The sequence below is a fragment of the Alteromonas sp. AWM4_230 genome, assembly GCF_056158305.1.
In genome coordinates, this window is the sequence record NZ_JBSWTB010000001.1 from 546,554 (window position 1) to 661,896 (window position 115,343).

General features: G+C 45.1%; 94 protein-coding genes and 2 pseudogenes (2 of these 96 running past the window's edge). 45 read left to right on the forward strand and 51 right to left on the reverse strand.

Translation table 11 applies throughout. The features are described 5' to 3' along the window. The 5 genes and pseudogenes from gspG to gspC all read right to left on the reverse strand — a co-directional run. On the reverse strand, positions 1-86 hold the start of the coding sequence (gene gspG / locus ACXACS_RS02375) for a type II secretion system major pseudopilin GspG (RefSeq protein ID WP_012520130.1). 352 nt of this gene lie to the left of the window's left edge; 86 of the gene's 438 nt are visible here — the first part of the coding sequence; the start codon lies at positions 84-86; the stop codon falls past the left edge of the window. Further along, positions 86-1,312, reverse strand: a complete 1,227-nt coding sequence (gspF, locus tag ACXACS_RS02380; RefSeq protein WP_474803610.1) for a type II secretion system inner membrane protein GspF — start codon at positions 1,310-1,312, stop codon at positions 86-88. Before gspF ends, gspG begins: the two co-directional genes overlap by 1 nt. Further along, positions 1,313-2,871 (reverse strand): annotated as a pseudogene (gspE, locus tag ACXACS_RS02385) (type II secretion system ATPase GspE). A gap of 1 nt (position 2,872) precedes the next feature. Then, positions 2,873-4,918, reverse strand: coding sequence for a type II secretion system secretin GspD (gene gspD / locus ACXACS_RS02390; RefSeq protein ID WP_474803613.1), 2,046 nt, complete (start codon positions 4,916-4,918; stop codon positions 2,873-2,875). A 116-nt stretch (positions 4,919-5,034) separates the two neighbouring features. Then, positions 5,035-5,955, reverse strand: a complete 921-nt coding sequence (gene gspC / locus ACXACS_RS02395; protein ID WP_474803616.1) for a type II secretion system protein GspC — start codon at positions 5,953-5,955, stop codon at positions 5,035-5,037. A 128-nt stretch (positions 5,956-6,083) separates the two neighbouring features. Between gspC and hslR the strand changes: the two genes are divergently transcribed. From hslR to ACXACS_RS02410, 3 genes are all read left to right on the forward strand, one after another. Next, entirely contained in the window at positions 6,084-6,488 is a 405-nt protein-coding gene (gene hslR / locus ACXACS_RS02400) for a ribosome-associated heat shock protein Hsp15 (protein WP_179984995.1), read from the forward strand. Between the two features lie 23 nt (positions 6,489-6,511). Then, positions 6,512-7,411, forward strand: a complete 900-nt coding sequence (hslO, locus tag ACXACS_RS02405; RefSeq protein ID WP_474803621.1) for an Hsp33 family molecular chaperone HslO — start codon at positions 6,512-6,514, stop codon at positions 7,409-7,411. Between the two features lie 445 nt (positions 7,412-7,856). Continuing rightward, positions 7,857-9,419 carry a phosphoenolpyruvate carboxykinase gene (locus ACXACS_RS02410; RefSeq protein WP_474803624.1) on the forward strand — a complete coding sequence of 521 codons (1,563 nt, stop codon included), beginning with the start codon at positions 7,857-7,859 and terminating at the stop codon, positions 9,417-9,419. A gap of 137 nt (positions 9,420-9,556) precedes the next feature. Here the strand turns inward: ACXACS_RS02410 and ACXACS_RS02415 are convergent, their stop codons facing one another. Then, the gene (locus tag ACXACS_RS02415) at positions 9,557-10,048 is read right to left on the reverse strand and encodes a hypothetical protein (RefSeq protein WP_474803627.1); all 492 of its coding nucleotides are present in this window, start codon (positions 10,046-10,048) and stop codon (positions 9,557-9,559) included. Positions 10,049-10,331: 283 nt separating this feature from the next. Between ACXACS_RS02415 and ACXACS_RS02420 the strand changes: the two genes are divergently transcribed. Next, a complete protein-coding gene (locus tag ACXACS_RS02420; RefSeq protein ID WP_474803630.1) occupies positions 10,332-12,773 on the forward strand; it encodes a TIM-barrel domain-containing protein in 2,442 nt (813 codons plus the stop codon). 153 nt (positions 12,774-12,926) lie between these two features. Then, positions 12,927-14,107: pseudogene (locus ACXACS_RS02425) on the forward strand (MFS transporter). A 110-nt stretch (positions 14,108-14,217) separates the two neighbouring features. Here ACXACS_RS02425 and envZ read toward each other — a convergent pair. The 5 genes from envZ to ACXACS_RS02450 form a co-directional block, all read right to left on the reverse strand. Further along, positions 14,218-15,552 (reverse strand): two-component system sensor histidine kinase EnvZ, encoded by a 1,335-nt coding sequence (envZ, locus tag ACXACS_RS02430; protein ID WP_474803633.1) that lies wholly within the window; start codon positions 15,550-15,552, stop codon positions 14,218-14,220. A gap of 133 nt (positions 15,553-15,685) precedes the next feature. After that, complete coding sequence (ompR, locus tag ACXACS_RS02435) at positions 15,686-16,408, reverse strand: osmolarity response regulator transcription factor OmpR (protein ID WP_118491268.1); 723 nt, start codon at positions 16,406-16,408, stop codon at positions 15,686-15,688. 153 nt (positions 16,409-16,561) lie between these two features. Next, positions 16,562-17,692 (reverse strand): DUF2855 family protein, encoded by a 1,131-nt coding sequence (locus ACXACS_RS02440; protein ID WP_474803638.1) that lies wholly within the window; start codon positions 17,690-17,692, stop codon positions 16,562-16,564. Positions 17,693-17,840: 148 nt separating this feature from the next. Next, the gene (locus tag ACXACS_RS02445; RefSeq protein WP_474803640.1) at positions 17,841-18,746 is read right to left on the reverse strand and encodes a phosphoribulokinase; all 906 of its coding nucleotides are present in this window, start codon (positions 18,744-18,746) and stop codon (positions 17,841-17,843) included. 122 nt (positions 18,747-18,868) lie between these two features. After that, positions 18,869-19,816 (reverse strand): ion transporter, encoded by a 948-nt coding sequence (locus ACXACS_RS02450; protein ID WP_474803642.1) that lies wholly within the window; start codon positions 19,814-19,816, stop codon positions 18,869-18,871. A gap of 163 nt (positions 19,817-19,979) precedes the next feature. On the opposite strand from ACXACS_RS02450, the gene ACXACS_RS02455 reads away from it, so the two are divergent. After that, entirely contained in the window at positions 19,980-20,762 is a 783-nt protein-coding gene (locus ACXACS_RS02455; protein WP_474803644.1) for a sugar-binding protein, read from the forward strand. Between the two features lie 36 nt (positions 20,763-20,798). Here the strand turns inward: ACXACS_RS02455 and iolB are convergent, their stop codons facing one another. After that, entirely contained in the window at positions 20,799-21,599 is an 801-nt protein-coding gene (gene iolB / locus ACXACS_RS02460) for a 5-deoxy-glucuronate isomerase (RefSeq protein WP_474803646.1), read from the reverse strand. A gap of 13 nt (positions 21,600-21,612) precedes the next feature. After that, complete coding sequence (locus ACXACS_RS02465) at positions 21,613-22,428, reverse strand: MurR/RpiR family transcriptional regulator (protein WP_474803648.1); 816 nt, start codon at positions 22,426-22,428, stop codon at positions 21,613-21,615. A 142-nt stretch (positions 22,429-22,570) separates the two neighbouring features. On the opposite strand from ACXACS_RS02465, the gene ACXACS_RS02470 reads away from it, so the two are divergent. The 3 genes from ACXACS_RS02470 (at position 22,571) to ACXACS_RS02480 (ending at position 27,870) form a co-directional block, all read left to right on the forward strand. Next, positions 22,571-24,493, forward strand: a complete 1,923-nt coding sequence (locus ACXACS_RS02470; RefSeq protein WP_474803650.1) for a bifunctional 5-dehydro-2-deoxygluconokinase/5-dehydro-2-deoxyphosphogluconate aldolase — start codon at positions 22,571-22,573, stop codon at positions 24,491-24,493. Between the two features lie 92 nt (positions 24,494-24,585). Then, positions 24,586-26,337 (forward strand): 3D-(3,5/4)-trihydroxycyclohexane-1,2-dione acylhydrolase (decyclizing), encoded by a 1,752-nt coding sequence (gene iolD / locus ACXACS_RS02475; protein WP_474803653.1) that lies wholly within the window; start codon positions 24,586-24,588, stop codon positions 26,335-26,337. Between the two features lie 30 nt (positions 26,338-26,367). Further along, positions 26,368-27,870, forward strand: coding sequence for a CoA-acylating methylmalonate-semialdehyde dehydrogenase (locus ACXACS_RS02480; RefSeq protein WP_474803656.1), 1,503 nt, complete (start codon positions 26,368-26,370; stop codon positions 27,868-27,870). A 158-nt stretch (positions 27,871-28,028) separates the two neighbouring features. On the opposite strand, the gene ACXACS_RS02485 is transcribed toward ACXACS_RS02480, so the two are convergent. The 3 genes from ACXACS_RS02485 to ACXACS_RS02495 form a co-directional block, all read right to left on the reverse strand. Beyond that, a complete protein-coding gene (locus ACXACS_RS02485; RefSeq protein ID WP_474803659.1) occupies positions 28,029-28,667 on the reverse strand; it encodes an HAD-IA family hydrolase in 639 nt (212 codons plus the stop codon). Between the two features lie 2 nt (positions 28,668-28,669). Then, complete coding sequence (locus tag ACXACS_RS02490) at positions 28,670-31,012, reverse strand: GH92 family glycosyl hydrolase (RefSeq protein ID WP_474803662.1); 2,343 nt, start codon at positions 31,010-31,012, stop codon at positions 28,670-28,672. Positions 31,013-31,092: 80 nt separating this feature from the next. Beyond that, positions 31,093-31,821 (reverse strand): FadR/GntR family transcriptional regulator, encoded by a 729-nt coding sequence (locus ACXACS_RS02495; protein WP_474803665.1) that lies wholly within the window; start codon positions 31,819-31,821, stop codon positions 31,093-31,095. Positions 31,822-31,943: 122 nt separating this feature from the next. Between ACXACS_RS02495 and manD the strand changes: the two genes are divergently transcribed. From manD to ACXACS_RS02515, 4 genes are all read left to right on the forward strand, one after another. Next, positions 31,944-33,152, forward strand: coding sequence for a D-mannonate dehydratase ManD (gene manD, locus ACXACS_RS02500; protein WP_474803668.1), 1,209 nt, complete (start codon positions 31,944-31,946; stop codon positions 33,150-33,152). Between the two features lie 10 nt (positions 33,153-33,162). Continuing rightward, positions 33,163-34,092, forward strand: coding sequence for a sugar kinase (locus ACXACS_RS02505; RefSeq protein ID WP_474803671.1), 930 nt, complete (start codon positions 33,163-33,165; stop codon positions 34,090-34,092). A 79-nt stretch (positions 34,093-34,171) separates the two neighbouring features. Continuing rightward, positions 34,172-35,359, forward strand: coding sequence for an AGE family epimerase/isomerase (locus ACXACS_RS02510; protein WP_474803674.1), 1,188 nt, complete (start codon positions 34,172-34,174; stop codon positions 35,357-35,359). A 13-nt stretch (positions 35,360-35,372) separates the two neighbouring features. After that, on the forward strand, positions 35,373-36,608 hold the full coding sequence (locus tag ACXACS_RS02515; protein ID WP_474803677.1) for a sugar MFS transporter: 1,236 nt from the start codon (positions 35,373-35,375) through the stop codon (positions 36,606-36,608). A 103-nt stretch (positions 36,609-36,711) separates the two neighbouring features. Here ACXACS_RS02515 and ACXACS_RS02520 read toward each other — a convergent pair whose 3' ends face one another. Further along, positions 36,712-37,740: a LacI family DNA-binding transcriptional regulator gene (locus tag ACXACS_RS02520; protein ID WP_474803680.1), complete on the reverse strand. Its 1,029-nt coding sequence runs from the start codon at positions 37,738-37,740 to the stop codon at positions 36,712-36,714. Between the two features lie 300 nt (positions 37,741-38,040). Between ACXACS_RS02520 and uxaC the strand changes: the two genes are divergently transcribed. The 3 genes from uxaC to ACXACS_RS02535 are packed head-to-tail and all read left to right on the forward strand — an operon-like array spanning position 38,041 to position 41,789. Continuing rightward, a complete protein-coding gene (gene uxaC, locus ACXACS_RS02525; protein WP_474803683.1) occupies positions 38,041-39,471 on the forward strand; it encodes a glucuronate isomerase in 1,431 nt (476 codons plus the stop codon). 9 nt (positions 39,472-39,480) lie between these two features. After that, positions 39,481-40,995, forward strand: coding sequence for a mannitol dehydrogenase family protein (locus ACXACS_RS02530; protein ID WP_474803686.1), 1,515 nt, complete (start codon positions 39,481-39,483; stop codon positions 40,993-40,995). Further along, positions 40,992-41,789 carry a ThuA domain-containing protein gene (locus ACXACS_RS02535; RefSeq protein ID WP_474803689.1) on the forward strand — a complete coding sequence of 266 codons (798 nt, stop codon included), beginning with the start codon at positions 40,992-40,994 and terminating at the stop codon, positions 41,787-41,789. Before ACXACS_RS02530 ends, ACXACS_RS02535 begins: the two co-directional genes overlap by 4 nt. Before the next feature lie 105 nt (positions 41,790-41,894). Here ACXACS_RS02535 and ACXACS_RS02540 read toward each other — a convergent pair whose 3' ends face one another. Further along, complete coding sequence (locus ACXACS_RS02540) at positions 41,895-42,884, reverse strand: Gfo/Idh/MocA family protein (protein ID WP_474803692.1); 990 nt, start codon at positions 42,882-42,884, stop codon at positions 41,895-41,897. Between the two features lie 194 nt (positions 42,885-43,078). Here ACXACS_RS02540 and ACXACS_RS02545 point away from each other — a divergent pair, with 194 nt between their 5' ends. Continuing rightward, the gene (locus ACXACS_RS02545; RefSeq protein ID WP_474803695.1) at positions 43,079-44,614 is read left to right on the forward strand and encodes an MFS transporter; all 1,536 of its coding nucleotides are present in this window, start codon (positions 43,079-43,081) and stop codon (positions 44,612-44,614) included. A gap of 46 nt (positions 44,615-44,660) precedes the next feature. Here the strand turns inward: ACXACS_RS02545 and ACXACS_RS02550 are convergent, their stop codons facing one another. After that, positions 44,661-45,725 carry an ion transporter gene (locus tag ACXACS_RS02550; RefSeq protein WP_474803697.1) on the reverse strand — a complete coding sequence of 355 codons (1,065 nt, stop codon included), beginning with the start codon at positions 45,723-45,725 and terminating at the stop codon, positions 44,661-44,663. A 163-nt stretch (positions 45,726-45,888) separates the two neighbouring features. Here ACXACS_RS02550 and ACXACS_RS02555 point away from each other — a divergent pair, with 163 nt between their 5' ends. After that, the gene (locus ACXACS_RS02555) at positions 45,889-46,650 is read left to right on the forward strand and encodes a sugar-binding protein (protein WP_474803699.1); all 762 of its coding nucleotides are present in this window, start codon (positions 45,889-45,891) and stop codon (positions 46,648-46,650) included. A gap of 149 nt (positions 46,651-46,799) precedes the next feature. On the opposite strand, the gene ACXACS_RS02560 is transcribed toward ACXACS_RS02555, so the two are convergent. The 8 genes from ACXACS_RS02560 to prmA all read right to left on the reverse strand — a co-directional run bounded on the left by ACXACS_RS02560 (position 46,800) and on the right by prmA (position 55,320). Beyond that, positions 46,800-47,216: a hypothetical protein gene (locus ACXACS_RS02560; protein WP_474803701.1), complete on the reverse strand. Its 417-nt coding sequence runs from the start codon at positions 47,214-47,216 to the stop codon at positions 46,800-46,802. Beyond that, positions 47,216-48,412 (reverse strand): hypothetical protein, encoded by a 1,197-nt coding sequence (locus ACXACS_RS02565; RefSeq protein WP_474803703.1) that lies wholly within the window; start codon positions 48,410-48,412, stop codon positions 47,216-47,218. Before ACXACS_RS02565 ends, ACXACS_RS02560 begins: the two co-directional genes overlap by 1 nt. 181 nt (positions 48,413-48,593) lie before the next feature. Further along, positions 48,594-49,883 carry a phosphoribosylamine--glycine ligase gene (purD, locus tag ACXACS_RS02570; protein WP_474803705.1) on the reverse strand — a complete coding sequence of 430 codons (1,290 nt, stop codon included), beginning with the start codon at positions 49,881-49,883 and terminating at the stop codon, positions 48,594-48,596. A gap of 27 nt (positions 49,884-49,910) precedes the next feature. Further along, a complete protein-coding gene (locus ACXACS_RS02575; protein WP_474803707.1) occupies positions 49,911-50,726 on the reverse strand; it encodes a class I SAM-dependent methyltransferase in 816 nt (271 codons plus the stop codon). A gap of 341 nt (positions 50,727-51,067) precedes the next feature. Beyond that, positions 51,068-52,666 carry a bifunctional phosphoribosylaminoimidazolecarboxamide formyltransferase/IMP cyclohydrolase gene (gene purH, locus ACXACS_RS02580; protein WP_474803709.1) on the reverse strand — a complete coding sequence of 533 codons (1,599 nt, stop codon included), beginning with the start codon at positions 52,664-52,666 and terminating at the stop codon, positions 51,068-51,070. An 82-nt stretch (positions 52,667-52,748) separates the two neighbouring features. Then, entirely contained in the window at positions 52,749-53,042 is a 294-nt protein-coding gene (gene fis, locus ACXACS_RS02585) for a DNA-binding transcriptional regulator Fis (RefSeq protein WP_012520109.1), read from the reverse strand. A 30-nt stretch (positions 53,043-53,072) separates the two neighbouring features. Further along, complete coding sequence (gene dusB / locus ACXACS_RS02590) at positions 53,073-54,071, reverse strand: tRNA dihydrouridine synthase DusB (protein ID WP_474803715.1); 999 nt, start codon at positions 54,069-54,071, stop codon at positions 53,073-53,075. Positions 54,072-54,441: 370 nt separating this feature from the next. Further along, positions 54,442-55,320, reverse strand: a complete 879-nt coding sequence (gene prmA, locus ACXACS_RS02595; RefSeq protein ID WP_474803718.1) for a 50S ribosomal protein L11 methyltransferase — start codon at positions 55,318-55,320, stop codon at positions 54,442-54,444. 208 nt (positions 55,321-55,528) lie between these two features. On the opposite strand from prmA, the gene ACXACS_RS02600 reads away from it, so the two are divergent. Both ACXACS_RS02600 and ACXACS_RS02605 read left to right on the forward strand, forming a co-directional pair. After that, positions 55,529-56,290 (forward strand): substrate-binding periplasmic protein, encoded by a 762-nt coding sequence (locus ACXACS_RS02600; protein ID WP_474803721.1) that lies wholly within the window; start codon positions 55,529-55,531, stop codon positions 56,288-56,290. A 168-nt stretch (positions 56,291-56,458) separates the two neighbouring features. After that, on the forward strand, positions 56,459-58,081 hold the full coding sequence (locus tag ACXACS_RS02605; RefSeq protein WP_474803724.1) for an amidase: 1,623 nt from the start codon (positions 56,459-56,461) through the stop codon (positions 58,079-58,081). A 120-nt stretch (positions 58,082-58,201) separates the two neighbouring features. On the opposite strand, the gene ACXACS_RS02610 is transcribed toward ACXACS_RS02605, so the two are convergent. From ACXACS_RS02610 to ACXACS_RS02620, 3 genes are all read right to left on the reverse strand, one after another. Then, a complete protein-coding gene (locus ACXACS_RS02610; RefSeq protein ID WP_118491294.1) occupies positions 58,202-58,495 on the reverse strand; it encodes a high-potential iron-sulfur protein in 294 nt (97 codons plus the stop codon). A 222-nt stretch (positions 58,496-58,717) separates the two neighbouring features. Further along, a complete protein-coding gene (locus tag ACXACS_RS02615; protein ID WP_474803728.1) occupies positions 58,718-59,347 on the reverse strand; it encodes a flavin reductase family protein in 630 nt (209 codons plus the stop codon). Beyond that, positions 59,340-59,531: a zinc ribbon domain-containing protein gene (locus ACXACS_RS02620; RefSeq protein WP_105932532.1), complete on the reverse strand. Its 192-nt coding sequence runs from the start codon at positions 59,529-59,531 to the stop codon at positions 59,340-59,342. Before ACXACS_RS02620 ends, ACXACS_RS02615 begins: the two co-directional genes overlap by 8 nt. A 190-nt stretch (positions 59,532-59,721) precedes the next feature. On the opposite strand from ACXACS_RS02620, the gene ACXACS_RS02625 reads away from it, so the two are divergent. The 3 genes from ACXACS_RS02625 to ACXACS_RS02635 all read left to right on the forward strand — a co-directional run bounded on the left by ACXACS_RS02625 (position 59,722) and on the right by ACXACS_RS02635 (position 62,635). Beyond that, on the forward strand, positions 59,722-60,009 hold the full coding sequence (locus ACXACS_RS02625; RefSeq protein WP_269917953.1) for a hypothetical protein: 288 nt from the start codon (positions 59,722-59,724) through the stop codon (positions 60,007-60,009). A gap of 118 nt (positions 60,010-60,127) precedes the next feature. Beyond that, a complete protein-coding gene (locus ACXACS_RS02630) occupies positions 60,128-62,272 on the forward strand; it encodes an exonuclease domain-containing protein (RefSeq protein WP_474803733.1) in 2,145 nt (714 codons plus the stop codon). A 99-nt stretch (positions 62,273-62,371) separates the two neighbouring features. Beyond that, positions 62,372-62,635 (forward strand): TIGR03643 family protein, encoded by a 264-nt coding sequence (locus ACXACS_RS02635; RefSeq protein WP_179984972.1) that lies wholly within the window; start codon positions 62,372-62,374, stop codon positions 62,633-62,635. Between the two features lie 54 nt (positions 62,636-62,689). Here the strand turns inward: ACXACS_RS02635 and ACXACS_RS02640 are convergent, their stop codons facing one another. The 7 genes from ACXACS_RS02640 to cutA all read right to left on the reverse strand — a co-directional run bounded on the left by ACXACS_RS02640 (position 62,690) and on the right by cutA (position 69,713). Then, entirely contained in the window at positions 62,690-63,130 is a 441-nt protein-coding gene (locus ACXACS_RS02640; protein WP_474803736.1) for a hypothetical protein, read from the reverse strand. Between the two features lie 299 nt (positions 63,131-63,429). Further along, positions 63,430-64,305 (reverse strand): hypothetical protein, encoded by an 876-nt coding sequence (locus ACXACS_RS02645; protein WP_474809193.1) that lies wholly within the window; start codon positions 64,303-64,305, stop codon positions 63,430-63,432. Between the two features lie 458 nt (positions 64,306-64,763). Next, positions 64,764-66,107, reverse strand: coding sequence for an acetyl-CoA carboxylase biotin carboxylase subunit (gene accC, locus ACXACS_RS02650; protein WP_118491308.1), 1,344 nt, complete (start codon positions 66,105-66,107; stop codon positions 64,764-64,766). A gap of 14 nt (positions 66,108-66,121) precedes the next feature. Continuing rightward, positions 66,122-66,589 carry an acetyl-CoA carboxylase biotin carboxyl carrier protein gene (accB, locus tag ACXACS_RS02655; RefSeq protein WP_015068439.1) on the reverse strand — a complete coding sequence of 156 codons (468 nt, stop codon included), beginning with the start codon at positions 66,587-66,589 and terminating at the stop codon, positions 66,122-66,124. A 14-nt stretch (positions 66,590-66,603) separates the two neighbouring features. Beyond that, positions 66,604-67,044, reverse strand: a complete 441-nt coding sequence (gene aroQ, locus ACXACS_RS02660) for a type II 3-dehydroquinate dehydratase (protein ID WP_474803741.1) — start codon at positions 67,042-67,044, stop codon at positions 66,604-66,606. Between the two features lie 407 nt (positions 67,045-67,451). Further along, entirely contained in the window at positions 67,452-69,335 is a 1,884-nt protein-coding gene (locus ACXACS_RS02665; RefSeq protein WP_474803744.1) for a protein-disulfide reductase DsbD, read from the reverse strand. A gap of 63 nt (positions 69,336-69,398) precedes the next feature. Then, the gene (gene cutA / locus ACXACS_RS02670; RefSeq protein WP_474803747.1) at positions 69,399-69,713 is read right to left on the reverse strand and encodes a divalent-cation tolerance protein CutA; all 315 of its coding nucleotides are present in this window, start codon (positions 69,711-69,713) and stop codon (positions 69,399-69,401) included. 213 nt (positions 69,714-69,926) lie between these two features. Here cutA and ACXACS_RS02675 point away from each other — a divergent pair, with 213 nt between their 5' ends. From ACXACS_RS02675 to groL, 3 genes are all read left to right on the forward strand, one after another. Then, positions 69,927-70,463 (forward strand): FxsA family protein, encoded by a 537-nt coding sequence (locus tag ACXACS_RS02675; RefSeq protein ID WP_474803750.1) that lies wholly within the window; start codon positions 69,927-69,929, stop codon positions 70,461-70,463. A 291-nt stretch (positions 70,464-70,754) separates the two neighbouring features. Next, positions 70,755-71,045 (forward strand): co-chaperone GroES, encoded by a 291-nt coding sequence (locus tag ACXACS_RS02680; protein WP_012520088.1) that lies wholly within the window; start codon positions 70,755-70,757, stop codon positions 71,043-71,045. Positions 71,046-71,085: 40 nt separating this feature from the next. After that, positions 71,086-72,726 (forward strand): chaperonin GroEL, encoded by a 1,641-nt coding sequence (groL, locus tag ACXACS_RS02685; protein WP_474803754.1) that lies wholly within the window; start codon positions 71,086-71,088, stop codon positions 72,724-72,726. A 214-nt stretch (positions 72,727-72,940) separates the two neighbouring features. Here the strand turns inward: groL and ACXACS_RS02690 are convergent, their stop codons facing one another. Together ACXACS_RS02690 and ACXACS_RS02695 are read right to left on the reverse strand one after the other, a co-directional pair. After that, entirely contained in the window at positions 72,941-73,459 is a 519-nt protein-coding gene (locus ACXACS_RS02690) for a YgjV family protein (protein ID WP_101566352.1), read from the reverse strand. Between the two features lie 64 nt (positions 73,460-73,523). Further along, the gene (locus ACXACS_RS02695) at positions 73,524-75,716 is read right to left on the reverse strand and encodes a sulfatase (RefSeq protein WP_474803758.1); all 2,193 of its coding nucleotides are present in this window, start codon (positions 75,714-75,716) and stop codon (positions 73,524-73,526) included. 93 nt (positions 75,717-75,809) lie between these two features. On the opposite strand from ACXACS_RS02695, the gene ppiC reads away from it, so the two are divergent. Continuing rightward, on the forward strand, positions 75,810-76,091 hold the full coding sequence (gene ppiC, locus ACXACS_RS02700; protein WP_012520075.1) for a peptidylprolyl isomerase PpiC: 282 nt from the start codon (positions 75,810-75,812) through the stop codon (positions 76,089-76,091). Positions 76,092-76,198: 107 nt separating this feature from the next. Here the strand turns inward: ppiC and ACXACS_RS02705 are convergent, their stop codons facing one another. The 3 genes from ACXACS_RS02705 to ACXACS_RS02715 form a co-directional block, all read right to left on the reverse strand. Further along, a complete protein-coding gene (locus ACXACS_RS02705; RefSeq protein ID WP_474803763.1) occupies positions 76,199-76,945 on the reverse strand; it encodes a hypothetical protein in 747 nt (248 codons plus the stop codon). A gap of 176 nt (positions 76,946-77,121) precedes the next feature. Next, on the reverse strand, positions 77,122-78,228 hold the full coding sequence (locus tag ACXACS_RS02710) for a FecR family protein (protein ID WP_474803766.1): 1,107 nt from the start codon (positions 78,226-78,228) through the stop codon (positions 77,122-77,124). After that, on the reverse strand, positions 78,221-78,811 hold the full coding sequence (locus tag ACXACS_RS02715; protein ID WP_474803769.1) for a sigma-70 family RNA polymerase sigma factor: 591 nt from the start codon (positions 78,809-78,811) through the stop codon (positions 78,221-78,223). The genes ACXACS_RS02710 and ACXACS_RS02715 overlap by 8 nt, the downstream gene beginning before the upstream one ends. A gap of 209 nt (positions 78,812-79,020) precedes the next feature. Between ACXACS_RS02715 and ACXACS_RS02720 the strand changes: the two genes are divergently transcribed. Beyond that, complete coding sequence (locus ACXACS_RS02720; protein WP_474803772.1) at positions 79,021-82,185, forward strand: TonB-dependent receptor; 3,165 nt, start codon at positions 79,021-79,023, stop codon at positions 82,183-82,185. Between the two features lie 29 nt (positions 82,186-82,214). Here ACXACS_RS02720 and ACXACS_RS02725 read toward each other — a convergent pair whose 3' ends face one another. The 5 genes from ACXACS_RS02725 to ACXACS_RS02745 all read right to left on the reverse strand — a co-directional run bounded on the left by ACXACS_RS02725 (position 82,215) and on the right by ACXACS_RS02745 (position 88,576). Beyond that, positions 82,215-82,397, reverse strand: a complete 183-nt coding sequence (locus tag ACXACS_RS02725; RefSeq protein ID WP_474803775.1) for a DUF6435 family protein — start codon at positions 82,395-82,397, stop codon at positions 82,215-82,217. A 157-nt stretch (positions 82,398-82,554) separates the two neighbouring features. Next, positions 82,555-83,268, reverse strand: coding sequence for a DUF6445 family protein (locus tag ACXACS_RS02730; protein WP_474803778.1), 714 nt, complete (start codon positions 83,266-83,268; stop codon positions 82,555-82,557). Continuing rightward, positions 83,247-83,990, reverse strand: coding sequence for a SapC family protein (locus tag ACXACS_RS02735; protein ID WP_474803781.1), 744 nt, complete (start codon positions 83,988-83,990; stop codon positions 83,247-83,249). The genes ACXACS_RS02730 and ACXACS_RS02735 overlap by 22 nt, the downstream gene beginning before the upstream one ends. Positions 83,991-84,016: 26 nt before the next feature. After that, positions 84,017-85,585 carry a tryptophan halogenase family protein gene (locus ACXACS_RS02740; RefSeq protein ID WP_474803783.1) on the reverse strand — a complete coding sequence of 523 codons (1,569 nt, stop codon included), beginning with the start codon at positions 85,583-85,585 and terminating at the stop codon, positions 84,017-84,019. Between the two features lie 84 nt (positions 85,586-85,669). Then, positions 85,670-88,576, reverse strand: coding sequence for a TonB-dependent receptor (locus tag ACXACS_RS02745; protein ID WP_474803786.1), 2,907 nt, complete (start codon positions 88,574-88,576; stop codon positions 85,670-85,672). A gap of 541 nt (positions 88,577-89,117) precedes the next feature. Here ACXACS_RS02745 and ACXACS_RS02750 point away from each other — a divergent pair. From ACXACS_RS02750 to speA, 5 genes are all read left to right on the forward strand, one after another. Beyond that, positions 89,118-90,275 (forward strand): NAD(P) transhydrogenase subunit alpha, encoded by a 1,158-nt coding sequence (locus tag ACXACS_RS02750; protein ID WP_474803787.1) that lies wholly within the window; start codon positions 89,118-89,120, stop codon positions 90,273-90,275. A gap of 2 nt (positions 90,276-90,277) precedes the next feature. Then, positions 90,278-90,559 (forward strand): NAD(P) transhydrogenase subunit alpha part 2, encoded by a 282-nt coding sequence (locus tag ACXACS_RS02755; RefSeq protein ID WP_014951245.1) that lies wholly within the window; start codon positions 90,278-90,280, stop codon positions 90,557-90,559. A gap of 11 nt (positions 90,560-90,570) precedes the next feature. Further along, positions 90,571-91,959 carry an NAD(P)(+) transhydrogenase (Re/Si-specific) subunit beta gene (locus ACXACS_RS02760; protein ID WP_474803792.1) on the forward strand — a complete coding sequence of 463 codons (1,389 nt, stop codon included), beginning with the start codon at positions 90,571-90,573 and terminating at the stop codon, positions 91,957-91,959. Between the two features lie 187 nt (positions 91,960-92,146). Further along, positions 92,147-92,572 carry an arginine decarboxylase gene (locus ACXACS_RS02765; RefSeq protein WP_474803794.1) on the forward strand — a complete coding sequence of 142 codons (426 nt, stop codon included), beginning with the start codon at positions 92,147-92,149 and terminating at the stop codon, positions 92,570-92,572. Positions 92,573-92,728: 156 nt separating this feature from the next. Then, positions 92,729-94,639, forward strand: a complete 1,911-nt coding sequence (gene speA / locus ACXACS_RS02770) for a biosynthetic arginine decarboxylase (RefSeq protein ID WP_474803796.1) — start codon at positions 92,729-92,731, stop codon at positions 94,637-94,639. A gap of 88 nt (positions 94,640-94,727) precedes the next feature. On the opposite strand, the gene ACXACS_RS02775 is transcribed toward speA, so the two are convergent. Next, positions 94,728-95,876, reverse strand: coding sequence for a serine hydrolase domain-containing protein (locus tag ACXACS_RS02775; RefSeq protein ID WP_474803799.1), 1,149 nt, complete (start codon positions 95,874-95,876; stop codon positions 94,728-94,730). A 222-nt stretch (positions 95,877-96,098) separates the two neighbouring features. On the opposite strand from ACXACS_RS02775, the gene ACXACS_RS02780 reads away from it, so the two are divergent. Genes ACXACS_RS02780 through ACXACS_RS02790 form a run of 3 tightly spaced genes read left to right on the forward strand, consistent with a single transcriptional unit; the run spans position 96,099 to position 98,986 of the window. After that, positions 96,099-97,553: a DNA-3-methyladenine glycosylase 2 family protein gene (locus ACXACS_RS02780; RefSeq protein WP_474803802.1), complete on the forward strand. Its 1,455-nt coding sequence runs from the start codon at positions 96,099-96,101 to the stop codon at positions 97,551-97,553. Positions 97,554-97,555: 2 nt separating this feature from the next. Further along, the gene (locus ACXACS_RS02785) at positions 97,556-98,068 is read left to right on the forward strand and encodes a methylated-DNA--[protein]-cysteine S-methyltransferase (RefSeq protein WP_474803805.1); all 513 of its coding nucleotides are present in this window, start codon (positions 97,556-97,558) and stop codon (positions 98,066-98,068) included. Between the two features lie 33 nt (positions 98,069-98,101). Then, positions 98,102-98,986, forward strand: a complete 885-nt coding sequence (locus ACXACS_RS02790; protein ID WP_474803808.1) for a DMT family transporter — start codon at positions 98,102-98,104, stop codon at positions 98,984-98,986. Between the two features lie 17 nt (positions 98,987-99,003). Here ACXACS_RS02790 and ACXACS_RS02795 read toward each other — a convergent pair whose 3' ends face one another. Further along, complete coding sequence (locus ACXACS_RS02795) at positions 99,004-100,425, reverse strand: sensor domain-containing diguanylate cyclase (protein WP_474803811.1); 1,422 nt, start codon at positions 100,423-100,425, stop codon at positions 99,004-99,006. A gap of 232 nt (positions 100,426-100,657) precedes the next feature. Here ACXACS_RS02795 and glmU point away from each other — a divergent pair, with 232 nt between their 5' ends. The 8 genes from glmU to ACXACS_RS02835 all read left to right on the forward strand — a co-directional run bounded on the left by glmU (position 100,658) and on the right by ACXACS_RS02835 (position 111,714). Then, positions 100,658-102,016 carry a bifunctional UDP-N-acetylglucosamine diphosphorylase/glucosamine-1-phosphate N-acetyltransferase GlmU gene (gene glmU, locus ACXACS_RS02800; RefSeq protein ID WP_474803814.1) on the forward strand — a complete coding sequence of 453 codons (1,359 nt, stop codon included), beginning with the start codon at positions 100,658-100,660 and terminating at the stop codon, positions 102,014-102,016. A 307-nt stretch (positions 102,017-102,323) separates the two neighbouring features. After that, a complete protein-coding gene (locus ACXACS_RS02805; RefSeq protein ID WP_474803816.1) occupies positions 102,324-103,364 on the forward strand; it encodes a Gfo/Idh/MocA family oxidoreductase in 1,041 nt (346 codons plus the stop codon). Between the two features lie 203 nt (positions 103,365-103,567). Next, positions 103,568-104,377 carry a DeoR/GlpR family DNA-binding transcription regulator gene (locus tag ACXACS_RS02810; protein ID WP_474803819.1) on the forward strand — a complete coding sequence of 270 codons (810 nt, stop codon included), beginning with the start codon at positions 103,568-103,570 and terminating at the stop codon, positions 104,375-104,377. A gap of 2 nt (positions 104,378-104,379) precedes the next feature. Next, positions 104,380-106,212 (forward strand): glutamine--fructose-6-phosphate transaminase (isomerizing), encoded by a 1,833-nt coding sequence (gene glmS, locus ACXACS_RS02815; protein ID WP_474803822.1) that lies wholly within the window; start codon positions 104,380-104,382, stop codon positions 106,210-106,212. Positions 106,213-106,464: 252 nt separating this feature from the next. Continuing rightward, positions 106,465-107,451 carry an LLM class flavin-dependent oxidoreductase gene (locus ACXACS_RS02820; RefSeq protein WP_474803825.1) on the forward strand — a complete coding sequence of 329 codons (987 nt, stop codon included), beginning with the start codon at positions 106,465-106,467 and terminating at the stop codon, positions 107,449-107,451. Between the two features lie 123 nt (positions 107,452-107,574). Beyond that, entirely contained in the window at positions 107,575-108,597 is a 1,023-nt protein-coding gene (locus ACXACS_RS02825) for an ABC transporter substrate-binding protein (RefSeq protein WP_474803828.1), read from the forward strand. Between the two features lie 19 nt (positions 108,598-108,616). Beyond that, positions 108,617-110,542, forward strand: a complete 1,926-nt coding sequence (locus ACXACS_RS02830; protein WP_474803831.1) for an ATP-binding protein — start codon at positions 108,617-108,619, stop codon at positions 110,540-110,542. Positions 110,543-110,643: 101 nt separating this feature from the next. Continuing rightward, on the forward strand, positions 110,644-111,714 hold the full coding sequence (locus ACXACS_RS02835; RefSeq protein ID WP_474803834.1) for a GGDEF domain-containing protein: 1,071 nt from the start codon (positions 110,644-110,646) through the stop codon (positions 111,712-111,714). Positions 111,715-111,761: 47 nt separating this feature from the next. Here ACXACS_RS02835 and ACXACS_RS02840 read toward each other — a convergent pair whose 3' ends face one another. Then, positions 111,762-112,760, reverse strand: coding sequence for an NADP-dependent oxidoreductase (locus ACXACS_RS02840; protein ID WP_474803837.1), 999 nt, complete (start codon positions 112,758-112,760; stop codon positions 111,762-111,764). A gap of 426 nt (positions 112,761-113,186) precedes the next feature. On the opposite strand from ACXACS_RS02840, the gene ACXACS_RS02845 reads away from it, so the two are divergent. Then, positions 113,187-114,521 (forward strand): OmpP1/FadL family transporter, encoded by a 1,335-nt coding sequence (locus ACXACS_RS02845; protein WP_474803840.1) that lies wholly within the window; start codon positions 113,187-113,189, stop codon positions 114,519-114,521. Between the two features lie 101 nt (positions 114,522-114,622). Here ACXACS_RS02845 and ACXACS_RS02850 read toward each other — a convergent pair whose 3' ends face one another. Next, a protein-coding gene (locus ACXACS_RS02850; protein ID WP_474803843.1) for a LysR family transcriptional regulator crosses the window boundary here: on the reverse strand, positions 114,623-115,343 show its 3' portion. The gene runs 164 nt beyond the window's last position; only the last 721 of its 885 coding nucleotides appear in the window; its start codon lies beyond the right edge, outside the window; it ends in the stop codon at positions 114,623-114,625.

Here is a 115,343-nt window from a genome sequence, read left to right on the forward strand (position 1 = left end):
ACCATTGAGGCCATAATACCGATGATTAGAAGTACGACCATGACTTCAATCAAACTGAAACCAGAACTGCGATTAAGTGTTTTCATTAAATATTCACCATGTTGTTCAATGCTAAAATTGGTTGCAATATTGCCATAACGATAAACAGGACAATACCTGCCATAGATACAATAAGTAAGGGTTCAAATACCTTAAGTGAGACACCAATAAGCGCTTCAAATTCCCTATCTTGATTATCTGCAGCGCGAGCTAGCATTTGCTGTAGCTCGCCAGATTTTTCACCTGATGCAATCATGTGCATCATCATTGGCGGAAACATTTTTGTGTTATCAAGTGCGGCGCGCAAGCTTGAGCCTTCTTTGACGTTGACTGCCGCATCGGCTACTTGATTTTTAATATGCTGATTTTCCAGTACATCGCCTGAAATACGCATAGCTTCGAGTAGCGGCACTGCGCTGGCACTCAATATACTTAAGGTACGAGCAAATCGGGCCGTATTTAAGCCTCTAGACACTTTGCCTATTAAAGGTAGGGTTAAAAGTGCTCTGTGATAGCGCAGCTTCATGTGTTTTTGCTGTAGCACGCGCTGAATAATAACAATAAGTACGCCTATGCCAATTAGCATAAATAAACCGTAGTTCTGAAGCCATGTACTTACGGAAATAAGAAACTGTGTTATGCCCGGCAGGTCTTGCCCCATATGGTCAAACTGGCCAACAATTTTTGGCACGACTACGGTTAACAGCAGTAATACGATACCCATTGCAAAGAACAGCATTAACGATGGGTAAATCATCGCTTGAGTAATTTGGCTGCGGGTTTGCTGCCTGCGCTCTGTGTAATCGGCCAATCGGTTAAGCACGGTATCAAGGTGACCGGATTTTTCACCAGCTGCGACCATCGCGCGGTATAGCTCATCAAAAACGCTGGGAAATTGGCCCAAAGCATCAGCAAGACCGTGGCCTTCCACGACTTTACTGCGTACCGCCATCATCATGTTCTTCTGACGGGGCTTTTCACACTGTTCGGCGACAGCGAGTAGTGCTTCTTCAACTGGAAGTGCTGATTCTACAAGCGTTGCCATTTGGCGTGTAAGAAGCGCTAAATCCGATGCTGAAATACGTGGTTTAAACAGTGAAAAAGAAAGCCCTTTACCTTCGCTTTGAGACCGCTCTGCAACTTGCTCTACTTCTAACGGAATTAAACCTTTTTCACGCAGCTGTTGGCGTACCTGACGTGCGTTATCGCCTTCAAGCACCCCATTTGTATTTTTACCGCGGGCATTAACCGCTTTATAAGCGAATGCCGCCATTTAATCTTCCCTCGTTACTCGAAGCACTTCTTCAAGAGAAGTTTCTCCAGCTAGCACCTTGCTACAGCCGTCTTCACGGATGCTTGGGGTCGAGGTTCTGATATAACGTTCAATAGCTTGTTCGCCCACACCTTCGTGCATCATTTCACGCACTTTTTCATCAACTAATAACAGCTCGTGAATGCCGGTACGGCCACGGTAACCAGTTTGATTACACGCTGCGCAGCCGTGCGGCTTATAGATAGTGGTGTCGCTCGTTGCGCTCTGCCCTAGTACTTCAAGCTCAGAAGCGTCTGGCGTATGGGGCTTTTTACAATCTGAGCACAGGGTACGTACCAGTCGCTGTGACAATACGGCCAATAAGCTCGAAGACAGCAAAAATGGCTCAATACCCATGTCTTCTAGACGAGTAATGGCACCTGCTGCAGTATTGGTATGTAGTGTAGACAGTACCAAGTGACCGGTTAAACTGGCTTGAACGGCAATTTGTGCGGTTTCTATGTCGCGGATCTCACCCACCATGACTACATCAGGATCTTGACGCAAAATAGCGCGAAGCCCGCGGGCAAAGGTCATATCCACACGAGGGTTAACCTGTGTTTGTCCGATACCTGGCAGATCAAACTCGATAGGATCTTCAACCGTTAATATGTTTCTGTCTCGCGAGTTTATTTCAGTTAACCCGGCGTACAGCGTGGTACTTTTACCAGAACCTGTTGGGCCTGTAACCAAAATAATGCCGTGAGGCTTTCTGATAAGGGACGAAAAATGGTTTCGGTTTTGAAGCGTCATGCCCAAATCTTCTAGATTCAAACGAGCATTGTTTTTATCTAAAAGACGCAGCACCACGCGCTCACCGTGACTTGATGGCATGGTAGAAACACGAACATCCACAGCGCGACCGGCAATGCGAAGCGTAATACGACCATCTTGAGGTACGCGTTTCTCAGCAATGTCTAATTTCGCCATAACTTTAATACGCGAAACCAACATGGATGAAAGTTTGCGGTTAGGACGCAAAATTTCCCGCAATACACCGTCTACGCGAAACCGAACAACAAGCTGATTCTCAAAGGTTTCGATATGAATATCCGACGCACCTTCTTTTATCGCTTCGCCCAACATAGCGTTAATAAGCTTGATGATAGGCGCATCATCTTCACTGTCTAACAAGTCTTCAGTGTCTGGCAAGTCTTCGGCTAGTGCGAACAAATCGCTTTCATTACCAAGGTCTTCCATAAGCTGTTTAGCTGCAGAGCTATCGCGCTGAAATGCACTCGTTAATAGGTTTTCAAACTCGTCAGCAGGGATAGTTTTAGGTACAAACGGTTCCCCATAAAAGCGCCTAACTTCGGCGAACACGTCAAATGGCGTATTTTCTGTAAAATACAGAACTGCAGGCGTTTCGTTGGTTTCAAGCAACACCTGATTGCGCTTTGCAAAACTAAACGATAACTGCTTAGGGCCAGCCTCTTCTTCAGGTAAACCTGCTCTTCACCCATGGCTTCTAGGGCTTCTTCTTGCGCCTCTAGTGCTTGAGTAAGTTGTTCATCCGCCATACTACTCGTTACCTTCTTTTTGCTTCTCTTTCTCTGAAAGGTACTCTTCAAATGAAGGTGGTAGGGCAAGCGCATCGTTCCACTCAGGCATGCTCGGCGTTTCAGCCGTTGGCATTAGAGACACGCCTTCTTGCTGACGCTTAAGCTGTAGCGCTCGAATATAGTTGTATTTACGGTGACTGATTGAGTTCATAGTAGCGCCGTCACGCACAATCGTAGGCTTTAAAAACACCATTAGATTACGCTTACGCTTGCTGGTCGACGTGGTTTTGAAAAGGTGACCAAGAATAGGGATATCGCCTAAAAGTGGTACTTTAGACACACTTTCTTGTACGTCTTCATCAATCAATCCACCTAGTACGATAGTACCGCCATCATCAACGATTACTGTGGTTTTGATTTCACGTTTGTTGATAGAAATATCTACCGAGGTTGCACCGCTTACGCTCGACACTTCTTGTTCAATAAGTAGCTGAACAGCGTCGCCTTCGTTGATCTGCGGTGTCACTTTAAGTTTGATACCTACTTCTTGACGGTCGACCGTTTGGAACGGGTTAGAGTTGTTCGCGCCCGTTGTAGTACCGGTAATAATCGGTACTTCCTGACCTACAATGAAAAAGGCTTCTTCATTGTCCATAGTGGTAAGGTGAGGTGTGGCAAGAATATTAGAATTGGTGTCAGTGCTTACCGCTTGGACAACAGCGCCCCAGCCATTTTCGATAACACCGGCAATCAGTCCATTAGCACCACCTAAAAGGCTGGCTAGTGAAGTATAGTCGCCTTCATCGGTGGTAGTAACAGTTACCACTTCACCGTCGTCGGTAACATAGGCTTCAGTGTCTGTATCATCTTCTGCTTGCTTAAGGGCTACGGCTAATGAACCTACAGGAACTACACCGTTGCTAAATTGCGTGCCGCCACCTTGTTCTGAAACCCATTGTACACCTAGCGTTGTGCCATCGCCTTCAAACACTTCTACGATAATAGCTTCAACTTGTACCTGCGCACGGCGAATATCTAGCTGTCGCACCACTTCCTCAAGCGAGCGCATCATATCCGGCTCTGCGGTGATTACGATAGCGTTAGAGTCTTCATGTGCGTCAATGCTGATTTCGCGGTTTGAACTCGCTCGGCGTGACGTAGTACCGCTGCCTTGCTCTTCTGCTTGAATACTGGCCGATACGCCTTGAAGTACCTTAACTAAATCTTCTGCTTTTGCGTAGTTTAAGAACAATACGCGAGTGTTGCCATTGGACTCAAGTTCTTGGTCCATGCGCTGAATAAGGTTAATAAGACGCTGACGTGCTTTAACGTCGCCACTTACGATCACAGAGTTCGTTCTATCGTCAGCGACTACACGAGGCTCAGACTTTGCGCCAGTATTCGCTTTGCCTTGTGATTTGTTGATACTTTCAATAATACGTACCATCTCAGAGGCTGAGGCGTAGCGAAGCTTAACAATCTCTACTTCTTCGTCACCCGCGCGGTCTACGCGCTCGATAATCTCAACTAGTCGATTCACTACCGCAGCGCGGCCTGTCAGCATCATAACATTTGATGGGTCGTGGCTTACTACGTTACCGCCACCTGCTTGGTCATTTAGCTGACGTAAAATAGGAGCCAGTTCACGTACTGGTACGTTATAAACAGGCACTACGCGGGTAATAAACTCATCGCCGTCTTGTTGCGCGCCTTCCACTACGGGAATATTAGAAGTTTTCGCGTCTTTAGAGCGTACAACTTTTAAGATGCCGCTTGGCATTTCAACTACAGCAAAGTCGTAAACTTGGAGTACATTTAGGAAAAACTGATAGTACTGATCTTCATTAAGCATGTCGTAACTGCGTACACTAATTTTGCCGCGTACGTTTGGGTCGACAATAATGGTGCGCTCAAGATTTTTGCCAACAATATTAATGAATTCATTGATGTCAGTATCTTTGAAATTAGGCATGTATTCAGCGGCAGTAACCGAGAAACACAGAAGCGCCGTACACATAGCTGTGCCTAAGCGAGATAATAGTTTATGGCTAGTGCGCCTTTTCATTCTAACTTCCTTCATTTCCTAACATGTCGATGGCTGAATTGCTTGCACAGTTACTGTGCTGACCTGTACACAAACGCTTACTAGTAAAAAGCGAGACGTTACCGTTTTAGTTGTTGTTACGCCTCGGGTAAATCTAAGTAAAGCGTGGTTAAACTGCCATCTCGAATAATCGTTAATTCTATATTCTGTGCATTGCGTAGCTCAGACAGTGCCTCTTGCGATTGTTGCAAGTCGGTAAGGTCTAGCCCGTTAATCTGGGTAATGACATCGCCAGCCTGAAGCCCGGCCGATTTGAATAACTCAGGCTCTTTCCCAGGGCTAACTTGATAACCTATAAGTTGGCCTTCCTCAGTTTTCGGCGATATCGAAATAAAATCTGTAAAGCTAGCAGGCCGTTCACGAAGTGCCGCAGTTGCCTCTAATGCTTCATCGCTAAGCTCGACGCTATCTTCTTCTAATTCATCTTCTGGCTCAGGGCGATTTCTTGCCTGCATTTCACGGCGACGATTAGCTTCGTCGTAGTCAATGCCGTCTAGCATCAGGGTTTCATTTCTTACCCCGTTTTTAATAATGACGCGGTCGTTATACACCTTTTGCAACGTGGCATTGGTGCCTTCGATTTTGTCGCCTAAACCATATACCGCTTGGCTTCCACGATTTTCAATAATCGCAGTACCAGCTTCTTGTTCCGAACTTGCTACTACACCCGTTAAAGTTAGATTCAAACGGGTTTCAGGGGCGTCGGTTACTTCGGCAACGGGTTCAGCAGGTTTAGCTGCCGCATTACCAAATAAATTCAGCTGTTGTATTTTCGCTATGTTGACCCCACTTTTGCCTGATGACGATGAAATAACCGGAGCTCGGCTTACTGTGGGTGTCGCAGATAGTTGAGGTTCAGGTATAATTCGCCACACAAGTTTGGCAGCAAATGCAATTAAATACAGGCTAAGCAGAACCACTACTATGGTATGTAGCTGTTTTTGATGCTGGCTTAGATAAACAACCAGAGATTGTGGATTGGGTTTATTGAATGTCATGCTGCCACTAATGGTACTGCTTTATTATAATATAGTGAATTTTTGGTTAACCGCGCTTTAGCAAACCCATAATAGCCTAGTAAAGGTGAGGGTCAAACACTAAAGCCGCACCATTACGAAATTATTACATGAGCCAATCGGAAAGTAACAATACACCACAAAATGTTAGGCTGGACAAGTGGCTATGGGCTGCAAGGTTCTTTAAGACTCGCGCCATCGCTAGAGATATGGTGCAGTCGGGAAAGGTCCAGTACAACGGGCAACGAGCCAAACCTGGTAAGCATGTAGAGCTTGGTGCCATGATTAAAGTTCCCGCAGGATGGGATATTCGTGAAATAAAGGTGCTAGGCTTAAGTGATAAGCGTTTAAGTGCACCTTTAGCGCAGGCGCTTTTCGAAGAAACGGCTGAAAGTGTAACAAAACGTGAAGAAAACCAAGCCGCACGAAAAATGAGCGCGTTTCACAGTCCTAAACCAGATCATAGACCTGATAAAAAGCAGCGACGACAGATTATTAAATTTAAGCAGCAATAGTGTGCTGCTCAACAGGATCATTTATGAGCGATTTCGATAAATTACACCGCTTCCTATTCACCCAAGCTAACGTTCGAGGCGAATTAGTTCGCCTGGATGAAAGTTTAAAAAACATAGTGCACAGCTATGAATACCCAGTGCAAATTCAAACCTTGCTAAGTGAAATGGCAGCGGCGACTTCACTTTTAACGGCAACGCTTAAATTTAAAGGTGAAATTTCACTGCAAATTCAAAGCAAAGGGCCGGTAAGTTACGCGGTATTAAATGCCACTCACGAACAAACGCTTCGCGGTGTGGCGCGCTGGGACGAGACATTAGAAACATTACCAGAAACGTTTTCTGAGCTGTTGTCGCAGGCCGTATTGGTTATTACGATTACACCAGATGAAGGTGAACGTTATCAGGGTGTTGTAGCTTTAGATAAACCGTCTCTTGCTGAATGTATTGAGGGCTACTTTGCTCAGTCAGAGCAGCTTGCAACCAGCGTTCATCTGATGACAGACATGAGCGACCCTAAAAATGCGAAAGCGTCGGGCGTGTTGTTGCAAGTACTACCTACCGATGCAAGCGCAACTGACGTGTCGCAGGCCAATGAATTTGCTCACATCTCAAAAATTACCGAAACATTGACCAAAGAAGAGATGTTCTCTTTGCCTGTTGAGGACATTTTATACCGTCTTTATCACCAAGAAGATGTGGAAATGTACCCAGCAAAAGACGTATCGTTTGCGTGTTCTTGCTCAAAAGAGCGCAGTGCAGAAGCACTTCGTCATGTAGAGAAGTCTGAACTTCACGCAATTATTGCGGAAGAAGGCGCGATCAAAATGAACTGTCAGTACTGCCATGCAGAATACCGCTTTGACAGTATAGACGTTGAAGCTATTCACAGCGGCAACTTCGACGCTCCTTCTTCTAATCAGTAACTACTTGTTTACTTCTGTGTTAAAGCACCTTCTTTCGAAGGTGCTTTTTTATTTCAGAACACCTCGCAGTATATCTCAATTCATTCGCTCAACACTTCACTTGTGGTCAAAAAATACCCAGCAGTAAGTGTTTAACTTTTCTCCACAGTCACATTTTCCTTTTTCTCCCGGTTTCAGTGAAAGTTTTCACTCGCTGTTTCAAAAAAAATTTAATTTTTTATTTTGAAATTCATCGATCAATATAGGTTTTCTAATCCCTATTTTTGCATTTATATCCAAGGTAAAGGCTTTCTTTGTAATTAATTTACAATATTTATGAAATTAGTATGTTCTAAATAGTGAGTATGCGTTTTATAAATGCTCTAAAGGCCTTGTTTACATTACACTCAAAGAGGTGATACTTTTTTGAAAGTGCTTTTGAAAAATTACATATAGGGTAACAGCCATGACCGCAGCAGCCTCAATTCAAACGGAACTGAAAGTAACGCCACTTATCGACCTGCCAAATGCAGAGCTCATCGAACGCGCCGTATTGCGCGGAGAAGGTGTATTAGACAAAAACGGCGCGCTTGTCGTTGAAACCGGCAAACGTACCGGTCGTTCTCCAAACGACCGGTTTATTGTGAAAGAGCCAACTACCGAAAACGACATCGATTGGGGCAAGGTTAACAAGCCTTTTGACGCCGACAAATTCGATGCACTGTGGGATAGAGTAGAAGCTTATCTTTCTACCCAAGAACACTTTCTTTCACACCTTCAAGTAGGCTCTGACCCTGAACATGCTTTATCTCTTGAGGTAAGAACGCAAACTGCTTGGCAGCACGTGTTTGCTCGTAATCTATTTATTATTCCAGAACAGTGGAATGTGAAAGGTGACCAGCCATGGCAAATCTTAAACGTACCTGGTTTCACCTGTGAGCCAGAGCGTGACGGCACAAACAGCGACGGCACAGTTATCATCAACTTCGCGAAAAAACGCGTATTGCTTGCGGGCATGTGTTACGCGGGCGAAATGAAAAAAGCCATGTTCTCAGTGCAAAACTTCCTGCTTCCAGCAAAAGACGTGCTACCTATGCACTGTTCAGCGAATGTGGGTGAAGAAGGCGATGTGACCTTGTTCTTTGGCCTTTCAGGTACTGGTAAAACTACGCTCTCAGCTGACCCTAAGCGTTTCTTGATTGGTGATGACGAGCACGGCTGGGCACCAGGCAGCGTATTTAATATCGAAGGCGGTTGTTACGCTAAGTGTATCGATCTTTCTCAAAAGAACGAGCCAGTCATTTGGAATGCGATTAAGTTTGGTACTATTTTAGAAAACGTAGTGCTTGATGATACGCGTACACCAGATTACACGGATACATCGCTAACCCAAAACTCACGTGCGGCCTATCCGCTTTCACACATTGAAAAGCGCGTTGCTGAAAACCGAGGCGGCGAACCTCGCTCGGTCGTATTTTTGACCTGTGATGTAAGCGGCGTATTACCTCCGGTTTCTGTACTAACTGAAGAGGCTGCGGCGTATCACTTCCTAAGCGGTTACACAGCGAAAGTAGGCTCTACTGAAATTGGCTCTACTAGCGATATTGAATCAACCTTCTCAACTTGTTTTGGTGCGCCTTTCTTTCCGCGTCCGGCAGGCGTGTATGCTGAGCTTCTGATTAAGCGTGTTAAAGCGTTTGGTGCAAAGGTTTACTTAGTTAATACCGGTTGGACAGGCGGCCCTTACGGCACAGGTAGCCGTTTTGATATTCCTACTACGCGCGCCATCATCGATGCGATTGTATCGGGCAATTTGGCTGATGTTGAAACCCAGCACATTGACGCGTTAAACCTAGATGTGCCAGTGGCAATAGAAGGTGTAGACAGCAATTTGCTTGTGCCACAAAACACGTGGGCAGACAAAGAGAAGTACAACGAATATGCCGCTAACTTAGTTAACGACTTTAAACAGAACTTTGAAAAATATGACGTTAGCGGCGCTATCGTTAAAGCCGGGCCGGGTAACTAATACTCGGTTCGCCCCTTCCCAACGTTCATCACACTCAACGTGATTGATGTTTTGCCCGCACCGTGTTGCGGGCTTTTTTATGCGGATTGGTATTATTAGGCTTTCGAGAACTAGCTGCTTTAATGGCACCTTTAATATTAGAGCATTGAGCTAAACCAATTTGTGGATACTGGAGTAAAGTTGATGTCGGCCTTGTACTGAAAAAGTGCGCTGTCCATATGACTATCTCTTATCCAGTATTTCTGTTTATCAATAGAGATAAGTCTTAGGGTGTAAGGCACGCCGAACGGATCTAAAGGAGCATTTTCGATAAGTAGCGAAGTATCAAAAATACGAATCTCTCTTTGTCTGTTGTTTGGTGGTGGAGTTAATTTGTTTTGAGCATCATAAATAACTGGGATATGTAAATACACAACGCCTCGAGGGAGATTATGTTTACTGACAACCTCAAATAACTCTTCGCGATCAAATCCCGATTGTTGGATGTCCCAACTGGAGTCAATAAATACTGTCGCTAAAGCGACGTTATTATCTCCAACATGAATAAATGCGCTAGGCTGAAATAATCTGACAAAGCAATAAAACCCAAATAAAGATGTAATGACACCAAATAACATCCATCGCATCATTCATTTCGCTTTAGATTAACTTTATTAGGAAAGGTTGGCATCGGCGCACAAAGCATAACGAAGTATTCTCCCATGATTAATAGACTCTCTGTTTATACATCTTTTTATATCAGTAAGTGAGCCAAAGAGATAATCATTAATAAAGCAATTTTTGTTAACAAATTTAACATTATGAATACGTATGTTTATTTAAGTCGAGCAATGCACTAGCTATCATTCACAGTACACAAGTAGGCTTTTAATTAAGTGCGCTTCGCTAGGAAGCATAAAAAAGGTTTTGAGCATGATAGACAGGAAACAGCGTATAGCACTTGCATGTGCTAGTTTGGCATTTTTCTCGGTAAATACGGTAGCCGAAGTTCAAACAGCGACGCTCGAAAAAGCAACGCTAAATATTGATACGGATACCAATGACTTCACGATAAGCGCGTTGCACGATAGTAGCTTTCAAGTAACGTATCTTACTGATGATAATGGCACGCCTTACGCAAATCTACCGTCTATGGCGCTTCCCGAGCCCGCGTTGACTGATGCAACAAAAAACACCGTTAATGATGTAGAGCTAGTTGAAACTGCGACAACCCTAATCTTAAAACTCAATAATATTGCAGCGCATGTTGATAAGGCGACGCACGCTATCAGTTATTCCGTAAACGGCAAAATTGTCGCGAAAGAACAAGGCGGACTAAGTATTTCCAGTAACGGCGTCAGCCTGTCGTTTGCGCTAGATGAAAACGAAAAACTCTATGGTGGCGGCCAGCGCGTACTAGGTATGGACCGTCGTGGTCATAGCATGCCGCTATACAACAAAGCGCACTATGGTTACACCACCTCTTCAAATCAAATGTACTTTGGCTTGTCGGCGGTGATGTCGTCGAAAAATTACAGCGTATTGTTCGATAACACCGCTTCTGGCGAGCTAGATATTGGCAAAACGAACAGCGACGAGTTGCTATTTAAGGCGCAAGGTGGGCGCGCCAGCTACATTATGGTGTTGGGTGAAAACCTAGAAGATACGGTAACGTCTACTGTAGCAGTAACGGGAAAACAGCCGCTTCCACCGCGTTGGCTATTAGGTAACTTTGCTTCTCGCTTTGGCTATAAGTCGCAGCAGCAGGTCATGGATGTTGTCGATCAATTTAATCAACAAAACATACCGGTTGATGCCGTGGTACTAGACCTTTACTGGTTTGGTAAAGACATAAAAGGGCACATGGGTAACTTAAGCTGGGACACAACCACGTTCCCAGAACCTGAAAAAATGATCAGCGAGCTACGCGCTCAAGATGTAAAAACCGTGCTTATAACAGAGCCTTTTATTCTTACCACATCAAAGCAATGGGAAAGCGCCGTTGCCAATAATGCTCTTGCACAAAACGATAACGGTGCGCCGTATACCTTCGATTTTTATTTTGGCAATACCGGCCTTGTTGATGTGTTCAGTGAAGCGGGTCAAGATTGGTTTTGGCAGTATTATGAAAAGCTTGCTGCGCAAGGTGTAGCCGGCTGGTGGGGCGACTTGGGCGAGCCAGAAGTGCACCCTGATGATATACAGCACATTTGGAGTAACGCAGATTTAAGTAATAAAACGGTAAGCGGCGCAGAAGTTCATAATGGTTATGGCCACCAGTGGGCGAAAACCGTATATAACAACTTAACAGAGCTTCAGCCTGATTCGCGCCCCTTTGTGCTGATGCGTTCAGGCTTTTTGGGCAGCCAACGTTATGGAATGGTGCCGTGGACGGGCGACGTAAGCCGAAGCTGGGGCGGGCTTAAGCCACAGGTAGAATTAGCACTTCAAATGAGTGTTTTTGGTATGGCGTATACCCATTCTGATTTAGGAGGGTTTGCTGGAGGCGAAACCTTTGATGCCGAGCTTTATACAAGATGGCTTCAGTTCGGAACTTTTTCGCCTGTGTTTAGACCTCATGCGCAGGATAATATTGCCCCAGAGCCTGTTTTTCATGCCGACCCGGTGAAGTCTATTGCGCGCAAGTTCATTCAGCTTCGTTACGATATGCTGCCGTACAATTATTCATTGGCATTTGAAAATGCACTGAACGGCACCCCGCTAATGCGCCCCTTGGCCATGGAGTACGGTGAAAGCGATTGGTTTGAGAACGCTGACAGCTATCTATGGGGCGACGCGCTGTTGGTTTCACCCGTGACTAGCCCTGATCAGAACCAATGGACGACAGTTCTTCCTGAAGGCGTTTGGTTCGACTTTTTCTCAAACACCAAATACCAAGGCGGGCAAACGGTAGATTACCCGTTAACCCAAGAAAACTTCCCTGTATGGGTTAAAGCAGGCGCCTTTATGCCCATGTCAAAAGGGCTTGATCGTACCGAGCAGTTTAATGCTCGCCAGCTAGAGATACATTACTGGCACGATAGCTCTGTAGCTTCATCTTCTTACACCTATTACGAAGATGACGGTAAGAATCCAGCGTCTGTTGAAAAAGGTTTGTACACTAGTTTACAGCTACGCTCGTCAGTTGATGATAACGCTGAGTTAACCCTTTCTGTTGGCAGTGACGGCAGCTATATCGGTATGCCGAAGAAGCGCAACATCACCTACGTGGTGCACGGCTTTAGTCAAAAACCTTCGCGTGTTTTGATTGATGGCCATAGCGTGCCAGTTGCATGGGATGAAAAAGGGAAAACGCTTTCGCTTGCATTTAACTGCGACTATCAGCAGTCTGTTGAAGTTGTGATCATGCGATAATGTAAGTTGTGCTCATGAGATAAGAAAGGGCCCTGATCTGTCTTACTAGGCAGTTTTCCCAAGGGCACACTTTCTAAGTTAAGGGCGCTACCTAGATTGTGCCCTTACAACTACATCCGCTGTTTCCCAACTGATATCAACTGTGGAGCCTAAATGAGCCGACTTCCCGCGACCATTGTTATTTTGCCGGTTTTTTCTTAATTGGTAAGTTATTTCTTTTATGGGGAATACTTCTACCTGATATCGCCGCCGACCTGAATATGTCTGAGGTCGTCAGTGGTGCTTTGTTCTCGCTGTTTTCGGTGGGCATGATGTTAGGTGCCGTAATTGGCGGTAAATACGCCAGTCGCTTCGAGTACATGCCGCTATTAGCGACCCTGTTTAGCATGAATACGGGGCTTCTGCTTTTAGTCTCAGTACTGTCATCTTGGCAATGGTTTCTGGTGTTAGCTGTTTTGATTGGGGTGGTAAGCTCAACGATCTTTACCATAGGTCACACACTAATCGCGCGGATGTACGCTGAAAAGCGCTTTACTATGATGGGCTTAATGGACTTCATGTTCAGCTTAGGTACGTTTGCTGCGTCGTTTTTTGTAACACTGTTATATCTTATTGAACAAAACTGGCGATTGCCTATTCAAGTAGTGGCTGGCGTGATGATCATTCTATCGTGCTATACCTATATCGCTGCGCGGTCGCAGGCAAAAGTTCTCAAAGGTCAGCCGAAACAGCCTAAGAAAACCTTGGCATTTGGTTCCATCATCAAACAGCCCGTTTTTATATTTCTAGCCTTACTCACATTTGGCTATGGCGCGGTAGAGTTTGGTAACGCTAACTGGTTTGTGAGCTATGCGCAAAACGGCTTAGGCTTTAGCGGTGAACAGTCGCGTAATCTACTCGCATGCTTTACCGCAGGTATGGTTATAAGTCGCCTGACCTTTCCATTTCTGCTTCGCTTTGTGTCACTCCATCGCATGATAGTGCTTATGGCTACCGCTTCCCTTGCTGGTGTCTTTGCGCTCAAGCTGATGCCAACTTTCTATGGCATAGGCGCGGGTAATTTATTGCTAGGTTTAGGATTAGGTGGGCTTTTCCCGCTTGCACTGTCTGCGGCAATGAATATCGACAGCGACAACGGCCCTGTGCTTTCTGGCATTGCGATTATCGGCAATTCTACCGGGGTGCAGGTCGCTTCTTTTTCTACCGGGCTTTGGGCTAACTTTGTACCGCTTACCACGGCATTTTGGGTGATCCCGATAGGGGGTTGTGTGCTTTGGCTAGCTTCTTATGGTTACAGCAGAAAGATAAAGTACCACAAAGACCCCGTAGGCTGAGCGCTCTGAGAAGGCTGAGAAGCCTAAGAAAGCAGGGAAAGCTGGCTTAGTGCGAACAAACATTTCTAGCCGGTATGCATAGCGCTACAAATTAACGGTGTAACGCTGCGCTATTTCTTTTCTGGCAGTTCAGATAGGTATGGCAGGTAAAACTCGGCAACCAGTCCTTGCTGCGGGTGGTTTCTAAGCGACACTTCGCCGTCATGGGCCTCTACAATTCTTCGAATAATGGCAAGTCCCAAGCCAGAGCCTGACGAGTTACGCGCTTTGTCACCTTGCGCAAACGGCATGAAAACACTGTTTAATTCTTCTTCTGGAATACCTCGCCCGAAATCACGCACTTTGCAGTACACACGCTTTTCGTGACGGTTATAGAAACTGCTAATGGCGATTTCATCAGAGCCGTATTTGAAGGCATTTTCGATGAGGTTATCGATGACTCGCTTCATTGCAATACGCCGCAGCGATAATGGCGGGATGGCGTTAAGCTTTAATTCAATATGATGTTTATCATCCAAGTGCCTTGCTTGCACCAGCTCTGCAATAATCGCGTTTAAATCGGTTTCTTGGGTCATTTCTTCGGTGTCGTAACGTGCATAGTCAATGAACTGGTCGATGATAGCGTTCATGTCCTCTATGTCGTTCACAATGCCGTCTTTTATCCAATCCTGATCATCTGGCAGCATTTCTGATGCAAGGCGAATGCGAGTAAGCGGCGTGCGCAAGTCGTGAGAAATACCTGCGGTCATGATATTACGGTCGTTCTCTAGCTGCTTTATGCCCTGATTCATACGGTTAAAAGCGCGAGTAACCTGGATCATTTCCGTGCTGCCTTGTTCGCGAAGCGGCGCAGGATGCTCACCTTTACCCACGGCAATTGCTGCTTTTTGTAAGGCTGATAAGGGCCGCGTCATACGCCTTACAAACAGCCAGCCACCCGCTACGCTCAATATCCCAATCACCATTAAATACATAGTCAGTGGGGAGATATTTGCTTCGTTTAACCCCGAAATGGGGATAGAAATCCAGGTGTCTGGGTAGCGATTAAGAGATATCCACACAATGTAAGGCGCGTTTTCGTCGCTTGCTTGTGAGGTTGTGCTAATGCGCACATCGGCAAGTTGTCTTAGCTGTTCACTAACCTGCGTTGATATATAGCTGTAATAAACCGCGCTTTCTAGACCGTTCTCTCTCGCTACGCTTTCATCAAATACTTGAACCTGCGTTTGCTGAAAGTAGCTGTCACGAGTTTCTTGATTAGTCACCAGTAAATCGTTAGCCAGTACCGACTTTACTTGTGTGGCCAATAAGCTATTAATTTGCTGGTAGCTAGGATGAATAAAGTAATAGGTGACCGAGATGTAGGACACAATTTGGTTTATGAGCAACAACACGCCAATAAGCATGACGGTTTGACCAAATGCACTTTTGGGAATTAAACGCATAACATGCCGTCGCTGTGAGAAATGAGCCAGTGTCTGTAATGACAGTATGTGAACGCGTAGTTAGCCGTCATGAATACATACTTCACTAGCGAACTGGCTAAGGCGGTAGCATCCGCCGTATCCATCATAGGTGCTAAACTTGTTCGCCATCAGGCACGAATACGTAGCCCAATCCCCACACAGTTTGAATGTAGCGCGGGTTGGCTGGGTCGTCCTCGAGCATTCTCCGAAGGCGAGAAACTTGAACATCAATACTGCGTTCTAGGGCGCTGTAGTCTCGGCCTCGCGCTAAGTTCATCAGCTTGTCTCGTGACAATGGCTCGCGGGGGTGAGTAACCAAAGACTTCAATACTGCAAACTCGCCGCTTGTCAGAGTGAGCGGCGTATCGCCTGCTGTCATCTCTCGGGTGGCGAGATTAAGTTTGTAATTGCCAAACTCCACAATTTGCACGTCTTTAGACGGCGCGCCCGGCGCTTCGCTGCTGCGCCTGCGCAATACTGCTTTAGCGCGGGCTAAAAGCTCGCGCGGGTTAAATGGCTTTGGCAAATAATCATCTGCACCCATTTCAAGGCCAATAATGCGGTCAACTTCATCGCCCTTTGCGGTAAGCATAATAATGGGCATGTCGTTCTCTTGCTGACGCAGACGGCGACAAATAGATAAACCATCTTCGCCAGGTAGCATAAGATCTAAAACCATAAGGTGAAAATTCTCGCGCTCAAGCAACCTATCCATTTGCTCTGCATTAGCGGCACTGCGAACTTGATAGCCTTGTTCTAGCAAGTAGCGCTCTAATAGGCTTCGCAGACGCATGTCATCATCGACAACGAGAATTTTAGAGGTTTCCTGACCCATACTCATACCTTTTGTTTTACGTTTGTTTCACTATAACCACAAGATGTGAAATACAAAAGCGACAAAAGCGTAAAAGATAGCGCATGTTTGTTACAAATAGTGTCTAAAGCGGGTACGGCCCCATGTTGCTATGTAACGCTAATCAAAGTAACGCTAATCAAAAGTAGCGATATTAAGGGCTTTAGTATTTGCCGTGCCGTTAAGTGTCTCCAGATATAACTGTGTTATAGCATTAGTGCCCTGGTGCGACTGTTCGAAGAACTGATCGCTGACTTTTAAGGCGAAGCGCTGCCATGCACCCGCGTATTTCGCTAAAAAGGTCTCATGCCCCCATTCCCCTTGGCGCAGTTTTACACGTGCTGGTGCGAAGAAAATCTCTGCATTAAGCAGTTTGGGGTTGGGCTTTTCTTCGGCTTTCCAATCTGTTGCACCAATTAGCGTTACCTCGCTTAAACTATCGCCAAGCAGCTCGCTAAGGTTATTAATTAGCGTGCCGTTAGCCGCGAAATCAAGAAGCCAGTAGCGTGAATCGCTTTTGTCACTCGTAAGCGCATTAAGATCATCATAGCTATACACTGCATCGTAGCAGTCAGACGCTTTGACCATATCCACATTAGACTGAGAGGTTAACCCAACCACTTGATAGCTTGCGTTTCGTGACCCTTTTTGGTCTTTAAGCAGTTGCGCTGTACCCAACGCGGTTTTACTTGAAGCGCTAGATAGCAGTAAGGTTTTACCCTTTGCTTTCTCTGCCACGTAGTCATCAAGCACAAACGAGGTCATATAAAGAGGCCTGAAATTTAGCTGCCATGCCTCACGGTCTTTGTTGTAGCCAGGGTCCGCTGCACAGCGTAGGTATTGGTCGTAAACGGGGCTAATGCTTTTGCGTTGTTCGTGAATGTCAGAAAAGCCATGAGATGCCACTTTACCAGCCTTTATCACCCAGTGGCTCGCCATAGGAAGGTAACCAAACACTTTCTCACCTTCGCGAATATCAGGGTGGTTCGAGGCTTTGACTGTGGCAAAGCCCCAAACAGGTACTATTCCGAAGCCGTTTGGGTTATCACCATTGTCATCACTTTGTGGTGGAAAGAAACCCCAATAACCCATTTTAAAACCCAGCGCCGCATAGGTGATGTTATTGGCAGAAAAGCCGAAGCTATCGGTCTCAAGCAATACTTCGTCTTGCTGTAAATCGCTTACGTTTATATCGCAGTGAACAACTTTCGTGTTAGAAAGGTCTTGCTGATCTATCCAAATCTGCTGGCTTTGAAATGTAGTCATAATAGATGCCCGACGGTCATAGAACTGGGTTAAAAAGCTTAGTCAAAAAAAGCTAAGCAGTTAAAAACCTAGACTGACGCAGAGGAATAGCCATTACGACTTAATGTTTTAAATATATGCCTATAGAAGTGGTGTATATAACCTGAGGCTACTCGTCGGTATTAAGCCAATCCATCTGATGGCCGGCTCTTCGCTTTTTATTTAAAATATCTTCAAGCAGCGGAGTTAGGATAAGTTCCATTGCCAACGCAATTTTACCACCTGGCACCACTAGCGTATTGATACGCGACATAAATGAACCGTCAATCATTTGAAGCAAGTAAGGATAGTCGACATTCTTCATCTCTCGTCTGAAGCGTACTACAACAAAGCTTTCATCTTGGGTGGGAATTTCCCTAGCGCTGAAAGGGTTCGAGGTATCAACGGTCGGTACGCGCTGAAAGTTAACGTGGGTGCGAGAAAACTGCGGCGTAATATAGTGGAAGTAATCGTCTAGGCCGCGAACAATACTGCTCATAACGGCTTCACGAGAATGACCGCGGTCAGTGGTATCGCGCACAATTTTTTGAATCCACTCTAGGTTTACAATCGGCACCATGCCAACCAGCAAGTCTACGTGCTTTGCGACGTCATTTTCTTCAGTTTTTACGCCGCCATGTAGACCTTCATAAAACAGCAAATCAGTGTTTTGAGGTAAATCTTGCCATGGTGTAAAGGTCCCCGGCATCTGGTTAAAAGGAACGGCTTCATCGAAGGTGTGAAGGTATTGCCTAAACTGCCCCGTACCCGAACTACCATATTCCCTAAAAAGCGTTTCCAGTAACTCAAAGTCGTTGGCTTTAGGGCCAAAATAGCTGATATGTCTGCCTTGTTCTTGGGCTTTACGAATTTCTACTTCCATTTCTGGGCGAGTGAAACGATGGAAACTATCACCGCCAACTACTGCAGCATTAACATTTAAGTTCCTGAAAATATGGCGAATAGCATTGGTCGTGGTAGTAGTACCCGCGCCAGAAGAACCTGTTATAGCAATAATAGGGTGTTTGACAGACATAGGAATTCTTTTTAGAAATGACGGGTACTAGTTATAAGCTGATGCGCGACAAGAATCAAGGGGACGACTACCTGCATATTATCGAATTTCGGGCGTGAATTTGCGTGTGAGCCTACATGTAATCACCTTTTACGTCCTTCGTGATGATGCTGCAACAAACGGACAATTAATTTTGCTTCTTCTTCATCTAAATCAAGTAACGCTCGTACGTGGTCTAAATGATGGATGTCATGCTCACTCAATTTTCCATCGTCTAACACACTTTGCACTGTATCTTTGAACCGATCACGCTTTAACTGCATTTGGGTGGTGTAGCTTGAAGATAAAATACCCGCTGGTAAGGCGTAAAAGCATATGCCCATGATGGTTATAAGTCCACCAAATACCTTGCCTAATGCTGTAACGGGAACGGCATCACCATAACCCACGGTAGTTAGCGTGACCAGTGCCCACCATAAAGATGCTGGAATACTGCTGAAAACGTTGGGTTGCGCAGCATGTTCGATATAGTAAATGCAGGTGGCGGCGATAACAGTGAAAAGCAGAAGTACGCTAATAGCTGCGATGAGGCTATGCGACTCGTTGCGCAATACGGTGATAAGGGTTTGCATTGAACGGGAATAGCGACCAATTTTCAAAATTCGAAGTACTCTGAAAACCCGTAATATACGTAAATCAAATGCCACGAAAACGCTTAAGTAAAAAGGTAGGATCGCCATTAAATCCACCAGTGCCATAGGACTTTTTATATAAGCCCAACGCTTTTGCCATGCCGTCGTTTTTTCTAGGGAAGTGCCGTTAGCTTGGGAAATACGGTGAGGTGCAGATGCACTGCTGTAAACGCGAAGTATGTATTCAACAGTGAAAATAAGTACCGAAACGACCTCAATGATATGCAATTCATGCTGCCAAATGGTGGGAATACCCGGTACGGTTTCTAGCATCATGGCCGCTACATTTACGATGATCAGCGCAATAAGCAATATATCAAACAACTTGCTACGTTTTTTGTATTCGTGAGCTTCGCTAGCGGGGGCAAGAATGTGATAGCACGCGTTTCGAAATGACATAGCTAAATTTATGATTTAAGAATTAACCTTGTTATATCAATAACGGAGATGAATTGGTAATCCTTCTGACAAAGAGAGGCGTTACTGTGCAGCTTTTCAAACGCAGTAGGGCTTAAAACATGTTAGTTTAAATGTCAGGAAGGCAAACTAAGAGCGTATTCAATTGAAAAGTACTAAACCCCTAGTATCAGCATTCACCTCTACATTACTTGTCGCTATGCTTGCCCCGGCAGCACAGGCGAAGCCGGACAGTGTTATGTTTACCGCGAATGCCCCCGTTATAGATGGCGTAGCAAATGATGCTGCATGGAAAGAAGGTGATTGGCACGACATGACCTCGCTGATGTGGGGCACCAAGCCCGAGCCCGGTGACTTTTCTGGTAGATACAAACTACGCTGGGATAAAAAGGCCTTGTACCTTTTAGCAGAAATAGAAGACGACCACCTCTCAGATACCTATGCCAACCCGCTTGAGCGATATTGGGATGATGATTGCCTAGAAATCTTTATTGATGCGGATGCCTCTGGTGGCGATCACTTTAATAACTACAACGCGTTCGCTTATCACTTAGCGCTAGACAACCAAGTTGTTGATATTGGTCCGAATGAAGCGGGTGAAGCCGTGCCGCAGCTGTATAACAATCACGTTGAAAACAAATGGCAGCGAGATATATCGGCGCCTCATAAGATTTATTGGGAAGCGGCTGTGCGTGTATTTGACGATAGTTATCAGCATGGAAAAGACAACTCACCATTAACCTTAAAAGAAGATATGGCGCTGGGCTTTATGTTGGCCTACTGTGACGCCGATGGCGGTGACAGAGAACACTTTTTAGGCTCTCATGACATTACTCCGGTAAACGGTGATAAAAACCTGGGGTTTAAGGATGCGTCTGTATTTGGGGAAATTGTGCTACAGCACAAAGGCGCTACAAACAAAAAGTAGCGCGCTTTATTGGTATGCGGGCTCTGCCACTGTTGTTTATTTTAGCATCCATTCATGATCAGGGTCGTTGTGGAATACCCACTCACGCTTAGGACCTGCCATTACGTTTAGATAATAAAGATCGTAACCGTGGGGAGCGCCAACGGGATGATAGCCCTTGGGAACCATTACAACACTGTTATGCTCAACGCTGATTGTCTCATCAATGCTTCTATCGTCGGTATACACTCGCTGAAAGGCAAAGCCTTGCTGAGGGTTTAGCTTATGATAATACGTTTCTTCCAGCGCGCTCTCGCAAGGCAGTGAGTCGGTATCGTGCTTGTGTGGGGGGTAGCTGGACCAGTGACCATTTGGGGTTATCACTTCAGTAATCAAAAGTTTTTCCGCCATAACATTGTTCATCATGATGTTGCGAATATGGCGGGTATTGGTGCCTGACCCTCTCACTGAAACTTCACAATCTTCTGGTTTTATTAGCCTTGAAGATAATTCACCCTTAGCTGGAGCACTGCAGAGTGCGACCTCAGCATCATTCAATGCGGTTACCGTAATGGTATCTTTAGGGGGAACGTAAACGGCAAAAGGGGCTTTATCTTCGAAAACGGATTCCCTATCCCCTATATTCAAAAATGTCTCATCACGGGTTTTGATGTCAACACGGCCGCTGACTACCACTGCGCATACTTCATTGCCGGCGGTATCAAAGTTTCGTGTGTCGCCTGCTTTTAGCAAAACGACGTCAAAGCCCACGTAGCGCCAATTCGCCGAGGCTGGCGTGATATGTTGAATACGTCCTTGAACATCTGGAGCGGAAGGTCGACTGTGTAAATGTGACATAAGTAAGTGGCCGTTAGTTAGATTGGTGAATAAGACCAAGCATAAGCGCTTGAATAATATTGGTGCTTACATTGAGCGAGCGAAATGAGTGTATTTCTGCTTCTTTCACTTTAATGTAAATGTCGGCGTGTTCAGCTAAAGGGCTAACGCTACTATCGGTCATAGCGATAACTGCGATTCCTTTACTTTTAGCATAATTTACCGCATCTAAGGTTTCTTGCGCGTAGGGTGCAAAACTAATAGCGAATAGCACGTCATCAGGACCCAGAAGGTTGAGCTGGGCAATATCCATATGACCGGCGCCATCGAGCAGGTGGGCCCGACGCCCTATGTTGTTAAGAAGATAGCTGAAATAGCTGGCTGTCGGAAATGACCTTCTCGCCCCTTGGATATGAATGATATTCGCCTTGTGAAGCGCAGAGATAGCGTCATTTAGCACCTGCTCATCTACTGAATTACATAAATTTTCGAGGGCGTGTGTGTTGGCAATAACAATTTGCTTCAACCAACTAAGTCCGCACTTCTTATCGTGAGTCGCAGGTTCCTCTTGTACCGACTTTATACGGCTCTCATAGTCTGGTGAGCTGACCATGAGCTTGTCTTTGAAGAGCTGCTGCATATCGCTAAACCCTTCAAACCCAAAGGCGTGAGCAAAACGAACCAAAGTGGAGGCATGCACGCCCGCGGCTTTTGCAATACTGGCTACGGTACCAAATGCAATCGCATTCGGGTTGTCCAAAACGTAGCGGGCAACTTCCTGCAATCGCTTACTGAGCGATGAATACTGGCTTTCAATATGTTGTTCGAGTTCGGTTTGTGTTTCAGTCATTGCTTCACATTCGCTTTTAGGTACGCCTGTTCTATGCCAAATAATAGAACAAATAAAATAAATATTCCAACAATTGATTAAATGGAAAATATGTTCTATTTTAATTTGGCGTTTATTTTGAACAGATGAGAAGAGAGCCACCGTGTCACAAACAATATCTAAAACGTTGGATGTCATATGTCTTGGTAGAGCATCCGTCGACTTATACGGACAACAAATTGGCAATAGGCTGCAGGATATATCCTCTTTTGCCAAATCATTAGGAGGTTCGTCTTGTAACATTTGCTTTGGAGCGGCGCGTTTGGGGTTGCGTGCCTCAATGCTTACCAGGGTCGGCGATGAGCAATTTGGAGAGTTTATTCGAGAAGAACTCGAAAGCGCCGGCGTAGACACGAGTCACGTAGTCACAGATCCAGAAAGACTGACGGCACTCGCTATTCTCTCAATCAAAACGAAAGAAGCGTTTCCACTGCTCTTTTACAGAACAGATTGTGCTGATATGGCTATAGATGAAAGCGATTTCGACGAAGCTTATATTGCCTCATCCAAAGCGTTACTGATTACAGGTACGCATTTTTCGACACCGCATGTGGATAGTGTGGCCCGAAAGGCGATTGAGTATGCTCGACGTAATAACACCAAGGTTATTTTAGATATTGATTATCGTCCGGTACTTTGGGGGCTTACGCGTCCCGGTGAAGGCGATAACCGATTTGTGTCTAATACTGATGTGACTAAGCACCTTCAGTCAATTATTCCATTATGTGACCTAATTGTTGGCACGGAAGAAGAGGTACATATTGCGGGCGGCTCAACCGACACCATAGACGCGTTAAAGACTGTACGCGCGAAAAGTGATGCTGAAATTGTCCTTAAACGAGGAGCGCAAGGATGCTCGATTTTCGATAGGGAGATCCCTAATCATATTGACGATGCGTTTTTTGCTGGAGGTGTTAGAGTCGATGTGCTCAATGTTTTGGGTGCCGGTGATGCATTTATGGCTGGCTTTCTTCGTGGCTGGATTAAAGAAGAGGGGTATGAAAAGGCCTGTTCATACGCCAATGCATCTGGCGCGTTAGTTGTATCCCGTCATGGTTGTGCACCTGCCATTCCTACGCCAGAAGAGCTTGACTACTATATTGCTAATCAGCATGACATTGAACGGCCAGATTTAGATCCTGAGCTTAACTATCTGCATCGCGTTACCACGCGTAAGCCCGCGACGTGGGATGAACTATGTATTTTAGCGTTCGACCACCGCCAGCAATTTGTAGATATGGCAAATGATGTGGGGGCAGACGTCACCCTTATTCCCACACTAAAACAACATATTCTTGCCTCGCTAAACGGCGTGGCAAATAGCGGCACTGTGCTCAACCAGGTGGGTGTGCTCATTGACGACACGTTTGGTCAAGACGCACTTAACGATGTTACAGGCCAGCGCTGGTGGATAGGTAGACCGGTGGAAGTGCCTACGTCTCGTCCCATTGAGTTAGAGGGAGGGCGATCTATAGGCTCAAGGTTGGTGTCGTGGCCTAAAGAACATATTGTAAAATGCTTAATTTTTATGCATCCCGATGATGAGCAAACAATGTGGGACGCCCAAAGTCGACAAATTAAAGAGCTTTATGATGCGGTCTGTGTAAGTGGCCATGAGTTGCTTTTAGAGATTATTCCTCCGAAAAACATGCCTTGCGACGACGACACAGTCGTGCGGTGTATGGAAAATGTGTACGACTTAGGTGTGCGTCCTGATTGGTGGAAGCTGCCGACGCCAACCCGTGGCGCATGGCAAGCTATCTCTTCACTGATCGAGACCCGGGCTCCGCACTGTAGAGGTGTGATTTTACTGGGCTTGGACGCACCAATTGAACAACTTGCCAAAGGTTTTGAAGACAGTGCTCATTTCCCCCTATGTCGAGGCTTTGCCGTGGGACGTTCTATCTTTGCTAAAGCAAGTCGAGCGTGGTTAGCAGGGGAGATTGATGACGACAGTCTAAAAGCTGAAATAGCGAGCAATTACTTAACTTTGGTTAAAGCCTGGAATAAGCGTAAGGATACTTAACATGCAGTATGTTCGATTAACCGCCGCGCAGGCGCTGGTAAAGTTTTTTAGCCAGCAATACATCGTTCACAACAACGAAGAGGTGCCGATTTTTGGCGGCGCGTTTGCGATTTTTGGTCATGGTAACGTCAGCCGGCTTAGGCGAGGCTCTTTACCACGCGCAAGACAGCATACCTACGTTTCGTGCTCACAACGAGCAGGGCATGGCCCATACTGCAATTGCGTATGCTAAAGCAAATTTCCGCAAGCGCATGATGATGTGTACGTCTTCAATTGGGCCTGGAGCCACGAATATGGTAACCGCAGCTGCGCTTGCCCATGCCAATCGCCTTCCTGTGTTATTGGTTCCCGGCGACACGTTTGCAAACCGAAAGCCAGACCCTGTACTTCAACAAATAGAACACTTTACTGATCCTGGAGTGACGGCGAATGATTGCTTCAAACCAGTAAGCCGGTATTTCGACCGCATTCATCGCCCTGAACAACTGATCCATTCAATGCCCGTAGCAATGCAGACACTCTTGGACCCGGTGAACTCTGGCCCTGTTACTCTCGCTTTTCCGCAAGATGTACAGACCGAAGCATTCGACTATCCAGAAAGTCTGTTTGTAAAGAAAGTGCATAGTTTACGGCGAGTAAGCGCGCATCAGGATGAATTAGCACATGCACTTAGCGCACTTCAATGCGCTGAAAAGCCTCTCATCATCGCCGGTGGCGGAGTGCTTTACTCTGAGGCCACAGAAGTGCTGTCTGACTTTGCGCATGCCCATCAAATCCCGGTCGCAGAAACCCAGGCTGGAAAAGGGGCGTTGCCGTGGGAGCATCCTTGTGCAGTAGGCGGTATCGGTGTAACGGGGTCAGCTGCTGCAAATCAGCTAGCCCAAGAGGCTGATGTGGTGCTGGCAATAGGGACCCGTTTACAGGATTTCACGACGGAGTCGCGAACATTGTTGGAGAGTCACCAAAAAATGTTAATTCAGCTGAACGTAGGTGTGTTCGACGCTGAAAAGCACAACGCTCAACCGTTAGTTGGCGACGCGCGAACCGTGATAATGCAACTATCTGAGGGTCTTACGCCCGTTCCACTGTTTAAAGACTGGCTCAATCGTGCAAAAGTGTTAAACGCCCAATGGCAAAGCATGTATGACAACGTCACAGCAGATACGGGCACAGAACTGCCCTCTGATGCACAAGTGCTAGGTGCTATCAAACGGCAAAGTAACACAAGCGATGTCATTGTTTGTGCTGCCGGCGGTCTACCTGGAGAGCTTCACAAGCTATGGCGAGCTGAGGGACCGGGCTCGTACCATGTGGAATATGGCTTCTCTTGCATGGGCTATGAGATAGCGGGTGGCTTGGGCGTAAAAATGGCCACGCCAAAGCGCGAGGTGTTTGTGGTGGTAGGTGATGGTTCTTACATGATGATGAACTCTGAACTGGCGACGTCAATCATGCTTGAACAAAAAATCACCGTCATTCTGCTCGACAACCGAGGTTTCGGCTGCATTAACCGCCTTCAACAAGGTACCGGGAACGCACCTTTCAACAACCTTTTAGAAAACTGTGCGGGTAATCCCGACGCAATGCACATCGACTTTGCTGCACACGCCAGTGCAATGGGGGCGCACGGCATTAGTGTGTCCAGTGTTGGCGAGCTAGAGTCTGCGCTAGAAAAAGCGCGCAGTAATACAAAAAGTACCCTGATTTCACTTAATACCGACCCGCATATAAGTACTGATAATGGCAGCTGGTGGGACGTTGCTATACCTGAGATCTCACAGTGTGAGTCGGTAAATCAAGCACATAAAGAATACAAAGGTGCTCAGTCTAAGCAACCTTATTAATTTTGAAGACTTACGTCTTAGAGGGACATCATGCAAACACTTGGTAATTTTATAAACGGTAATAACGTAGAAAGCCAGAGCGGACGAGTGGGGGCAGTTTACGACCCCGCCACGGGAGAGCAGACTAAGCAAGTATGCCTTTCCAGTGCACAAGAGACAACACAAGCGATTACTGCCGCACATGATGCGCTGGCAGAATGGAGTGCGGTAACGCCGTTGAACCGTTCTCGCGTGATGTTTAAGTTCAAAGCGCTGCTGGAAGAAAATAAAGATGAACTGGCGCTGCTTATCACGTCAGAGCATGGAAAAGTTTTTTCGGATGCGCAGGGAGAGCTAACCCGAGGCATAGAGGTGGTGGAATTCGCGTGTGGTATTCCACATTTGCTCAAGGGCGAGCAGTCAATGAACGTTGGCCGTGGTGTGGACAGTTTCTCATTAATGCAGCCGGTGGGTGTCTGCGCGGGAATTGCGCCCTTCAATTTCCCCGCGATGGTACCACTTTGGATGTTCCCAGTAGCGCTAGCGTGCGGTAATACGTTTGTGATGAAGCCTTCCGAAAAAGATCCTAGCGTACCGTTAAAGCTGGCCGAGCTTTTAAAAGAGGCGGGCTTGCCAGACGGTGTATTCAATGTTGTAAATGGCGATAAAGAATCAGTTGACGTGTTGCTCAGCGATCCTAGAGTGCAAGCGGTTAGCTTTGTAGGTTCTACGCCTATCGCTGAATATGTATACAAGACGGGGAGTGAGAACGGAAAACGCGTGCAGGCACTCGGTGGTGCTAAAAATCATATGGTAGTGATGCCAGATGCTGACCTTGATTTAGTCAGTGGTTCTTTAATGGGCGCTGCTTATGGCTCTGCGGGTGAACGCTGCATGGCGATTTCTGTGGCCGTATGTGTGGGCGACGAAGCAGCGGATGCACTGATAGAAAAGCTAGAAACGGAAATAGCGAATATGCGCGTTGGTGCAGGGCATGGCGAAGGTGAGGAACCACATATGGGGCCTCTAATCAGCCGTCAGCATGCTGATAAGGTGCTGTCTTATATTGAGACAGGAATCAAGGAGGGGGCTCGTTTGGTCAGCGATGGGCGCGACTTTACCGTAACTGGAAACGAGCAAGGCTATTTTGTGGGCCCCACCCTATTTGATAATGTGACGCCAGGCATGCGTGTGTATCAGGAGGAAATATTTGGTCCTGTACTTAGTATAGTGCGCGTAAATACCTTCGAAGAAGCGCTTAAACTTGTTAATGAACACGAATACGGAAACGGTACCTCGATATTTACGGGAAATGGTGAGGCTGCCCATATGTATACGCATCAGGTGCAAGTGGGTATGGTTGGCGTGAATGTACCCATTCCTGTGCCTATGGCGTTTCACAGTTTTGGCGGATGGAAACGCTCAATATTTGGTCCTCTAAATATGCACGGCCCAGATGGCGTTCGGTTCTACACTAAGATGAAAACGGTGACTGCTCGCTGGCCTAAGGGCCAACAAAACATCAATCATTACACTATGCCAACAATGAAATAGCGCTAGCGTTAAAGACCCTTAATACGAAATTTTAAAAAATAAAGGCATTCACTATGGTGAATGCCTTTTGTTTTTATATTTTTTTATCGACTGAGTGGGAATGTTGCAAAAAAATAATCTGGCACATTACCATCAATTGGAAAAAAGTAAGTTACCGCTTACTTAAGCGAGGCAATAAGATCCGGTAGCGCTCTCATATCGCTGAACGAAGACACATTGGGTAAAGAAACGGGTTCGTTGAATGTGTTGTAGAAGAAGGTTTTCATTTTTGCTGCACTACCCGCCTTTATACCCGCCATGCTGTCTTCTATCACTACACATTCAGACGGCATTACCCCTAGCCTTTTCGCTACGCTTAAATAAATATCTGGGCTTGGCTTGTACGCGCCGATGTCGTATGCGCTGTAAATATGTGGGCCAAAATAGTGGTGCAAGTGACAAAGCCCTAATGCATGGTCTATTTTTTCTTTAGGGCCATTCGATACCACCGCTTTTTCGTAGTCTAGCTGTTCAAGAGCATCAACAACCCCATCGATAGGTTTAAGGTTCGCTTCGAATAAATTGGCGACGCGAGCCCGGTAGTCTTTTAAAAAGTGTGCAGGAATAGTGATGTCATGCGATGTGGCAATATCGTTGAGTACCTCCGACATCTTGCCGCCTCGATATCGCTTCATCAACTGATGCGCATCAAGCTTGAGCCCCATAGTGGCAAACTGCTGAGCTAAGCCAAGGTTGCACAGGTATTCGCTATCTACCAGTGTGCCGTCACTATCAAAAAGCAAACACTTTATGGTCATGCTTATCGCCAAGACGGGTTAGGCGTAGACGACATTTGCAGAACGAGTTCTCCACCATTTGTGATTTCACTGTGTAGCAAATAGGCGCGGTTTAAAGGTTCGCCATTGAGCGTAGCAGACTCCACAAAAACATTATCTGGTCCATTATCTAGGGTTTTGATCGTAAACTGTTTACCCGTGAAGTAGTCATTGTCTAAAGAAAGTGTGATTTCATCGAAAATAGGTGAGCCAAGATAATAAACAGGGTCCTGTTCTACGCCCCCGGTTAGCTGAAACAAGCCTATTTTCATGAGTACCGCCAGCGCGCCCATTAAACCCTGATCTTCATCACCGTTGTAACCACGTTCAGGAGATAAATGGGAGTAAACAGCGTCAACCACCCGTCTTGACCATTTTTGTGTTTTCCAGGGTGCGCCTGCTGCGCTAAAAATAAATGCGGTTTGCATGCTTGGTTGATTACCATAATTGATCGGAGCCCGACGTAACGACTCAATGGTTTCATCTGCATGAGCAGTGCCTGACGTGAAGCCTTGTTTTTCTGCAACAAGAAAGTCGCGGTCTAGACGCTCAATTAATACCGCTTCCCCGCCCATCAATTCGGCTAACCCTTTAATATCGTGAGGAACAAACCAGGTGCCTTGAGCGGGGTTCGATTCGACAAAGCCATTTTCGTATTGATAGGGGTCGAATGGTGTTTGCCACGTACCGTCTACATTTCTAGGGCGCATAAAACCCGATTCAGGATCAAAAACATTGCGGTAGTTTTGACTGCGTTTTAAAAAATAGCGATAGTCCTTCTCTTTTCCTAGCGCGTTGGCAAACTGAGCAAGGGTAAAATCTTGATACGCATTTTCTAAGGTTTGGCCCGGCCCCCTTCTATGATTGCCATAACTGCTTTCCTCCGGCGGAAGAGGAAATGGAATGTAGCCTTTTTCGAGATAATGTCGCATACCACCACCCATTTTGGTGTAGTGCTCATAACCCGCTTTTGCCATAATGCCTTTATCACTATGATTGTACGTTAACCCGCTGTAAGCCGTGTCAACATCGAAGTCTCGTATGCCTTTCATATAGTTAGAAACGATAAACGGCGTTGATGAAGCGCCTGTCATGACATAGGTGTAATTTCCCCCTGATGGGCCTCGTGGAATCATCGAGCCATCTTTATAGTAGGTAAGCAGACTGTTGGTGAAATCCGAGGCGACGCTTGGGTATACCAGCGGCCACAGCGTTGCAATGGTCCATTGTGCTCCCCAAAAAGAATCAGAGTTGTGATGGTTAAATAGCGGGACCCCCTTTTCATTGAGGGGAAGCTGTCTAATAACAGGATCTATGCCAGTTTGATCAACATATTGACCGTTGACGTCAGAGATGATGCGTCTGCCATGTAGTGCATGCCAAAGATCGGTGTAAAATCGGCGCTGTTGTTGTTCAGTTCCGCCTTTAACAGTGATTTTTTTAAGCCATGTGTTCCACTCTGTGAGTGCGGCATCTTTTGTTTTATCAAAGTGCCAGGTAGATAACTCTGCATCAATATTGGCTTTCGCATTCTCCACAGACACGTAGGAAATCCCCACTTTCATCAAAAGCGGTTTTGCGTCATGACTAAGTTCAATGAGTAGCCCTGCATTAAGTCCGTTAATGCCGCTAACGGCCGGGAATACATGTTCCCCTCTGTAGCTGTCTAGTCGAGCTATGTCTTTATCGAATTCGGCATAGTAGTAAACTTTTGTAGGGCGAGTTCTGCGGTACGTCGGCAAGTTTGTTATGTAGCCAGCTACCGCATTAGACGCGACTTGGTTTGCTTCTGCGTGACCTAATTCTGATGGACCTAATTTGCCGCCTAAGTTAAATAATACTTGTTGTGGGGTATTAGGCGCATAATGGTAACGATGAAAACCAACCCGGGTTGTAGCGGTAAGCTCAACATCAATTTTGTAACGATCTAATGAAAATTTATGGTAGCCCGGCTTTACAATTTCACTGTCATGAGAAAACGGAGAGTAATAGTCATTTTTAATCTCGGCCACAGGGCGAGTAGACGAGAGAGGCATAACGGATAGCCCGGATAGCTGCCACGCATGCACGTGGCTTATGCCTGTAATGTCGTTAGAATGGTAACGATAACCACTTCCCCATGCTCCGCCTATCTCGGTATCGGGGTTGAGGTTGACCATACCAAAAGGAAGCGATGCTGAGTCAAAAAAGAACCAGCGGCTGTTAGCTGAATCGAGATAAGGGTAAACAAGGTCAACGGGTTGCTTACTGGTCGCAAAACTTAACGAAAGCGGCGTCAAAACACACGACATTGCTAGAAAACACGTCAACCAAAGATTCTTTTTCATCCTCAACTACCTCAAACTAAATCGTTATTTACGCCTTTATAACAAGATGCCACACCAATTTCAAATTGGTTAGTCCAATTCTAGTCAGAGATGAATAAAATATACGCTTCGGAAACGTCAGCGAGATGTGACTGCATGGCTTTCTTTGCCGCATCGCTGTCGTAGCGAGAGAGGCTTTCAAGAATTTGCTTGTGCGCTTCGATATTAGGGTTGGAGCCTTTCTGGCGAATCTTGTCGTTAAATACACGGCTTATTTCCGACGATTCACGCAAAGACCATAACCATTCAACGGTGGTAATAATGGCGCTGTTTCGTGTTGCCTGTGCAATAGTGCGGTGGAACTTTCCGTCAAACTCCTCTGCCTCCTTTATCTTTCCAAGGGCGACCATGTCTTCCATTTGCTTAAGATAAGCTTTCAGTTTGAGTAGTTCCTCATTACTAATCCTTTGTGCTGCCAGTGCTGCTGCTTCACCTTCAAATAAAGTTCGAGCCTCCATGATCTCGAGGGGGCCTGGTGCATCTTCCATGACCAAACTCGTCTTTAAATTCTCTCGCTTTAATACGTAAACGCCTGAACCTGGGCGAATTTCTACTAAACCGGATACCTCAAGGGCAATCAATGCTTCCCGTACTGTTTGGCGACTGACTTCGTATTCTTGTGCAAGTTCTCTCTCAGGGGAAAGGCGATCTCCAGGGCTCAAATTGTCACTGATGATGAGCTGTGCAAGTGAGTCTGCAACTTGAAGATACAGGCGTTGACCGGTGCTCGAAGAACCAGAATGTAGATTTTTTGGACTTACATGTTGCATATTGGGCGGGCCAAATGTTAACTTAATGAAAAAGGTTTGGCCAATTTAAAGCTTTGTGGTGGTAAATTCAAGGTTACATCTGTGTTTTTACTCGACAGAGCATCGTTTATATAGGAATGAGTATGAAGATTACCGACGCTAAAGTCATCGTCACCAGTCCCGGTAGAAATTTTGTTACGCTGAAAATTGTTACCGAAGACGGGACCTACGGTATTGGCGACGCTACACTAAATGGTCGAGAGCTTGCGGTGGCAAGTTATTTAGAAGATCACCTTGTTCCATGCCTTATTGGAAAAGACGCGAGACGCATTGAAGACATATGGCAGTTCTTTTACAGAGGTGCATACTGGCGTCGTGGTCCAGTAGGGATGACGGCGATTGCCGCTGTTGATGTGGCGTTATGGGATATAAAAGCAAAAGCTGCCAATATGCCTCTGTATCAGTTATTAGGTGGCAGAAGTCGTGATGGCGTTATGGTTTACGGTCACGCAAACGGCAAAACGATAGACGATACGGTAGCCGAAGTCGGTAAGTACATCGATATGGGATATAAAGCCATTCGCGCTCAAACGGGGGTGCCCGGACTAGACAGTACATACGGCGTTTCAAAAGACAAAATGTACTATGAACCCGCAGATGCTGAACTGCCTACAGAAAACGTATGGTCCACGTCAAAATATTTAAATAGCGTACCTGAGCTTTTCAAAACGCTTCGTGAAACTTATGGCTACGACTACCATTTACTGCATGATGCCCACCACAGATGCACACCAATAGAAGCTGCGCAACTTGGTAAATCTCTAGAGCCTTACAAACTATTTTGGTTAGAAGATGCGGTTCCAGCAGAACTGCAAGAAGGTTTCAGACTGTTCCGTAAGCATACAACCACACCTATTGCAGTAGGAGAGGTGTTTGCTTCTATTCACGACTGCCAACAGCTGATTAGTGAACAACTTATCGATTATATCCGCACGACCATTGTGCATGGCGGAGGGATCACGCATTTACGCAGAATTGCGCATTTAGCGGAGCTCTATCATGTCAAAACGGGCTTCCACGGTGCAACTGATCTAAGCCCTATCACAATGGGCGCTGCACTTCACTTCGACACTTGGGTACCAAACTTTGGCATCCAGGAATATATGCGTCATACACCTGAGACCGACGAAGTATTTCCTCACGATTATCGTTTTGAAAATGGCTATTTGATAGCCGGTGAAACGCTTGGACATGGTGTGGATATCGATGAGGAAAAAGCAGCGAAATACCCTTATAAACGCGCTTACTTGCCCGTAAACCGATTAGAAGATGGCTCAATGTATAACTGGTGAGGAACAGAGCATGATTGGCGTATTTGGAGAGGTAATGATAGAGCTACAGCCCTATGGAGAGGGAATGTTCAAGCGCGGCGTAGCGGGAGATACATTTAATACGGCCGTAATGTTATCAAGGTTAGGTACAAGCGTGCGTTATTTTTCTGCACTTGGCGATGACGGATTTAGTGAAAGTATTCGTGTCGCATGCCGTCATCATGGCCTGCCTCTGTGTTCAATGATAAGTATTCCCGGCGAATCACCAGGAATGTATGCCATCGAGAACGACAATCATGGTGAGCGAACTTTCACCTACTGGCGCAGTAATTCAGCGGCAAAGCAATGCTTTACCAGTATTTCACTCTTCACGTCACTGGTGGAGAAAGCGGAAAACTGTACAGCCTTTTATTGGTCAGGGATAACCCTGTCTTTGATGAGCGAAGAAGTGTTGCACTGTTGGTTAGCTTTTCTTGCACGACAGCGCGCTAAAGGCAAATTAGTGTTCTTTGATACGAACTACAGAGCGAACCTTTGGCGGCGTCGAGATGATGTAGTGAATGCCTATCAGCAAGCCATCGCAAAAGCAGATTACTTCCTTCCCAGCGACGAAGACTTAAAAACAATTTTCAAGTTTTCAAACACCGCGATGTTAGAGCAATTCTGCGCTGCGTTGCCTTGCATCACATTAGTGTCTGCCAAGCGTAAAGCGTGCTATTGGATGAAGGGGGAATTGAATACACTTCCTTTAGATTTCAGTGACACCATGGTAGACGCTACGGGAGCGGGAGACGCCTTCAGCGGCGGATTTATCTCGGGTATTTCTCAGAACATGAGTATAGATCAAGCCATTAAAAAGGCACATGCTTGTGCGAGTAAAGTGGTTCAATTTAAAGGTGCCATTCTGCCAGAAAGCCAGTGGGGTAAATTATCAATACCGTCGGCGGCGAACGATGCCTAGTTCGTCGGCACACACTTAATGCAAAAACACCAGAATAATGCCAATCCCTACAACGACAAATTAAATAGGACATTGCACTATGCCCATTCCTTCACTTGAAAATCCCTACAGCAAAGCGTTTTTAGAGCAACATTGCAAAGACATTTATCGGTTTTATGACCCACGTGTTGTTGATCAAGAAGGCGGGTATTTTCAGAATTATTTAGACAATGGTGAGGTGTTTAATCCTCAGTTCAAACAACTAGTGAGTAGTGCGCGAATTATCGTTAACTATGCCCGTGGCTACAGCTTACTTGGCGAAAAGCAATATGCAGAATTGGCTATTCACGGCCTTACCTTCCTTGAAAACGTGCATTGGCGAGAAGACAAGCAAGGCTATGCATGGACCCTTCAAGGAAGTGACCCCCTTGATATGACCCAGCAAAACTACGGTTATGCGTTCGTTTTATTGGCCTATGCCGCAATTCACAAGGCAAAAATCAAAGATGCGAAAGAAGACATAAAGCGAGTGTTCGATTTAATGGAAACTCGGTTCTGGCAACCTGATTTTGAGCTGTATGCTGATGAAATTAGCGCGGATGGAGTACTGTCGCCTTATCGAGGTCAAAACGCCAATATGCATGCATGTGAGGCGATGATTTCTGCGTTTGAAGCAACCGGTGACAGCGTTTATTTTTCTAGAGCAAGGTGCATAGCCGAAAATATAACCTCACGACAGGCTAATCAAACGGGCGGTCTCGTATGGGAGCATTACACGCCAACATTTCAAACCGATTGGGATTACAACCGTGATGACCCCAAAAATTTATATCGACCTTGGGGGTTCCAGCCTGGCCATCAAACCGAGTGGGCGAAATTGTTAGTGTCGCTATATCGAATCGAACCTAATACTGCGTGGTTAACGCGTGCACAGTTTCTCTTTGACTCTGCTTATAAGGTGGCTTGGGACAACGAATACGGCGGACTGATCTACGGTTTCGATGACGAAGGAAACTGGTGTGACGACGACAAGTATTTTTGGGTTCAGGCTGAAAGTTTCGCCGCGGCTGCTCTGCTTTATCAAGAAACGAAGGAAGCGAAGTATTTAGACGCTTATAAAAAGTTATGGGCTTACAGTTGGGAACACTTTGTCGACCACCAATACGGTGCGTGGTTTAGGTTGCTGGGTCGCGACAATGCCAAAGTATCTGATGAGAAGAGTAGTGCGGGTGCAAAGTGTGACTACCACACGCTTGGTGCCTGTTTTGATGTATTAGTGAAACTGTAAAAAAGGATAATTTATGAACCCTACACCTGAAGTGGTGGCGCTCAACACTGAGCATCAGCCTAATACAATGAAGTTTGCCTTTTTTGCCATGACTGCCCTGTTTTTTATTTGGGGGTTCATTACGGCCTTAAACGATATTTTGCTGCCTTATTTAAAAGACGCTTTTGCACTAAGCTTTTTACAAGCGGCGCTTGTTCAGTTCTGCTTTTTTGGAGCTTATTTTGTTGTTTCGCCCATAGCTGGTCGACTTATTGACAAAACGGGGTATCAAAGAGGCATTATTTACGGCTTGGGTATTATTGCCGTTGGATGTTGTCTTTTTTTTCCCGCAGCATCCTTATCTAGGTATGGTATTTTCCTTTTCGCCCTGTTCGTTCTAGCCGCAGGTATCACTGTTTTACAAGTATCAGCTAATCCTTACGTCGCTGCATTAGGGCCTGAAAAAACCGCCGCTAGCCGTCTGAATTTTGCGCAAGCAATTAATTCACTGGGCCACACCGCAGCCCCCGCATTTGGTGCGATCCTTATTTTGGCGTCAGCCTCAAATGATAATTCAGCAGAAGCGGTGCAGCAGCCCTATTTAATAATTGCGGGGGTGTTGGTTGTTGTCGCTTTCATTTTTTCCAAATTGCGCCTGCCAATACTGCATGAACGCAGTGCTGATAGCGAAACGACAAAGCGATTTTCTATGCATGCCTTTCCCCACCTAAAATATGGTGTACTCGCCATATTTTTGTACGTTGGAGCAGAAGTTGCTGTGGGTAGCTATTTGGTCAACTTTTTCCTACAGCTTGGCATTGAGGGAATGAACAACGTAAGTGCAGGCGCCATGGTGTCTTATTACTGGGGAGCTGCAATGGTAGGCCGCTTTTTTGGGGCTTTTATTATGCGATTTGTTGCACCCTCAATCATTCTTGCTTTAAACGCGTTACTTGCAGTAGCAATGATATCTGTGTCGGTGTCTAGTAGTGGCGATATGGCAATGTGGACAATTCTCTCTGTAGGCCTTTTTAATTCTATTATGTTTCCCACTATTTTTGCGCTGGCCATTTGTGGGCTAGGAGAACATACCGGTAAAGCGTCTGGCTACTTATGCCAAGGTATAGTGGGAGGAGCAATACTGCCGCTTATTCAAGGTGTTGCCGCTGATGCCCTTTCGTTACAGTTGAGCTTTTTGGTACCAGCACTGTGCTACGTGTATATCGCATGGTATGCGCTCGTGGGGTCACAGAAAGTAAGTCAGTTGTAGCCTAGAGGTGTTACGTAGAGAGAGCGAAAGCGAAAAGATAGGCCTGAATACTAAGTGCTTGTCAGTGCGCAGCGCGCCTATCTTTTCTTATAATCATATTCTTTTAGCCAACATAAGTTTTGGTTGACTGGCGAATGACAAGCTCACAGTCAAAAAGATGGTTAACAAAAGCTTCTTCGCTTTGTTCTATAGTTTTTTTCTGTAATCGTCGAATAAGCGTAGAGGCTGCCGTATAACCAATGGAGTTCAACGGTTGACGCATGGTTGTGATATTTGGCCAAACCTTTGTGGTTATCGATATGTCATCAATCCCCGCTATGGAAAGCTCTTCAGGCACTTTGATTCCCCGACTTTGTGCTTCACACAATGCGCCAACGGCCATTTCATCATTGCTCGCAAAAATGACCGTTGGTCTAGGTGTTTTATTTAGCAACGTCATCGCCGCATCAACACCCGATTGATGGGTATAATACCCTTGGGCAATTAACGATTCATCGACAGGAATACCTGCTTTTGCATGCGCTTCTCTGAATCCTTGTTCAGTTCGTTTACTCGATGCTTGATCGGGATGACCTAAGATAAAACCAATATGTCGGTGCTTAAGCTTAATAAGATACTCAGTCATATCAAACGCGGCTTTAGTCGTATTAGAGCCAACGAAATCACCGCGCTTTGTATCTTTGGTTCCTATGCGAACATAACTGACGCCTTTGCGGTCAAGCATATCAAGAAGCTCGATTTTATCGCTAAGTGGAGGTACGAGAATAAGACCATCAGCCAGCGTGTTTTCAATGAAAGTTTGTATTTCTTCTACTAATGATGGCGAACGGTATTGGCAATCATAAAGGAATAGCCCCATGTGTTCTTCGGTACACGCTTGAAGGATACCCTTCTGTAAATTCATGAGATAACCAGGACTTGGGTTATCAGCGAGAAGTGCGATAAACAATGACCGGTTTTTAGCAAGAGCCATTCCAAGAGGATTGCGCTTAAAACCAAGCTCATCAATTGCAGATTGGACTTTTTCTTTTGTCTGCGGTCTCACGTTAGCTTCATTATTAATAACACGTGAAACCGTCTTCTTAGAGACACCAGCTTTTCGTGCTACATCCATAATGGTGACTGAAGCCATAAAATTCCATAACCCTTTCTAAACTTTGACGAGATAATATAAATCATCACCATAGTGCAACCAACAGTATTTGTGATACAAGCCGAAATCGGCTATTGAGTTGATGTTTATTTGTTAATAATGATAAATTTATATTAAATATTATCGCCCTTATTGTTTTATAAACATATTTGACACCGGTGTCAATTGAGTTTATAACTTCTATTTTGAAAAGGCCATCAGACAGGTAAGGTAGTCACTTACTATTATCCATGTCATTTCTTCAACAATGATGCGCTTTTTGACCATTAACGACAAGCAATGGAGAAAATATTGATGGCGTCTAAGTTGCACCTTCATCCAGATAGACTCTTTTCCTCTAATTCAGTGGAACGAGACATCGCAAGGACTCTTTATAATGAGGTGAAAGACTTACCTATCGTTAGTCCTCACGGTCACACTGACCCCGCTTGGTTTGCATCGAATGAGCCATTTGCCAATCCTACTGATTTACTCATCAAGCCAGATCATTACGTTTATAGAATGCTCTATAGTCAGGGCATTAGCTTAGACGAGCTAGGAATATGGAGAAAAGACGGAAGTTGCGCTGACGTTGATCCGCGTGAAATATGGCGAATATTTGCAAAACACTTTTATCTATTCAAGGGAACGCCGTCTAGCTTCTGGCTAAACTATGTGTTTGTGCACACGTTTGGTATTGAAGTGAAATTAGAGGAATCAACGGCTGACCACTATTACGACATCATAGACAGTGCGCTAAAGCGCCCTGAGTTCCTTCCTAGAGCATTATTTGAGCAGTACAATATCGAAGTGATTGCGACGACGGAATGTGCAACCGATGAACTGACATACCATCAACAAATTCTGGACTCAGGTTGGAGAGGTAAAGTTATCAGTGCGTTTAGGCCTGATGCTGTCATTGACCCCGAACATGAAAAATTTGCAACAAAATTAGCGAAACTCGGTGCGTTAACCGATTTAGATTGTACAGATTACGACAATTATCTGGCAGCGTTGCGCCATCGACGTGCGTTCTTCAAAACGATGGGCGTTACCTCTACCGACCACGGCCATCCCACAGCAGCCACAGCAGACCTTTCTCACAGCGAGGCCAAGAAGTTATTTGCCAAAGTACAAAGTAGTCACTTTACTACCGATGATGCCGAGCTTTTTAGGGCTCACATGCTTACGGTGATGGCTGAAATGTCTATTGAAGACGGTTTGGTCATGCAAATTCATCCCGGTGCTTACAGGAATCACAACAAGTCTGTGTTTGAAGTATATGGCAGAGATAAAGGCGCGGATGTTCCTTCTCCCACTGAATATATTCAAGCCCTCAAACCTTTATTAGATAAGTTTGGCAACAATCCAAATTTAAACATTATTTTGTTTACCTTAGATGAAACTGTATACAGCAGAGAATTAGCGCCGCTCGCAGGACATTATCCTTGCCTGAAGCTGGGGCCCTCATGGTGGTTTCACGATAGCCCTGAAGGGATGATTCGTTTTAGAAGACAAACCACAGAAACCGCTGGGTTTTACAATACGGTAGGGTTTAATGACGATACCCGTGCGTTTTTATCTATTCCAGCTCGTCATGATCTTGCTCGTAGAATGGACTGTGTATATCTCGCGGAGTTGGTAGCGCGTCACTATATCGATATGGATGAGGCTCATGGGCTTGCCAAGGACTTGGCATATAACCTAGCTAAACGTGCTTACAACTTATAGGTAGTAGTTATGACAGTAAAGAGGTTGGATCGCGAAATAGTGAGTAAAAGCGACGAATTATATCGTCCACAGACGCCAAATATTGGGATTGTCCATCTGGGAATAGGTGCATTTCATCGAGCGCATCAAGCGGTGTATACCGATGCATATATGCGCAAGAGTGGCGATCATGACTGGTTTATCGCCGGCGTGTCGCTCAGAAGCGGGACCGTTGCTGAGCAACTTAATCCGCAAGATGGCTTCTATACGGTTAAGGTGAGTTCTGCGCAAGGGCAAGAGCAGCAACTAGTTCAATCGGTTGCAAAAGTGTTGGTTGCACCTGACGACCCGCAAGCGGTGCTTTCGTTAATGGCTTCGCCATCGTGTCATATCATTTCTTTAACGGTGACTGAAAAAGGTTACTGCCTCGACCCATCAACGGGTAATTTAAATATGCAGCATCCTGATATTATTCACGATGTATCTAATTTAAATAAGCCGAAAACGGCAATCGGCTACTTGGTTAGTGCACTTAAAACAAGGTTTGAGGCGCAAGTCGACGCCCCTACCATTTTGTGCTGTGACAATTTACCGGAGAACGGCAGTACGACAGCAAGAATTGTGACGCAGTTAGCAACACGTGTGAGCGACGAATTTGTGGCTTGGATCAACGAGAATGTAGCGTTTCCCAACACCATGGTTGACAGAATTGTGCCAGCAACTACGCCTAGCGATATTGATGAGTTAGCGGATGATGCTGGCTACAGAGACAGTGCAATGGTGAAAACCGAAGCATTTACGCAATGGATAATTGAGGACAAATTTGCTGGTAAGCGCCCTTGTTGGGAAGAGGTTGGGGCTACTATTGTAAGCAATGTAGATGTGTTTGAAAAAGCGAAGCTTCGTCTATTAAACGGTGCTCATTCATCGTTGGCGTATGCAGGGTTCTTATCAGGCTATGAATTCGTTAGCGAAGTAATGGAAGATAAAGCCTTTGAACGATACTTAAATATTTTGATGTGTGATGAAATTGCACCCACGTTGACACCACCTCCTGGGTTGGAACTTACAAGCTACACAGCAGATTTGTTAGAGCGATTCAAGAACCCAGCGCTGTTTCACAGAACTTATCAAATTGCGATGGATGGCTCCCAGAAGCTGCCCCAACGCCTTTTTCATACTATTGAAGGTAGACTACAAAATGGCGAGAGCGCTGAGTGTCTGTGTTTCGCTGTCGCTTCATGGCTTCGCTATACTATGGCTTTTGACGCCAAGGGCGATGCGATAGAGGTACAGGACCCGCTTGCTGATGTGCTTTACGACGTTCAAAAACGTGACTTTTACGAGATTGATAAATTAGTTAAAGGGTACTTAGGTCTATCACAAATCTTTCCCCAAACACTCTCGACGAATGAAGTTTTTGAAGAGCGAGTTAAATACTGGTTGAGTTACATTTTAGCCAATGGTGTTTCTACCGCGTTAGATAGCTTGCTTCTAGAAGTACAGGACTATTCCCCACAATTAAAGCAGCAGGCAGTACTATGATAAATGTTACCGTATGGAATGAATGTCGGCACGAAAAAGAAGACGCTGACGTACAAGAGTGCTATCCCGAAACCATTGGCGGTTGCATTGTTGAGAGGCTTAAACCGTTCGGTTTTAACTTAACATCAGCAACGTTAGACGACCCTGAGCAAGGGTGGCCACAAGAGAGAATCGACAATACGGATGTCGCCATTTGGTGGGGCCACCGATACCATGATGAGCTTGATGACAAGCTTATCGATAAGCTTCAACAGCGTGTATTAGAAGGGATGGGGCTCATTGTTTTACACTCCGGACATCACGCTAAATTGTTTAAGCGCTTAATGGGAACAAGCTGTAACCTGAGCTGGCGAGAGGCCGAAGGAGGGGAACGTGAACGCGTATGGTGTCTGAAACCATCTCACCCGATTGCCTATAATTTGCCGCCCCAAATTGAGTTGCCTCAGTCGGAGATGTATGGCGAACCTTTTGATATTCCAGACCCTGATGAACTGGTATTTACATCTTGGTATCAAGGTGGGGAAATCCTAAGAAGTGGGTGCACGTTTACGCGGGGAAGGGGGAAAATATTTTTCTTTTCTCCGGGCCATGAAACCTTTCCAATATATAGAAACCCTCACATCATTCAGGTGCTTGCCAATGCCATACAATGGTCAAACCAAGCCCATACATCTGGATGGAGCATGAAAAACTGGGGTAGACCGGTGCCGTTAGAAAAAGGCGCACCCAAACAGACGTATTTCAAAAAGCCGCGAAAACTGATGCTCGCGGAAAAAGCCGCACAGAATAAATGATACCAGTCTGCATGATTAATCACCCACTCTGCGAGAGTTAAAAAAGGGCGAAACGCCCTTTTTTAATGAATGCAATACGCTAATGTCGCGCGATCGTAAAGGAGCTCAACACGCTACCGGCGCCCCATTTTTGCCGGCAGAGAGTTTGATAGCGTCCCACAATTTTGCCATGTGCAATCCTTGTTCAATATCTGAAGGGTTTTGCATATTGCCGTCCTTCGTTTGTAAGAAAACATTCATCAAATTGTTTGCTGATTCCTGCTCTTTGCGCTCAATGTTGCCGTCTCTGTCTTCAATCTCAATCCAGCGTCCCCACGCGCAGACTCTCACGACATAGTTAGTGAAAAAGCACTCTATTCGAGATGTACATCGAATGCTTTTGCCGCACGCGTGCATAGAAAAAAGCATCCCGTCCGCCAGTTCTCCTATTACCGTTGTGACAATATCCACAGGAAAGTTATGGTTGTTCATTTTTGCACTAACACTGGCAAAGGGCTGAGAGCAAAGCATTGATGTGGTGTTCATCATGTGTGCACCCGTATCAAACATAAAACCACCACCTGAGATTTCAGGCACTTGCTTCCAATGGCCAGTGTAAGTGTCTGCCCAATCTTCCCATATTGCAGCATTGATACTCATCAAATCGCCATAGCGCTTTGTGGCAATATCTTCTTTCAATTGGTGAACAAGGGGAGACAATCCACCTTGATAGGCAACCACAAGCTGCTTACCGCTGGCCTGTTGGGCCAATTGGAGTGCTTTCGCTTCATCAACGGTCGTTACCATGGGCTTTTCAAGTAGTACGTCTAAGTTCAACTCTAGGGCAGCTAACGCTTGATCTGCGTGAACAGCATGTGGAGTACAAATATAAACGGCATCTAGCGTACTACCTTGTTCACTTAAAAGGGTTTGCCAGTCTTGATAAGCGTGTACCTGCTTGTGATCGTGATCGCTAAGAATTGCTTTAACGTGCTGCAACGCTCCCTCGCTTGGATCGCAAACACAAACAATGTCGATATCAGTGCGCTGAGACCATGTGTTGATATATTGAGATGATTTTTTGCCGCAACCAATAACGCCAAGTTTTAACTTCATGGTATCCCCACATTTAACCAAATGTTATTTAAAAAGAGTGTGAAACAATCAAAGGGATTAACAATGACTGTGATTTATTCACCTAGTGTTTACTATATTTACATTAAATTCTATATTGACACCGGTGTCAAGAACGTAATAGTCTGTGTTAAATCAGTGTTAAAATATTAGCTGCAAAGGTTGGGAGTTCATCAATGAATGACGTAGAAAAAAGAAAGCAGCCAGGTTGGAAAAACATCATTGCTTGGGGTTCAGGAGACATTTTTGGAAGCGGCTCTGGCACTATAATTGGGTTGTGGATGCTTTACTTTTTCACCCAAGTTGCAGGTTTGTCGCCTGTTGAAGCAGGGTTGATTTTTGCTATTGGTAAGTTATGGGACGCCATTACTGACCCTATCGTTGCGTATATTACTGATAATATCCGAACTCGATTTGGACGCAGAAAAGTGTTTTTTCTTTTTGGCGCACCGTTGCTAATTGTGTTTGGTCTCATGTTCATCTCTGGATTTGGGTTTACTTATTACCTTGTCACTTATCTTTTATTCAACACCATGTTTACCGTGGTGATGACGCCTTATTGCACACTTCCAAACGAGATGACAGACGACTATGAAATTCGAACTAAGATGGGAAGTTGCCGCCTGACGTTTGGTCAAATAACGGCATTTGTTGTTACCCTAATCCCTGGGCTAATCATGTCCAATGTTGAAGATGAAGCCCAAGCCTTTATCTACATTGGTTTTTTGTTTGGATTTATTTTCACTTTGCCGTGGTACTTTATTTACAAATACACGTGGGAAATCGAACCTTCGAGGCTCCCTCCTCCGAAAGAGGTCTCTTCCATAAAAGAAACCCTTGTTGATTTATATAAGGAAATGGCAAGTACACTGCAAATAAAGACATTCCGAATTCATCTGATGATGTATATCGGTGGTTCAGTAGCATTAGACATTTTTGGCGCACTCTTTCTACACTATATTACATTTAACCTCAATCTATCTGCGGGTGAAGGTGGACAAATCTTAAGTGTGATGACCTTTATGCAGTTTTTTGGTGTGCTTACCTTTACGTGGTTCGCGCTAAAAATAGGGAATGCTAACGCCTATAAAATAGCATTAGGTCTTATGTTTGTTAGCCTTGCTTTTTTCGCTATTCTCCCCAATATTGCGCTCGATGTGAGCAAAGCGGTTTTCTTGGGCGCCGTTCTTATTGGCCTCGCGCGAGGCGGCATATATCTTATTCCTTGGGTGATCTTTAACTCTATTCCCGATGTGGATGAAATTCTGACGGGGCGACGTAGAGCGGGAATATTCTCTGGAGTCATGACCCTTGGGAGGAAAATATGTCAGGCCTCTGCAATGTTGATTGCAAGCATTGGTTTGCAATGGGTCGGCTTTGAATCTGGCGCTAAAGTGCAGACAAGTGAGACTATTTCAGGCGTCTACTGGCTATTTTTGATAGGACCAACATGTCTAGCGATTATTGCGCTATTTGGCGCAACGCTCTTTCAGTTAACCAAGCAAAAGCACAAAATACTTATTGATGAAGTCAGTCGCTTGCGTAAAGGTGGGGCAAAGCAGGATGCGTTACCTCACGTTGTTAGCGTGGTTGAGGAGTTAACTGGTTGGGAGTATAAATATATGTGGGGCAATAAAAAAAGAAAAAAGCATCCTTCCTCTTACACCGCGGCAATACAGACGAAACCGTCGTTGAGCGTCTGTAGAGCGTGAAATAGCCAAGTGACGTTAAGCACTTGGCTATTTCACAAAGGTTACGTTAGGCTTCAGACTCTCTTGAAATCGCACGGTGTGCAATGACAGTGCGATAGTATACATCTTTAAATTGAATGGTTTTTAGCAGCTCGTAGGCTTTTTGCTGCGCTTCAGTTACGTTATTACCTAACGCAGTTGCACAAAGTACGCGGCCGCCTGCGGTTTCATCTAAATCAAGTAAAGCTCGTACGTGGTCTAAATGATGGATGTCATGCTCACTCAATTTTCCATCGTCTAACACACTTTGCACTGTATCTTTGAACCGATCACGCTTTAACTGCATTTGGGTGGTATAGCTTGATGATAAAATGCCCGCTGGTAAGGCGTAAAAGCATATACCCATGATGGTTATAAGCCCACCGAACACCTTGCCTAATGCTGTAACGGGAACGGCATCACCATAACCCACGGTCGTTAGCGTGACTAGTGCCCACCATAAAGATGCTGGAGTACTGCTGAAAACGTTGGGCTGCGCAGTGTGTTCGATATAGTAAATGCAGGTGGCGGCGATAACAGTGAAAAGCAGAAGTACGCTAATAGCGGCGATGAGGCTATGCGACTCGTTGCGCAATACGGTGATAAGGGTTTGCATTGAACGGGAATAGCGACCAATTTTCAAAATTCGAAGTACTCTGAATACCCGTAATATACGTAAATCAAATGCCACGAAAACGCTTAAGTAAAAAGGTAGTATTGCCATTAAATCCACCAGTGCCATAGGACTTTTTATATAAGCCCAACGTTTTTGCCATGCCGTCGTTTTTTCTTGGGAAGTGCCGTTAGCTTTGGAAGTGCCGCTAGCTTTGGAAACACGGGGAGGCGCCGATGCACTGCTGTAAACGCGAAGTATGTATTCAACAGTGAAAATAAGTACCGAAACGACCTCAATGATATGCAATTCATGCTGCCAAATGGTGGGAATACCCGGTACAGTTTCTAGCATCATGGCCGCTATATTTACGATAATCAGCGCAATAAGCAATATATCAAACAACTTGCTACGTTTTTTGTATTCGTGAGCTTCGCTAGCGGGGGCAAGAATGTGATAGCACGCGTTTCGAAATGACATAGCTAAATTTATGATTTAAGAATTAACCTTGTTATATCAATAACGGCGATAAATTGATAATGCTTCTGATAAAGAGAGGCGTTACTGTGCAGCTTTTCAAACGCAGTAGGGCTCAAAACATGATAGTTTAAACGTCAGGAAGGCAAACTAAGAGCGTATTCAATTGAAAAGTACTAAACCCCTAGTATCAGCATTCACCTCTACATTACTTGTCGCTATGCTTGCCCCGGCAGTACAAGCGAAGCCGGACAGTGTTATGTTTACCGCGAATGCACCTGTTATAGATGGCGTAGCAAATGATGCTGCATGGAAAGAAGGTGATTGGCACGACATGACCTCGCTGATGTGGGGCACCAGGCCCGAGCCCAGTGACTTTTCTGGTAGATATAAACTACGCTGGGATAAACAGGCCTTGTACCTTTTAGCAGAAATAGAAGACGACCACCTTTCAGATACCTATGCCAACCCGCTTGAACGATATTGGGATGATGATTGCCTAGAAGTCTTTATTGATGCGGATGCCTCTGGTGGCGATCACTTTAATAACTACAACGCGTTCGCTTATCACTTAGCGCTAGACAACCAAGTTGTTGATATTGGTCCGAATGAAGCGGGTGAAGCCGTGCCTCAGCTGTATAACAATCACGTTGAAAACAAATGGCAGCGAGATATATCGGCGCCTCATAAGATTTATTGGGAAGCGGCTGTGCGTGTATTTGACGATAGCTATCAGCATGGAAAAGACAACTCACCATTAACCTTAAAAGAAGATATGGCGCTGGGCTTTATGTTGGCCTACTGTGACGCCGATGGCGGTGACAGAGAACACTTTTTAGGCTCTCATGACATTACTCCAATAAACGGTGATAAAAACCTGGGGTTTAAGGATGCGTCTGTGTTTGGGAAAGTGACTTTAGCGAAGTAGTGAAGACCTAAATTAAGGCGTTTGAGCCTTAAAAAGGAGTTTGCGCGCTCCCTTCAGCCAGTGTATTGCTATAAGATAAACTTTATCCACTGGCTGTGGATGCTCACATATTCAATTATCGAATTACCGCTAGACAAAGCCGTAGCTGGTTACTGTTCTTTAAACAAAACAACAAGGCCTTGGGGCACTTCGGTGGTTGATAAAACATACGTCATTGAGTTTTTATTATTTAGTACATATGCCAACGCTTCTTCTTGAGAACGAAACTCTTTTGGTGGAGTTTTTCTTCCACTAAAACGCATTTGTGCCCAATACCCCTGAATACGGGATTCCGTAAGCGCAATAAACTTAGTGTTGAATATTGTCCTAGCGGTATTGGGTGGTCGCAATCCTACAGGCTCTATATCCCAATCAGAAGAATTTCCCATAAAGATGTCTCGAATTTGCCATTTTTCAGTTGGAGCGTCTTGCGCTTCCAAGTTAGCAACAATGATGACTTCTTCGCACCTTGCGAATGAAGCAAACATGGCAAAAAGAATGGCAAACAATAGCGTGCGAGTTTTCATTAGAACACCCACTCTAGTGCAAATTGGGTGAGTACCGCATTTCTATCAAAAGCCGGGTTTTTTATTTCTGAGTAAAATGAGTTCTGCCCCTCCTCACCGCTTAACCAAGTTACCTCAGCTTTGGCTGACATATTGTGTCTAAAGTCCCAGCGAAGCCCTACTGAAAGTGAATCAAGGTCATAGCGCGGAAGACTATCGACTATTGCGTCATAGGCAAAAGACAATGAAGTGAGTTGTGGTGATTGTCCCTTCGGAATTTGATTTGTTGGAACATCATTGCTGCTATTTGCAGAAGCAATAGTCGTAAATATTTGAAACTCATCAAAGTGATACCCAAGAGTCAGGTAGTATGCATTAACTTCGGGGACACTGATTAAATCTGATTCAATTTTAATAACTTCAGAGTAAACAAAATAATCAAGAGAGTCATATTGCAGGCTTGCTTGATACGCCACTGCGTCTGAATCAAATCGAAAAACGTCGGCGTTTTCTGTGTACCCGGCAAGCTCTAAGAGTGTCGCAAAGTCTTGAAAGCCGGGGATGTCTGCGAAGAAGTCAGATGACACTATGGCTGAAGCCCGCGCACGAAAGCCGCCTTTAGATATCCCTAATATAAGCCCCCGAATATCGTTTACTTCAATGGCTGTTTCTTCACCTGCACGGTCAAAAGTTCCGTCATAAGTGCCGTAATAAGCTTCAACTTCTACATTCAATTTATTGAAGTGAATGCGATACGTTGCGCTTAAGCCCTCATAGTTTGAAAATAAAAAGCCGCCGTAAACTTGTTCGGGAGGCGTAATCCAAGGATAAGCGAAGCCCACGTCAAGTACGTCGCTGTAGCGAAAAAATGGAGTTCTTAATTTGCCTAACTTAAAGCTCCAATTAGAGTTCGCGTTATACGTTAGATAAAGCCATTCAAGACCTGAATCTCTATCGTCATTTGAATGCCCGAGTAATTGCCCAGACAATTTAAGTTTTTCACTAATACTTAGGTCCGCTTGTAACGCGAATAAGGACTGTTCAGAAAAACTGAAATCATTTGAATAGCCTTGGAATTCAGCTTCGCTAGTGTCTAGTTGTCCTCCAATAACTCTAGCAAAGCCACTGATACCTATTGAGTCAGAGAGGGTATCACTGCTCTTCGCCGTACAGGTAAAGCATGCTAGGTATATTGTCAGTATGAAAAGGGTTTTCATTCACCATGAATTCTTTTGTACTTTGATTTCGTTCAAGTATAGACGGTCAAAGTAAAAAGTTTCGTCTTTTTAACGCATTAAGTGATAGTTATGTAAGCGTTAGGTGTGAGAGTCAAAAAAGGCACTATAAAAAACGCGGCCTACGCCGCGTCTTTGATATTTGTGTTATATGTGTCGCTTATTAAGCTTCAGCTTCACGGGCAATTGCACGGTGGGCAATGTCAGTACGGTAATACACATCTTTAAACTGAATGGTTTTTAGTAGCTCGTAGGCTTTTTGCTGGGCTTCGGTTACGTTGTTACCTAGCGCGGTTGCGCACAGCACGCGGCCACCAGCGGTAACCACATCACCGTCTTGAAGTGCGGTACCTGCGTGGAAAACCTTTCCATCTAGCTTCGCGGCGTCTTCAAAACCGGTTATTACGTCACCTTTATCATAGCTGCCTGGGTAGCCGCCAGCTGCAAGTACAACACCTACCGATGCGCGCTCGTCAAATTCAATGGTTTTGCCCGCAAGTTCGCCTTTACACGCTGCTTGGCAAAGTGGAACCAAATCAGATTTTAAGCGCAGCATAATTGGCTGAGTTTCTGGGTCGCCAAAGCGACAGTTGTACTCAATGACCTTTGGTGTACCGTCGGCCATAATCATTAGGCCCGCATATAAAAAGCCAACATAGTCGTTACCTTCAGCGGCCATGCCATCAACGGTCGGCATGATCACTTCCTGCATAATGCGGTCGTGAATGTCTTGCGTAACAACCGGAGCAGGAGAGTAAGCACCCATACCACCTGTGTTAGGCCCTTTATCGCCGTCAGCCGCACGTTTGTGGTCTTGGCTGGTGGCAAAAGGCAGTACGTTCTTACCGTCTACCATTACAATGAACGACGCTTCTTCGCCGTCTAGGAATTCTTCAATAACTACGCGGCTGCCCGCTTCGCCAAAGGCATTGCCCGCTAGCATATCCCGAATAGCATCTTCAGCTTCTTCAAGGGTCATCGCAACGATAACACCTTTACCGGCAGCAAGACCGTCAGCTTTTACTACAATCGGCGCGCCTTTCTCGCGAACATAGGCAATAGCCGGGTCAATTTCGGTGAAGTTTTGATACTCAGCCGTAGGAATATTGTGGCGAGCTAAAAAATCTTTGGTAAAAGCTTTTGAGCCCTCAAGCTGCGCCGCAGCTTGAGTAGGACCAAATATCATTAAACCCGCGTTAGTGAACGCATCTACCACACCTGCAACTAGCGGCGCTTCTGGGCCTACAATAGTAAGCGCAACATCGTTACCTTGAGCAAAAGAAACTAAGCCTGCGATGTCGTTAACATCAATAGCTACGTTCTCAAGCTTAGGCTCTGTAGCGGTACCCGCATTACCAGGTGCTACAAATACTGTTGAAACATCAGAAGACTGCGCTGCTTTAAACGCTAGCGCGTGCTCGCGGCCACCGCCGCCAATTACAAGTACGTTCATTAACTGTTCCGTTTTGAGTGTTTAATATTATGATTTTGGTTTGGTGAATTTTAGCGTCATGCGATTGCTCTCGCCAATCGCCATGTATTTTTCTCTGTCTTGATCATCAAGTGCCAAGCGAGGGGGGAGCGTCCACACACCTTTCGGGTGGTCTGCTGTGTCCATTGGGTTTGCGTTTACATCGCTACTTGCTTCAAGTACAAAACCCGCTTTTTCAGCGGCAGCTACAACGTAAGAACGCTTCATGTAGCCACTTTTCTTCATTGCTTCATCATCTGCACTTTCAGGTAGTTCATGTTCCACTACGCCCAGTACGCCACCTGGTTTAAGTGCTTTGAAGAAAGCCCCAAACGCATTGTCGATACCTTCGTCACCGTGACGCATGTACCAGTTGTGTACGTTGCGAAAGGTTAGCACCATATCAGCGCTGCCAGCTTCGCTAATATCTAGCGCTTTCATAGGGTCGAATGCGGTAAGTTCTGCACCTTCGTACTTCATGCCCGGCTTCATTTTTTCTTTAAAGCCTTCTACCGACTTTTTGTAGTAGCCGCTGGTTTCATCGTCTACATAAAAGTGGGCTGCAACGTATTTTCCGTCTTGTTTTACAACAGAATAAAGAATGTCGGCATACCAACCGCCACCTGGCGAAATTTCTACCACAGTCATGTCTGGCTGTAAGCCAAAAAAGCGTAGTGTTTGCTGAGGGTTGCGGTATTCGTCGCGCACTTTGGCTTTATCGGTGCGGATATCGCTCATCGCGGCGTCAGAAATTGAATCAGCGCTTGCATAGGTTGCTGTCACACCGAGTGTTGCGGCTAACACAAGTTGGGCTAACTTTTTCATTCTTATTTCCTTTTTCTGTCGAGGGTAGGTAATTGTCTATGCGGACTAGTAAAACATAACATTTATTAGTAACACTATTACTACAAATTACCACGGGTCAGATCAAGCCTATCAGCTAACCCCCATTTGCACTTACGCCTTAGCAGAATAATTCGCAACTTTGTCGCTTCGATAAGGTTTCACTACAACCAAGCAATCGCCTCGAGTTTGCGTATTAAAAAGGGTTAAGGAAAAATAACAAACACACAGTAAAGTAACAAAGTGCCACTTTACTGCGTGTTTAACTTAGGTGTTGGTTTCCCTCACTAAGCCTGCACTAAAAGATATGGTGTAGATACCTATTAGTGACGGAAGTGACGCATACCTGTGAACACCATAGCAATGCCGTGTTCATCAGCAGCATCAATCACTTCTTGGTCGCGCATAGAGCCGCCTGGCTGAATTACTGCCTTAATGCCAGCTTCAGCTGCAGCGTCAATGCCGTCACGGAATGGGAAGAAAGCATCAGATGCCATTACCGAGCCAGCCACTTCAAGGTTCTCATCGGCAGCTTTAATACCCGCAATTTTCGCAGAGTAAACGCGGCTCATTTGACCTGCGCCCACGCCTACCGTCATAGCGTCTTTGCAGTAAACAATTGCGTTAGACTTCACGTATTTTGCTACCTTCCAGCAGAACATAAGGTCGCGAAGTTCTTCTTCGCTAGGCTTACGCTTAGTCACCACTTCTAGGTCTTCCATTTCAACCATGCCGAAGTCGCGCTCTTGTACTAATAAACCGCCGTTTACACGCTTAAAGTCATAACCTTCAGTTAGCTGACCAGCCCAATCGCCGCACGCTAGAAGGCGTACGTTCTTTTTCGCACTTACGACTTCTTTTGCTTCATCACTTACGGTTGGTGCAATAATGACTTCTACAAATTGACGGTCAACAATGGCTTGTGCTGTTTTTGCGTCAAGCTCGCGGTTAAACGCGATTATGCCACCAAATGCTGACGTTGGGTCAGTTTTAAACGCACGATCGTATGCGCTTAGAATATCGTCGCCAATAGCAACACCGCACGGGTTGGCGTGCTTAACGATTACACATGCTGGCTCTTCGAATTCCTTAACGCACTCTAGCGCTGCATCGGTATCAGCAATGTTGTTAAACGATAGCTCTTTACCTTGAAGCTGAGTAGCGGTAGCCACAGATGCTTCTTGAATATCGTTTTCTACATAGAAAGCCGCTTCTTGATGGCTGTTCTCACCATAGCGAAGATCTTGCTTCTTAGTCAGCTGCATGTTGTAGGTACGTGGGAATTCACTATGCTGGTGGTCGCAGTCCGCTTCACAACCTGTGCTATCTAAACGCGCACCAAAATAGTTCGCAATCATGCCGTCGTATTCAGCTGTGTGTTCAAATGCTTTGATGGCTAAATCGAAGCGTGTGCTGTAAGACAAAGAGCCGTTATTGTCGTTCATTTCAGCAAGTACGCGAGCGTAGTCAGAAGCATTAACTACAATAGTCACATCTTTATGGTTTTTCGCAGCAGCACGTACCATGGTCGGTCCGCCGATATCGATATTTTCAATCGCATCTTCTAGCGTGCAGTCTTCGTTTGCCACGGTTGCAGCAAATGGGTAAAGGTTAACTACCACAAGGTCGATAGGCGCAATGTTGTGCTCTTCCATCACTGCTTCATCGGTACCGCGACGACCAAGGATACCGCCATGAATTTTAGGGTGAAGCGTTTTAACACGACCTGCCATAATTTCCGGATGACCTGTGTGATCAGAGACTTCTTTAACAGGTAAGCCAGCGTCAGCGAGAAGTTTAGCAGTACCGCCCGTCGACAGAAGTTCTACTCCAGCGTTATGCAGCGCTGTCGCGAAATCGAGGATACCGGTTTTATCAGAGACACTAAGGAGAGCACGTTTAATAGGTTTTGGTGTTTGCATAAATTTTAAGTTTCTAATGTTGTAGTGTTGAAACAAAAAGAGCACCGATTGGTGCTCTTTGGTGGGCAAAGCCCTTGGAATCTTAGTTCATGCCGTATTGCTTAAGCTTCTTGCGAAGTGTGCCACGGTTGATGCCCATCATGATGGCAGCGCGGGTTTGATTGCCGCGTGTGTAAGTCATGACTTCTTCTAGCAGCGGCGCTTCAACTTCAGCCAGTACCATTTCGTACAGGTTATCGATGTTTGCGTTATCCAATTGCTTAAGGTACTTATTAACCGCTTGCTTTACAGAGTCACGCAGTGGCTTTTGAGCTTGCGTTTGTGAAGGCGTAGTTACTGTAGTAGTAAAAGGTGAAGTCACGTTTTGATCGAACATAATACTGTGTTGCTCTTAAGTTAGTCATCACTATGCTGCGGGAGAGATCTGTCGGGTCTCTCGTGTCTGCAGCGCTTGAAAATATGCATTTAGTGCATCGAGTTGCTCATTCGCGTCATCGATAGCGTTAAACGTTTTACGAAACTGACGATCCGTATCGTGCTCCGCGAGATACCAGCCCACGTGCTTACGGGCAATTCTTACACCGGCTATGTCGCCATAAAAGTCCTGCACATTCGCTACATGCTCGTGCAAGAGTTCATATAACTCTGACAGTGGCGGTGCTGGTAGGTTCTCGCCCGTTTCAAGATAATGTTGGATCTGTTTAAAAATCCAAGGCTTACCTTGCGCGCCGCGACCTATCATTACGCCATCTGCACCAGTGTAATTCAGCACCTCTTGTGCTTTCTCTGGAGAAGTAATGTCACCATTTGCAATAACCGGAATTGATATTGCCGCCTTTATTTGACGTATGGTGTCGTACTCCGCTTCTCCCTTATACATACAAGCTCGCGTTCTGCCATGAACAGCAAGCGACTGTATGCCGTTTTGCTCTGCAATGCGGGCAATGTCTACCCCATTGCGATTTTCTGGGTTCCAGCCGGTGCGAATTTTCAGCGTCACGGGTACGTCAACAGCATTCACTACTGCTTTAATAATCGCTTCCACTGTGTCTGGGTATTGAAGCAGTGCAGAACCTGCTAGCTTCTTATTGACCTTCTTGGCAGGACAACCCATGTTGATGTCGATGATTTGCGCACCGTTATCTACATTAAATTGTGCTGCTTGAGCCATAAGCTCAGGGTCAGCCCCAGCTATCTGTACAGAGCGAATGCCTTCTTCACCCTCATGATTCATACGCGCCTGTGATTTGGCTGTGTTCCAAACCTTCGGATTACTCGAAAGCATTTCTGAAACAACAAGCCCTGCACCTAAGCGCTTACAAAGTTGGCGAAACGGTCTGTCTGTTACGCCAGCCATGGGGGCCAACATCAAATTGTTTTCTAACTCGTAAGGTCCAATTCGCATTGTAAAATGTATAGCTCGCCATCTAAAACTGCACAGAAAATATACACCCGGCTAAAACGGGGCGCTAAGTGTACGTGTTTTCGCAAGGCTTGAAAAGGCTAAAAATCACACAAAATTTCACTTCGTGGTCTTGACAGTGAAAAAAATCTGTCACATTAGTAAGCTAACGCCGATTTTTAGACTAATTATTGTACGAAAGTCTTACAGCCCCCGATTTGAAAGGGCTGTAATGTGAAAAAAATTAACAAATTATTAGATGCTGACGATTTTTATCGTATGAATTTTCGTCGCAATATCGCGGTGGTTTACCGTAAAGACTCTTATTTGACTAGACGTAAAATTAACCGTCTAGTCAATTTTATAATTGCGCTTAGTGTTTTTTGCCCGACACTCGCGCCCATTCTCCATCAATGGCGCTGGGCTCAAGCGTGATATCGCTAGCATAGGCGTCTTCAATTCGAGTTACTTGCTCTGCCAGTATGCCGGAAAGCACTAACAAGCCGTCTTTTTTGCAATAGTTAGTAATAACGCTTTGCAGTTCCAGTAACGGACCAGACAATATATTGGCCATAACCACATCGGCTTCTAGTTCAGGTTGGTCTTCTGGTAGATATACATCCAGGCGGTCTTCGACGCCATTGCGGCGTGCGTTTTCTTTTGTGGCTTGCAGGGCTTGCGGGTCAATATCAATACCAATAACGCGCTTAGCACCTAGTTTTAATGCAGCCAGCGCTAAAATGCCTGAACCACAGCCAAAATCGACCACAGTTTTATCTGTCATATCTATGCCGTCTAACCAACGTAGACACAGTGCAGTAGTAGGGTGCGTACCCGTGCCAAAAGCAAGGCCTGGGTCCAACATGACGTTAACGGCATCAGGGTCTGGAACGTCGCGCCAGCTTGGGCAAATCCACAGGCGCTCGCCAAACTGCATTGGGTGGAAATTATCCATCCACTCTCGTTCCCAGTCTTTATCTTCAAGCGGCTCTAGCTTGTATGTAAAGTCTGGGCCAAGCACTTTAGCTTTACCTAGGCGCTGCAGAATACTTTTTATATCCGCATCTGCTTCAAACAAACCCACTACTTGTGTGTCTGGCCACAGTAACACTTCACCCGGCTTGGGTTCGTACATTGGGGTGTCTTTCGCGTCGACATAGGTAACCGCCTGCGAGCCATTTGCAGTTAGCATGTCACCTATTGATTCCGCGTATTCAGAAGAAGTATTAATTCGAAGTTGTAGCCAAGCCATATTTATCGTTCGTTGGGACCTTTGCGGGTTATTGTACCTTTGCTTGGCGTTAAACAAAATGAAAGCACGTGAAAAGCGCAAACAAACGGCGTTATTTGTTTGAGTCAGTGGGGCTTAAGTACCTTAGCCTTTTGTCCACTGGTATGAATTGATAATGCGCCTATAGTAGTTATCAATGCGGTTCGATTGTAAAGTTAACCGGAGTTTTATGCGTATTCTTATCCCTTTTTTGTGTGCTGTTGCCATTGCTTTGCCTGCTAAAGCCCGTGAATTAGACGTGGTAGTTGGCTGGAACAAGCCACCCTATGTTATTTCTCAAGAACACAGCGGTTTTGAAATTGACCTGGTAAGAGCCATATTAGCAGAAATGGGGCATACGCTTTCGCCCATCTATGTTCCATTTGGGCGTACTGCTCGGCTTCTAAAAGATAGTACTGTGGATATAGGCCTTACACAAAGCGCAGCGCACAATGTGGACGATTCTGTTCTTTCCGACCCCTACATTATTTATCAAAATGTTGTTGTGACAAAAACGCAAAATAACTTTGTCATCAATGATGTTAATGGACTTAAAGGTAAGCGTGTCATTGGGTTTCAAACTGCACAATCGGTATTAGGTGAAGAGTTCAAGCAAGCATTAGCGCTAGAGCCAATGTATATGGAAATGGCAAGGCAAGACCGGCAGGTCGATATGCTCATGCTCGATCATGTGGACGCGATTGTTTTAGATAGAAACATTTTCAACTACTTCAAGTCTCAAAACAGCGCTTATGTTGAAGAGGAGACAGAATTCCATGAATTATTTCCTATCTCAATATATCGCGCGGCTATACCCAATCCAAAGCTGAGAGCAGAGTTTAATTCAGCCCTTCATCGCTTTATTGCAGGTGGTCGGTATCAATTACTGCTCAATGAATATCAGCTTGATAATCTGCTTCACAAGCTGCCAAAGGCGCCCACCAAACTGTAATTGCGTATTTTATCGTGTAGACAGTGAACCATTTTTGATTCAACGTATATCAAACGTAGCAATACGTTTATGTCCGTCACTTTTTACCTAACCGTAGATAAGGCACGATGGTAAAAAAGTCATCGCATAAGAACGTTTTCATAAAAACAATGCGTTAAGGAAAGCTCTATGTTGAAACAGTGGTATGTACTGGCTGTCACTTTGCTGTGCACCGCCTGTGTGTCGCAATCGCACCGTGAAAATAGTGATAATAAAAAGTGGCTAGATGAGCCAGCATATCTGCAGGTGCAGGCTATCGTTAATGGCGATACTACATCGACAGAGTTGGTCAGTGGTTATCTAGCGCGAATTGAGCAGTTAGATAAAAAGCCCAACAGCGTTTTAGCGCTAAATCCTAATGCATTAGCAGAAGCTAAATCAATCGATAAACAAATAGCCAGTGGAGCGGCATTAGGCCCGTTAGCCGGTATTCCCGTATTGCTTAAGGACAATATTGAAAGCGCAGAAATGCCCACAACAGCAGGTTCTATGGCGCTAATTAATAACGACACCGCACGAGATGCCCCCATTGTGGCGAAGCTAAAAGCAGCGGGCGCGATCATTCTAGGTAAAACAAATTTGTCTGAGTGGGCAAATTTTCGTTCTGAATCATCGATAAGCGGTTGGAGCGCAGTGGGTGGCTTAACTCGAAACCCTCACATATTATCAAGAAGTGCATGCGGTTCGTCGTCTGGCTCCGGCGCAGCGATGTCGCTTCGATTAGCGTCACTTGCCGTAGGTACTGAAACCAATGGTTCTATAATCTGCCCAGCATCTATTAACGGTGTAGTGGGCTTCAAGCCAACCGTTGGTTTACTTTCAAGAACGCACATTGTACCCATTTCATTCAGCCAAGATACGGCCGGACCCATGACAACCAACGTTCAAGACGCATGGCTGATGACAGCGGTAATGGCTGGCGAAGATGCAAGCGATAGTGCTACTGAAAATACAGCTTCCCATCGACCTGACATGCCTTCATCGGAAATGTTGGCAACAGATTTAAAAGGCAAACGCATTGGCGTTGTCAGGTATCGTCAAGGTGATAACCCTCATGTACTGGAAGTTTACGAAAGCGCGCTAAATCAGTTAAAAGCATCGGGTGCTACGCTGGTGGATATAAGTGATTTTTCACAGCCTGATTCCTTTTGGGCCGACTCTTACAATGTTTTACTCAGCGAATTCCATCACAGCATCAACGAATATTTGTCGGGCTCCCCAGCAGAGATCCCTGTAAGAAATCTATCTGAGCTTATTGCTTTTAACAACCAAACCGAGCGAGAGCTAGCGTTATTCAATCAAGATATTTTTGAAAAGTCGCTAGACGCTGCGCCTATTGATAGCGAAGCATATCAAAGCGCCCTTCGCCTTATTCAAGATACAGCGGGCAAAAACGGTATTGACGCATTGCTAGCAAAACACGACGTGGATGTATTAGTTGCGCCTTCAAACAGCCCTTCATTTTTAATCGACGGTGTGTATGGCGATCATTCGCCAGCTGGTTTTATTGGTATAGGCTATCTAGCCGCTGTTGCCGGCTATCCACATCTCACAGTACCAGCGGGTGAAGTGAAAGGCCTTCCAGTAGGCATTAGCTTTATCGGTGCTAAGTGGAAAGATGAAGATGTGCTAAAGATAGGTAAAGTCTTTGAAGCTAAACATGGCTTTTTCATTAAGCCAGGCCTTTTACCTACACGTTTTGATGACCCCAGCTTAAAAGGCATAAAGAATGGACTAAATGAGAGCCGCTAGCTAAAAGCACGTGGTTTGAATGTGAAGTCTGTTAAGCAGTGTTGAAACTAAAAAGCCCCCGACAATTATCGGGGGCTTTTGCTATTTATGTATGCTATTTATGTAGCTGCGAGTGATGATTTAACCTGGCTTTTTAACCCAAGCGCTACACCAGCCATCAGCGTTAACCAGCTTATTAGGGAAAATGTTACAAGGGCGATATTGTTCGCCATCGGCACCCTGCACGTACATGCAGTTTGCACATTTTGCACCTTCAACGGTTGAAGACGGTGTGTAGTTTAATGCTTTCGCAGTTGGGTCATCTGCGCTCAATTGTTCTTGAGCTTGCGCACGTAACGCTACACCACCTAATGTAAGACCGATAACTGTAGAGCCAGACAGTTTTAAAAAGTCACGGCGGTTTACAGATTTCATAACATTCTCCTTAAGAGATAGAAACGATAATGATTCTTTTTTATTCAGTGTCTTAAACGCAAAAACCTGCCCAAAGAGGCAGGTTTTGTGTAATGTTTAAATACTATCTCTTTTTGAAAAAAGATCGAATGAAATGTCTTATTTTCACTTGATCTAGATTAAATAAACTTCAGAGTAATAATACCCGATAGTAATTATCAGACCCTTCTATCTGCTACAAGTTCATTTTTTAGCTAGGGGGACTCCGGGTTTGGCGTAGGCAAACTGTGCAACACGCGTAGTGCTATGATAGCTATCTAATCCAGAAATACAGGCAGTGTTTGCTTTTTCTATATCGGCGTATCCGTCTTCATCAATAATGCTCTCTGGCATATGAAGCTCTTGAATTTCTCCAATAACCATTTCGGTTTCGTTAAGCAGTTTTAAATGTTGCGCCACTTTTAAGCCCATCTTGATTTCGCTTTCTTTAACAAACGGTGCACTAAATGACTCGCTAAACTGCGGCGTTAAACCCACTGCTTCAAATTCGCTCTCATCTGGAGCATAGCGAGCAGACGTTTGGTGCGCTTTGTCTACCCAATCAGTCGACACGTGATTTAGCGTGTAAAAGCCTTGTTGCTTAATATTGCTAAGGGTATCTCGTACCACAGTATGTGGGCGCATTATCATGCCTATAAGTGGCGGGTTAGCACCCACATGAACGATAGAGCTTACAATGGCTAAATTGTTGGTGTTTCCGTTTGTGGTACCCACTAACGTAGCCGACTTAAAGCCAGACAAGCTATTGACTAGATTAGCTCGGTATCGCTGTGCAAGCGCATCTATCTCGCTGCGTGTAAACTGCTTAGTCATTTTCTCGTTCTGCCTCAATTTGAATGTCGTCACCATGCTGATAAGTGGTCAACTCTATAGGTTGGCAGCAGACCTGACAGTCGAGTACTTGGACTTGACCCACATCGTTGACCTCATCTATCTCAACGTCATTAGGCGCCATACAGTAAGGGCAGGAGAAGCCCATGGAACGGGTTAAACTCATATTTCATTGCCTTATTAATCATGAATAGTGTTTATTACGTAATGCTAAGACGAGTGGATTTTCTTTAGCAAAATACCCCGTTATTTATGAAAAGAACGCGCTGAGGCAATCGCAATAGCCATTATTAAATGAAAGGCTTAATAATTAGCCCGAATAAACAGCAGCAAGGTGAATGAATAGAGGTGATGGTGTGGCAAATAAAGTAGGAAACTGCCCGTGTTGTAATAGAGAAACGCGACTTACTTATCATCATCTTATCCCGAAAAAAATGCACCGACGCACCTATTTCAAAAAGCACTTTAGCAAAGCCGAACTGCAGGACGGTATTTATATTTGTAGGCAGTGCCATAGCGGCATACATCGCTTTTATGATGAGATGACATTGGCCAAGCACTATTTTAATTTACAACGCTTACTAGATGACGAGCAGCTTTCAACGTTCTTTCAGTGGGTGTCTAAACAGCGAGTGCGTGTTTAATAAATGGCTTGGTCTAATACCGGCCAGTAGACTTTAAATACATTCGATATGGATTTAATTTGATTAACTTGGCTGTATAAATATACACTATTGGTGTTTTCACAGCCAAAGATACTTCATGCGAAAAGATTTACCGCCACGTTATTACCTCACACATTTTCACGAGTTCCTTAAGTTCTTTGAAGGTGTTAACAGCATGCTTTTGAGTGATGAGGCAGCTGATTTTGTTGAGCGCTTCAACGCATTAAACGATGATAAAAAATGTATTGTGGTGCGCGCTGCAAATCGCAAATATGCGGTTATTGACAGAACCCAGTTTAACTACGGCGAAATAACCGAGCCGCAAGCACAAATAGATTGTCTCATTGATAGCGGGTGGTTTGGCGACCTTTCGAACGCGTCGCTTAATGATATCGCCGGCGTTCTAACCAAAGATGCGTTGTTGGCGCTTCTTGCTGAATACGGCAGTACGCAGGGGCTCGCGTCTCTCACTAAGCCTAAACTCGTGACGTTACTTAATGAACATATCGGTGCTAGAGGCTGGCCAGAGAGCTTTTCGCTAAACAACTATTTAGTGTGTCTATTTGATAATGCGCTTCGCTATTTACTGTTTATCTATTTCGGTAATACCAAAAGCCGTCTGAATCAGTTTTCTATGCGCGATCTCGGTGTAATGAGAACCCGCTCCGATTCGGTAACCGATACTGCACGCTTTGAAAGTAAAAGCGATGCGCAAGCAGCTTGGTTTTACGCCAACCACTATAGCCAGCTAGCCTTTTATAACAATGATATGTTACTTGCCTTAGCGGATAGTGATTTCCCTGCTACAGAAGGTGTGTCAGCCAGTTTCTATCGCGATCAGCTGCTTTACGCACTTGGGCTTAAAGTGTTGGCTTTCGATAGGGCCAAAGGGTTAGACATTTTAAAACTAGCGCAAAGCGATAAAGCGAAAGAAAAGTGGCTAAGAGAGAGCTATAAAGACGGACAAGAAGATGACGTCAAACAAGCTCTTGAGGGCATTATTGATAATCCTCAATCTGATACGCTATTAGCGTTTGCCGAAGATTTTTATGCCCGTAAATACCATAAAAAGCGTACCAGTACCGTTACCGATATGCTACGAAATGCAAGCAGGTCGTTAGATATTGATGTAAGCCAAAATCAGCAGGTAGAACGCGGCGTATTGGCCCATTATGCAAGGCAAGGCGTAGAAGGCTGGCGCACAGAAAACCGTTTGTGGCGAAGTTTATTCGGTCTTACTTTTTGGAAGCAACTTTACGAAGAAGATACGCTGGTTACGGAGTTCGATCGCAGGCCATTATCGCTTAAGCAAAATAACTTTTACGCCAAGTTTGAGCAAAGTATTGAAGCACTGCTGCTTGCCCTTGATAGCAAAGAGAAACTGCGCTTTCACATTCATAAAATGGCCACAATGCACTATGGCAAAGTGAACAGCCTGTTTATGTGGTCAAGCCATTTGCTTACGCCTTTAGAGGCTCTGATAGAACACGGTTCTCTCGACAGTATCTATGCTTTACTTCGCATGATGTGTAAAGATTTTGAAAGCCTGCGCGATGGTTTCCCCGACATTATGGTGTTTGACGGCGCGCTTCGCTTTGAAGAAATTAAAGCGCCGGGCGATCAGCTTCGCCGTAACCAATTGGTTTCCATTCAGCGTTTGCAGCAAGCCGGGTTTGACGTTGCTGTAACGACAGTGAATTGGGTGCGGGACCCAGCTCAACCCTATGTCGTAGTGGATATTGAGACTACCGGTGGAAACAATAGTTATAACCGCATTACCGAAATAGGCATGGTTAAACTAGTCGGCGGTGAAGAGGTCGATAGATTTCAAACCTTGTTGAATCCACAGCGCAGAATTCCTAGTAATATAACCCGTCTTACAGGGATTTCGGATGACATGGTGGCAGACGCACCGCTTTTTGCTGAAGTTGCAGAACAGGTGGTGCGCTTTACTGAAGACGCTGTGTTTGTTGCCCATAATGTGAACTTTGACTATGGGTTCATTAAACAAGAGTTTGCGCGACTAGAGCAGCACTTCAGGCGACCTAAAATGTGCACCGTTCGCGAGATGCGTCGCACTTATCCCGGGCTGCCCTCGTACTCTTTGGCTAACCTAACCAAGCACTTCCATATCGAAATGGAACAGCACCACCGCGCGTTAAGTGATGCCAAGGCTGCTGCTGAGTTGTTAAAGCTGGCGTTTGAGAAAGATGATGAATTGACGGGTCTGTCGGCGAATTAATAACGTTGTTATTAAACTTTTTAGCATATGGGCACTGAACAAAATACGCGTAAACTCAGTATTGAGTTGAGTTATAACGTGCATATTGAGATGTAAAACATGGCATTAACTGAAGAACAAGAATCACGAGTTATTGAAATGGCGTGGGAAGATCGTACGCCGTTTGAAGCAATTGAACGTTTATACGGGCTGCCGGAAAAAGACGTGATAAAGCTTATGCGTAAGAACCTTAAACAAAAAACCTTTAAAAACTGGCGTGAGCGCGTGTCGGGCAGAAAAACTAAACACGCGAGCTTGCGCCCAGAAGGAGTGGATAGGGGTTATTGTCCTTCGCAGTACAAATATAAAAGTGCCAATAAGTAATTTTGATAAGTATTTGTTTGGCGTTACCAGTCTGACAACGTGAATTAGCCCAAGTTACTTCTTTGGCGGAGTAATAGTGGTTATAGGTAAAAGAAACGCGGTTAGTTCTTGGCGCAAAGGCGTTGGGAAGACAACCGTGTTTTCTGATTGCAGAATGCTCTTCGCATGGTGAACCTGACGTAAAAGATTTTGGTAGGTTTCATCATTTTGCTGCAATGCTTCAACCTTACTCATCATGAGTTCTATAAACTCGGCAGTGGATAAATCGTCGTGCTGCCTAATTTCAAAAGCAAGCGCTTTGAGAACATAGGCCTCCCACTCTTTTCTGTAGCTCTCTTTTAAGCGTTCAGGGTATATCGCCAAATCTGCAATATCTTGCGCTAAATCTACAATATCAAGTGGAGCATCGAATAAAACCCGAAATGCAAGAAGCACTTCATCAGAAAGGCGAGAAATGGGAAGTTTTTCTTTGAACTGAGCGTAGCGGCTTGGCACAAGAACACCTTTTTGTTGCGGGTAAAACTTATAGCTTTTTAGCCATGGACCTAATAATCCTGACTAACTAACATCGCCTGATTTTAGTAAAACCAATAGCTGGATGAAAGTAGGCTAGGTTAAAAATACGTAATCTGAAATAACTGAACGTATTGGCAGACCAGCTCGTAATCTATTATGCACTGTTAAAGTGTGTACGCGTTCTTGCTGTTTGGCCCATCGTTTGATGGGCCTTTTTTATTTGGCTTAGCCGTTCTTATGCTATCGGTTGTTTTAACGAACTGACGAACGTCAGTCACTTAACTTTCGAAAGAAAGCTTTATGCCGGCCAGTAACCGGCTGACGCTATCTACAACATCCGCTCTGACAAACCATTCCACATCATGCTTTTCAGATAATACGCCGCTAAATTCCAGCGAGCCACCGTGACCTGTTCCCAAGAAATCTTCAATTAGTTCAGCGCGTTCGCCAAAGTCGCTGTCTATGTAGGAGTAGTATGCGAAGTATTCTATAGGGTATGACGTGTTAAACGCACTGGCTGCAAATTCGCCGCTGGTGCCCACTACAACTTTTGCGGCACTTTCATCCATACGCTGCACTAATTCAACAAACGCCGTATCTTCGTCGTTTACTCGAAACCGATATTCTGCACGAGCGAATGTACCGCCGAGCATTTTTTCAAAACTGGTCTCATAACTGTGGCGTTGGCCCATTTTTGCTGAGTACTCTACTTCGAAATATTCATCTTCTCCCCCAATATTAAAGGCTTCAGACGCTTCTGCGTTAGCTAGTTGGCCAACTACTACCTCAATGGCGGTGTTGTTTGCTAATTGCCTCACGTGACGTACCCCGGTTATCCAACCATCTTTTGATAAGCCGGTGGAAGAAACACGCCCTTTGTAAGTCGGTATAATGCCTAACTCGGTTTTGCCGTAATCGTTCTCGTGCCTTAAATAAAGTCGCCTTGCATAGAGATAATCGGTGTTATCGCTGCCGAACGTATTGTGGCTTGATGAAAAGTCATCGCCCGTAACAACAAAGCTGTTTACTGACCACGTTGAGGTGATTGCTAGAGAGGGATAGTAGCGCAATCGGTATTGTTCTCTGCTAGGGCGATTAGAGCGTTCATCGTATCGAACTTGAATGTCTAGCTTCTGTGAGAAGGAAGGCGACATTGGCTCTGCAAGAGCGTCAGTTCCAGTAACAATGATGAGTGGTAAAACAAGAAAAACCGGTTTTCGCACTTATTAAACCCTACACGGCATGACTAATTATTTTATACATTAAATCTAATTAATTGGCGCAAATAAATTGCAATGTAATGGGAAAAAGGCAAAAAAAAGCCGGCAGGGATGCCGACAATAAGTGGAGTGGGACTCCAATAAGGGTAAACACACAAAAAGTTTCAAACTCAGGGAGATGTCTTAAAACTTGTATGCAGTATAGAGCCAATTTTTAAATAGGAAAATCGTTAAAAATTGATTGTGGTAATCGGAAAATTAGAATGTACTGAATAGCGAATAGCGAATAGCGAATAGCGAATAGCGAATAGCGAATAGCGAATAGCGAATAGCGAATAGCGAAGGAAGAAAATTGGGCTACACGAAAGACACTGTGTAGCCCAAAGGGGGGATTAGGCTAAACCTAGCTTCTTCTCTAGGTAGTGGATGTTGGTTCCACCTGCGAAGAAGTTTTCATCGGCCATAATGGCGCGTTGAAGAGGGATATTCGTTTTAATGCCCTCAACCACAATCTCTTCAAGAGCATGGCGCATACGAGCAATCGCTTCGTCGCGGCTTTCACCATAGGTGATAAGCTTGCCAATCATTGAATCGTAGTAAGGTGGCACGTGGTAGCCTGCGTAGATATGCGACTCCCAACGAATACCCAAACCACCTGGCGCATGGAACATATCGATAGGACCAGGGCTAGGAATAAAGGTTTGTGGATCTTCTGCGTTAATTCGGCATTCAATAGCGTGGCCACGAATTTGAATTTGCGACTGATCAATTGACAGTGGCTGACCTGCGGCAATGCGAAGTTGCTCTTTAATAAGGTCAACGCCCGTGATCATTTCAGATACTGGGTGCTCTACCTGAATACGGGTATTCATTTCAATAAAATAGAACTCGCCGTTTTCATATAGGAACTCGAACGTACCTGCGCCGCGATAACCAATTTCGATACAGGCTCTACGGCAGCGATCGCCAATTTTTGCACGCATTTGCTCAGAAATACCCGGTGCAGGCGCTTCTTCAACCACTTTCTGGTGACGACGCTGCATTGAGCAGTCACGCTCACCTAGGTGAATGGCGTTGCCCTGTCCATCGGCTAATACCTGAATTTCTACGTGACGCGGGTTTTCAAGGAATTTTTCCATGTAGACCGTTGCGTTACCAAAGGCTGCGCCAGCTTCCGCTTGCGTGGTCTCAATGGCTTTTACCAGTTCACTTTCGCTGCGAACTACGCGCATACCACGACCACCACCGCCGCCAGCGGCTTTAACGATGATTGGGTAACCAATGCGCTTTGCAATCGCTTTGTTGCGCTCGGCGTCGTCGGTTAGCGGGCCGTCTGAACCAGGTACACAAGGAACGCCAGCTTTTTTCATAGCGTTAATAGCAGAAACCTTGTCACCCATCAGGTTAATAGTTTCAGCTTTAGGGCCAATGAAAATAAAGCCGCTCTTTTCTACCGCTTCAGCGAAGTCTGCGTTTTCTGCTAGGAAACCGTAACCTGGGTGAATAGCGATTGAATTTGTGACCTCTGCCGCAGCGATAATGCGCGGTATATTAAGGTAGCTTTCGGTTGCCGATGCTTTACCAATACAAATTGATTCATCAGCTAGCAACACGTGCTTCAAGTTTTTATCCGCAGTCGAGTGCACGGCTACGGTTTTGATGCCCAGTTCTTTACAGGCTCTCAAAATACGTAGGGCAATCTCACCACGGTTAGCAATAAGTACTTTATCTAGCATAGTTAAGCACTCGCTTATTCAATGATGAACATTGGCTGGTCGAATTCTACAGGGTCTTGGTTTTCAACCAAGATTGCCTTAACCACACCAGCTTTGTCTGCTTCGATCTGGTTCATCATCTTCATCGCTTCAACGATACAAAGCGTGTCGCCAACTTTTACTTGCTGACCCACTTCTGCAAATGGTTTTGCCGTTGGTGAAGATGCACGGTAGAACGTACCTACCATTGGAGACTTAACAACGTGACCGTCTGGCTGAGCTGGCTCTGCAGCAGGCGCTTCTGACGCTGTTGTTGCAGCGGCAGCTGGGGCAGGGGCCATTTGCGGTGCAGCTGGTGCTGCAAAGCTGTAGTTCATTGGCGCTTGAACACCTGTTGGACCACGGTGGATGCGTACAGACTCTTCGCCTTCAGTGATCTCTAGCTCGGCAATGCCAGATTCTTCCACTAGTTCGATGAGTTTTTTAATCTTTCTAATATCCATGTTCTGTCTCTGCTCTATTTTGGCGATTTCGGTAAATTGATTGCCGCAGTCAGCGCGAGCGAATAGCCCATGGCACCAAGGCCAACAATGACGCCAGCTGCAACATCAGAAAAATAAGAATGATGACGAAAAGGTTCACGGGCGTGAACGTTCGACAAATGCACTTCAATAAACGGAATATTGACACTTAACAATGCATCGCGAAGGGCGACACTGGTGTGCGTGAAGGCAGCAGGATTAATTATAATGGCATCAACAGTTCCCATAGCTGCGTGTACGCGGTCGATCAGTTCAAACTCAGCGTTAGACTGAAAATGCGTTAGGTTCACGTTGCTCGACGCAGCCTGCGCTTGCAAATCATCAACGATGTCTTGCAAGGTTTGCGTGCCGTATTTGTCGGGTTCTCTTTGGCCTAACATATTCAGGTTAGGGCCGTTTAATAACAAAATATTCATCTAGTTTGCTGCTATCTTCGGGAAAATGTCACTGTTGTTGCCATTTCAACAAACTTTTGTGACAGTTGCACGAAAAAAAGCCAATTTATCTGCTCGTTTATTGTGTTAACTGATGATTATAGTGATAGATAAAGATTTCGCAGCAAAATACTGGTCTAATCAGGTGTTTTCGGCGCAAAGTTTTTTGTTTTATTTGCTCGGAATGCTGGTGTTAGATCCCAGCATGCTGCGTTTTTGAGAGGCAGGCGATAGAAAGCATAAGAGCAATAGTTCACGGTTTCAGTAAGGGGGGGACCAAGAGGGGCTGCAAAATTAAGTAAATGCTTCGATACCCCGAATTACTGAAGTCGCCGTTAACGCCACGAACAATGCGCTATGGGCAACTCCACTTCTTAGTACTAATTACTTCAATTGGCGCGCTCATTCTGACTGCGGTTGGTTTTAGCGCTGTCAAGCCACTCGTTCACATGACTAGCAAAGGCCTCTGCTTTCATAAACCCAGTCACACGCGCTTTAGTTAGCTCGTCGCCGTTTTCGTCAAAAAACAAAATAGTAGGCAAGCCTAGCACAGTGAAGGTGTCAAAAATCTCCTGGCGCTCTGGCGTATTATCGGTAAGGTCCATTTGCATCCATACTGTATTGCTGAGTGCAGATACCACTTGCTCATCTGGGAATGTGTATTTTTCGAATTCCTTACAGGCAACGCACCAGTCGGCGTACAAATCTAACATCACGGTTTTACCTTGTGCGTTAGCCGCCGCTATTTTATTGCGTAGGTCTGCTAAGTCTCTGGCAACAACAAAGTCTGGGTGCCCGGCGTGAACACCTTCAGCGTGTTCGCCCCAAAGCCCGGTATTGAGCCCTGCTTGATAAGTAAGCCCAGCACTTCCCATAATTCCCATTGCAACGATAACAGCGCGTACAAGCTTCATTAGTGAGTTCTTACTTGCGCGGTTAAGTGCCCAGTAATAACCGAATAGACCAAAACCTAACAACCCCCATAGGAAGCCAGTGGCAGGGCTATTGTATAAACGCTCTATAAACACAATGGCTACCGCAAGCATCATGAAGCCAAAGGTTACTTTAACCACATTCATCCAGTTACCCGCCTTAGGTAGCAACTTACCGCCCGTCATCCCGAACAGAATAAGTGGAACGCCCATGCCTATACTAAGCAAGTAAAGGGAAATGAAGCCCAAGGCCATATCGCCAGTTTGGGCGATAAATAACAATATGCCGGTTAGCGGCGCCGTAGTGCAGGGCGATGCGATTAGACCTGACAAAACACCCATCACAAACACACCTGCAAAACTACCAGGGGTTTGGTTGTTACTCATGTGAGTGAGCTTTTCTTGATACTTTGCTGGCAGCTGAATTTCAAAACCACCAAACAGAGCAATGGCGAGCGCCACAAACAGCACAATGAATACGCCCAGCACAACTGGATGTTGCAACGCAGCCTGAAATTGCGCCCCTGCAACTGCTACCACCAAGCCAAGCAACGAGTAAGTAATCGCCATACCTTGTACATAAACGAAGGTTAGCCAGAATGAATGCGATGCGGTTTTAGGTTTGCCCTGACCAATCACAATGCCCGACACAATGGGATACATAGGGAACACGCAAGGTGTAAAGGCTAAGCCTACGCCTAGTGCAAAAAATAGAGCTAAAGTAAGAGCAAGGTTATCTTTATCGATAAGCTGTTGGGCTAGGTCAAACTGCTCGCTTTGCGAAGAGGTCGCTGCGTTATTTAATTCTGAGATAGTGTCTGTATCAGCAACTGCACTGCTTCCCACTTCATTTAAATACACGACTTTCACCGTAGGTGGGTAGCAAAGCCCTGCGTCAGCACAGCCTTGATAACGAATTTTTACTACGCCGTCACTGCTCGCTGATTCAACGGGCAAGGTAATAGATACGCCATTGTAAAACACTTCAGACTCGCCAAAAAACTCATCTTCGATCATTACGCCGGTTGGGTACACAGGCTCGCCGATTTCAGCTTCTTTCGCCACAAACTTAAACTGCTTTAGGTACAAGTAGTAGCCGTCGGCAATATCGAAGCTTACCGTAAGCACATCGTCTTCTTGGTTAAAATCGAACGCAAACGCTTGGTCTACATCTAAAAACTGTGGTTCATCCACGAACGGATCGTCAAAGGCATTGGGCACCTGAGCCAATGCGAACGTGCTTAATAACGTTATTAAACAAAACGCTGAGAGAACATAAGCGGTAAAGCGATGTAACAGCGAAGCTGATGTAGTGCCGGATGAAAAAGAAGGTAAAGTCATAAAGTTACGATTCATTATATCTATTTTGCGTTGTCGTTATTTTTATTTGGAATTACGTTTGAACTAGCGCTGTAGCGTGGTTTGCAACCACTGACCGTAAGCGCTACTAGCCTCGGCGTTAAGTTCTAGCCATTCAGGTACATCGTACGGATGTAACTCGCTTACTTTATCAAAAGCTTGTAATGCAAGCTGTGTGTTCGTTTTAATGAGTAACTGGCATTCCGTATCGATCTCTACCTTACCCTGCCATTCATAAACCGACTCTATACCTTTAATAACATTCACGCAGGCGGCAAGCTTTTCTTCAACGAGGGTGCTAGCAATTAATTGCGCGGTCTTTTCATCTGGAGTGGTACACAGTACAAGCTTTATTGTCATAAACGTATTCTACCTTGTTTGCGCCTGTTACTTTGCTAATGAGCCGATGCGTAATAGACCTGAAACTCCACACTATTCTTTCACAGCCAAAGTATATAACGGTCGTTATCGGTCGCTTTAAGTGGCTATTTAAGCGAAAGGATGGGCACCTTTTCTTGTTATTACGTACAAAGACCTTATAACAGGTTATGAATACATGAAAGAGGAAGCATTTTGCGGGTTTTATTTATACTGTTTGCCCTATTACCTATTTTAGAAATTGCGTTGCTTATTAATGTAGGCAGCGTGATTGGTGGCTGGAATACCGTTGGCTTGGTCATTCTTTCTGCCTTTATTGGTGCTTATTTTGTTAAGCGCGAAGGCGTGAGTACGCTGCAGACGGCACAAGAAAAAATGCAGCGAAATGAAGTGCCTGGAAAAGAGCTGGTTGAAGGATTAATGCTAGTGGTTGCCGGCATTTTACTTGTTACACCAGGCTTTATTACCGATATTTTCGGCTTCTTATTGGCAATGCCAGGCTCTCGTCACTTCTTTGCTGCTCAGGTCAGTAAGCATATGAAAATGCGCGTTGTTGCTCCGGGAATGGGGCCTGGTATGGGTCCGGGAGCTTCAGGTTTCGGGCAAGGTCAGTCACCGTTTGGGCAAAGCCCTTTCGACGAGCGTTCACGCTCACACAACAACGATGGTGATGTATTTGAAGGTGAGTACTCGGATCGCACCACCAACGACCCGGATAAGCGCTTAAAATAAAAAGGTCCACAGACCTTAATCTCAAGGCCCTTTCTCTCAGGTTATTAACGCTGTTTACCGAGATAAACGGCGTTTACTTGCCCAATAAAAAGAAGTATTTAGCGAAAAAACCAATTTTTTTACATTTTTTTGTTCAAAAACCCTTGAAGTTATCTGGGTACTACCCCATCTATCCGTGCAGATAAGAATTTAACTGCTCAGCAATGAGCAACCCAGGCACACAATATTCAGACAGTCTGAATATTGGTAATCACATAAACTTGAATAGTGGAATTTTCAGGAGACTTGAAAATGGCAATTCGTCCTTTACACGACCGCGTAATCCTTAAGCGCGCAGAGCAAGAAAGCAAATCTGCAGGCGGTATCGTTCTGACTGGTTCTGCAGCAGAAAAATCTACACGCGGCGAAGTAATCGCAGTAGGTAACGGTCGCATTCTTGAGAACGGCGAAGTTAAAGCGCTAGACGTTAAAGTAGGCGACACCGTTATTTTCAACGACGGTTACGGCGTTAAAACAGAAAAGCTGGATGGTGAAGAAGTACTAATCCTAAGCGAAAGCGACATTCTAGCGATTGTTGAGTAATTACAACTAACGTTAAAACGAATTTTAGAGGAATTTAATCATGGCAGCTAAAGAAGTACGTTTTGGTGATGACGCTCGCAGCAAAATGCTAAAAGGCGTAAACACACTAGCTAACGCAGTTAAAGTAACACTAGGTCCAAAAGGCCGTAATGTTGTTCTAGACAAGTCTTTCGGTGCACCTACTATCACTAAAGATGGTGTATCTGTAGCGAAAGAAATCGAGCTTGAAGACAAGTTCGAGAACATGGGCGCACAAATGGTAAAAGAAGTTGCGTCTAAAGCTAACGACGAAGCGGGTGACGGTACTACTACTGCAACCGTTCTAGCGCAAGCTATCGTAACTGAAGGTCTTAAGAGCGTTGCAGCGGGTATGAACCCAATGGACCTTAAGCGCGGTATCGACAAAGCGGTTGTTGCAGCAGTTGAAGAGCTTAAAGCCCTTTCTACTGACTGTGCAGACAGCAAGTCTATCGCACAAGTAGGTACTATCTCTGCAAACTCTGATGCAGAAGTTGGTGACATCATTGCTCAAGCAATGGAAAAAGTAGGTAAAGAAGGTGTAATCACTGTAGAAGAAGGTCAAGCACTTCAAAACGAACTAGACGTTGTTGAAGGTATGCAGTTTGACCGCGGTTACCTATCTCCATACTTCATCAACAACCAAGAAAACGGTACTGTTGAACTAGACAATCCGTTCATCCTATTGGTTGATAAGAAGATTTCTAATATCCGCGAACTACTTCCTACCCTTGAAGGCGTAGCGAAAGCTGGTAAGCCGCTTATGATTATCGCTGAAGATGTTGAAGGCGAAGCGCTTGCTACTCTAGTAGTAAACAACATGCGCGGTATCGTTAAAGTTGCAGCGGTTAAAGCACCTGGTTTTGGTGACCGTCGTAAAGCAATGCTTCAAGACATCGCTATCCTAACTGGCGGTACTGTAATCTCTGAAGAGATTGGTCTAGACCTTGAAAAAGTTCAGCTTGAAGACCTAGGTACTGCTAAGCGCGTAGTTATCAACAAAGACAACACAACAGTTGTTGACGGTAACGGCGACGAAGAAGCGATTGAAGGCCGTTGTGCTCAAATCAAAGGTCAAATTGAAGAGTCTTCGTCTGACTATGACAAAGAAAAACTTCAAGAGCGTCTAGCTAAGCTTTCTGGCGGTGTTGCAGTAATTAAGGTTGGTGCAGCAACTGAAGTTGAAATGAAAGAGAAGAAAGACCGCGTAGAAGATGCACTACACGCAACGCGTGCAGCGGTTGAAGAAGGCGTGGTACCTGGTGGTGGTGTAGCACTAGTTCGTGCAGCAGCTAAACTTGCTGACCTAACTGGCGACAACGAAGACCAAACTGTAGGTGTTAAGCTTGCACTACGTGCAATGGAAGCGCCTCTACGTCAAATCTCTATCAACTCAGGTGCAGAAGCATCAGTAGTTGTTAACGAAGTGAAGAACGGCGACGGTAACTACGGTTACAACGCAGGTAACGACACTTACGGCGACATGCTGGAGATGGGTATTCTTGACCCAACTAAAGTAACGCGCTCTGCGCTACAGTTCGCGTCTTCAATTGCTTCACTAATGATCACTACCGAAGCAATGGTAGCTGAACTACCTAAAGACGAAGCAGCGCCTGCAATGCCTGATATGGGCGGCATGGGCGGTATGGGCGGCATGATGTAATCCCCCCCCAAGCTTAACGCTTAAAAGAAAAGCGCAGCTCTAAGAGCTGCGCTTTTTTTGTTTGCGGCCTAAATATGCCTCTAATTACCTTTCCATTTATCGCAGCTAAATGAGAGGTTCCCGTATTTTTTGCAGAATGAAAGCCTCTTTGATAACAATGCTTTGGGCAATCAAGACGTGAAGATTGTGAGCATAGTCTGGCATAAATTAGCAATCATGCCTGACCGAGTGCTTTTTGCCCTCTGTACAAGCGAATAATGGTGAAGCTATTAACTGCCAGTAGCGTAGCTTCAAGCAGGGTGCCGCCAATAGAGCCGACAATAATATTGTTGGTTAGCCAACATATAGCGCCGCACAAAAACGCTAAACGCATACGTATTCCTGACAAACAAAATAAGGCATAAGTGCCTATGCATGTGCCCAAAATAGGGAATAAATCGTACCAAACTTCGGCCAAATACAGCCCGGCTGCTAGCGATATTAATATAAATAGATAGGCGACACTCCGGGAGCGGGTTTTAATTGAAATACCTGTTCTTACCACTGAAAGCAAGGCACTTAAGCATGCGGTTACGGCACCAAGTAGCGCAAAATGCAGGGCGTGATTTAAATTCATCACCACCATCATTATTCGCAGGTGCTGATCATCACGCTGATAAAAGCACAAAATGCCAAGCGCAAAACTCAACATTCCTATCGCTTGGGCTAAGTCGAATTCTGGTATTATCAACATTTTATTCGCGCTAGTGGCTTATTTAACATTCCTACAATTAAAATCTATCTCAAATTGAGCTACTTCAGCTTTTGAGTAGCGAATAAGACAAACTTCTGAGTCCTAAAGCAATTAACAGGATTGGAATCAGCATAATAATACTCCCTCCTCCTGTTCTACTCTCTTGTATTCCACCATTATTTGTAGAGCCTCCGCCCTGAGCTTCGGAAAGAGTAATCCGTAATGCACTAGAGTTTGAAGTGAGTCCATCGGAAACAGTAAAATTTATGCCTGCTTGGTTTTGAGTAAATGAGGCAGGAATATCGAGGTAATAAACAGGTCGTGCAATACTAATATTCTCGTCGATAGATAAATCATCGCTTTGAACCCTCAAGTAGAGCTTATCTTTATTAACATCATTCACAGTGTAGTTAATAGTTAATCTGCTGCCTTTTGAAGCTGTGATAGTTGTATGTAACAAACTGATCGTAGGTGCAACATTCACGGGCAAAACTTTAACGCTCAGTTGCTTTCTAACTGTCTTTTCGTGGTCTTTAGCAATGAACGCAAAGCTGATATATTGAGCAGTATCCACTTCTGGTACAGTGAAACTAAAACCATTATTCTGTGCCTCGGTTGTTACGTCTGGGCCCATGAATTGGCGATAACTGACGCTTGAGGAAGCACTTCCATTCAATAGATCCCATGATGCAAAAAGCTTGTCTCCGGCATTTGCGAGGGGGCTTGAAATCGATAAATTTAGGGATAGGTTATTCGATGTCTGTTCTTCAGGGAGTAGATATTGGTCTGCAGGTTTTCCGATGCTGTAAAAGCTAAATGTTCCTTGTTGATAGTCGGGGTTTTCGAGAGGCAGAGAGGCATTTGTGGATACTAAGTATTCAGATAAAATACTGTCTAATTCTATTAATTTATCTGGCCTCTCATTCGCTAGATTACGGGCTTCTTCTACATCACTTGCAACATTATAAAGGGCGTACCTATGTTCTTCCTTGTCACCGTAAAAAAATGTCTTTATTAGTTTCCAACCGTCGTATAAGACTGTAGCGGAAGGAGGTAACCAATCGGGAACGCGAGGCATTGTGGGATAATATGTGAATATAGGTCTGGGCGATAAGGTGTCACCACGCAATATTGGGCGAATATCTTCACCATCTACAATATGTCCTTTCGGCATTTCTGCGTTTAACCCACTCAATAAAGTAGGATAAAAGTCAGCAGATTGGATAGGTTGATTGGATAAGGTGTTTGACTGAGTGAGGCCTGGCCATATTATGAATGTAGGTACGCGACTGCCACCATCATATTGCGTCGCCTTACCGCTGCGAAGAGGAAAGTTACTTGTTGGATGAATCTCGCCCAGTACATCATACATATTCCCCCCATTATCCGATGTAAACACGATGATAGTATCATCTATAATTCCAACCTCTTCTAACGCGTCATATAAAATAGCGATAGCATCGTCAAAGTGTTTTACCATTCCTGCGTAAGTTGCACTTCGTTGGCTGTTAAAAGGGGAGCGCTTGTTAATGAAGTGGTCCACAACATCCTGTTTGGCGTTAAAGGGAGCATGTACCGAAAATGACCAGAAATTTACATAAAAAGGACCTCGACTGTGATTGTTTAAAATCCACTTTTTTGCCTCTTTAGCTAAACGGATGTCTATATGTTCCTCTTCTGTTTCGGGCGTTAAATTCGGAGCGAAAGACCAAGGTGCAAGATAACCTCCGTAAGGGCCAGAGCCGCTGAAGTGCGGAATGTCTATATCGAAACCATGTTCGAGAGGGCTATATGGCGAAGAGCCTAAATGCCATTTTCCAAAATGCGCCGTGTGATAACCCTCGTTCTTTAAAACCTTGACCAGAGTAGGAAGTGATGTGTCAAGACGAGTGGCTGTTAGGGGAACGGTTGATAATTGATTTCGGGGACCACTGCTACGTTCAGATGAAGTAAGCCTAACTGTAGGCGTCTCGATATTCGGATTTAAAATACCATGTCGAGCAGGTGTCTGGCCCGTGAGAATAGAAGCTCTAGTCGGGGAACATAATGGACTATTACTAAATGCCTGAGTAAATGTCATTCCTTTTTGTGCTAGAGCATCTATATTCGGCGTTTCGTAGAACTTATTATGTTGATAGATTGACGTGTCGTTCCAGCCCAAGTCGTCAGCGAGGATAAAAATCACATTTTTTGGCTGGTCAGCCTCCGCCGCAAATGTGAGATGCAAAAAACAAAGTAACATTACAAGCTGGCGCATACCACTCCATTGATATAATAATGTTGAAACATCCAAGATGTGTCGCATTATACGGTATACTGCAATAATTAATACTTCAATATTGGAAGAGGCATGGCAACGGCATCCGCACTTCACATTTTGGTAAAAACAGAGAAAGAAGCGCTTTCTATTTTAGAGCAGCTTAAAAAGGGTAAGGATTTTGCGACGTTAGCAAAGCGTCATTCTAAATGTCCGTCGGGCAAGCGTGGCGGCGATCTTGGTGAATTCCGTAGAGGCCAAATGGTAAAAGCCTTCGACGATGTGGTATTTAAAAAAGACGTGCTAAAAGTACACGGGCCGGTGAAGACCCGTTTCGGCTACCACCTTATTAAAACGCTCTATCGTAGTAATTAAAACCAGAGCCTTTTAAAATCAAAGCCGCTTAAAACCAAAGCCGCTATGGCGAAGAAAGCCCGCTCCATTCAACAAGCGTTTAAAGTATGTCCTAGCTAATTACCTTGTTAATTGCCGGGCTCCCACTTTTCACCGCATACTAAATTTTTGGTAAATATGGCGTACGGGCTGTTGGTGTTGTGCAGTGAACCGCGAAGTGCTGCGCCGTGATCTACCGTAATAAAAGGCGTGTCAGAGGCCTTGCCTTGTTCATCAAGCATAAAATAGTCGCTGGTGTAGCTTGTTAGCATCATACGGTTTTCATAACCCATATCGGTTAAGCGAACCCGGGTTATGGCTTTAAATTTAGCGTCGGGGTTAGAAAGGCCTACAATTTTCTTAAAAAAGTAGCCTTTATCAGACTGAAGCTGGGAAAAACCATTTAACGTGTTTATTAAGGTTTTTAAATCTATTGCTTCGCGCTGCAGCATGAAGTCGTGCTGGATGGCATTGCCATCTTTTCTAAGGCTGTCTTTCGACGGTGCTTTACCAGCAGTATAGGCCTGCTCTGCTTCCATTGAAGAAAGGTGCGCTTGCCCTTCCTCTGTATAGTGAATCAGTGCGCTCGTATTCATGTTTACGTAGTAGTCGCTGATCCCCGCAGGTACCACTTCAAATAGCATAACATCTGGGGTTACGGCGCCTCGCTCTTCGGGCGTTTGAGGGCCTTTAGCCACGCACTTGTCAGAGATGAAATAGTAATATTGGCCAGCTTCAATGGCGAAAGCTGTATTAGATAGCACCGCGCAGGTTGCCAGAAATAGTAGCCTGGAAGTGAGCTGCTTAATTGCCGTTAAAGTACTGCCTATTTGCATATCAAAGACGCCTTATTGTTTAATGCATTTATCTATCATACCAATGCATGCCGACTGGTATAAGGCGTCATTGTAAGGGGGAGTGGGTAAAAGCGCGAGTTAAGCTTTAGAACGCGCTTTACGCTTAGTTTGTAGCTCAATAATGCTAAGTAAGAACTTATGAGCCAAACCCACCGTTAACGGGGGCGAAGAACAATAGTGTCGCTAGAGTAGTCTGTAGATATCTGTAAATTGTCGGCAAGGGCGGCAATAAGCGCGTCTACATCATTGGTGTTGAATAGCCCTGCTACTTGCATGTTAGCAAGCGCAGCATCACCTAAAACGACCGTTTTATCCGTATATCGGCTTACTTCTTCAATCACGTCAATTAATGGCTCGCCGCGAAATACAATCTTGCCTTCACGCCAGCTTAAATCATTCGCGATATCTTTATCTGACACCGTCTCAACGGTGCTGTTAGGCAAAGATAAAAGCGATTTTTCACCTTGAACTAACGTCAGTGGCTGAGCCTGCGGTTTAATAATTGGATCAATAATGCTTTCGCCATTCGCTTTGTTAAGTATATAGCTGGCGACTTCTACCACGCCTTCGGTAACTACCAGTTCAAGGTCGCCGCGGTGATATTGCACATTAAAAGCAGTACCAACCGCCTGTATGGCTTTACCTGCTGCAAGTACATTGAGCGGGCGGGATTTGTCTTTCGCCACTTCGATATGAAGCTCACCTTTGACAAGCTGAATAATCCGTGAGGTTTCAGTAAAAGCGATGTTCACTTGAGAGTTGGTATTAAGCCATAGTGTACTGCCGTCCTCTAAGCTAATGCTTTTGTGCTCGCCCGGTTTGGTCGAGGCTTGTAACGAGTAGCTTGCCATTTGTGCAACAGGTTCGGTTTGATTAGACGGCGAGAATAAATTTAGCCCCTGATAACTTAACAGCCCGACCATTAAAAATGAGGCAGCAATGGCCAGTGGGCGCTTCCAAGTCACGATGCTGTTTGTTTTGTGTTTGACGCTAGGCTCAGGTGTATGAGGTACGATATCAGCCAGTTCTTTTAGCACCGACATCTTGTCCCATAAAACGACCATCTCAAGGAAAGTGTCTCGATGCAATGGCGTCTTAAGCCAGTTTTTTAGCGCTTGCGCTTCGTCGTCATCAAGCCCTTCGTCTAACTTAACAAGCCATTCGCTAGCGGCATCTAGTATACGTTCGTCACTGTTAAATTGAACGACGTTGCTTTGAGTGACTGGCTTGTCAATTTTTGTTTCGTCTGTTGAACTATTCATGGGCGTCTCTCTTTACATCCGCCGTACTGTGTTGCCCACCACTTTGATAAGCGTTCGGCCGTGTGTACGACGTCGTTTGTCGTCGCATAAACAAGGTGCATCTTTTTATTCCTTCAGCAATATGCTTTTCCACGGTTTTTTCGCTTATCTCTAATTCTTGGGCAATCTCTTTAAGAGAGTAGCCATATACTTTCTTCAATACAAATGCGCGCCTGCATTGCTTGGGAAGGGCGCGCACTGCGTCACAAAACAACTTAAACTCTTGCTGGGTGGCGTTGTTGTGAAACGTTTCATCTTCAACACCGCTAATTGCGCTTTCCAGTGCTGCCGCAACCTCTACGCTGTCGTCTACCATCCGCGTATCAGCACGCTTTAAATGATCGTAAGCCAAGTTTTTTGCGGTTTTAAACAAAAACGACTTGGGCTCTTTAATATGCTCGGTAGATTTAGCCTGACACAAGCGAACGTACGTATCTTGCAGTATGTCATCTACTTCTTTAGGCGGCACAAGGCGCGATAGCATTTTGGCCATCGAGCCGCGCGCCGACATATAGGCATTATGTATGGCTGTTTCTATGGGCATATTGTTATTTTTTATCGTTGTTACTTACTAAGACGACAGCCAGGCTATTTTCCCCCAGTATTTTCAACATTATCGCTCAAAAATTAAATTTGTTAATGGGTTGTATATAATGCGGCGCTAGTTTAAAACAACACCAACAATAAAGAGCAGGGTGACGCATATGCATTGCCCCCTCATAAATTAATAATAACAATAGCGTAAAAACAAATATGCCTGTGGCAAATAACCCTTTCGACACACTACCCACGCTGCCTTTTAAGCCTAAGGCTTTAACGGTTGCGCTGTGCATGATGTCGTTCGGCGCAAGCCACACTGTTATTGCACAGTCAGTGCTGCCTCACCAACAAAAAGAAGTGATTACACAGAATACATCGCCGCTCTCCTCAATAGATTTCACTATTCCTGCACAAAGTGCAGACGAGGCGATCATCGCGTTTGCCAATCAAGCCGAGCTGACCGTTGTCTTTCCCTTCAACAAAGTCAGACATATTTTTGCAAATGAAGTAAGTGGTAACTATACGCCGCAAGTAGCAATAGAAAAGCTTTTAGCTGGTACAGGCCTGAGTGCTGAAATTGTCGACAACACCCGAATAAAAATAGTGCCTGCTAGCAAAAGTGATGAAAACAATCACTTGCTTGGTCGTCTTTTTAACGCCATTACCGCACAAGACGATAGCTTGGTGACCGTACCTGACGAGCAGGGCAGTTACGACATTGAATACATTGAAGTAAGGGGCTTGCGAGCGCGTGTAGCTCAATCAGTGGGGATTAAACGCAACGCGAACATTATCATTGATACTATCCAGTCGGTGGATATGGGTAAGTTTCCCGACCAAAACCTTGCAGAAGCGCTACAGCGTGTGTCTGGCGTATCTATCGACCGCGCAGAAGGTGAAGGCCAACTTGTTACAGTAAGGGGCTTTGGGCCGGAATTTAATCGGGTGTTATTAAACGGCAGGCCTATGGCAACCGATAAGCTAGGGCGCGAATTCAGCTTTGATACTCTGGCTTCAGAGATTGTCAGCAGTGTAACCGTGCACAAACAAAGCCAGGCGACTATGCAGTCAGGTGGTATCGGCGCTACAATTGATGTTCACACCGCTAAACCTTTGTCCTTCAAAGGAATGAGGGCGGCTGGCAGCGTCAAAATGCAGTACGATACCAACTCGCAACAATATGCGCCTTCGACGTCTGCCATGTTCAGCAACACCTATTTAAATAATTCGTTTGGTATTCTAGCCTCTTTTACTCAACACAAGCGTCAAGCGCGGTTAGAAGAAGCGCAAATTGATGGCTGGTTAATAAATACTAACGTACCTGCAAGTGAGCTTAATGAGGACGTTCCTACATTGTACGTTCCCAGAAATTACGATCAAAGAGTGCGGTTTGATGATAGAACCCGTACGGGATCTGCGCTCGTTTTACAGTATAGACCCAACAACAAGCTAGAGCTTATTGCCGACTATTTGGGGTCGACATTCGATGTGGAGACCTCGGCAACCTCAATGGGTCATTGGTTCACGTCAAGTAATCTTGAAGATGTTACGGTTGATAAAAATGGCACAGCGGTGTCTTTTTCACAAAACAGTGGGCACGCCACCGACTTTCACGCCCGCACTTTTAACCGTTCATCGACCTTAAAAAGCTTCGGTTTTGCAGCAAAATATATCGCAAGCGATAGTGTCATTGTAGATGCTGATCTGTCTTATTCAATGGCTAATGTCGATGACAATAACGGAGAGGGGAATTCTCTCTCGCTTATCGGTTATCTAAATCGCTCTTCATTCGATCATCGTCAGTCGAATATATTGCCCGCAATATCGGGCTTTGAACAAGCCAACTCTCGTCAAGTTAATGCTTTAGGTGAGCCGATGGGTGTCTCCCATTACTTAGACCCCGCTAACGGCCGTTCCCACGTAATGCTGCGCAGAGGTTGGAGTGTTGACGACGATATAGGGCAAGCAAAAGTCAATGTTAGCGTACTTGGCGATGATAACTGGTTTAGCAAAATTGACGTTGGTGGAGCATTAACTCAGCGCGAAAAAGCTAATGAAAGAAGAGACAATGAAGCCGACGCAAGACACTGTAGTTTTTGTGGCTATTTTGATGTACCAGATATCCCCGATAGCTTCCAAACTGTATTTGACGCAGGCGACGATTTTCTTGGGTCAATTAGCGGGCACGAGAACATACCTCATCAGTGGCTACGTCACGACGGTGATACGTTATTCCGTTACTTGGAGAGCACCGGTGATGTCAGTCTAGCCGCTGAAACACGGGGAAGTTCTTTCGCGGTCAAAGAAACGGTGTATGCGGGGTATGCTCAGGCCGCTATCGAAAAGGATTTTGCGCCTTGGTTTATCGATGTGCATTTAGGGCTACGCGCTGAGTATACTGACGTAAAAGTAAGTGGTGTCGACGAACAGTTATCTGCGTTAGTCATTTTAGACCAAACCGAATTGGGGCAAGAGTTTGGCGCCTCGGTAAGCATTGATGAATCGTCAAACTACACCAACGTTCTACCTAGCGTTAGTCTTAAAGCCAGCTGGTTAGATAGCTGGGTATTTCGGGCTGCTTACAATCACAGTATCACCCGTCCAACCTTAGAACAGATGGCGCCAGGTGTAACCTATACCACTACGCGACAAGGTGGGGATCTGAGAGCGCGTATCGGAAACGCACAGCTATTGCCCTTCGAGGCAAAAAACATTGATTTGGCCATTGAGCATTACTACCAAGAAAATAGCTACTTATCTGCAGGTTACTTTAGAAAAACGGTAGATAATTTCATTGTTAACGAAAGCAGTACACAAACCTTTAATAACGTGACTGACCCTAGCACCGGCACAGATCCAAATGCGGTTGATGATGCTGATGCGTTAGCGCAGTTTTCCGTAATATCTCCTAGCAACGGTGAGTCTGCAACGGTTGAAGGGGTAGAGGTAGCAGTACAGCATTTGTTTGGCGAGTCAGGGTGGGGAATTCAGGCCAATGCGAGCTTTGTAGATAGCAACGCTGAATTAGACACCGCCAATATCCGTTCAACCTTTGCGCTTACGGGCTTGTCGGGTGCCAAAAACATGGTGCTGTTTTATGAAAAAAACGCGCTGCAATGGCGGGTGGCCTGGAACCAGCGAGAAGGCTTCTTGCAATCGCTGAACCAAACCCAAAGCACCGAGCCTACCTTTGTTAGCCCCTACAAGCAGTGGGATATGAGCCTTTCATACCAATTTAGCCCGAGGGTTTCTGTATTTTTTGAAGGTATCAATATTACTAACGAAACCGTGCACAAACGTGGTCGATTCAGTAACCATTTGTTGTTGGTGCAAGATGCAGGCGCTCGCTATGCAGTGGGCGTTAACATCACCTACTAAGCGCCTTATTTATCTTGGTTTATAGCGCTCTATGATTTTGGCGCACTTTGTTCTAATGCCTCTATTTCTTTCCATAGCTGTTCAGATTGCGCTGTGAGCAAGGAGTACGTTTTTATATCGCCGTTTCTTTGCGCATGCATGGCTTTCTCAAGGAGGGCATCATACTGCTTTCGCATCTTTTTGGTTGGGTTGCTTTTGAAAAGTCCAAACATAATAAATATCCTATACGGTGACTTAGCGAGGAAACGTCTGAAAATAAAGTTTCGATCACCTTTTTGTATGAATAAACCTTCATGAATATTTTGCACAAGGCACACAATTGTGATGCTGCAAGCGCAGACTACTCTATAGATGCTACGTCATGCTCTGTTAAAAAGGGGGGCAAAAAACGATACTGGCGTTTGCGGTTAGCCTGCCTTCTTTCACATTAACAGAATCCGAAATATTGTTAGGTAAACAGCCGCTGTGTAGCAAGTTGGCTGGATATAACACTGCGCGATTAAACATAGGCTCAATGCGGGCGATTTGGGTGAACATGGCGGTATCACCGTTTATGTACGCTTTAGGTGGTAACCCTACGCTGGTGGCTTGACGTTTTAAGGTTTTAAAATAGCCTTCGTATTGCGCTGCATTAACCCGCTCTAACCCAGTTTCAATATGTCGATAGAATGCAGTACCACCCAAAGGCGCGCTAAACAGATAGTGCACCAATGCCCATTCATTATCCTTTTGCGTATCAATGTGCGGAATACATTGAATGGGCGATAGAAATTTCGGCGCTTGATTGGCTATGGAAAGTTGCACTAGAGGTATTTGAAGCGGCTTTTCCACGCCAAAATCTTGTAGCCCATTATGCGAAGCAAGTTGGCTAAATAATTGTGGAAGCGAGGTATGTAGGTGTTCGACATACTCTTGGGGCGGGTGACTTCTCACCCCCGGATAAAAGTCGCCATCTTTTTTTGTAAATGGGTGGTGTTGCGCAATTGTTTCTACCAAACTTAACGGGTCTGGTATGAAATCATCAATAACAACAACCGGCGTGGCTTTTTCACCAACCGTAATCAATTCGTAGTTTGAAACCATGCGTCTGCGTTTTTATTCGCCTTGTTCTTTTTGTCGATAAGGGCATAGATTTGTGCGTTTGACGCTATGAGCGTGTAAATGCTTTGCAGCATGTGTTGTGCATGCAAATCAGCAATCGCGTCAGCGCTAAGCGCCGCTAGCTTATCTTCATCAATGGTATATAACCCTGTTATAGACGTTTTGCTTTCGTTTTCAAAGGTAATATCTAGGGTGAACGGTGTGATAAGGTTATGCTGTTGCAGTGCAACAATAAAACGTTGATTTTGCGTTTCACCGTCAAGAAGCTGAGCAAGGATCTGCTGCTTTTCTAACAGGTAGTTACTGGGCTCTCCCGTGTTATCAAAAAGCGGTGTGCCTTTTTCTTCGCTTACTGAAGCGTTATCCATATCAATGCACAGCACGCGGTTACTGCTGTCAGCGCTTTGCACTTCCGTTCCTACATAAAAAGGCAGGCGTTCAAACTGTGCGGGAATATAAACCGCATCCCATTCACCTTGTTGCCAAAATAGGTTTTCTTTTTCTTCAAAACCTAGCAAGGCAGACAAGCCAAATTGTCCAGAATCGTCGAACTTGGTGATCACCACGGGGTAATGTACCACAAGCTTGTTGAGTTCAGAGACCACCACAGGAACAAGGTGCTGATTGGCACTGAGTGACAATGCATCGTCGGTTACTTTCAAATCTGCATGTTGTTTATTATTAATGGCAACCATGTGAGTCATACGTAGGCCCTGCTTATTGATTTACGTTAAACGGCCTGCAGGCCGAATTGGTGAATTTTATTAATAAGTTCGCGATGTTTAGGCAGTTTCTCCACCGCCATGCCGCGAGCTTTTCTGTTCTGCATCAACTGTTGCTTAGCAAAGTCGGCGTTCACCCATTGCTGATGTGCGCCTAAATCTGAGGTAAACCCCATACCGTACAGCACATATTGATAGCTTGCCGCGGGGAATACTTCATTATTGCTGGTGAAGTCTTTGTCACTAGGTGGGTGGTATTGCCACAGTGCGAGTAATTCTTTTAATGAGTCTGGAATACTATGACTATCGCGATTGTCCCGCCAAAATGCGCTGTCTTTTCGCTTACTCAACATGTAATGCAGCTTTAAGAAGTCGATAATTCGCTGCCAACGGTAAGAAAAGGTGTCATTAAAGCGCTTCGCCACAATATCCATTACCGCTCTGTTTGCTGGCAACTGTTCAGCAATCATTGAGGCAGACAGCTCCACCAGTACAAGCGCTGAGGCTTCTAACGGCTCTAGAAAGCCTGCCGCTAGCCCAACAGCCACACAGTTATTTTGCCAAAAGCGCTGCCTGTGTCCGCTTTGAATAGTAATGTCTTTTACGTTTATCCCATCTATGCCGTTTAACGTGCTGGTTTGGCGAACGTATGTGTCTAAGCGCGCATAGGCGTCATCTTTACTTTGATGCCTACTGGAATAGACGTGGCCTACACCTCGGCGTGACTGCAAACCGATATCCCAAATCCAACCGGCGTCTTGTGCGGTGGAGATAGTGTGGGATGCAATAGGACTTTGCGGGGTGTCATAAGGCACGTGTACTGCTAATGCTCGGTCGATAAAAAGTACATCGTCACAGGGAATAAACGGCACCTTGTAGTGTTCGCCGAGCAGCATAGATTTGAAGCCGGTACAGTCAACAAAGAGGTCGCCTTCTACTGTTACCCCTTGCTCGGTATGAAGGGCTTTGATATCGCCGTTATTGCTGCTTTCGACGCGGTTAACGTCGGCCAGCACATGGTGTACATCTAGTTTTTCTGTGCAGTGTTTGGTTAAAAAGGCGGTAAATTTTCCTGCATCTAGGTGATAAGCATAGTTTGCGGTGCCTGCAAACTCTGCGTGGCGTATGCTTTTAGGTGCACAACCTGCTTCGCATATAGCTTCCTGAACACATACTGCATGGGAAAAAGACTCGTTTAATTCTGGTGCTACAGTCTGCCAGTAAGGGCCTAAATTTGTTTGCGAAAACCCTTGGGGCAGCATAAGAGGGTGGTAGTAAAAATCGTGCTCTTCACCAGTGGTCCACTTAGCAAACTTTGCTCCTTGCTTGAATGTGGCGTCGCATTCTTTGATGAAAGTGGTTTCGCTAATACCCAATGCAATTAGTGTTGAGCGCATGGTTGGCCAGGTGCCTTCGCCCACGCCAATAATAGGCACATTGGGGCTTTCTATTAAGGTTACTTTAATGTATTTGCGGGTAGCGCTTTGATGTTGCGCTGCAATACGACCAGCCGTTAGCCACCCTGCGCTACCGCCACCAACTACTACAATGTGCGTTATGGGAGTTGCTGTTGTCATACTGATTTCCTGAATAAAAACTGTGGCTACCAAATGGTAGCCACGAATGTGGAACCAACAAATGTCGGCCCCAATTACGCGAAACTAAAAGTTTCCGCGCACACCGAAGGCCCAACGTCTGCCGCTGTCTTCAACCAACAGCAAGTGATTAGAGAAGCGACCGCGTTTATGTACAAACTCTTCTGTAAGGTTAATACCTTCAAAGAAGATTTCTACATTGTCTGTCACGCTGTAGCTACCGCTAATGTCAAGCTGTTGATAAGACTCAACAATGGTTGGGCCGTCACCCTGCCCTTGCGTTAACGACTGAACAAACTCATCACGCCAGTTATAGGCAAGACGAATTTGATAGTCGTCAGTTTCATAAAATGCCACCAAGTTGTATGAATCACTTAACCCAGTTAGCGCAAATACTTGATTAATATCGAACGGGTCTAGTTCGGCGTCACTGTCAACGATAGTTCCGTTGGCAAGCACCCCAAAGCCATTATCGAAAGTGTGCTGAAGCGCAAGCTCGAAGCCGTCTACCGTCGCGTCTTCACCGTTATTTGGCAGAGTATTGGTAAACACAGCAACGTCGTCACCCGCATCTGGCGCGCTAGCGTTAGTGCCTGTAGAAGGGTCGGTTAGCAAGCTGCCGTCAGCAAGCTCGAAGGTTTTGTCTTCTTGGCTATTAACAATAAAGTTCGATACCAACTTTCTGAAGTAACCAATCGATGCATAGCTTGCTTCGTCATAGTAGTACTCAAGCGACAAGTCCAAGTTGTCCGATTTGAATGGCTCTAGTGCAGGGTTACCACTGGTAGACGTTAAATCACCACCTTGGCGGGTGGTTGTAATTACTGTTACCGGCGACATGCTGTTAAGCGTAGGGCGAGTAATGGTAGAGCTCGCCGCAAAGCGCGCAATTAAATCGTCGGTAATTTCTAAACGTACGCTGAAGTTAGGTAATAGCACGTCGTAATCAGACTCAGTGGCAATACTTTGCGCATCGCCAAAACCAGCCAGCATTTCGGTTTGATCCAGAATCGTTAAGCCCGTTATTGGCGCTTGCGTTCCGTTAACCGTCACATCTGTCATTTCATAACGCACACCAGCGGTTGCGCTTAAGAACATGTCTGCAACTTCGCCTTCAAAGTCGAATTCCATATAGGTAGAGATGATATCTTCTTCAACTTCAAAGCTGTTGTTACGGCGCACCGCATCAAAACTAATCGAATCACCATTTACGCTTTGATAGTAAGATTCTAAAAATGCAAAGTTGGCTTCGCCATCATGGGCAAGCCAAGAGGTGGGCATGCGACCGCTACCACTTACGTCAGAAAGAAAATCGCTGCTTGCGTCAAAAACGTATTGGCTGCCTGCTGGGATCTCAGGCAAGTCTGGGTAACCACAGTAAGTACAGTGAATACCTACACCTTCATTGTCCCAACGGGTAAGTGATTTGGTTTCGGTGCTGTACTGTGCGCCAAAGCGAATTTCAGTTAAGCCGCTGCCATCTGTTACGTATTCGCCGTCAAAGCGCAGCTGGCTCACTTCATCTTCTACCGCCCAGCCTCGACGCAGCATTACGTGAGCTCGGCTGTTCGCTTCATCAAGATGATTGCTCACACCATCAGGTGTCAGTGCAGGGTTGTATATAGGGAATCCGTCAGGACCAGTAACAATCGCGCCATCTAGTTCTTGTTGTCCGCTATAAATATTGTCATTAGGCGAAGCGAACATGCTGGCAACTGGTAAAATGTTGTCATCTACTTGGAATCGTACGCGGTTGGCATAACCAATAAGTGAAAGCTGATCGCCGCCACCATTATTGGCTTCGCGTTCGGCTTCTGAATGACTTAAATCAAACGATAAATTCAGATTATCAGAGTACTGGTAATCAAAGTTAAGGCCTATGGCATGGGTATCAGTTAAACGGTCGAACGTTTTGGCGTGCATATCGGTCGCCAAACCTACCTCTTGGTATAAATCGACAATAGTACCGTTTGCATCAACCGTTGGGCTGCGGCGATTGCCGTTTTCATCAAACAGACTGCCGTCATCACCTACACCCTGAATGTTAGGTGCGGTAAACCAGTGGCCGTAAGACGTTGCTTCAGACTCAACATCAAAATCTGAATACAATGCGTCAGCGGTTACTACCAGTTTGTCGTTAGGCGCATATTGAAATACAAGATTAGCGTTAGTACGGGTACGCTCTTCAAAGGTCACTTTGTGATCGTAGTTTCGCGGTGAAAATACATTGCCTGTCCAAGCATCGCCTGACTGCGTAACAGGGTTTGGCACGCCAACGTTCTCTAGCCAACCGTCCATCTGAGCCTGGTTAAGGCGAGTCTCACGCTCTTGGTGTGAAACGGCAAGTAATACACCGAAGGTGTCGTCATTGAACGTGTTGCTAATAAGGCCAGAAAATTGCGGCGTAGTTTCTTCGCTATTTTCGTCGTACACGCCTTTTACCGAGCCCGCCATTTTAAAACCGTTTAATGCGAACGGGCGCGCGGTATTAATATTAATGGTAGAGCCTACACCACCAGACTGCATTGTGGCCGTTGACGTTTTATGCACATCAAGGCTGCTTACTAACTCAGAAGCAATCGTATCGAAACTGAACGCACGCGAATCGTTTTCAGACGCAATTTGACGGCCATTTACCAACACGGTGTTAAACTGTGGTCCAAAACCACGTACGGTAATTAGCTGGCCTTCACCGCCTGAACGGTCGATAGATACGCCGGTAATACGCTGTAGTGATTCAGCTAAGTTGGTATCGGGAAAATCACCGATGTCTTCTGCGCTAATGGCGTCGACTACGCCAGCAGAGCTGCGTTTAACATCCATCGATTTTGCAACCGATGAGCGGATACCACTTACCTCAATCACTTCTACGTCTTTATTGGGTTGCGCGTCTTGGGCAAATGCACTATTCGCAGAAATAGCCGACGCTAAAACTGCTGCCACTGAGCATGCAAGCTTGGTTTTCCTATACATGATGGTGTGTGTCCTAATCGTTAATTTTAATGCGCCTTATGGTGTGCACCCCACTTGGCTTTCTCTCACAGCATTTCGCTGTTAATTCATCAAGACGACACGGTTTGTAAAATCCCCCAAATTTATTTAACAATTTTTTAAATTAATTGAGTCACCTTATTTAAAAGGCGTGATTTCTTCGACATCGATTAGCGTAATCCACCTTTACGTGTGTTTAAAAAATGCACAATTATTAATGTATTCACAGAATAAATGCTTCTTTATCTACTTCATTTATCACCTGTATGCCATTTCTATATAAATATTAGTTATGACTCGTAAGTAAATGATACTAGTGATGTATGCCCATATAGCGTAGCTTTGCCGCAGATTCGCTTGAAAAATAAGCGGAATAAGGGGTGCTATTCGAAGCAAAATAAATACAGAAATTGCCTGTTCTGTTTTTGATTTAGCTAGAGAATGCTAGGCATAAGTGAATAAAATGGCTTAGTACTGTTTAAAGGGTGTCATTCTCGGATAGCCGGAATGTGAGGAGAAGCGTGTGAAAATCATAATATTAAATGAGTCAAAAGCGCCAGATCCGCTAAATAATGTGGAGAAGCGATGTGCGGCTACACCTAGTAGTGCACAGCGTCTGGTGAAAAAAGGGGCGACCTTACTGCTAGAAGCGGGGGCGGGCGTACACTCAGGGTATTCAGATAAAGAATACAAAGATGCAGGCGTAACTGTCATCGATGATGTGAATGATGCATTATCAACAGCAGATATGCTGGTGGCGGTGAACAAACCCACCGATGCACAGCTAGCGTTGATGAAAAAAGGGGCCATTGTGGTAGGCCATCTCGACCCTTTCTTTCAGCAATCGCTTGTTGAATCTATTGCAGAAAAGGGGCTAACCGCTATTTCTGTAGAGATGATCCCTCGTTCTTCTCGTGCACAGAAAATGGACGCATTGAGCTCGCAAGCGAGTCTTGCGGGTTACGTAATGGTAATGCAGGCGGCCAACCAGTTGCCATCAATATTACCTATGATGATGACACCGTCAGGAACAATAAAGCCAGCGAAGGTATTTATTATTGGCGCTGGCGTAGCGGGTCTTCAAGCTATAGCAACTGCGAAGCGCCTAGGCGCTAACGTACTTGCTTACGACACCCGTGCGGTAGTGGCTGAGCAAGTAGAGTCTCTAGGCGGTAAATTCCTTAAGATTGATATTGGGGAAACAGGCCAAACGAAGGACGGTTACGCCAAAGAACTCACCGAAGAGCAAAAAGCAAAGCAGCAAGAAGCCCAGCGTGATGCGATTGCCGACTCTGACATTGTTATTACAACAGCGCAGTTATTTGGTCGCAAACCACCAGTGCTTATATCAAAAGATACATTAGCTCTCATGAAGCCAGGCAGTGTCGTAGTCGATATGGCCGCAACATCAGGTGGTAATGTTGAAGGTTCGGTTGCTGGCGAAACGGTTGAGGTTAACGGTGTAAAGGTAATTGGTAACGGTAACTGGAGCCAGTATGTGGCTAAAGCCGCCACCGACATGTACGCCAATAACATCTACAACCTTGTGGATGAGTTCTTTGACGATGAAACCAAAACCTTTGGGCTGAATTTAGAAGACGACATTCTGGCCGGCTGTGTTATTACCCACGACGGTAGCATTACCAACGACATGCTTAACAACGCATACAAAGGAGCCTAATCATGGAAATCATTTACCTACTTTTCATCGTGCTACTGGCTGCTTTTTTGGGTTTTGAGTTAATTCGAAAAGTGCCTGCTACGTTACATACGCCTTTAATGTCAGGCTCTAACGCAATATCAGGTATTACGTTAGTAGGCGCATTAGTCGCATCGGGTAGCGACAATAACTTGCTAACCACCATTCTTGGTACGGCCGCGGTGGCGCTGGCCAGCATAAACGTAGTGGGCGGTTATCTTGTTACCGACCGCATGCTTGGCATGTTTAAGAAAAAAGATAAATAAGGAGTACGCAAGTGAGTGATATCGTAACTGTAATAAACCTTGCGTATGTAGTTGCTGCGGCACTATTTATCCTAGGACTTAAATTACTTAGCCATCCAGATACCGCGAAAAAAGGTAACTTCATTTCTGCCATAGGTATGCTGGTTGCTGTGGTTGTTACCCTGCTTGATCAGCAAATTATTAGCTACCAATATATCCTTTTAGGTTTTGTTATTGGCGGCGCTTTTGGTGCGTGGAAAGCTAAAACCGTTGAAATGACGGCAATGCCCGAGATGGTATCGCTGTTTAACGGCTTTGGTGGTGCAGCGTCATTGCTTCTGGGTTGGGCAACATTAGCCGGAATGAGCCTGATTACCCTTAAAACTGAAAGCGCGTTTACCTTTATTACCTTGTTTTTCACTATTTTAGTTGGGGGCATTACGTTCTCTGGCTCGGTGGTAGCCTGGGGTAAATTGTCCGGGAAAATGAGTTCTAAAGCGGTTATTTTCACAGGGCTTCGCGAGCTAAGCATCTTGCACTTAATTGGTATGGTGGTGATTGGTTATTTCTTCACTACCGACCCAAGCAATCCACTTTGGATTTACTGTGCTATTGCGTTATCACTAAGCTTCGGCTTGTGGGCGACCATTTCAATCGGTGGTGCAGATATGCCGGTGGTTATCGCACTTTTAAATAGCTACTCAGGTGTTGCGGCGTCTGCGGCAGGTCTCGCTACTGGTAACACAATATTGATTGTTACCGGTTTACTAGTGGGTGCTTCAGGCTTAATTCTTACCAATATCATGTGTAAGGCAATGAACCGCTCACTGATGAATGTGCTGTTGTCTGGCTTTGCGAAGCCAGTAGAAGCGGGTGAAAAAATAGAAGGCGAAATTAAAGTATTGGCCGCGCAAGATGCATTTTATGTATTAGAGGCCGCGCAAGCAGTACTGGTGGTGCCTGGCTACGGTATGGCGGTTGCGCAAGCACAGCATGCGGTACGTGAGCTTCAGTCTCTATTAGAAGAAAACGGCTGTACGGTTGATTATGCCATTCACGCGGTAGCAGGGCGTATGCCGGGTCACATGAACGTGTTATTGGCAGAAGCCGATGTGCCTTATGACCAACTATACGAAATGGACGACGTAAACCCGCGTATGGAAAACTATGATGTGGTTATCGTTATCGGCGCGAACGATGTTGTTAATCCAGCGGCCAAGGAGATGAAAGGTAGCCCTATTTACGGTATGCCAGTTATCGAAGCCCATCGTGCAAAAACCGTCTTTGTACTTAAGCGCTCTGCGAATGCTGGCTTTGCCGGTGTAGACAACCCGCTGTTTTTCAAAGATAACACGCGCATGGTTTTGGGTGACGCTAAAGACACCATCAACAGCATTATTCGTGAGTTCGGGGACGATTAATACGGCGTCTATCTTCTATTAGCAACGTTTAAAGACCTGCGTAAATGCAGGTCTTTTTACTTTTTGAGTATGAAACGTAATCACAAAGTATTCAACTTTAGTTGTAGTTTAAGCTTTTCAACTCTACTATGTAGGAGCTATAGCAGTTGAGTTTATTATTCATATAGTCATAGAGATGTACGAATAAATGTCTACGACCCCTTTTCATATTGAGCCATTCAGAAATTGTATTTTGGTCACACTTCGTGGCAAGTGGGATATGTCTACAAACATTCAGTACCTTGCTAAACTTTCCGAATGCTTGAAAACCCGCAAGGGCAGGCCCTTCCACCTATTTGTAGACATGCGCGGCTGGCAGACTCCCAATTCAGATTCCTTCAATCAAATAAAAGCGCCGATAAAGCTAGATAGGCGAAACCAGCTTAGCGAGACATGGTTAGAAGATGATGAGACTGATGCTGAACATATTGCGCAGAAGTTTTTTAAATCGCCGCAAATTAATCTGGGTTTTGAGCTTGAGCGTACTCAAAATATCTCAGAGTTTATAGTGTATTGTGAAGCAAAAGCAGACAAGATAGTTATAGACTATGTTCAAACATGGATAGACACATAAAAGTTAGCGTTCGATAAACAAAATTAGTCGCGACAATAGATATTTTACATCGCAACAACTCTCGCGTTAGCCTTTACGTTGTCTATAATACGCTGCTAATTTTCGCACTTACTATGCTAGGTAACGACCTAGCCCACTTACACATAGGTGAATAAATTGTCAGATTGGAGCATCGAAGAAGCGGAGCGCGTCTATGGCGTGTCTCAATGGGGTGGCGGCTATTTTCAAATTGGTGAAAATGGCAATGTCCATATTACCCCTGTTCCTGAAGATCCTAGCATTCGAATCGACTTTAATTCGGTAATAGAAGATATCCGCAAAGAGGGTGTACAGTTCCCTGTTGTTGTGCGGTTCCACGACATATTGCGCTCGCAAGTTGCCGGTTTGAATAAAGCTTTCAGAAGCTCAATCGAAGAAGCCGAATATCAAGGCCAGTACCAAGGTGTGTATCCGGTAAAAGTTAACCAAATGCGTGAAGTGGTTGAAGAGATTGTTGATGCAGGCAAGCCTTATAATTACGGTTTGGAGGCCGGTTCTAAAGCCGAGCTTCTTACCGTACTTGCCATGAATACCAACGAAGAGTCGTTGACCATTCTAAACGGTTATAAAGACGACGAAGTAATGCGTCTTGCACTGTTAGGTAGAAAGCTTGGTCGTCGAGTGGTTGTGGTAGTCGAGAAGTACACCGAGCTGCTTTTACTCGTGAAAATTTCAAAAGAGCTTAACATCGACCCTATTATCGGTGTGCGCTCTAAAATGACCGTGAAAGGTCGTGGTAAGTGGGAAAGTTCTGGTGGCGAACGTGCGAAATTCGGTTTAACCATTACCGAGATCATTAACGCAGCCCGCTACCTTGAAGAACAGGGTATGGCCCATTGCTTGAAGCTGCTTCACTTCCATATTGGCAGTCAGCTAACCGATATACGTGCAGTCAAAGAAGCGGTTACCGAAGGCGCGCGTATTTATGCCGACCTTCATAAAATGGGCTTCGAGCTGGACTATGTTGATGTAGGCGGTGGTCTTGGTATCGACTACGACGGCAGTAACTCAACGAATGAGTCTTCGCGTAACTACAGCATGCAAGAATATGTTGCTGACGTTGTCTACGGCATGAAGGAAATGTGCGATCTTGAAGGTGTACCACATCCGCATTTGGTAAGTGAAAGCGGGCGTGCAATCACTGCGCATCACAGCTGCGTTATTACTGAAATTGTGGGCGAGATTAAATCTAATGCTTCGCAACTGGATACGTCTGCGAAAGAAGGCGAGCACTTCTTTTTGAAAAACATGCGTGAACTTGCCGATACGTTTGACGAACAAACAAATATGCATGAGATTTACAACGACGCGTCTCAGTACAAAGAGCAAGCGCTCGATGCATTTAAGCTGCGCGTACTTACGTTAGAAGAGCTAGGCAAAATAGAAACCCTTTACTGGGATATCATGGGTCGCCTACAGAAGTGGTATCGCAACGAAGAATACGTACCTGAAGAGCTACAAGAGTTAGATTACAGCTTGTCGTCTCAATATTTGTGTAATTTCTCTGTGTTTCAGTCGGCTGCCGATACATGGGCTATTGACCAGCTTCTGCCAGTAGTACCGCTTATTCGCATGAATGAAGAGCCAACAGTTAATTGCTCGTTAGCGGATATAACCTGTGATAGCGACGGTAAAATTGATCAATTCACGATTGGCCGTGAAATTACTGACGTACTGCCTATGCACCCACTTAAGAAGGACGAGCCTTATTACATTGGTTTGTTCTTAACGGGTGCATATCAAGACGTAATGGGCGACATGCACAACTTGTTTGGTCGCTTAAACGAAGTGCATATTTACAGCTATGACGACGACCCGGAAGACTTCTACATTGAAGAAGTAGTAAAAGGCTCGTCAGTAGAAGATGTGCTAAACGTTATGCAGTATAACCCGCGTGCAATGGCGTCAGATGTTAAACGAATGATAGATAAGCATGTATGGGACGGTAAATTGAATCCGCGCGAAGGGGTTCGCTGGACCGATTTCTACGAAAACTGCTTAGCGGGTTACACTTACCTTAAGCAATAAGAGGCAATAGTAAATAATCTAGAGCCTGCTATTTCTTAATATATAAATATCACTTAAGCTTCGCAGGTTTAAAGAGCCGATGCCGCTACTACTTAGCTGCGTCGGCTTTTTTCAAATAGCGCTTCCAAAGCTCTGCTGTTGTCGAATTAATCATGTTTGACTCTGCGTTCATCAACATCACATAGCCTACTTTTTTCTCGGGCATAAAAGCTACATCGGCGCGATAGCCTTTTACCCAGCCGCCATGATAGTTAAGCTGCACCCCATTTAAGTCGTAAATACGCCAACCCAAACCATAATGCGCATCGTCTATCATACCGCGCCAGCCCCTGCGATAGGTTTCACGCTTGGTTCTGACGCGTTTTGTTGTGACATAATCTACCATTTCATCAGAAATCACCGTTGGGAATTCGCCAAGCAGCGCCTGCAAATAAATGGTCATATCTGAAATACTGGCATTAACACCTGCAGCGGGAGAAAAGCGGTAGTAGTTGCTTTCAACTTTGCCTTCACGCCATTTATTTCTAGCAATAGCAATGTGAGGTTGTGCCCATGATTGTGAAGCAAGCAACCCGCCTTTACCAACGCTGGCTGTCTCCATGCCTAATGGCGAGAAAAGGTTTGCCTGAAGCTGGCGCGAGTACGAGGTATTATTGTTGCTAAAGTAGTACTCCAATGCCCCGAAAAGTGCATTTTGATAGGTGTAACATTCGCCAGGTGCACATAAAGGTTCAAGCTCACCCAGAGATTTCAACACGCGCTCTAACGAATAGTCGGCTTCAATCAGATTGTCGTAGGCATTAGGCATGAATCCACTGGATTGCCCTACAATGTGTTGTAGCTGAAGCGCGCCCATTCCTTTTCCTGTAAAAGGAATGTCGGGCAATAAAGTAGAAATGGGGGTTTCCCAGCTAAGCTGATTTTTCTCCACAAGTTTGGCAGATAGTAGGGCAGTGAAGGTTTTTGAAACAGAGGCTAGCCTGAATACTGTATTCTCGGTAACGCTCTTCCCGCCTTTTTTACGAGTTTTTCCGTAAACGTAAACCCGCGGCGCTTTTCCCTGTTCGTAAAACACAAAAGCATAACCAGGGACATTGTATTTTAACGCTTCTTTTTTAACGTGATTTGCGTAGTCATCTAACCAATCTGCAGAAGCACTTTGCGTTATAACCATGAGTGTTGCAAATAGCCATAGTGGAGCCAGGCTCAGTAGTGAGAAGCGCGAAGAGTTCAGCATATAGTCAGCTCATTGTGCCTGTGACTTCAATGTTACTTCACAGGGCGTTCATTATTATTATCTTGTTATTATGCGTTTAGCCGCATCAATGATCAAATGTCGCTAATTATACTCACCCATACTATCCCTGATTTTATAGAGTACCGATTTTGTCGCACTTACCAATTAAAGACACGATACACTATGCTCACGTAACGAGTTTAGGGCGAGCGCTGCATACTTATGTTAGATAACAATGTTGTGCAAAATGAAGAGGCTTCAGAAAGCGAAGGGTTAGCTGAGTCTGTGTTTTCAAAAGCGAGGCTTAGCAGAGATCCACGTTTTGACGGTCGATTTTTCGTTGCAGTAAAAACGACGGGCATTTTTTGTAGACCCATTTGCCCAGCGCGCTTGCCCAAAGAAGATAATGTTACTTATTTCGAACATGCGACTCAGGCTATGGCGCAAGGCTATCGTCCTTGTTTTCGGTGCCGACCCGACAGCGCGCCTCGTTCTGCAGCTTGGAAAGGCGTGGGCGCAACAGTAAGTCGAGGGCTATCGCTATTATCTGCCATTCCAATAGAGAGTGTGGCAGATATTGCATGCCGTCTAGGTATAAGTGAGCGCTACTTAAATAAGCTGGTCGTTAATGCGGTAGGCATATCGCCTAAACAGTTTCAAAATATGCAGCGCGCTTTGTTTGCAAAACAGCTTATTCAACAAACTTCTTTGTCTATGACGGATGTATCTGTAACCGCAGGTTATCAGTCGCTTAGGCAATTGCAGCGAGCTGTAGAACAATATTGCGGAACCTCGCCGACACAGCTTAGAAAAAAGCAGGGCGCTGAACAAAAGTTGATATCCCTGTTTCTTGCTTATCGTCCTCCGTATAACTGGCCCTATGTACGTGATTTTTTAGCAGCGCGCGCCATTGAAGGTATGGAGCGAGTTACAGAAAACAGTTACCAACGCTATTTTTCAAGTCAGTCCAGTGTTGGTCTCTTCAAAGCAGAACATGATCAGGCGCGCAACGGCTTCAATGTTCACATTGATATGCCCGATTTACGCGCTCTTCATACCGTAATAGAAAACATCAAGCTGGTTCTCGACCTTCACGCCGACCCACTATTAATAGAGCAAAGCCTAATACAGGCAGGGCTGTCACAAAAGCAGCTAACGTCAGGTCTACGCCTCCCTAGCGCGTGGAGCGTATTTGAAAGCGGCTGCAGGGCTATTGTCGGGCAGCAAGTCAGTGTAAAAGCGGCCATTGGACAAGTAACGCTACTTGTACATCAGCTAGGCGAAAGGGTACCAAGTACTGCTATACCTAACGGCTTTGGTCTAGATACGGGGGAACACTACGGCTTTCCCACACCTGAAGCTGTAGTTGGCAATGATTTAGAGTTTTTGCGTATGCCACAGGCGCGAAAAAACGCGCTACGCAGTTTTGCACAATTATTTGTTGGCGATGGCGTGCCAGCCCATGAAGATATCCTTGCAATTAAGGGCGTGGGCCCGTGGACACTAGATTATTTAAAAATGCGTGGCGAGAGAAACCCAGACATTTATCTTGGGGGCGATTTAATTGTTCGTAAAGTGGCAGAGCAGTATCCGATTGAGCCTGATAAGGCCGCGCCATGGCGCAGCTATTTAACCCTTCAGCTTTGGCAACTTAGCAACCAGCAAAAAGAGGCTTAACCATGATATACACAGGTTTCGTAAATAGTGTGCAAGGCCCGCTCAAAGTTGAAGCGACTGATGAGGGGGTAACGGCCATTGCGTTTTTAAGCACAGATGAAGCTGTGCAATACACCGCTCTCGGTGATGAGGCTTACGCCCATACGCATTCATGCACTAACCCAATCACCAGTGAAGCGTGTCGTCAGCTTAAGGCGTACTTCGATGGGCAGCTTCAGGAATTCGATTTACCGCTTACTCCTAAGGGCACTGTGTTCCAGAACCAAGTATGGCTGGCTTTACAGCAAGTAAAGTATGGTGAAACAGCTAGCTATTTGGATATAGCAAAAGCTATCGATAACCCAAAAGCCGTTAGGGCCGTGGGTATGGCAAATGGTCGTAACCCTATTGCTATTGTAGTGCCTTGCCATCGTATAATTGGCAGTAATAAAACCCTAACGGGCTACGCAGGTGGTTTACCGCGTAAGCAGTATTTACTTGAATTAGAGGGAGCCCAAGGGGTGCTGTGGTCATAAAAGAGTGGGTCATAAGAGAATGGTGATGAAAAAATGGCAATAAGAGACATTATTTCACTGTTGGTGTTAGCAGGAATATGGGGCGGTTCATTTATTTTTATGCGCGTTGCGGCACCAGAGTTTGGCATTTATGTTCTGGTAGCAATTCGTACCTTGCTAGCTACGGCAGTGCTGTTTCCTTTGCTGTTATTGCGCGGCTCGGTTAGAGATATCAAGCATCACTGGCTTGCCATAGCACTCGTCGGGTTGGCAAATACCGCCGTCCCTTTTGTACTGTTCAATTACAGCAGTCTGCACTTAGAGGCAGGCGTTAACGCTATTCTAAACGCTACCGCACCCATGTTTGGGGCTATTGTTGCTTGGCTGTGGTTAGGCGATAGACTAACAAAGTCAGCGGTTGTTGGTCTTTTTGTTGGCTTTATCGGCGTTACCGTTATTAGTCAGCAAAAGCTTGGCGAGGGAGATATTAGCTTTCTTCCTATTTTAACTGCACTTTTAGCAACAACAGGCTATGGGATTGCAGCGTGTATGATGAAAAAATGGCTGCAAGGAGTTAAGCCTTTAGTTGTGGCCACAGGCAGTCAAGCTATGGCCAGCATTATGTTAGCACCTTTTGCACTTGCAACTCTGCCAGACACCATGCCAAGCGTGAATGCATGGGTAAACGCTGTGGCGCTAGCCGTCGGTGGTACCGGAATCGCGTATATATTGTATTTCAAACTTATCGCCGATATTGGCCCGGCAAAGGCAATAACCGTCGCCTACTTAGTGCCGCTATTTGGCATTATTTGGGGCGTACTTTTCTTGCAGGAGCATTTGTCGGCTCAAACCATAGTGGGGGGCTTAATGATTTTGTTTGGTGTTGCGCTAACCACAGGCGTTCTCAAACGAAAACGCCTTAAAGTTAAACCTGCTTAAACTGAAGTCAGCTTTATTTAGTCTATCAGCTGCATTCTTACCAAATTGCTGCCGTCGCGTTTAGCTTGATAAAGCGCGTCTTCAGCATGTGCGGTTACCTCGTGCATAGCGCGAGGTGACGCAGTATATGAAATACCAACAGAAGCAGTAATTACTACTTCAGGTAAATCTTGCAGAGGGGGTAGCGTAGCGATGCCGTGACGCAGGTTTTGCGCCATATCAAACGCTACGTGAGGGCCAGTATGAGGCAGTAGAATAATAAACTCAGCGCTACTCCATCTACCCACTACGTCTTGCTCGCGGATGTTCTCAGCTAGGTAAGACACCACTTTATCGAGAATATCGTCGCCTGCGTTTCCTCCATGGGCGTCAACTATTTCCGAAAGTTCATCAACGCTTACCAGCATAACGCTTAGTGACTTGTGCTCAGCCAATAACGTTTTATAAATAAGCTGCAAATTGTCTTTCTCAGGGAGACGGTTGCTGTGGCGTACCACTAAGTCTGGCTGCATATCTTTTCTGAAATAGTACAGCAGGTTGTATATAAGCAAGAACAGTGAGAATACAACAACAAGCAGTGTTACCACGCTAAAGATAAACGCCTGAGAGATTTCTGCCTGACGGTCTTCAAGCGGACTTAAAAGAAACACAGTCCAACCAAATTGATTCAGCTTAACTTCGGCAATAAGGAAGTCTTTTTGGTCAATTGTAACTAGCTTATTATTTAAGGCTTGCTCGCTTTGAATAGTCATGGGGAGACTGGCATACCAAGGGAGCTCAGATAAGTTAGTAAAATCAGAATAAGAGGCAATAAGGCTTGGGTCTGAAGACAGCATAATGTCACCCTCGCCATCTACAAATAGGAAGTCATAGCCGTATTCTTGTTTGTAGGTATCAAATACTTCAATAAAGCTGCGTAAGCTTTTTCCTACACCAAAAAAGCCTAAGAAGCGGCCATCTTCATCGTGAATTTTTATATCGATATAAAAGTGCGTGTCTTCCCATTTGCCGATATCGGCAACGGCATCGGCGGGATAATCACGGTATTTGAAGTACCAGCTCACTTCACCTTCAATAAGGTTAATAATGCTGCCATCAGAATTGTATTGTTTTCTGTCTGCTTCACTGGCGATGAAAAAAGATAAACCAAATTCATTTTCAAGACGATCCAATGTTTTGAAAACGGCGTCTTGGTCTATGGTTTCTCCATCCATTAAGTCTACCAGTTCGGTAGAGTGGCCGAGTGCTTCAGAAATATGTAGTGGCTTAAGAAGTTGCTCAACGATAAGCGAAATAGCAGGCGACAATGACTGTTGCTGCGCTCGACTTTGTTCGGCAACGATTTTTGAAATACTGAAGTGAACCAGTGTCACAATGGCGATAACCACTACCGCAAATAACACTAGAATACTTCTATGTAGTGTACGAAATGTGTTCACAGACTGCGCATGCTCCCTTGCCTGGCTGAACCTTACCTAGATGGCGAGTATACCTGTTGCAATAATGAACTACTAGGCGATTTGTCTTAACTTAGACTAAATAACGAAGAACGAAAGCGCAACGCAAGGTTGTCCGGCCCGACCTCGAAATGAAGATATCGCTGACATATTATTGCCTCTTAGTTACACTATGCTCCGATTTTTCATTCTCTTTGCGAAATAAAGGAATTATATGGCTTTCTCAGTGGTTGTTTTAGCAGCGGGTAAAGGTACCCGTATGAAATCTTCATTGCCAAAGGTGTTACACAAAGTGGGTGGCGTGCCTATGGTGCAACGTATTATCAACACCGTTAAATCACTGGGTGCTGACAATATTCATTTGGTTTACGGTCATGGTGGTGATCAGCTAAAGGAAACAATTGTTGAAGATAACCTAAACTGGTGCTTACAGGCCGAGCAATTAGGAACAGGCCACGCCGTTCAGCAAGCGGCACCTCATATTAAAGACAATGAAGATGTGCTTGTACTTGTTGGCGACGCACCACTTATTCGTGAAGAAACATTGAGCGCTTTAAAAGCAGCAAAGGAAGGCTGTGATTTAGCTTTGTTAACTGTGAATTTAGACGACCCTACAGGCATGGGCCGTATTATTCGTGAGAATGACAACATTACCGCGATAGTTGAGCACAAAGATGCCACTGAAGCTCAGCGTGAAATTAAAGAAATTAATACCGGCATGATGATGATGTCTGGTGCTGATCTTAAGCGCTGGTTAGGCGAGTTAAGCAACGACAATGCTCAGGGCGAATATTACCTTACTGATGTTATTGCAATGGCTGCGGCCGAAGGCAAGCGCATTCAGTCAGCTCAGCCGCAGTCGGCTGTAGAAGTAGAAGGCGTTAACAACCGTTTGCAGCTAGCGAACTTAGAACGTGCGCTTCAACACCGACAAGCCGACGAGCTAATGACTAACGGTGTAACCTTGTTGGATCCTGCGCGTTTTGACTTACGCGGTCAGCTAGAAACCGGTAACGACGTAATTATCGACGTAAACGCTATTATTGAAGGCAAGGTTACGCTTGGCAATAACGTTACTATTGGCGCTAACTGTATCCTGCGAAACTGTACCATTGCCGATAACGTGGTGATTGAAGCAAATTCTATTATTGAAGAAGCCAGTGTTGGTGAAGCTTGTACAGTTGGGCCTTACGCAAGGTTGCGCCCTGGCGCAGTAATGCAGAAAAATGCCAAAGTGGGTAACTTCGTAGAAATGAAGAAGGCTATTTTAGGTGAAGGTGCCAAAGCGAATCACTTAACCTACCTAGGCGATGCAGAAGTTGGTGCTAAAGCGAACATCGGCGCAGGCACAATTACCTGTAACTACGACGGTGTAAACAAGTCCAAGACCGTCATCGGCGAAAATGCTTTCATCGGCTCAAACTCGTCGCTTGTCGCGCCAGTAAACATTGGCAAAGGCGCTACCGTAGGTGCTGGCTCAGTAATTACGTCAACCGTAGACGAAGACGCGCTAGCCGTTGCCCGTGGCAAACAGCGCAATATTCCAAATTGGCCGCGTCCGACTAAAAAGTAAAAGATGTTCCTTGCTACAGGCTGCGTGAGCAGCAATTAAACTATTAGGGCTGGCAACCATTAACCGTAAGTTGCTGGCCCAATTTCTTCTTTAGCCCCATCACTCTATTGCTCAATCAGAAAGGTGATAAGAACCGATGGCTAATAAAAGCGCCTAAAACAACGCCTTCCTAGTAAGTGTAAACGTAAATAGTCCACCTATTTTAAACACTCTTTCAAATATTGAACTATCTATGGTTTTATCTCTCCATTATTACTGATAGTGTGTGTTTACTTACCTGTTGTTTACTATTGAACAAGGATATTCGATGATATCTACTCTTATTGTTGGCTTTGGGTTTTCAGCCACAACCTTTCATTTACCCTTTCTAAATTACCTTCCGCAATTCTCGGTAGATGTGGTTATTTCTTCAAAACCTGATGCGGTTAAAGCGCTCTTACCTGAAGCTGAAGTGTACAGCTCGTTAGACGAAGCGTTAAAAATTCACGATGTAGACTTGGTGGTTATTACAACGCCTAATCATCTTCATGGTTCACAAGCTAAATTGGCACTAGAACACAGTTGCCATGTGTTGGTAGAAAAGCCATTCACATTAGATAGCGAAGAAGCAGAGGCGCTAGTAGCGCTTGCAGAGGCACAGAACAAACAGCTTTGTGTATACCAAAACAGGCGCTTTGATGGCGACTTCCTTACAATTAAAAAGCTTATCGACGACGGTGCGCTTGGTGAGATTAAACGCTTGGAAAGCCGTTTTGATCGTTTTCGCCCTGTACCACGAGACAGATGGCGTGAAAACGAAGGTCCAGGCAGCGGTATCTTCTGGGACTTAGGCCCTCATTTAATTGACCAAGCACTACAGCTTTTTGGCGAGCCGCAAGAAGTGTCGGCAAACATACAGGCCTTGCGTGAGAATGGGCAGTCGGATGACACCTTCGATGTAACCCTTCACTATAGTGATAGGGTAGTAAAGCTAGGTAGCTCAGCCTTTCAGGCGGGGGCAACCTTGCGCTACGACCTACAAGGCACAAAAGGTAGCTTTCGAAAGTTCTATCTGGACCCACAAGAAAACCAGTTACGAGCGGGCTTGTCTTTTGAGGATGCAAGCTGGGCAACAACCAATGATAAAGAACATGGCGTGCTAACGGTGGCAAGCGAGAGTGGCGAGTTGCTGGAGGAAACCATTGAAACACGCAAGGGTGAATACCTAACATTTTTCAATCGTCTTGCTCACGCCATTGAAGACGGTAAGTTTTCGCCAGCTGATGCAAGCACAGTCGTACCTGTTATCAAGGTCATTGAATTAGCTATACAAGCGAGTGAGAAAAAGCAAACGCTGTCGTTTAATTGAACAAACTATCTTGATCAAACTTTCAATTTAACTTACGATGCTTTCAATTTGTAATTTGTAACTTTCATTTTGAAAGTTATGGGTTATGAGAAGCGTATTTTTTACGAAATATTTATGAAGCTAACGTGCTGATGTGTTTATACAGCGAACCTCCCAACGCGCACTAAAGCGCTAAGGTAATTCGTAAAGCCATCGAGGTTATATTGAAAAGTAGTCAATCAGTTGAGCTGCGTCGCCAGAAAATAGTGGCGTGGGTGAAAGAACACGGTCAGTCACAGGTTGAAGATTTGGCCGTGCGTTTTGCTACCTCTGAAGTCACCATAAGAAAAGATCTTGCTGCCCTTTCTCAGCAAGGTTTGCTTATTCGCCAGTTTGGTGGCGCAGTGCCTGTGCCATCAATAGCCTTAGATACTCACTCTTCTCAATCCACCACTAATGAAGCTTACTCAAGTCAGACGGCTAGCCCAATAATTAAAGCAATTGGTCAGTGTGCGGCAGGTTTAGTTAAACCGGGCAATAAGATAGTCATAGATTGCGGCTCAACCACCGCGTCAGCCTTGCCTTACCTATCGGATATTGATGACTTAGTGGTAATGACCAATACATTATCCACTGCCAATTACCTTACCCAAAGTGCTAAAGAGCCTACGGTGTTAATGGTGGGTGGGACATGGGATGCCCAGTCTCAATCGTTCCAAGGTGCAATGGCTGAACAGTTAGTTAGCGCCTATAGTTTTGACATTGCACTTATTGGGGCAGCGGGCATTGATGTAAACAGAGGCACTACCACCTTTAACGAACTTATTGGTGTGACCCGGGCCATGGCCGAAGCTTCGACAAAAGTGGCGGTATTAGCCAGCTCAAAAAAATTAACGCATAAAATGCCTAACCTAGAGCTGAGCTGGAAAAACATTTCTGTTTTGATCACTGATGAAGGCATTAGTGAACAAGACAAACTCAATATTGAAAATCAGGGCGTGACCGTGCTTATTGCAGCGCCGAGTGGAGAATAATTATGTGTGGAATTGTTGGCGCTGTTGCTGAACGTAACGTGGTAGAAATTCTTCTAGAAGGATTAAAAAGACTAGAATATCGCGGCTATGATTCAGCTGGTGTAGCGCTATTGCAAAACGACGGTACGCTCACCCGTATTCGTCGTACAGGGAAAGTACAAGAGCTGGCTGATGCGGTAGCAGCAGGCGAAGCGTTAGGTACTACAGGAATTGCACACACCCGTTGGGCAACCCACGGTGGTGTAACAGAAGCGAATGCTCACCCTCACTTCTCAACCGAGCGCGTAGCTGTTGTTCACAACGGCATTATTGAAAACTACGTAAATCTAAAAGCTCAACTAAAAGAAAAAGGCTACACCTTCACCAGCGACACTGACACTGAAACCATTGCCCATACTGTGCACGAAGAACTAAAGTCGGGAAAAGCTCTGCTTGAAGCAGTACAAAGTGCGGTTAGAACTTTTCACGGCGCTTATGGCACCGTTATCCTGGATAAGGAAGATCCAAGCCGCGTAGTGGTTGCACGCTCGGGCAGCCCGCTAGTTATAGGTTTAGGGCTTGGCGAAAACTTTATTGCATCAGATCAAATGGCACTTCTGCCAGTAACACGCCGTTTTATCTTTTTAGAAGAAGGCGATGTGGCAGAAATTACTCGTCGCGACGTTAAAATCTTTGATAAAGACGGTAACGCTGTCGAACGTGAAGTGATTGAGTCAAACGTAGAGCACGATGCGGGTGACAAAGCGGGTTACCGTCACTACATGCTTAAAGAAATTCATGAACAGCCAACGGTTGTGCGCAATGCGCTTAAAGATCGTATTGATGAAAACGGTCTTACCGCGGATGTATTCGGCCAAGGTGCTGATGAAATATTTAAAAAGGTTAAACACGTTCAAATCATTGCCTGTGGGACTAGTTACCACGCGGGAATGACGGCGCGCTACTGGCTAGAGCAGTACGCCAATGTCTCGTGTAACGTTGAAATAGCATCAGAGTTTCGTTACCGCAAATCGGTAGTGCACCCAAACAGCCTGCTTATTACGATTTCTCAATCAGGTGAGACAGCCGATACGCTAGCCGCACTTCGCTTAGCCAAAGAGCTGGGCTATATGTCTAGTTTGACCATTTGTAACGTTCAGGGCTCGTCGTTAGTACGCGAATCTGACTTAGCATTTATGACCCGCGCTGGCGCGGAAATTGGCGTAGCGTCTACTAAAGCCTTCACTACCCAGCTTGCTGCTTTCCTAATGCTAACCCTTGCATTAGGTAAAGAGAATGGTATGACCGAGGCCGACAGCAAGGCTATAGTGTCTGCGCTTCATAGCTTGCCTGCCAAGCTTGAAGAGACCTTAGCTATCACTGGCGGCATAGAAGATTTAGCTGAAGAGTTTGCAGATAAAAACCACAGTTTGTTCCTAGGTCGTGGCGATCAATATCCCATCGCTATGGAAGGCGCCCTAAAACTTAAAGAGATTTCTTACATTCACGCCGAAGCCTATGCGTCAGGTGAATTGAAACACGGCCCGCTTGCGCTAATTGATGATGAAATGCCGGTAATTGTGGTTGCACCCAATAACGAACTGCTTGAAAAGCTAAAGTCGAACGTTGAAGAAGTGCGCGCCCGTGGCGGTATCATGTACGTATTTGCCGATAAAGACGCCGCGTTTGCAGGGGATGAAACCATGCGCGTTATTGACGTGCCGCACTGCGACGAGCCAATCGCCCCTATCATCTACACCTTGCCGCTACAGCTATTGAGCTACTATGTAGCACTAATAAAAGGTACAGACGTTGACCAGCCTAGAAACTTGGCAAAGTCGGTGACTGTGGAGTAGGGAAGCGTTGTTAAAGCAACTTTAATGTGCTTAAAAACAAAGCCTGCGATTAATAAACTCGCAGGCTTTTTTATTTCTCAGAGGGTTTAGCTAAATGAAGTAGCATCGAATTAACCCTATTCACTTATTTAATGACGCCACTTCATCGACAAACCCTCCCCAACCGTCTTAAACCATCAATACAACCGTTGTAAAATGGACGGCACGTTCATACTTATAAATCATTACCGATTTTCAACAATGCGAGGCACCATGGCTATTCCTTATTCACTGCTCGATTTAGCGCCTATATCCGAAGGGTATAGCGTGAAAGACGCGCTAAACAACTCCAAGCTAATGGCTATTGAAGCCGAGCGCAGTGGCTATGAGCGTGTGTGGTTAGCGGAGCACCATGGCATGCATGGTGTAGCCAGTTCTGCCACCTCTGTAGTGTTAACGCACATTGCTAATGCTACCTCTACCATCAAAATTGGAGCTGGTGGCATTATGCTGCCTAATCATGCGCCTTTGGTTATTGCTGAGCAATTTGGCACGCTAGCTGAGTTATTTCCCAACCGTATAGAACTTGGGCTGGGCAGAGCGCCAGGTACTGATATGGCAACGGCAAGTGCGCTTCGTCGTAATTTGCAAAGCGATGTAGATAGTTATCCTGAAGATATTCAGGAACTTCAGCATTACCTTGGCCCCCCAAAAGAGGGGCAGCCAATTGTTGCAGTGCCTGGAGCGAATACACATGTGCCTTTGTGGTTACTTGGTTCTAGCTTGTACAGTGCCCAGGTGGCGGCAAAGATGGGGTTGCCATATTCATTTGCTTCCCACTTCGCACCCGATGCGCTATTTGATGCCCTCCATGTTTATCGCAACATGTTTAAACCTTCGCCCCAATTATCAGCACCAAAGGCCATGGCGGGTGTAATGGTGGTTATTGCAGAAACCGATGAAGAGGCAGAATTATTATTCACGTCGGTGAAGCAGCAGTTTATGAACATGAGACGTGGCCTTAACAAGCCATTTGCCAAACCTATGCACAACTTTGATGAATATTGCACGGCAACGGATGAGGCCATGCTATCAAGTGTGTTGAGATATGCCTTGGTTGGCTCGAAAGACACCGTGCGAAGCAAGCTGGCTGAATTTATCGAGGCAACGGATATTGACGAGATAATTGTGTCTATGCCCATTTACGATATAGAAGAGCGTTTATTTAGCGTTAAAGCGTTCGCAGACATCGCATCCTAGCACTTAAAAAGTTATGACCAGTTTTATAAATCTGGTCATAACTTCTTCTATGCAGTGCGCAAGAATAACTTTATGATATACAATGATATGTGTATTTTCATTTAGTGTTGCAGGTTTACAGTCATGCCAAAGGTCTGGTTTTCCTTTTTCTTTGCTTTTGCGTCTCTCGCAGCGGGCCTAAGTTCTGCACATGCGAAAGAAGCGCTGGATCTTGTCATTATTGAAACGCTCCCAGTTCCTATTGTTACTGAATCACGGGTCGAATTTGAAAAAGAGCTTATTCGAATTATGCCCGAGCACGATATCAATGTAACCACATACAATGCTGAAGGATCTGAGACTCGCGCTAAAGAAATACTGAGCGAACTGGCGCAAGAGCCAGAGCCTGATCTCATTGCGTCCATAGCGACGTTGGCCACTCGCGCGCTGAATGCTGCTGATGAATTTATTGAAACGCCAAAGCTTTTTATGGTGGTTTCCGCTCCCGTGGAAGAAGGGATAGTCCCTGCAATCGGTGCTGTGAGTAAACGCAATATAACGGGTGAGTCACACGTACTCGATGCGAAGGTAAAGCTCGATATGTTAGACGGCGTGCTTAGAGCATCGAACCCCGAGACTCCATTTACTATAGGTTTAGTGCATTCTACCTACCCCTCATCGAGCAACCTGGTAAACCAATTGCTAGCGTTAGACAGTGAGTATGAAAATATAAACTTAGTCGCAGTTAGTACGCCTTATCTAGAAGGTGATGAAGGACGCGTTGAAATGACGGATAGTATGGTTGATAGCTTAGATCAAAAGAGCGCAGAACTGGACGGCTATTGGTTGTCATCAGGCCCCTTAGCAGAAGCCGAAGGGTTAGTGGATAAAGTTAAAGAGAAGACGGGATTACTCCCCTTATTTGCTGAAAGTATTTCATCAGTTAAAAAAGGCGCGCTTATTGGTGTGGTATCTGAACCGGCGAGTATTGGAAAATCAGCAGCAAGAAAAGCAAAGCTGATACTTCAGAGTAAATCGGCGAGAGACATTCCCGTTGGCAAAATGGACACGTACACTGTAGCAGTAAACGTAACCACGGCAATTAAATTGCAATTGCCCATTCCATCAAGTTACTTAAAACTCTCGAAAGAGCATGTGTATCAATAAGGCCTAATTAGAAGTTAGTATGCGGATCAAATCAAAACTGCTAGTTATCTACATTCCAATTTTGTTAATTGGTATGGCACTTACCGGGTATTGGGCTTATTTAACGGCGTACGACTCGGTTCGCGAAAGGGAATATCAGCTTCTTACTCAAACCCTTACATTAAACGTGTTAGAGATCATTGATGAGAGACGAGAACTGCTCATTGAATCAGGCCTAGAAAATGTTCCCGTTTTTCGCGAGGCTTATCAAAAAGAAGTGTTTGAAGAGCTAAAGTCGCTACAGCAAGCAACAGATCGTCACTTTGCCATTAGCGATAAAAGTACAGGTACCGTAATATTTAGTACTACTGAAGGTGAAGTTGTACTGGATGCAGAAAACGCTAACAGGGCGACAATAGCTAACCGGCGTGTAGCCTATGGCGAGTCGAATGTTAATGATATGGATGTGTTGTTTGCTTGTTCTGAATTCACACCTTGGAATTGGAAAGTTACGGTTCTGCAACCCGCCGAACCCTTGCAATCCTCGCTATTCACGATAGCGTGGCTAACCTTTTTAGTAACGCTGTTTGCTGTAGTTATCGTTAGCCTACTTATGGGTAAGGTAACCCAGGTGTTCGTAGTCTCTCCCATTGAGAAAATCAAATCAGCGGCAAGTCGCATCGCTGTTGACCATAAGAGGGTCAACATAGACTTAGAGCAAAATGATGAACTAGGAAGTTTGGCGCACGATGTTGAAGCCATGTCTGGTGAAATCGAGCAATACGTAGCGCAAGCCCAGCAGGCAAATCGCGCTAAAACAGATTTTCTTGCAGTAATGAGTCATGAAATTCGTACGCCGCTAAACGGGATTCAAGGCTTAGCCACACTGCTTTTAGATACTCAACTTTCAGACAAACAGCATCAGTATGCCAGCGATTTGAAGTCCTCAGCATCTATTCTTGCTACCGTTATCAATGACGTATTAGATCTCTCTAAAATTGAGTCGGGTATGTCGGAAATTGACGTGACAGAGTTTGATCTCGATTCAATGCTGAACGACCTTATTACGCTATTAGGCACAAACGCTAGTGCTAACAGTACCCGGTTGGTTTATAAGAGCAAGAACTTAGAGTCTGTGGCGGTAACTAGCGATATTACCAAACTTCGCCAAATTATTATTAATTTGGTAAGCAACGCTATTAAGTTTACCCACAAAGGCACGGTGAGTATTTCGGCTAAACTTAAACAGCCTTCAACAGCAACCATGGGTGACAACCGTTTAGTTATAGCGGTTAAAGATACTGGCATTGGGATTGAGCCAGACAGGCTAGAGCATATATTTGATAAGTTTACGCAGTCCGATTCTTCTATAACGCGGAAATATGGTGGTACTGGGCTTGGCCTTGCTATTGCTAAACAACTTGCTCAGATACTTGGCGGCGATATAAAAGTTGTCAGTAAAGTCGGCGAAGGCTCATGCTTTACCGTTACTGCGAATGTTCAATCTCGACTTGTGTCGGATTCATCCATTGAATCTTCTTCTGCACATCAAGCGCATGGCGCAAGCCTACCATCTGGGCTAAAGGTGCTACTGGCTGAAGATAATGCAATTAATGCTGTGGTTGCACAGGCACTATTAGAACAGCTGAAATGTGATGTTGAACACGTTGATAACGGATTAAAAGCCGCTGCGCGTGTTGAAGAGGGTGGTATTGATGTGGTCTTCATGGATGTTCACATGCCTGTTATGGATGGCATTGAAGCGACGAAACGCATCAGAAAACTGAACGGTGAGCTCAGCAAAACCCCTGTTATTGGCCTTACAGCAGAAGCATTTAAAGAGCGCCATATCTCATTTAAGCAGGCGGGAATGGACGACATAGTCACAAAGCCTGTCACCGTTGAAGCCTTGCAAGAAAGTTTGTTAAAACTGGCGCTTAGCCAAGAAGTCACTGATAATAGTTAAAGCAATTCTGCGTCAATGAGTTGCATCTGTATAGCAAGCGGCGGCTGCCACCATTGGCTGTATTGAAATACTTTTACGGACTTTATTTATCAAGGTGATGCGTGCAAATCAACAGACCCAGTGAACAACGCAGGCTAAGAATAGCGCTGATTATCGGCGCTGTTCTGGTACTTGTGTTTATGGCTGCTGATTTAGTGCTATTGCCTAGCAGTATGTACGAACTGTACACCTTCGACCGTCTACTTCTTCAATTCCCTATTATACTTATCGTTGTTGTACTGTCTTTTTGGCGCGAATTCATGCGGTACCGAGCGTACATATTTGCTGGCCTGCTTATAGCGCTTTCCTACAGCAACTATTGGTTAATATGGGTTTGCTGGGAAGAGCACAACTTTATTTTTCCTTACGAAGGCACCATCCTCTATGCATTCTTTTGTGTATTTGCGTTGGGTATTCCATTTAAGCTAGCAACCGCAGCCAATGTCATTAATATCTTGGGGTTTTTAGGGTTGATGTGGTTAGCGCCAATTTACGGTGACAGGGTTCCTATTTCAGCAGCTTTTGTATCAGGGTCATTATTTATATGCGTGTACGCTCGTTATCGGCTCGATCGCAGTGTACGTATGCTCAAAGAAACTAACGACCGCTTATTAAAGCTTAGCAAGTTCGACCCGTTATCTGATCTACTCAATCGACGGGCTCTGCGAGATCAAAGTGAAAAGCTGTTGGCCTTAAGTAAGCGCCATGACGTGTCGATGGCAGTATTAATGCTCGATTTAGATGACTTCAAAAAATACAACGACAGTTTTGGCCATCAGCAGGGTGATGAAGCAATAAAAGAACAAGCGCGTATTATGAAGCAAGTTTTTAAACGGGAAACTGATATCTTGGGCCGCTACGGTGGCGAAGAATTCATTGTTGTTTTAAGCGATATCAGTAAACAGCAGGTTGAAAAGCACGCACAAGCACTATTGGATAAATGGAAGCAGGCTGAATTAAAACATGCCGAGGGAGCAAAGCACCCGTTTATGAGTTGTTCAATTGGTGTTGCTTACGCCAGTTCAGTTGGCGACACTTCCATTGATTGGCTTATCGATGAAGCCGACAAAGTACTTTATGAAGCTAAAGAAAAAGGTAAAGCACAGTATGTGATATCAGAAGCACAGTGCTAGCGTTAACACTGTGCTCTTAATTAAAACTCTACGCTTCGTTTAAAAAATTACAGCTTAAGTATCATTTTTCCGGTGTTTTTACCTTCAAACAGCATATTTAAGCCTTTTTCGGCGTTATCTAAACCTTCAATGGTATGCGCACGGTACTTTATCTTTCCTTGCTGCACATAAGGTGTGAGTTTTTCTAAAAGCTTTGGAATTTCATTCCAATGGTCTGGCATCGCAAACCCACGAATATTAATGCGCTTCTTAATTAACGGGATCCAATTAGGACCTGGTGACGGCTCTTCTGATTGATAATCGGCAATCATTCCACACACAACAATACGACCATGGGCATTCATTCTGTTGAATATATGGTGCTGGATAGGACCGCCCGTGTTTTCATAAAATACATCAATTTTATCTGGCGTAAGCTCTGCCAGTTTTTCTTCTAAGTCGTCAGTTTTATAATTAATTGCGCCGTCAAAACCTAGCTCGTTGACAATCCAGTCGGCTTTATCGTCACTACCCACTACGCCAATTACGCGAAGTCCGTCTGCTTTTGCTAACTGACCCACAATAGAACCTACAGAGCCTGCTGCACCTGTGACAATAAGTGTCTCGCCTTCCTTAGGTTCACCAAAGTTATAAAGGCCAGTGGTGGCGGTTAAACCAGGTAGTGCAAATACACATAGTGCCATTTCTTCAGTAACACTTTGCTGAAGCTTGTTAAAGCCTGAGCCATCACTTAGCACATATTCACTCCAGCCAGTCATGCCCATAACCTTGTCGCCAACTGAAAAGTCTGGATTGTTAGACTCAACCACTTCGCCTACACCGCTAGAGCGCATAACATCGCCAAGCTCTACAGGAGGAATATAGCTTTCTCTGTCTTCACTCATCCAACCTAACATGGCAGGGTCTAAAGACATGTGGGTTTGCTTTATTAGAATTTGACCGTCTTTTGGCGTTGGTACTTCAAACTCTTTTGTTTCGAATAGATGAGGGCCAATTTTTCCATCCTCGGGACGCTTGACCAGCGTGATAGCTTTATATGTTGACATTGTATCCTCCTGTAACATGTGAAAGGTTTCTGGTGGTGTGCCTAATGATTTACCTTATGATTCGCCTACTGATTTTCCTAATATAGAAACGCAATATGCATAGCTGAGATCACCCACCGACTGTAAAAATAGGGTGGGGCTGATTGTTATAAACACAACCAGTACGGGGTGAAGGCTATAAAATTGAGCGAAAAATGCAGTCGGTGACAATAGTTGCTGGTGAAAGCGGTAGATAACCTTGTTAACAATATCGTGATCTTTAGTTAACTTAACTTTATCAATGTTGCTTATAAATGCGTCGAAGTTGTAGCTAAAATTGTAAATAATGCGATAAAAGTGCGTAAATAACGTTTACTTGCATTGAACAAAACTACTCATATCCGTAGAATGCCTGCTGCAATTTTCCCCTATTACAATGAGTATCTTATGAAGCAACAGTTTTCTTTACGTGCCTCAGTTTGCTTAGCGCTTGCTACCTTAGCCTCTTCTTCTGCGCTAGCAGCTGGTTTCCAAGTTAATGAACACAGTGCAAACGGCCTAGGCCGTGCTATGGCAGGCCAAGCAGCCAAGCCAGAAAATGCCTCTATCTTAGCAACTAACCCTGCAGCAATTGGTGTATTTAAAGAAGCTGAATTCAGTGCATCAGTAAGCTTTATCGACCCAAATGTAGATATTAATGGCACCGCGACTTATGCATTGGGAGAGACTTCTCTTCCTACTGATGCAACTTCTCTTTCTACTTCAGCAACAGAAGATGATATTGCCGATACTGCATTCGTACCTGGATTTTTCTATACCACACCAATCAATGAAAAATTTTCGGCAGGTGTTGGTGTGTTTACAACTTACGGTCTTCGCTCTGATTACTCAAACGACTTTGAAGCTTTGCCATTTGCAGATGAAGCAGAAGTAAAAAGTGTAACTTTCAACCCTGCAATATCATACAAAGTAAACGAACAGCTTATGGTTGGTTTCGGACTGAACGCAACCTACGCCGAAGCTGAAATTGGTTCAGGGGTTTCTGAGTCTCTGTCATTCGCCTTCAGCGCACTGGGTACTACAGTACCGGCAGGCGCTTCTCTTTTTAATCTAGAAGGAGACGATTGGGGTTACGGTTGGAACGCGGGAATTTTCTGGCAGCCTACTGAAATGACTAATATTGCTCTTTCACATCGTGCAGAGACAAAACTTGAGCTAAGTGGTGAAGTATCTTCAGATTTGAGAGCAGCACTCAATCAAGATGGAAGCCTTGATTTGAATTTAGCTGCAATTACGGAGCTAGCCATCGATCAGAAGTTAAACGCTCAGTGGTCTGTTCAAAGTAGTGTAACTTTCACTGACTGGAGCACTTTCCAAAAGCTTGAAGCTAACCTTGAGAGCGGTGATGATTTCCTTATCAAAGAAGAAAACTTCGACGATTCGTGGCGCGCATCTATCGGTGTTACCTACATTTTAAACGATGAGATTACTCTTCGTGCTGGCTATGCTTATGACGACGGTGTGGTATCGGTAGAGAACCGCTCGCTAAGTATTCCAGATACTGATCGTCACTGGGTTTCTGGTGGTATGACTTACACCATGAGCGAAGACACCTCAATTGACCTTGCCTATGTATTTATTGATGGTCGTGAAGCGGACATCGATAAAAAGAGAACAATTGTTGAAGATGCAGTACCTGGTGCTGATTTTACTACCAATTTTGTAGGTACTCAGTCAGCTACAGCGCACATTCTAAGTGTTCAAATGAACACTCGCTTCTAAAAACGAAGAAGTTGATAGCAATAAAAAAAGGCAGCGTTTTTACGCTGCCTTTCTCGTATTAGACATCATATTTTACCAACTCATTCGCCACTAGTTGATTGTTAAATCTGCGCAAATAAATCTTGTAAGCAAGTAATCGCGGCGCTAATTTTGGCGGGCATAAGATCCCGTTTCGGCGTAACCGCATAAACGGTATAGTCAGGCAATTCCCATTCTGTGAAAAGCTGCTTCATCTCACCTGATTTGAGCAAGTGTCTTACCTCAGGTTCAGGCAATACGGCATAGCCCAGGTTATCTTGGGTAAGCTTAATCAATGTCTGCATTGAATTTACATCAATTCGCTGAGAATCTAATTCAAACTCACCCTTGCTTTCATGTTTCATCACATAGTCTTCAATGTGCCTGTGCACAATGTAGGCATGATCACTTAACTCTTCAGGTGAAGACAAGTTTTCGCTAGCTAGCGGGTGCCCAGTAGAAACACATAGAATTCGCTCCCAGGTAGCAAGCTTCAAACTACTAAAATTCGTGTCAGAAACGGGAGCGAAGCAAAGTACAAGGTCAGCGCTTGATGCAATGATATCTTTAGGTTCGTCGGTAACGGTTAATGATATTGTAATTTTTGGAAATTCTTCACACAGCTTCTTTAATGGTTCACTTAGTAAGCCACCGCCAAAACCTTCAGGTGCGATAATGTTGATTTTACCAGTAGGGTCGTCTTGAAGGCTTTCAATTTTCTGCTGCGCTAGTTCTGCGGTTTGCAGCATTTGTTTACTGGTGTCGTAGTATATGCGTCCGGCTTCAGTGAGACTTAAGCTTCGG

Bases quoted from the DNA above. Each gene is read 5' to 3' on its own strand.
- gspF (WP_474803610.1), bottom strand. From the start codon at position 1,312: ATGGCGGCATTCGCTTATAAAGCGGTTAATGCCCGCGGTAAAAATACA.
- gspD (WP_474803613.1), bottom strand. From the start codon at position 4,918: ATGAAAAGGCGCACTAGCCATAAACTATTATCTCGCTTAGGCACAGCT.
- gspC (WP_474803616.1), bottom strand. From the start codon at position 5,955: ATGACATTCAATAAACCCAATCCACAATCTCTGGTTGTTTATCTAAGC.
- hslR (WP_179984995.1), top strand. From the start codon at position 6,084: ATGAGCCAATCGGAAAGTAACAATACACCACAAAATGTTAGGCTGGAC.
- hslO (WP_474803621.1), top strand. From the start codon at position 6,512: ATGAGCGATTTCGATAAATTACACCGCTTCCTATTCACCCAAGCTAAC.
- ACXACS_RS02410 (WP_474803624.1), top strand. From the start codon at position 7,857: ATGACCGCAGCAGCCTCAATTCAAACGGAACTGAAAGTAACGCCACTT.
- ACXACS_RS02415 (WP_474803627.1), bottom strand. From the start codon at position 10,048: ATGATGCGATGGATGTTATTTGGTGTCATTACATCTTTATTTGGGTTT.
- ACXACS_RS02420 (WP_474803630.1), top strand. From the start codon at position 10,332: ATGATAGACAGGAAACAGCGTATAGCACTTGCATGTGCTAGTTTGGCA.
- envZ (WP_474803633.1), bottom strand. From the start codon at position 15,552: ATGCGTTTAATTCCCAAAAGTGCATTTGGTCAAACCGTCATGCTTATT.
- ompR (WP_118491268.1), bottom strand. From the start codon at position 16,408: ATGGGTCAGGAAACCTCTAAAATTCTCGTTGTCGATGATGACATGCGT.
- ACXACS_RS02440 (WP_474803638.1), bottom strand. From the start codon at position 17,692: ATGACTACATTTCAAAGCCAGCAGATTTGGATAGATCAGCAAGACCTT.
- ACXACS_RS02445 (WP_474803640.1), bottom strand. From the start codon at position 18,746: ATGTCTGTCAAACACCCTATTATTGCTATAACAGGTTCTTCTGGCGCG.
- ACXACS_RS02450 (WP_474803642.1), bottom strand. From the start codon at position 19,816: ATGTCATTTCGAAACGCGTGCTATCACATTCTTGCCCCCGCTAGCGAA.
- iolB (WP_474803646.1), bottom strand. From the start codon at position 21,599: ATGTCACATTTACACAGTCGACCTTCCGCTCCAGATGTTCAAGGACGT.
- ACXACS_RS02465 (WP_474803648.1), bottom strand. From the start codon at position 22,428: ATGACTGAAACACAAACCGAACTCGAACAACATATTGAAAGCCAGTAT.
- ACXACS_RS02480 (WP_474803656.1), top strand. From the start codon at position 26,368: ATGCAAACACTTGGTAATTTTATAAACGGTAATAACGTAGAAAGCCAG.
- ACXACS_RS02485 (WP_474803659.1), bottom strand. From the start codon at position 28,667: ATGACCATAAAGTGTTTGCTTTTTGATAGTGACGGCACACTGGTAGAT.
- ACXACS_RS02490 (WP_474803662.1), bottom strand. From the start codon at position 31,012: ATGAAAAAGAATCTTTGGTTGACGTGTTTTCTAGCAATGTCGTGTGTT.
- ACXACS_RS02495 (WP_474803665.1), bottom strand. From the start codon at position 31,821: ATGCAACATGTAAGTCCAAAAAATCTACATTCTGGTTCTTCGAGCACC.
- manD (WP_474803668.1), top strand. From the start codon at position 31,944: ATGAAGATTACCGACGCTAAAGTCATCGTCACCAGTCCCGGTAGAAAT.
- ACXACS_RS02505 (WP_474803671.1), top strand. From the start codon at position 33,163: ATGATTGGCGTATTTGGAGAGGTAATGATAGAGCTACAGCCCTATGGA.
- ACXACS_RS02510 (WP_474803674.1), top strand. From the start codon at position 34,172: ATGCCCATTCCTTCACTTGAAAATCCCTACAGCAAAGCGTTTTTAGAG.
- ACXACS_RS02515 (WP_474803677.1), top strand. From the start codon at position 35,373: ATGAACCCTACACCTGAAGTGGTGGCGCTCAACACTGAGCATCAGCCT.
- ACXACS_RS02520 (WP_474803680.1), bottom strand. From the start codon at position 37,740: ATGGCTTCAGTCACCATTATGGATGTAGCACGAAAAGCTGGTGTCTCT.
- uxaC (WP_474803683.1), top strand. From the start codon at position 38,041: ATGGAGAAAATATTGATGGCGTCTAAGTTGCACCTTCATCCAGATAGA.
- ACXACS_RS02530 (WP_474803686.1), top strand. From the start codon at position 39,481: ATGACAGTAAAGAGGTTGGATCGCGAAATAGTGAGTAAAAGCGACGAA.
- ACXACS_RS02535 (WP_474803689.1), top strand. From the start codon at position 40,992: ATGATAAATGTTACCGTATGGAATGAATGTCGGCACGAAAAAGAAGAC.
- ACXACS_RS02540 (WP_474803692.1), bottom strand. From the start codon at position 42,884: ATGAAGTTAAAACTTGGCGTTATTGGTTGCGGCAAAAAATCATCTCAA.
- ACXACS_RS02545 (WP_474803695.1), top strand. From the start codon at position 43,079: ATGAATGACGTAGAAAAAAGAAAGCAGCCAGGTTGGAAAAACATCATT.
- ACXACS_RS02550 (WP_474803697.1), bottom strand. From the start codon at position 45,725: ATGTCATTTCGAAACGCGTGCTATCACATTCTTGCCCCCGCTAGCGAA.
- ACXACS_RS02560 (WP_474803701.1), bottom strand. From the start codon at position 47,216: ATGAAAACTCGCACGCTATTGTTTGCCATTCTTTTTGCCATGTTTGCT.
- ACXACS_RS02565 (WP_474803703.1), bottom strand. From the start codon at position 48,412: ATGAAAACCCTTTTCATACTGACAATATACCTAGCATGCTTTACCTGT.
- purD (WP_474803705.1), bottom strand. From the start codon at position 49,883: ATGAACGTACTTGTAATTGGCGGCGGTGGCCGCGAGCACGCGCTAGCG.
- ACXACS_RS02575 (WP_474803707.1), bottom strand. From the start codon at position 50,726: ATGAAAAAGTTAGCCCAACTTGTGTTAGCCGCAACACTCGGTGTGACA.
- purH (WP_474803709.1), bottom strand. From the start codon at position 52,666: ATGCAAACACCAAAACCTATTAAACGTGCTCTCCTTAGTGTCTCTGAT.
- fis (WP_012520109.1), bottom strand. From the start codon at position 53,042: ATGTTCGATCAAAACGTGACTTCACCTTTTACTACTACAGTAACTACG.
- dusB (WP_474803715.1), bottom strand. From the start codon at position 54,071: ATGCGAATTGGACCTTACGAGTTAGAAAACAATTTGATGTTGGCCCCC.
- prmA (WP_474803718.1), bottom strand. From the start codon at position 55,320: ATGGCTTGGCTACAACTTCGAATTAATACTTCTTCTGAATACGCGGAA.
- ACXACS_RS02600 (WP_474803721.1), top strand. From the start codon at position 55,529: ATGCGTATTCTTATCCCTTTTTTGTGTGCTGTTGCCATTGCTTTGCCT.
- ACXACS_RS02605 (WP_474803724.1), top strand. From the start codon at position 56,459: ATGTTGAAACAGTGGTATGTACTGGCTGTCACTTTGCTGTGCACCGCC.
- ACXACS_RS02610 (WP_118491294.1), bottom strand. From the start codon at position 58,495: ATGAAATCTGTAAACCGCCGTGACTTTTTAAAACTGTCTGGCTCTACA.
- ACXACS_RS02615 (WP_474803728.1), bottom strand. From the start codon at position 59,347: ATGACTAAGCAGTTTACACGCAGCGAGATAGATGCGCTTGCACAGCGA.
- ACXACS_RS02620 (WP_105932532.1), bottom strand. From the start codon at position 59,531: ATGAGTTTAACCCGTTCCATGGGCTTCTCCTGCCCTTACTGTATGGCG.
- ACXACS_RS02630 (WP_474803733.1), top strand. From the start codon at position 60,128: ATGCGAAAAGATTTACCGCCACGTTATTACCTCACACATTTTCACGAG.
- ACXACS_RS02635 (WP_179984972.1), top strand. From the start codon at position 62,372: ATGGCATTAACTGAAGAACAAGAATCACGAGTTATTGAAATGGCGTGG.
- ACXACS_RS02645 (WP_474809193.1), bottom strand. From the start codon at position 64,305: ATGTCGCCTTCCTTCTCACAGAAGCTAGACATTCAAGTTCGATACGAT.
- accC (WP_118491308.1), bottom strand. From the start codon at position 66,107: ATGCTAGATAAAGTACTTATTGCTAACCGTGGTGAGATTGCCCTACGT.
- accB (WP_015068439.1), bottom strand. From the start codon at position 66,589: ATGGATATTAGAAAGATTAAAAAACTCATCGAACTAGTGGAAGAATCT.
- aroQ (WP_474803741.1), bottom strand. From the start codon at position 67,044: ATGAATATTTTGTTATTAAACGGCCCTAACCTGAATATGTTAGGCCAA.
- ACXACS_RS02665 (WP_474803744.1), bottom strand. From the start codon at position 69,335: ATGACTTTACCTTCTTTTTCATCCGGCACTACATCAGCTTCGCTGTTA.
- cutA (WP_474803747.1), bottom strand. From the start codon at position 69,713: ATGACAATAAAGCTTGTACTGTGTACCACTCCAGATGAAAAGACCGCG.
- ACXACS_RS02680 (WP_012520088.1), top strand. From the start codon at position 70,755: ATGGCAATTCGTCCTTTACACGACCGCGTAATCCTTAAGCGCGCAGAG.
- groL (WP_474803754.1), top strand. From the start codon at position 71,086: ATGGCAGCTAAAGAAGTACGTTTTGGTGATGACGCTCGCAGCAAAATG.
- ACXACS_RS02690 (WP_101566352.1), bottom strand. From the start codon at position 73,459: ATGTTGATAATACCAGAATTCGACTTAGCCCAAGCGATAGGAATGTTG.
- ACXACS_RS02695 (WP_474803758.1), bottom strand. From the start codon at position 75,716: ATGCGCCAGCTTGTAATGTTACTTTGTTTTTTGCATCTCACATTTGCG.
- ppiC (WP_012520075.1), top strand. From the start codon at position 75,810: ATGGCAACGGCATCCGCACTTCACATTTTGGTAAAAACAGAGAAAGAA.
- ACXACS_RS02705 (WP_474803763.1), bottom strand. From the start codon at position 76,945: ATGCAAATAGGCAGTACTTTAACGGCAATTAAGCAGCTCACTTCCAGG.
- ACXACS_RS02710 (WP_474803766.1), bottom strand. From the start codon at position 78,228: ATGAATAGTTCAACAGACGAAACAAAAATTGACAAGCCAGTCACTCAA.
- ACXACS_RS02715 (WP_474803769.1), bottom strand. From the start codon at position 78,811: ATGCCCATAGAAACAGCCATACATAATGCCTATATGTCGGCGCGCGGC.
- ACXACS_RS02720 (WP_474803772.1), top strand. From the start codon at position 79,021: ATGCCTGTGGCAAATAACCCTTTCGACACACTACCCACGCTGCCTTTT.
- ACXACS_RS02725 (WP_474803775.1), bottom strand. From the start codon at position 82,397: ATGTTTGGACTTTTCAAAAGCAACCCAACCAAAAAGATGCGAAAGCAG.
- ACXACS_RS02730 (WP_474803778.1), bottom strand. From the start codon at position 83,268: ATGGTTTCAAACTACGAATTGATTACGGTTGGTGAAAAAGCCACGCCG.
- ACXACS_RS02735 (WP_474803781.1), bottom strand. From the start codon at position 83,990: ATGACTCACATGGTTGCCATTAATAATAAACAACATGCAGATTTGAAA.
- ACXACS_RS02740 (WP_474803783.1), bottom strand. From the start codon at position 85,585: ATGACAACAGCAACTCCCATAACGCACATTGTAGTAGTTGGTGGCGGT.
- ACXACS_RS02745 (WP_474803786.1), bottom strand. From the start codon at position 88,576: ATGTATAGGAAAACCAAGCTTGCATGCTCAGTGGCAGCAGTTTTAGCG.
- ACXACS_RS02755 (WP_014951245.1), top strand. From the start codon at position 90,278: ATGGAAATCATTTACCTACTTTTCATCGTGCTACTGGCTGCTTTTTTG.
- ACXACS_RS02765 (WP_474803794.1), top strand. From the start codon at position 92,147: ATGTCTACGACCCCTTTTCATATTGAGCCATTCAGAAATTGTATTTTG.
- ACXACS_RS02775 (WP_474803799.1), bottom strand. From the start codon at position 95,876: ATGCTGAACTCTTCGCGCTTCTCACTACTGAGCCTGGCTCCACTATGG.
- ACXACS_RS02780 (WP_474803802.1), top strand. From the start codon at position 96,099: ATGTTAGATAACAATGTTGTGCAAAATGAAGAGGCTTCAGAAAGCGAA.
- ACXACS_RS02785 (WP_474803805.1), top strand. From the start codon at position 97,556: ATGATATACACAGGTTTCGTAAATAGTGTGCAAGGCCCGCTCAAAGTT.
- ACXACS_RS02790 (WP_474803808.1), top strand. From the start codon at position 98,102: ATGGCAATAAGAGACATTATTTCACTGTTGGTGTTAGCAGGAATATGG.
- glmU (WP_474803814.1), top strand. From the start codon at position 100,658: ATGGCTTTCTCAGTGGTTGTTTTAGCAGCGGGTAAAGGTACCCGTATG.
- ACXACS_RS02805 (WP_474803816.1), top strand. From the start codon at position 102,324: ATGATATCTACTCTTATTGTTGGCTTTGGGTTTTCAGCCACAACCTTT.
- glmS (WP_474803822.1), top strand. From the start codon at position 104,380: ATGTGTGGAATTGTTGGCGCTGTTGCTGAACGTAACGTGGTAGAAATT.
- ACXACS_RS02820 (WP_474803825.1), top strand. From the start codon at position 106,465: ATGGCTATTCCTTATTCACTGCTCGATTTAGCGCCTATATCCGAAGGG.
- ACXACS_RS02825 (WP_474803828.1), top strand. From the start codon at position 107,575: ATGCCAAAGGTCTGGTTTTCCTTTTTCTTTGCTTTTGCGTCTCTCGCA.
- ACXACS_RS02830 (WP_474803831.1), top strand. From the start codon at position 108,617: ATGCGGATCAAATCAAAACTGCTAGTTATCTACATTCCAATTTTGTTA.
- ACXACS_RS02840 (WP_474803837.1), bottom strand. From the start codon at position 112,760: ATGTCAACATATAAAGCTATCACGCTGGTCAAGCGTCCCGAGGATGGA.
- ACXACS_RS02845 (WP_474803840.1), top strand. From the start codon at position 113,187: ATGAAGCAACAGTTTTCTTTACGTGCCTCAGTTTGCTTAGCGCTTGCT.